Below are 113308 nucleotides of genomic sequence, written 5' to 3'. Positions count from 1 at the left end.
TTGCGGATCGTCTTCATTGCCGATTCGGCCTTCATGATGCTCGATGCGATCGTCCGTTCGGTCTATCGCCTGTTCGTCTCCCACAAGCTGATGCTCGAATGGCGCACGGCGGCGAGTATCCAGTCCTCGGCGCAGGGCATGCCGCAGGATTACTATCGCTCCATGTGGCATGCGCCCGTGGCTGCCGTTCTCGGCCTGATGCTTGCCTCGCTGCCGGATGACAATGCTTTCCTTGTGGGGCTGCCTTTCGTGCTCCTCTGGGTTCTGTCCCCGGTGGTGGCCTGGTATGTCAGCCAGTCGGCCGAAACCGAGGATCGGCTCTTCGTGCCGGAATCGGTGTCGGTGGAACTGCGCAAGATTTCCAGGCGTACCTGGCGCTATTACGAGGCCTTCGTCACCGAGGACCAGCACTTCCTGCCACCGGACAATTTCCAGGAACGGCCGGAGCCGATCGTCGCCAAGCGCACATCGCCCACCAATATCGGCGTCTATCTGCTCTCCACCGTGTCGGCACGGCATTTCGGCTGGATCAGTTTCCAGGAGACGCTCGATCGGCTGGAAAGCACGATCGCGACCGTCGAGCGCATGGAGAAGTTCCGCGGCCATCTCTACAACTGGTACCATACCGACACGCTCCTGACGCTTGGCCCCCGCTATGTCTCGACGGTGGATAGCGGAAACCTGGCCGGTCATCTGATTGCCGTATCCTCGGCCTGCCGCGAGTGGGCAGAGGCGCCGTCCGCGCATCTGCAGGCCAATCTCGACGGGATCGGCGATGTGGCGGGCGTGCTCTCCGAGGCGCTGGCGGAGTTGCCAGACGACCGCAAGACCGTGCGGCCGCTGCGCCGCCGGCTGGAAGAGCGGATCATCGGCTTCGGCAATGCTCTGGCCGCGGTCAAGCGCGAGCATGAATTCGCCTCGATCCGGATCATCAACCTTGCCGTTCTGGCCCGCGACATCCAGAAGCTTGCCGCCAATCTGGATCATGAGGTCAGCAGCCCGACGAGCACCGAGGTCACGCGCTGGTCCGAATCCCTGGTCGTTGCCTGCGAAGCCCATATCGCCGACAGCACATTCGATATGACCAATATCGAACCGCTGCGCCAGCGCCTGATCCAGTTGCGCGATCGCGCGCGCCTGCTTGCATTCTCGATGGATTTCACCTTCCTCTACCGCAAGGACCGCCGTCTCCTGTCGATCGGCTATCGAGTCGAGAGCAATGATCTCGATGAGGCCTGCTACGATCTTCTCGCCTCCGAATGCCGTCTGACCAGCCTGTTTGCCATTGCCAAGGGCGATCTGCCGACGGAACATTGGTACAGGCTCGGCCGCCAGGTGGTGCCGATCGGAGCGCGTGGCGCTTTGATTTCCTGGTCGGGATCGATGTTCGAATATCTCATGCCGCCGCTCGTCATGCAGGAGCGGCAGGGCGGCATCCTCAATCAGACGAACAATCTGATCGTCGAGGAGCAGATGAACCATGGCCGCCGGCTGAACATTCCCTGGGGCATTTCGGAAGCCGCCTTCAACGCGCGCGACCATAACCTCAACTACCAGTACACGAATTTCGGCGTGCCGACGCTGGGGCTGAAGCGCGGCCTGGGACAGAATGCGGTCATCGCACCCTATGCCTCGATCCTGGCCAGCCAGTACAAGCCACTGGAAGCGCTGGAGAATCTCCAGAAGCTTCGCGCTGTTGGCGCGCTTGGGAAATACGGCTTCCACGATGCGGTGGATTATACGCCGACCCGCGTGCCGGAAGGCAAGCGCTGCGCCGTGGTCTTCAACTATTATGCCCACCATCACGGCATGTCGATCGCGGCCATTGCCAATGTGGTCAATAACGGCAAGCTGCGCGAGCTTTTCCATTCCGATCCGGTGGTCGAAGCTGCCGAACTCCTGCTTCAGGAGAAGGCGCCGCGCGAAGTTCCGGTCATGGGCTCGAAATACGAGCCGGAGACGCCCGGCAAGGGGCAGGCGGATCTGCTGCGTCCAGAGGTTCGCACCATCCAGGATCCGGCCGGCCGCGACCGCGAAATGGTCTTCCTCTCCAACGGTCACTATTCGACCATGATGACGGCCACCGGTACCGGCTATTCCAAGTGGAACGGCCTGTCGGTGACCCGCTGGAAGCCTGATCCGGTCGAAGACCGCTGGGGCAATTTCATCTTCCTGCGCGATACCGTATCCGGCGAATGGTGGTCGACCACGGCCGAGCCGCGGCGGATCGAGGGCGAAAAGGTCAAGACCGTCTTCAGCGATGAAAAGGCGGAGTTCCACAAGACCGTCGGCACGCTGGTCTCCAGCGTCGAATGCATCGTCGCCACCGAACATGATGCCGAAGGCCGCCGCCTGACGCTGCTCAACACTGGAACCGAGGATCGCTTCATCGAGGTCACCTCCTATCTGGAACCGGTGATTGCCAATGAAGATGACGACAATGCCCATCCGGTCTTTTCGCGCATGTTCATCCGCACCGAGATCGGCCGCCGCGGCGATGTGATCCGCGCGTGGCGCAACAAGCGCAATCCGAATGAACCGGCCATGCAGATCGCTCATCTGGCGGCCGACAATGCCGGCTCGTCCCGCCCGACTGAATTCGAGACGGACCGGCGCCGCTTCCTGGGCCGGGGACGCACGCTTTCCGAAGCTGCCGCCTTCGATCCGGATGCGAGCCTGTCCGGCACCGACGGCTTCACGCTCGACCCGATCCTGTCGCTGCGCCGCGTGGTGCGCGTTCCCGCCGGGAAAAAGGTCAGCGTCATCTTCTGGACGATCGCTGCGCCAAGCCGCGAGGAGCTCGACATCGCAATCGAGCGCTATCGCCACCCGGATTCCTTTGGCACCGAGCTCACCCAGGCCTGGACGCGGGTTCAGGTGCAGATGCGCCATATCGGCATCAGCTCGCAGCAGGCTGCCGCCTTCCAGCATCTCGGCCGCTACCTCGTCTACCCGGATATGCATCTGCGCGCCGATGCGGCGACTGTCGAGGCCGGCCTCGACAGCCAGCGCCGGCTCTGGGGTCTGTCGATCTCCGGCGACCTGCCGATCTTCACCCTGCGCATCAATGACGAAATGGACATGGATGTGGTCAAGGAGGCCCTGTCGGCGCAGGAATATCTGCGCTCGCGCGGGGTCATGGCCGATCTTGCCGTGGTCAACGAGAAGGCTGCCTCCTACGCGCAGGATATGCAGCACGCGATCGACCAGATCAGCGAGAATATCCGCCGCCTGGGACAGAGCGAGGGACGCCAGCAGGTCTTTGCCCTGCGCCGCGACCTGATGGATGACGCTACCTGGGCGGCCCTTATCGCGGCCTCCCGCGTCGTGCTGCATGCCCGCAACGGCAAGATCGAGGACCAGGTGGCCCGCGCCGTTTCGCTCTTTGCCGCGCCGCGCGGGGCCGAAGGGGAAATGGATCGGCGCGTGCTCCTCTCGGCGGCCGATTTTGCCGGTCCGGTCGAGACGGAGGCCGCTGATCTGCAGTTCTTCAACGGCTATGGTGGCTTCTCGCAGGACGGCAAGGAATATGTCGTTCGGCTTGCGGGCGGCGGTGCCACGCCGCAGCCCTGGATCAACGTGATCGCCAATGAGAGCTTCGGCTTCCACATCTCCGCCGAAGGGGCGGGCTTTACCTGGAGCCAGAATTCGCGCGATTACCAGCTGACGCCATGGGCCAATGATCCCGTCGTCAACCGGCCGGGCGAAGGCTTCTATGTGGCCGATCTCGGCAGCGGCCTTGTATCGACGCCCTTTGCCGCACTGTCACGCCGGCCTTCGGCCCGTTTCGAAGCGCGCCATGGCCTCGGTTATTCCGTCTTCACCTCGCAGGAGGAGGCCCTGTCTCTATCCCTAACGCAGACGGTCGACCGCAACCATCCGCTGAAGCTGTCCAAGCTCGTCATCCGGAACACCGGAACGGAACCGCGTCGCTACCGGGTCTATGGCTATGTCGAATGGGTGCTCGGCAATAATGGCCAGCGCACTCAGCCCTTTATCCTGAGCGCGCGCGACGAGGCCACGGGATCGCTGCTCGCCACCAATCCGTTCAGTATCGATTATCGCCGCACGGCCTTCTTCGGCTGTGACGGCGAGGCTTCGGGCTTCACTGCCAGCCGGCGGGATTTTCTCGGGCGCTTCGGCACGATCCAGGCACCGGCTGCCGTCGCCAACCGCTCGACGCTCAACGGCTCGCTCGAGCCGGACGGGGCGCCTTGCGCTGCCCTGGCTTGCGATATCGAACTATCGGCCGGCGAGGAGAGGACCCTGACCTTCTTCATGGGCGATTGCGCGACGCGGGAAGAGGCTGCTGCCCTGGCAGGCGAGGCAAAGCGCGCGTCCTTCCATGGGACCATCAAGCAGAGCCGCGATTTCTGGCAGGATTTCACCGGCCGCCTGCAGGTCGCCACGCCCGACAGGTCCCTGGATCTTCTGGTCAATGCCTGGCTGCCCTACCAGGCGCTGGGCTGCCGGATCATGTCCCGCACGGCCTTCTATCAGTCGTCCGGCGCCTTTGGATTCCGCGATCAGCTGCAGGATACGCTGGCCTTCCTTCTGCACGAGCCGGAGCTTGCGCGCCGGCAGATCGTCAATGCCGCCGGCCGTCAGTTCAAGGAAGGGGATGTCCAGCACTGGTGGCTGCCCGGCACCGGCGCAGGCGTGCGAACGCTGATCTCCGACGATGTCGTCTGGCTGGCCTATGCCGCGAGCGAATATATCCGCGCGACGGGGGATGCCGCCATTCTCGACGAGACGGCGCCCTTCCTGCAAGGAGCCATGCTGACCGCGGGACAGCATGACGCCTTCTACAAGCCGGACGTGACCGATGAGCAGGTTTCGCTCTACGAGCATGCGGCGCTGGCGCTCGATCTTGCCATCAAGCGTACCGGATCGAACGGCCTGCCGCTGATCCTCGGCGGCGACTGGAACGATGGCATGAACCGGGTCGGCATCGGCGGTCGCGGCACCAGCGTCTGGCTGGGCTGGTTCCTCGCCGCGGCGCTGCGGCGGTTCCTGCCGCATGCGACAGAACGGAACGACGATATCCGCGTCGAGCGCTGGACCGCCCATCTGGCATCGTTGAAGCAGGCGCTGGAAAGTGCCGGCTGGGATGGCAGCTATTATCGCCGCGGCTACTTCGACGATGGCGGTCCGCTCGGCGCCAACGGCAATCTGGAGTGCTCGATCGACTCGCTCGGCCAATCCTGGAGCGTTCTATCCGGCGAAGGCGATCCGGCCCGGCAGCAGCAGGCCATGAATGCGGTGATGGACAAGCTGGTGGACGAAAAGGATGGCTTGATCCGCCTCTTCACCCCGGCTTTCGCCACGACGCCCAAGGATCCGGGCTATATCAAGGCCTATCCGCCCGGCGTGCGCGAGAATGGCGGCCAGTATACCCATGCCGCCATCTGGGTCGTGCTTGCGCTTGCCGCGCTGAAACGCGGCGACGATGCCTGGAAGGCCTTCCAGCTGCTCAATCCCATCAACCACGCGCTCGACCGTGCCGCGGCGGATCGTTACCGCGTCGAACCTTACGTGGTGGCGGCCGATGTCTATGGCGTCGGCGAGTTGACCGGCCGAGGCGGCTGGACCTGGTATACCGGCTCTGCGGGCTGGCTGTACCGGGCGGCCGTCGAGGGTATTCTCGGAATTCGGCGCGAGGGCCAGCGGCTCTTCATCCGTCCGGTCCTGCCGTCGGACTGGGATGGCTTCTCCGCCGATCTCACTTTGGACGATAAGGTCTACAAGATCGTCGTGCGGGTGGAGAATGGCGAGCCAAACGTGTCCGTCAACGGGTCCGCGATTGCTGCCGATGAAGGGTTTCCGCTGGGCTGACGTCCCGCAGGACCGCAAACCACTGGATCGGCCCGGCTGAAGGTGTACTTTAGCCGGGCCTTTTTTGTCCCGCAGGTTCACGCAACCCCATTCTCCGCATCGCGCCGAGGATCTGCCGGCCCGGACAAGGTCAGCGCTTCCCGATATTGAGGCCGAGCCCGATGTGCCGAGGCGTTGGACAGGCGCCTTGGCGGCAGCCCTGGCGGTGCTGCAGACTGTGCAGCCGGCTCTCTGGTGTGCGCCTGATCGGGCTTCGGGATCGATCCTCGCCGCAGCCTCTATCGGCAGCGGATGTCCATCCGACCGGCCAGTCTCTCCGTCAGGGAAACGGGCCGCAAAAGATCGGGATATCATGGCGCAGGACGGAGGAAAGGGAGCGGAGGCCGCGTCTCAAGGCGGTGAGGATGCGCAGACTTGGGCGTTGCGCATCCTCACCGCGTTGATTAGGTCGCCCGGAGGGCTCTCATAGTCTCGTGCCGTCTGAGGCCGCAGCCTCAGGCAGATTGCGTCAACGAGGCGGTCTTGGCCTTGCTGTCATCGGCCAGAATGCCGCTCGTCTTGAGAAGCGAAGCGAAACGGCCGCCGAGCGCGCTCAACTCGTCATAGGTGCCTTTCTCGATGATGCGGCCATGATCGAGGAAGAGCACCATATCCGCATCGCGGATCGTGGAGAGCCGGTGCGCGATGATGAAGGTGGTACGGTCCCGGCGCAGCCGGTCGATGGCTTCCTTCACCCGCTGTTCCGTTTCCACGTCGAGCGCGCTGGTCGCCTCGTCAAGGACGAGAATGGGCGCATTCTTCAGAATGGCGCGGGCGATGGCGATGCGCTGGCGTTCGCCCCCGGACAGCCGGTTGCCGCGTTCGCCGACATGCGTATCGAAGCCGGCAAGGCGGCTCTCGATGAACTCGGTCGCCGCCGCAGCCTCTGCCGCGGCAACCACGTCGGCCTCCGTCGCATCCTCGCGGCCAAGCCGGATGTTTTCGGTGATCGAGCGGTTGAGCAGGCCGGCATCCTGAAACACGGTGGCGATGGTCTGGCGCAGCGACTTGCGCGTGACGCCCGCAATATCGGTTCCATCGATGAGGATCTGGCCCTTTTGCGGCTCGTAGACGCGCTGCAAAAGGTTGACCAGCGTGGTCTTGCCGGCCCCTGTCGGCCCAACAATGGCGACCGTCTGGCCGGCCCTGGCGGTGAAGGAAATGTCGCGCACGCCCTGAGTTGTATTGGCAAAATCGAAGGAGACGTCGCGGAATTCGACCTCGCCCTTCACCTGGGTCAATTCCTTCGCGCCAGCCGGTTCTTCGCGATCCTTGACGGAATCCTCAAGGCGGAAGAAATCCTCCAGCTTCGAGCGCGCCTCGAAAATCTGCGTGGCGAACTGGCGCAGGAGATCCAGCCGGCCGATCAGCAGATTGGCGAAGCCGATGAAGGCGATGACATCACCGACCCTGATCTCGCCCCGGCGAACCAGCACCACGCCGATTACAAGGATGATCAGCATGGAAATGGTCGAGGCCATGCGGTTCAAGGCGCTGGCCAGCGCCCACCAGTCGAGGACCGGGAACTGGGCGGCGATCAGGCGTTCGGTGAAACCCTTCAGGGCCCGCGTCTCGGCCTCGATCCGGTTGTAGCTGTGCAGCACCGTGACATTGCTGATGGAATCGCTGACATGCGAAAAGACGGTGTGGTAGTGGCCTTCGACCGAGGCCTGGCCTTCCTTCGTGCGGTTCATGACCGTGCGGCCGATGATCCAGTAGATGACGCCGAGCACGATCAGGACCGAGCTCAGCCGCCAATCCATGGAAAGGGCCGTCGGCAGCAGCATGCTCAGGGCAACGATCGTGGCAAGATGCGTGCGCATGAATTCGAGCCAGAGACCAAACAGCGTTTCGCTGGCGCGCAGCAGGGTGTGCAAGGCATTGGACGTTCCCCGCTGGTGGTGCCAGGCGAGCGGCATGGAGATAATCCTGCCAAAGGCTTCCGTCAGAAGCGTCGCCCGCCGTCCATGGGCAAGGCGGTCCGCCTCGCGTGCCACAAGCACATAGGCGATCGTGTTGAAAACGCCGAACCCACCCCACAGGATCAGAATGGGTGTCACATCGCTGCCATCGGACAGGGCATCGATGATCCGCCCGAACAGGATGGGTTCCGCGATCGTGATCACGGCGAGAACGATGTTGGCCAGAACCACCAGCGTCACCCGGACGGGGCTGGAGCTTAGGTATCTTAGCGCGCGCGAATAGACCTGAAACAGAGTCAAGAGAGGTCACCTCGTGATTTTCAACAGGGCTCTATAGCAATTGAGACCTGTATGCAGGGTGAACATTCTCAATGACCTAACAGTCTCGATGCAAGCGGCGCGCGCAGCCGGTCCGGGGCTCTCGCATTTGCTGACATGAAACTGACGAAAATCGACCGCTGCCTGGCTGCGGGAAATTGAACTTCAGCGAAAAGACGGTAATGTTTCTCTTCGCGGGTGCAGCATTCCGCGCCGGATAATGGGAGATTGTCTTGAAGATTTCGAAAATTCTTGTTGCCAACCGATCAGAAATTGCCATTCGCGTCTTTCGCGCCGCCAACGAGCTGGGCATCAAAACTGTGGCGATCTGGGCGGAGGAGGACAAACTTTCGCTGCATCGGTTCAAGGCGGACGAGAGTTACCAGGTCGGCCGGGGACCGCACCTGGCACGGGATCTCGGACCGATCGAAAGCTATCTGTCGATCGATGAAGTCATTCGCGTCGCCAAGGCATCCGGAGCCGATGCCATTCATCCGGGCTACGGCCTTCTGTCGGAAAGCCCGGAATTCGTCGAAGCCTGCAATCAGGCCGGGATCATCTTCATCGGCCCGACGGCGCAGACGATGCGTCAGCTCGGCAACAAGGTTGCGGCACGCAACCTGGCGATCTCCGTCGGCGTCCCGGTCGTTCCCGCCACCGAGCCCTTGCCGGATGATATGGAGAGCGTCAGCCGGATGGCGAATGAGATCGGCTATCCGGTGATGCTGAAGGCCTCCTGGGGCGGCGGCGGTCGCGGCATGCGCGTCATCCGCGCCGAATCCGAACTTGCCAAGGAAGTGACCGAGGCCAAGCGCGAGGCCATGGCCGCCTTCGGCAAGGACGAAGTCTATCTGGAAAAGCTGGTCGAGCGCGCCCGCCATGTGGAAAGCCAGATCCTCGGCGATACGCACGGCCAAGTGGTGCATCTCTTCGAGCGTGACTGCTCCATCCAGCGACGCAACCAGAAGGTCGTCGAACGGGCGCCGGCGCCTTATCTGTCGGAGGCGCAGCGGCAGGAACTGGCCGCCTATTCGCTGAAGATCGCCGCCGCGACCCATTATATCGGTGCCGGTACCGTCGAATATCTGATGGATGCCGATACCGGGAAGTTCTACTTCATCGAAGTCAACCCGCGCATCCAGGTGGAGCATACGGTCACCGAAGTCGTCACGGGCATCGATATCGTCAAGGCGCAGATCCATATTCTCGAAGGCGAGGCGATCGGAACGCCGGAATCGGGCGTGCCTGCGCAGGAGAATATCCGCTTGAACGGCCATGCCTTGCAGTGCCGCATCACGACCGAGGATCCGGAGCAGAACTTCATTCCCGATTATGGCCGGATCACCGCCTATCGATCGGCGGCCGGCTTTGGCATTCGCCTGGATGGCGGTACGGCCTATACCGGCGCGATCATTACCCGCTATTACGATCCGCTGCTGGTCAAGGTCACGGCCTCGGGCGGGACGCCGCAGGAGGCGATCAGCCGGATGGACCGGGCGCTTCGCGAATTCCGCATCCGTGGCGTGGCAACCAATCTCACCTTCCTGGAAGCGATCATCGGCCATCCGAGCTTTCGCGACAATTCCTATACGACGCGCTTCATCGACACGACGCCGGAGCTATTCCAGCAGGTCAAGCGGCAGGACCGTGCCACCAAGCTCCTCACCTATCTCGCCGATGTCACCGTCAACGGCCATCCTGAGGTGAAGGGACGGCCGAGGCCTTCGGAAAAAGCGCCGAAGCCGGTTGTCCCCTATATCAACGGCGCGGTGCCGGAGGGGACCAGGCAGAGGCTCGACGCGCTGGGGCCGAAAGGCTTTGCAGCCTGGATGCGGGAACAGCCGCAGGTTCTGATCACCGACACGACCATGCGCGACGGCCACCAATCGCTTCTGGCGACACGCATGCGGACTTTCGATATTGCCCGCATCGCGCCCGTCTATGCACGGGCGCTGCCGAACCTGTTTTCGCTGGAATGCTGGGGCGGCGCGACCTTCGACGTGTCCATGCGCTTTCTGACGGAAGATCCCTGGGAGCGGCTCGCTTTGATCCGGGACGCGGCACCCAATATCCTGCTGCAGATGCTGCTGCGCGGCGCCAATGGTGTCGGCTACACCAATTATCCCGATAATGTCGTCAAATACTTCGTCCGGCAGGCAGCCAAAGGCGGCATCGACCTGTTCCGCGTCTTCGACTGCCTGAACTGGGTGGAAAACATGCGCGTCTCGATGGACGCCATCCAGGAGGAGAACAAGCTCTGCGAGGCCACAATCTGCTATACCGGAGATCTGCTGAACAGCGCGCGACCGAAATATGACCTGAAATACTACACGGCGCTGGCCGAAGAGCTGGAAAGGGCAGGCGCCCATATCATCGCGCTGAAGGACATGGCGGGGCTTTTGAAACCAGCCGCCGCCCGCGTCCTGTTCAAGGCCCTGCGCGAGGCCACCAGCCTGCCGATCCACTTCCACACGCATGACACGTCAGGCATATCGGCCGCCACGGTGCTTGCGGCGATCGATTCCGGCGTCGATGCGGTGGATGCCGCCATGGATGCCTTTTCCGGCAATACGTCGCAGCCCTGCCTCGGTTCGATTGTCGAGGCGCTGTCGGGCACGGAGCGCGATTCCGGTCTCGATCCGGAATGGATCCGCCGCATCTCCTTCTATTGGGAGGCGGTCCGGCATCAATATGCGGCTTTCGAAAGCGATCTCAAAGGTCCCGCCTCGGAAGTGTACCTGCACGAAATGCCGGGCGGCCAGTTCACCAATCTCAAGGAACAGGCCCGCTCGCTGGGGCTTGAAACCCGCTGGCACGAGGTGGCGCAGACCTATGCCGACGTCAACCGGATGTTCGGTGACATTGTGAAAGTGACGCCCTCCTCCAAGGTCGTGGGCGACATGGCCTTGATGATGGTGAGCCAGGATCTGACGGTGGCCGATGTCGAGAACCCGGACAAGGATATCGCTTTCCCGGAATCCGTCGTCTCCATGTTTAAGGGGGATCTCGGTCAGCCGCCGGGCGGCTGGCCGGAGGCGCTGCAGAAAAAGGTGCTGAAGGCGGAAAAGCCTTATGCGGTGCGCCCGGGTTCACTGTTGAAGCAGGCGGACCTCGATGCCGAGCGACAGGCGATCGAGGAGAAGCTCGGCCGGACGGTCGACGACTTCGAATTCGCCTCCTATCTGATGTATCCGAAGGTCTTCACCGAATTCGCGCTCGCCTCCGAGACCTATGGGCCGGTCTCAGTCCTGCCCACGCCCTCCTATTTCTACGGCATGGCGGATGGCGAGGAATTGTTTGCCGACATCGAGAAGGGCAAAACTCTCGTCGTCGTCAATCAGGCGGCCAGCGCGCCGGATGCCCAGGGGCTTGTGACCGTGTTCTTCGAACTGAACGGCCAGCCACGCCGCATCAAGGTGCCGGACCGCAGCCGGGCCGCAACCAGCGTGGCGCGCCGCAAGGCGGAAGCCGGCAATGGCGCGCAGCTTGGCGCGCCGATGCCGGGCGTCATTTCCCGCGTCTTCGTTTCCGCCGGGCAGACGGTGAAAGCGGGCGATGTGCTGCTGTCCATCGAGGCGATGAAGATGGAGACGGCGCTGCATGCGGAAAAGGATGGCGAGGTGGCCGAGGTCCTGGTCAAGCCGGGCGACCAGATCGACGCGAAGGATCTGCTGATCGCCTATACCGCCTGATGGCGTGACGGATCCGATCTGCCGAGAGAGCTCGCTGAGCTCAATGGCATGCAGGGCCGCAGGATTGTCGGGCCTGCCTGGCGTGTGGTGTCGGCATAAGAAGGTGAGGGCGCACAAGGATGCGTGCGCCCTCCCGTCATCCAACCCGGCGCCCGACGGGTGCGTCTTCGATCCCCGGTCCGGCCGCCTTCCGCTATCCTGCCCTCACCCTTCCCGTCTTTGTCCTGTCCCGCCTCTTTTCTTTCCGGCGCCACCTCTGCCGAGTCACGCAACGTGACGGCGTGTCGTCGTTCGTGGCTTGATTGCACGTTCTTGCCCGTTTATGCACTGTTTTGCAGGGTTTGATGAGGGCGTGATGACCGAATTGATGGTGCAGGAGCGGCAGGCGGAGATCCTGCGGCGCCTCAAGCAGGAGGGCCGCGTTGTGGCGGCCACGCTCGCCGGTGATTTCGGCGTCTCGGAGGACACGATCCGTCGCGACCTGCGGGACATGGCCCAGGCCGGCCTGTGCGAGCGGGTCTATGGCGGGGCCCTGCCGCTGGCGCGCGCCGGCTCCACGCTGACGCAGCGCATGGCTGTCGCAGCGGAGCGGAAAAAGGCACTGGCAGAGCAGGCCTGCCGTCTGATCACCGCGCATGCCACCCTGTTTTTCGATGCCGGCAGCACCAATCTCGCAATTGCCGAAGCGCTTCCCGAAACACTGGCGGTGACGGCAGTGACGAATTCCCCCGCCATTGCGCTCTCGTTGGCCGAAAAGCCTCTGGTGGACGTCGTCTTGATCGGCGGCAGCCTGGATCGCGTCGTGGGCGGGGTCGTGGGCGCCCGCGCCTGCGCGTTCATGTCTGCCATTCGCCCTGACATCGCCTTCATCGGCGCCTGCGGGATCGATCGCGACGGGGGCTTATGCGCGCTGCGTTTCGAAGATGCGGCTTTCAAGCACGCCGTGGCCAGTTGCAGCCGCAAGGTGGTGGTGGCTGCTACGCGCGAGAAATTCGACGTGGCGGGACCCTATCCGGTCGCCTCGGCTGCTCAATATCATACTCTGATTACCGAACCGGGCGTTGATCCCCTTCGGCTGGCCGTCCTGCGGGAGGCGGGCTGCAGCGTGATCGTGGCCCAAACATGATGTTTTCTAGGACCTGGGAGAAACCGGTCAATGACTGACAATACCGTTGTGACGGGTGTTCTGGAACGAGCGCCCATCATCACCCGCCCGCGCGTCGGCGTCGCGCTGATGTTCCTGATGAACGGCTTTCTGATTGGCGCCTGGGCGCCGAAAATTCCGGAATTCGCCAGCCGCCTGGCCTTGAGCGAAAGCGGGCTCGGTCTGATGATCCTCGTCTTCGGCATCGGCTCCATCGTCATGATGCCGATCGGCGGCCTGCAGATCGCCCGCTTCGGATCGACCACGGTCACGCGCGTCGCGGCGCTGATGGCCCTGCCGACGCTTCTTCTGCTCAGCCTGGTCGGCAATGTCTGGACCGGCGCCATCGCGATCTTCCTGTTCGGCGGCTTGATCGGCGCGATGGACGTGGCGATGAACGCCAATGCGGTGACGACAGAAAAACAGATGCGGCGCTCCATCATGTCGTCCTGCCATGCCTTCTGGAGCCTTGGCGGGCTGATCGGTTCGGCCAGTGGCGGACTGCTGATTGCCTGGCTCGGTGTGGTGGGCCATAGCCTTCTGGTCAGCCTGCTGGCCGCCGTCATGGTGGGGATTGCCTGGCCCATGCTGCTGGCCGACAAGCCGCATCCGGAGGAAGCCAAGGCGAAAGTGCGCCTGCCGCGAACGCCTCTGCCCTGGCTGATCGGAGTTGTCGCCCTGTTCAGCATGATCCCCGAAGGGGCGGTTCTGGATTGGGGTGCGCTGTATTTCCGCAACGAACTGGGCGCTTCCGTGCAGCTCTCTGGCCTGGCATTCGGCGCCTTTTCGCTGACCATGGCGGCCATGCGCTTCGCCGGCGATCTTGTGCGCGACCGGTTCGGCGCCGTCAGAACCCTGCGCTTCTGCACGATCACGTCGATGATCGGTCTCCTCACCGCCGGTCTGGCGAACGGTCCCGTCATGGCCATGATCGGCTTTGCAATCGCCGGTATCGGCATCTCCAACATGGTACCGATCGCCTTTTCGGCGGCGGGAAACCTTCCCGGAATGGCGCAGGGCATCGGCCTGTCGGTCGTCACGACCATGGGATATTCCGGCATTCTCGTGGCCCCCTCGGCCATTGGTTTCATTGCCGAACACACCGGGCTTGCGGCCATCTTCATCGGCCTGCCGGCGCTGCATCTCGTCGTCCTTCTCCTGTCGGGACTGGCCAGGCATGCCGACCGGGCGGCCGATCCGCAGTAACGTGATCGCGCGCGGGTGTTGACAAGACCCCGCGCTTGATCCACCTGAGAGGCACTTTCTCCCAGTTGCGAGATGCTTCATGCCTGCCGAATTTGATCCCAAGCCCCGCCGTGCTTCGGTCGCCGTCGATGTGGGCGGTGTGATCGTGGGTGGGGGCGCGCCTGTCGTCGTCCAGTCCATGACGAATACCGATACCGCGGATATCGATGCCACGGTCGCGCAGGTCGCCGCCCTTTTCCGGTCCGGTTCGGAAATCGTGCGCATCACCGTCGATCGCGATGAGAGCGCTGCAGCGGTGCCGAAAATCCGCGACCGGCTGCTCAGGCTCGGAATGGATGTGCCGCTGGTCGGTGACTTTCACTATATCGGCCATAAATTGCTGGCCGACCACCCGGGTTGCGCCGAGGCCCTGGCGAAATACCGCATCAATCCCGGCAATGTCGGCTTCAAGGACAAGAAGGACAAGCAGTTCGCCGAGATCGTCGAGATGGCGATTCGCTACGACAAGCCGGTGCGGATCGGCGTCAATTGGGGCTCGCTCGACCAGGACCTTTTGACGCGGCTGATGGATGAGAACCAGCGGATGGGATCGCCGCTTTCGGCCCGGCAGGTCATGCACGAGGCCATCTGTCAGTCGGCCCTTCTTTCGGCGGAGCTGGCCGAGGAAATCGGTCTGCCGCGCAACCGTATCATCCTGTCCGCCAAGGTCAGCCAGGTCCAGGACCTGATCGCCGTCTATTCCAAGCTGGCGGAACGCTCCGATCACGCGCTGCATCTCGGTCTCACCGAGGCCGGCATGGGGACCAAGGGGATCGTCGCATCCTCCGCTGCCATGGGCTATGTGCTTCAGCACGGTATCGGCGACACGATCCGCGTCTCCCTGACGCCGGAGCCGAACGGCGACCGGACCCGCGAAGTGCAGGTGGCCCAGGAACTCCTGCAGGTCATGGGCTTCCGGCAATTCCTTCCGGTGGTGGCGGCCTGCCCAGGCTGCGGGCGAACGACCTCGACGGTCTTCCAGGAGCTTGCCCAACGGATCCAGGATGACATCCGCAAGAACATGCCGATCTGGCGTGAAAAATATCCCGGCGTCGAAGCGTTGAACGTCGCGGTGATGGGCTGTATCGTCAACGGCCCCGGTGAAAGCAAGCATGCCGATATCGGCATCTCGCTGCCCGGCACGGGGGAGACGCCGGCAGCGCCCGTCTTCATCGACGGAAAGAAGGCGCTCACCCTGCGCGGGCCGCAGATTGCCGCGGATTTCGAGGCTTTGGTGATCGATTACATCGAGAAGCGCTTCGGCCAGAAGACCGCCGCAGAGTAGCCCCGTCCTCCTCGTTCCTGCCGCAATTCATGGTAAATGAACACAGAGCTAATGACGGGGATGATGATTCTATGCTGAAGAAAATTGCGATTGTCGCCATGTGCGCGACCTATCTTTCTGCCTGCACGACAACCGATCCGTATACCGGACAGCAGAAAATGTCGAATACGACGGGCGGTGCCGCGCTCGGCGCCGGCATTGGAGCGCTTGCCGGGCTTGCCATCGGCAATTCGCCGGTCGGTCGGCGCAATGCGGCACTGATCGGCGCCGGCGTCGGTGCTCTGGCAGGCGGCGCCATCGGCAATTACATGGACCAGCAGGAGTCCGAATTACGGGCGCAATTGCAAGGGACCGGTGTTTCTGTGACGCGTGTGGGGGATCGCATCATCCTGAACATGCCGTCCAACATCACCTTCCCGACCGATCAGGACCAGGTTCTGCCGGGCTTCTACTCCACGCTGAATTCCGTGGCTCTCGTGCTCAGCAAGTTCAACCGGACTTTGGTCGATGTGAACGGTCATACCGATTCGACTGGCAGCGCGGCTCATAATCAGGCGCTTTCTGAACGACGCGCCGCCTCGGTCGCCAACTACCTCGCGTCGCGCGGCGTCGATCAGCGCCGCATGTCGACGCTCGGCTTCGGTGCCACCCAGCCGGTCGCATCGAATGCCACGCCCGATGGCCGTGCACAGAACCGCCGCGTGGAAGTTGCGATCGCGCCGATCACGACCGATTGATCAGGTCTGCCGTGAGATCCAAACGGAAGGCGTCGCATCCGCGGCGCCTTTTGCTTTGTGGGCGCCGTCAAAGGGCGCTGCTGATCATCTTGACTCCGGCAGCGCCGAACATCACCGCCATCAGGGCATCCAGTGGGCGGCGCGCGCTCTGGTAGATCCTCGCCGCGCGCCGCGTCGAGAAAAGCAGCGCGTAGCCCATGAACACGGTAAAGCCGGTCAGGAGGCAGCCCCCGACAATGAGCGCCACGGCGCCGCCGGACGCTCCGGCCGGCAGGCCGAGCGAAATGATGGCGACCCAGGCAAAAACGGCTTTCGGATTGGTCAGGTGGATGGCATAGCCGGTGAGGAATGTGCGGCCGAGGCTGACATGGCGTTTGGCGACCGGAAGCTCCGGTTGATCGTCACCGGCGCGCAGGGCGCCACGGCAGGCCTTATAGGCGAGATAGAGCAGATAGAGGCCGCCGGCGATCTTCAAGATCTCCAGTATCCCGGCATAACGGGTCAAGAGCGCGGCCATGCCCAGGGCGGCGGCCATGGCCCAGGTGAAGGAGCCGGCAAAGATGCCGAGCGCGATGACGAGACCGCGTCGGCGACCTTCGCCCAAGGCGGTCGAGATGATGGCGATGATCGCCGGTCCGGGACTGATGACGGCCACCAGATAAAGGACATAGGCCGCTGCGACTTGCGGCAGGTTCTGCATCAGTTCGGACATGCATGTCTTTCCAGCTGGAGATGGTGGCGATCATAGGTCAGCCTTGCCCGCCCGACACGCGCAGAGTTTTGATGGTTTCCAGCAGTTTGCGTGATGATGATCCGTTCTGCGCCGCTGCTCCCTGTGGCGCAGAGGTTCCGCGGCGCGATCCTCCTCGGCCTGCCGGCGCATCGCTGCGGACGCACCGGCATCCGGACACTCAATGCTTGCGGTTGGCCACGTAGCGGGCAGTGGCAATCAGCATTCCCGCCCGCTCCGCATAGGGCGCCAGGGAGGCAATGGCCTCGGCAACCAGCGCATCCAGCCGCTTCTCCGCCCAGTCCAGTCCGTGCAGGGCCACGAGGGTCGCCTTCCCGCGACCGGCATCCTTTCCGGTCGCCTTGCCCATGGTCTTTGCGTCGGAAGTGACGTCGAGCACGTCATCAGCGAGCTGGAAGGCAAGGCCGATGATCTCGCCAAAACGGCGCAGCCGCAGCCGGTCCTCGCTGGACGCGCCGGCGATGATCGGACCCGCTTCGCAGGCAAAGCGCAGCAATGCGCCGGTCTTCATGGCCTGCAGGGTCGAGATATCCGCTTCGCCGGGGGTTTCGCTTTCGGCAGCCAGATCCAGCGCCTGCCCCCCGGCCATTCCGCCAAGCCCGGCGGCCCGCGCCAGAGCCAGGACCAGTTGCACTTTCCGATCATCGGGAAGATCGGTCTCCGGCGCGCTGATGATGTCGAAGGCATAGGTCAGCAGGCTGTCGCCGGCGAGGATTGCCGTTGCCTCAGGAAAGACTTTATGGACCGTCGGCTTGCCGCGTCGCAAATCGTCATCGTCCATCGCCGGCAGATCGTCATGGATGAGAGAATAGCTGTGCAGGCATTCCAGTGCGGCACCGACCCGCGCGGCGGCAGCGGCCGGACCTTCGAACAAGGCGGCCGCTTCCTGCACCAGGAATGGCCGCAACCGCTTGCCGCCATTCAATGTTCCGTAGCGCATGGCGGCCACCAGCGGCTCCGGCCGCGCAATTTCATCCGGCAAGGCTGACGGACCGAGCAGGGCCGACATCAGCGCTTCCGTTCTCGCCGCGCTTTCGCGCAAATGGTCCTCGAAGGTATGGTGATCATCGTGCAGCATGAGGGTTCATTGGCACGCCGCCTGGCATCTGGCAACGCCGTTTTGCCGAAATGCCGGAGGGCGGGCCGGGTCGGGCTGGTTTTGCCGGCTGCAGCCGGTTATACCGCAGAGAACCAGCAAGGACGAGTGGAAGAGTTGAGCGATACACCGGAGCATGAAGCCGAAGAGGAGAACGCCTTGCCGACACGGCAGCGCCGGACGACCGCCCTCGGCATTGCAAAGCGCCTCGCCATGGTCCTGGGCGTGCTCCTGCTGCTGCCCTATGCGCTGGTTCTTCTCTATGCCCTGCCTTTCGTCCGGCCGGTCTCGACGCTGATGGTGGCCGATCTGGCGGGCTTCCAGGGCTATGAGCGGCGCTGGGTGGCCCTTGACGACATCGCGCCTGTCTTGGTCCAGTCGGTGATGATGTCGGAGGATGGGCAGTTCTGCGTCCATGGCGGGGTGGACTGGGTGCAGATGCGCGGCGTTGTCCAGGATGCATTGGAGGGTGAGGCGACACGCGGCGCGAGCACGATCCCGATGCAGACCGTCAAGAATCTCTTCCTCTGGAACGGCCGCTCCTTCCTGCGCAAGGCCCTGGAACTTCCGCTTGCCCTGTGGGCAGATCTCGTCTGGTCGAAACGCCGGACCATGGAGATCTATCTCAATATCGCCGAATGGGGGCCGCAGATCTACGGTATCGAGGCCGCCGCCCAGCACCACTTCAAGACCTCGGCGAAAAAGCTAAACCGGCGCCAGGCAGCCCTTTTGGCGGTCTCGCTTCCCAACCCGATCGATCGTGTCGCCAGCCGGCCCAGCAGAGGCATGCAGCGATTGGCAAGCGTCGTGGAGCGGCGTGCCCGCGGCTCGGGTGAATATATCAGATGCGTTTATGGGTGACGTCAGAATTTGTCGTTGGCGCGATGCCCGGCATATCCGTAGTCTCGAGGCGAAATGATCGGGGACAAATGCAATGGACGGGCTCGTTCTCTATATCGCCAACAAGAATTATTCCTCGTGGTCGATGCGGCCCTGGCTTGCCATGACGGCGGCAGGCATCGATTTCGAGGAGGTGCTGACGCCGTTTGACGATACCGGCGGCAATGTGCGCTTTCGCGAATTCTCACCCACGGGCAAGGTACCAGTCTTGCACCACGGGTCCCTGCAGATCTGGGAATCTCTCGCGATCATTGAATATGTGGCGGAACTTTATCCCGAGGCGGGTATCTGGCCCTATGATCCGGCCGACAGGGCGCTGGCGCGCTCCATAAGCATGGAGATGCTCGCCGGTTTTCGCGCCCTGAGAGGCGCCTGCCCGATGAATATCCGGCGCCAGAAGAAGAAGATCGACGTTGGCGCCGACGTCACGGCCGATATCGGCCGGATCACGCAGATCTGGCGCACCATGCGGCAAAGGTCGGGCGGACCCTTCCTGTTCGGCACCTTCTCGGCCGCGGATGCCATGTATGCCCCTGTCGTCAACCGGCTCGACGTCTATGATTTCGAGCTCGATGCGGATGCCCTGGACTATATGCAGGCCGTCCAGTCCCATCCGGCCTGGATTAAATGGCGCGAGGCGGCCCTTGCGGAAAGCTGGGTCGTGCCGGCAGATGAGGCGTGAGGGCTTGCGGCTTTAAAAAATCCCGCCGGGGACTGGTCAAAGCCCTTCTTGCCATGTATAAGCCGGCCCAATTTCCGAGATCGAGGCTAGGTCCTGTACGGTCGAAGCCGACCGCGGATTGCGCTTTGCACGCTTATTTGGAGTAACGAAAATGGCAGTACCGAAGAGAAAAGTGAGCCCGTCGAAGCGCGGTATGCGCCGCTCCGCTGACGCGCTGAAGACCCCGACCTATGTCGAAGACAAGAATTCCGGCGAACTGCGCCGTCCGCACCACATCGACCTGAAGACGGGCATGTATCGCGGCCGCCAGGTTCTGACGCCGAAGGAAAGCGCATAATCCTTGTTTCAAGGTCTGACGCATGAAAAAGGCCGGCATTATGACCGGCCTTTTTTCTTGCCCATTGAATGGCAGGTCTGAAGACAGAGCCGTCAAAAAGCCTGGAGCCTGAAGCTTGGAGCCGCTGCCGGAGGATGAGATCCCGGGCCATAGGCGGCCCGGGCCTGGCAAGGCGGGCGCCTTTCAGGAGCCGAGACTGTCGAGCCGGGTCTGCAATGCGCGCAATTGCTCCTTCAACTCATCGAGATCGCGGGAATCCGGTGCCTTCTTGGGCTCGCTGGCCTGCGGCGCGCCCGCGGCAAACGGCGAGAACATCTGCATGGCCTGCCGGAAGAGGTCGGTATTGCGCCGAACCTGCTCCTCCATGAGTTGCATCGGCATCTGCAAATTCTTCGTCAGCGGCGTTTCGCCCAGCGCCCGGGTCATGTGCTCGCGCATCTGCGACTGCTGATCCGTGAATGTCTTCATCGAATGCTCGAGGAAGGTCGGAACCACCATCTGCATCTGGTCACCGTAATAGGTGATCAACTGCCTGAGGAACGAGATCGGCAAAAGCGTGTTGCCGGTCTTCGATTCCTGCTCGAATATGATCTGTGTCAGAACGGAATGGGTGATGTCGTCGCCGCTCTTGGCGTCCTGCACCACGAATTCCTCGCCTCGTTTGACCATCTGCGCCAGGTCTTCCAGCGTCACATAGGTGCTGGTGCCCGTGTTGTAGAGGCGTCGGTTGGCATATTTTTTTATGACAATCTCGCCGTCCGTCTTCGCCATCATTGCCTCCTGATCCCGTCAATTCGGTATTGTTGACTGTCTCTCCCGCGCAGACCTTACGCTTAATCAATCGAGGCTGACAATCGATTTGTGCGTTGCGACACGGCCTCAACATGCCGTGAATGCGGCGGTAAACATGACAATCTGCAGCAAATTCATCCTTTCGCCCTGTTTGACTTGTCGGCCAAGCTTTGCCAGTCTCCCGTCCAACAAATAGCAACTATGAGGAGACTTCCATGAGCCAGCCTTCGATCGTCATTGCGTCCGCGGCCCGCACGGCCGTGGGTTCCTTCAACGGTGCCTTCGCCAATGTTGCGGCCCATGAACTGGGTGCGGCAGCAGTCAAGGGTGCCCTGGAGCGTGCAGGCGTGGATGCCAGTGAAGTGGACGAGGTCATTCTGGGCCAGGTGCTGCCGGCCGGCGAGGGCCAGAATCCGGCGCGCCAGGCGGCAATGAAGGCCGGTACGCCGCAGGAAACGACGGCCTGGGGCGTCAACCAGCTCTGCGGCTCCGGCCTGCGCGCAGTCGCCCTCGGAATGCAGCAGATCGCGCTCGGCGATGCCAAGATCATCGTGGCCGGCGGACAGGAATCCATGTCGATGGCGCCGCATTGCGCGCATCTTCGCAATGGCACCAAGATGGGTGACATGAAGATGATCGACACCATGATCAAGGACGGCCTGACCGACGCCTTCTACGGCTATCACATGGGCACCACGGCGGAAAATATCGCCCGCCAGTGGCAGCTTTCCCGCGATGAGCAGGATCAGTTCGCCGTTGCCTCGCAAAACAAGGCGGAGGCCGCCCAGGCGGCCGGCCGCTTCAAGGACGAGATCATCCCTTACGTCGTCAAGGGCCGCAAGGGTGACATCATCGTCGACCAGGACGAATATATCCGTGCCGGCGCGACCATGGACGCCATGGCCAAGCTGCGCCCGGCCTTCGACAAGGAAGGCACCGTCACCGCCGGCAATGCTTCCGGCATCAATGATGGTGCCGCGGCCGCGGTGCTGATGAGCGAAGCCGAGGCAAGCCGCCGCGGAATTGCGCCGCTGGCGCGCATCGTCTCCTGGGCAACGGCGGGCGTCGATCCGCAGATCATGGGTACCGGTCCCATCCCTGCCTCGCGTCGCGCCTTGGAAAAGGCCGGCTGGTCGGTGGGCGATCTCGATCTCGTGGAAGCCAACGAGGCCTTCGCGGCCCAGGCCTGCGCCGTCAACAAGGACATGGGCTGGGATCAATCGATCGTCAACGTCAATGGCGGTGCGATCGCCATCGGTCACCCGATCGGCGCCTCCGGTGCGCGGGTCCTCAACACGCTGCTGTTCGAAATGAAGCGGCGCGGAGCGAAAAAGGGCCTGGCCACCCTGTGCATCGGCGGCGGCATGGGCGTCGCCATGTGCTTCGAGGCGCTGTAATCGACGCGATCGTTCATCCGGTCACACGCAGAAGGACCGATCCTAGAGGGGGAGTGCAGCATGACCAGAGTGGCATTGGTTTCCGGGGGAACGCGCGGTATCGGCGCGGCAATCTCGGAAGCATTGAAGGCGGCCGGCTATTCGGTGGCTGCAAACTACGCGGGAAATGACGAAAGGGCGCTCGCCTTCAAGGAGGAGACGGGCATTCCCGTCTTCAAATGGGATGTCTCCTCCTATGATGCCTGCGTTGCGGGAATAGCCAAGGTGGAGGCCGAACTCGGCCCCATCGACGTACTCGTCAACAACGCCGGCATCACCCGCGATTCGATGTTTCACAAAATGTCGCCCGGCCAGTGGAACGAGGTGATCAACACCAATCTGACCGGCCTCTTCAATATGACGCATCCGGTCTGGAGCGGAATGCGGGACCGGTCCTTCGGGCGCATCATCAATATTTCATCGATCAACGGACAAAAAGGGCAGATGGGCCAGGCCAATTACTCGGCGGCCAAGGCCGGCGATATCGGCTTCACCAAGGCGCTCGCGCAGGAGGGGGCGGCGAAGAACATTACCGTCAACGCCATCTGCCCGGGCTATATCGGCACTGAAATGGTGCTGGCCGTGCCGGAAAAAGTCCTCAACGAGAGGATTTTGCCGCTTATTCCCGTCGGGCGGCTGGGACAGCCGGAGGAGATTGCCCGGTGCGTGGTCTTCCTGGCCTCCGATGATGCGGGCTTCATCACCGGCTCGACGCTGTCGGCCAATGGCGGCCAGTATTTCGCCTGACATCCCGTCAGGCCGCTGCCGGCCGCGCGGCTTAGCCCGGTAAGGCTCACCCGCCGTGTCGCCGGCGGTCCGGGCGTTCCCGGGCGGCAACGCGGCGCGGGCCGCTAAGGGTCCGTTCCTCAGCCCGCCCGATAGACAGCAAAATGCCGGCGCCTTTCAGCGCCGGCATCGTCATGACCCAGCTCCCGAGAGGGAGCCTTCAAATCTTTAGCGGCAACGCGCTTCGTAGGTGCGGCCGTAGCGATCGCGATAGACGCAATAGCCCGGGTTCTTCTGCGATTCACCGATGGCAGCGCCAACGAGACCGCCTGCTACGGCGCCAACGGCTGCGCCACCCCAGCTATTGGTGACTGCGCCACCGATCACGGCGCCCGTTCCTGCACCGATCGCCGTGCCGCGTTCGGTTGTTGTGCACGATGCCAGCATTGCGACCATTGCTGCTGCGGCGAAAATCTTCTTCATGTCCCACTTCCTTCCCTTGATATTGCGACTGTTCGCACCTTAAATCCTGCCCATCAGCAGCAGAATGATCAATATCAACACGACAAGCCCCAATCCTCCTGAGGGCCCATATCCCCAGCTGCGGCTGTGATTCCAGTTTGGAAGTGCGCCGATCAGCAGCAGGATCAGGATGACGAGAAGGATTGTACCCAACATTGAGATGGCTCCGAGGTGATATTCTGTGCCGCGAAAACGTTGATCTCCCGATTTGGTTCCGACTCCTGATGCGATGATCTGCAACGGCCTGTTTGGAGCCTTCGCCGATGAAGATCACATGCGTCTCCCGGAGCCGGTCCGGTATCACCGGCACGGCCTCCTGACCGATGGACATGGCAGCATCATCTTCCGACCTGCCAGCTGAACGCCGGCTGAACCGCAAGGCCCACCGATTGCTGCGCCGTGCCGGAGGCGGGTGGCCATCGCGCTGCGCCGGCGCCTTTGCCGGCCAAGAGGACAGGTTTTTGCCGGGCGGCCGGCCTTTTGCCGCCTCAACGGCTTGTCATTCGCGCGCGATGACGCCATGTGTGGGGAAATGACCCCTGCAGCAGGCGGGGGCCGGACAGGAAGTGCGGATACAGGCGTTGAATTCCCAGCCCATGATCTTGAGCGGTCGCGGCGTTACCGCGGTCCTCGGCCCCACCAATACGGGTAAGACCCATTATGCCATCGAGCGAATGGTCGCCTACGGTTCGGGGGTCATCGGCCTTCCGCTGCGGCTTCTGGCCCGCGAGGTCTATACGCGGCTGGTGGAACGCGTCGGCGCCGCCCATGTGGCTCTCGTCACCGGCGAAGAGAAGATTTCCCCGCCCCAGGCCCGCTTCTCCGTCTGCACCGTGGAAGCCATGCCGCGCGAAACGAAGGCGGCCTTCGTCGCGATCGACGAGGTGCAACTGGCTGGGGATCTCGAACGCGGCCATATCTTCACCGATCGCATTCTTCATCTGCGGGGGCGCGAGGAGACGCTGCTTTTGGGCGCATCCACCATGCGGCCGATCCTGGAGCGCCTGCTGCCAGGGATAACCGTGGTCGAGCGGCCGCGCCTGTCCACGCTCTTTTACGCCGGACAGAAGAAGATCACGCGTCTGCCGCAGCGCTCCGCCATCGTCGCCTTCTCGGCCGACGAGGTCTATGCCATCGCGGAACTCATTCGGCGGCAGCGGGGTGGTGCCGCGGTGGTGCTGGGGGCGCTCAGCCCTCGCACCCGCAATGCGCAGGTCGGTCTCTACCAGGCCGGCGACGTGGAATATCTGGTGGCGACCGATGCCATAGGCATGGGCCTCAATCTGGATGTGGACCATGTCGCCTTCGCCCAGGACAGAAAATTCGACGGTTATCAGTTCCGCAACCTCAATCCCGGCGAGCTCGGACAGATTGCCGGCCGCGCCGGCCGACACCTGAAGGACGGCACGTTCGGCGTCACCGGCCAGGTACAGCCTTTCGACGACGAACTCGTTGAACGGATCGAAGGTCACCATTTTGATCAGGTGAAGGTCCTGCAGTGGCGGTCCAAGGCGCTGGACTATTCCTCGCTACGCGATCTGCGGGCAAGCCTCGATGCCGCGCCGCTTGTCCAGGGCCTCACGCGGGCCTTGCCGGCAACCGACAGCCAGGCGCTGGATTATCTCTGTCGCTATCCGGAAGTCGTCGATCTTGCCAATACGCCCGAGCGGGTCGAGACATTGTGGGAGGCCTGTGCGCTGCCGGATTACCGGCGGATCACGCCCGCGCAGCACGCCGACCTGATTTCGACGCTATTCTTTGATCTTGTGCGATTCGGTTCGGTGAACGAGAATTTCATGGCCGAGCAGGTGCAAAGGGCGGATCGGACGGATGGCGAAATCGATACATTGTCTGCCCGTATTGCCCAGATCAGAACTTGGACCTATGTGTCGAACCGCCCGGGTTGGTTGGCGCATCCGACACACTGGCAAGAAAAGACACGGGAAATCGAAGACAGGTTGTCCGACGCGCTACATGAACGGTTGACGAAACGCTTTGTTGATCGCAGGACATCTGTGCTCATGAAGCGCCTGAGAGAGAATGCAATGCTGGAAGCTGAAATAAGTGTAAATGGAGATGTCTTCGTCGAAGGACATCACGTCGGTCAACTTGCCGGTTTCCGGTTCACGCCCGTTACCAATGCGGAAGGGCCAGACGCGAAAGCTGTCCAGGCTGCGGCGCAGAAGGCACTGGCGCTGGAATTCGAGGCGCGGGCGGCGCGGCTCTATGCCTGCGGCAACGGCGATCTGGCTTTGGGGTCGGACGGCGCGCTGCGCTGGCTTGGCGATCCGGTTGCCAAGCTGACCTCCGCCGAGCATATCATGCATCCCCGCGTGATCCTGCTTGCAGACGAGCAGCTCACCGGCAATGCCCGGGATCACGTGGCGGCCCGGCTTGAACGCTTCGTCAACCACCATATCGCCACGGTCCTGAAGCCGCTGGACGATCTGTCGCGCGCCGAAGACCTGCAGGGCATGGCCAAGGGCCTCGCCTTCCAGATCGTGGAAAATCTCGGCGTCCTCTTCCGCCGCGATGTGGCCGACGAGGTCAAGACGCTGGATCAGGATGCGCGCGCATCCTTGCGGCGCTATGGCGTTCGCTTCGGCGCCTACCATATCTTCATGCCCGCCCTGTTGAAGCCGGCGCCCGCCGAACTCATCACGCTGCTCTGGGCGCTGAAGAATGACGGCCTCGACAAGCCCGGTTACGGCGAGCTCATTCCCGCTCTGGCGGCAGGGCGGACCTCGGTGGTCACTGATCCCTCCTTCGAACGCAATTTCTACAAGCTGGCCGGCTTCCGCTTCCTTGGCAAGCGGGCCGTGCGCGTCGACATTCTCGAGCGCCTGGCCGATCTCATCCGGCCGCTCCTGCAGTGGAAGCCGGGCTCCGGCCAGCGTCCGGACGGCGCCTATGACGGGCGACGCTTCACCACGACGACGGCCATGTTGTCGATCCTCGGCGCAACGCCGGACGATATCGAGGAGATCCTGAAGGGTCTCGGTTATCGCGCCGATGCGGTGAAGCCCGAAGAGGCGCAGGCCTTCCTGGCGTCGCATGATGAAAAGTCAGCGCCGGCCGCGGCCCCTGTTTCCGGCGGAGCATCGAATGAGACGGCGAGCGATACGCCGGACGAGTTACAGGGTGAGGCTTCGGCCGAACTGACAGGCGAGGCCTCGACCGAGGACAAGGCCCCGGCCGAAGACGGCGCGGTGAGCGGTGATGCATCGGCCGAACCGCAGGCGGCGATGCCGGAAACGGCAATGGCAGCGGATACGGGCGATGCCGATGCCTCTTCGGACGATGATGCGGATCCGGTGAGCCCGGAGGCGAGCGATGCCTCGTCTGCCGCCGAAACTGCGACACCGGACGATGCCGATGCGTCGGTCTCGCCGGGTGCCGATAGAATTGCCGATGCGCAGCCGGAGGCGGCCGTGTCTGCCGCACAGGACAATCAGGCCGAGGAAGAGCCGAAGCCGGTCCTTCTGTGGCGTCCCGGCGGCGGCCGCAGCGATAACCAGCGCGGAGGCCGTCCGCAGGGCGAGCGCCGCTTCCAGGGCAATCGCAATGCCGGCGACGGCCGGCGTGACGAGCGCCGTAGCGATGATCGCGGAGACCAGGCTGCACGCGGCAGGGATGGCGCCAATCGCGATGGCCGGAACCGGGATGGCCAGAGAGACGGCCAGCGCGACGGTCAAAGGGAGGGCGGACGCCCGAACCGCGGTGATCGGCGGCCGGATAATCGCGGAGACCGTCGTCCCGACAACCGGGGCGATCGTCAGTCGCGGCCGGATCGCGACAAAACGGCGCAGCCGAACCGCTTCGAGGCAAAGCCGCCGCGCAAGGAAAAGCCGATCGATCCTGATTCACCTTTCGCAAAACTGGCTGCTCTCAAGGAGCAGATGAAAAAGTGACATGACGGAAAAGCCACTTGAAGATCAGCGTCAGCGTCTCGACAAGTGGCTTTTCTTCACGCGCCTCGCGAAATCACGATCGCTGGCGCAGGATCTGATCGAGGCGGGCCATGTCAGCCTCAATGATCAGGTGGTAACGCAGGCGAGCCGCATGGTGAAGCCGGGGGATCGCCTGGACCTTCGTCTCGAACATCGCGACATGACCGTCCTAGTGAAATCGCCTGGGCATCGCCGCGGTCCGTCCGAAGAGGCCCGCTTGCTCTACGAGGACCTTTCGAGCGGAGAGACCCTGCATCTGACGCCATTCGAGCGTGCGCAGCGCCGGCTGCGCGAGCGTCATCGCCCCTGACCGCGCGCATTGTTTTGCCTTTGGTAGAATGATCTCCCGGGACTGGTTTTGCTGGATTGTTTATCCTTGCTAAGCCGGTTCAAAGCGATTAGGGACCAAGAAAAGCCGGAACCGGACATGCCGCGGGGTGATTGATCTCGGGCTTTCGCGTCCGCGACCGGCGCCCTTACCTGAAGGGTCAGCCTTCTCTGCCGCTGACGCCTCGTGACGCTATTGGAGTGCCTCATGACGTATGTCGTGACCGACAATTGTATTCGCTGCAAGTATACGGATTGCGTGGAAGTGTGCCCGGTCGATTGTTTCTACGAGGGTGAGAACTTCCTCGTCATTCATCCGGACGAGTGCATTGATTGCGGCGTCTGCGAGCCGGAATGTCCCGCTGAGGCGATCAAGCCGGACACCGAGCCAGGCCTGGACAAGTGGCTGAAGGTCAATGCCGATTACGCGCAGATCTGGCCGAACATCACCGTGAAGCGCGATCCTATGGACGAAGCCAAGGAAATGGACGGCGTGGCGAACAAGTTCGAGCAGTATTTTTCGCCCGAGCCCGGCAAGGGCGACTGAGTTTTGAAAGGCGGGAGCGGTGAAACCGCGGCCCGTCCTTTTCATCCGTGCTTAAGGTTTAAGCAAGGCTGCGGCGTTGCGCCTTTGCATCTGCGAAAGCAAATCATTGATTTCCTCCCATATTTGTGGTAGACAATAAGAACTGTTCCACAAAGCGGCATTCGCGTGCCCAAAAACATCACGAAAGCACCAGTTCACCTAGCGCGGTTTCCGTGACAAAGCCAGTCTTTGGATCTTGTCCTCGCAAATCGCGACAGGGGTAGTTTTCGCGCGCGTTTGGTCGGACCAGTATGGAGTCACCCGACGGTTCCCCCGTCTCATCCGGGCCTGACTGACCCGGCCCTGGCCTATGGGTGGTCAGGTGCGTAACAGGGAGTTTGTTAAACGAATGACGACCCAGCAGAAAAAATCTTCGGCACGCCACGGCTTCAAGACCGGCGAATCGATCGTGTATCCCGCCCATGGCGTAGGCACTATCACGGCAATCGAGGAACAGGAAGTGGCTGGTATGAAGCTCGAACTGTTTGTTATCGATTTTGAAAAGGACAAGATGCGCCTCAAGGTGCCGGTTGCAAAAGCCGTGAGCATCGGCATGCGCAAGCTGTCGGAAACGGATTTTGTCGAGCGCGCTCTGAAGGTTGTCCAGGGCAAGGCCCGCGTGAAGCGTACCATGTGGTCGCGCCGCGCGCAGGAATATGATGCCAAGATCAATTCCGGCGACCTGATCTCCATCGCAGAAGTCGTTCGTGACCTCTACCGTGCTGAGAACCAGCCCGAGCAGTCCTATTCCGAGCGTCAGCTCTACGAAGCGGCTCTCGACCGCATGGCGCGCGAGATTGCCGCCGTCAACAAGATGTCGGAAACCGAGGCGGTGCGCCTTGTCGAGACCAATCTCGCCAAGGGCCCCAAGCGCACCAAATTGACCGAAGAAGACGAGTCTCACGAAGAAGCTGCATAAGCTCTTTTTGCTTCTTCGCAAAAAAACCCGGCCTTGGCCGGGTTTTTTTATGGAACTTTTGCCCTGCCCGGGCGTTTACCCGCCGGTACGGCGAACAGTATCGCTGCCTGATAGGCGATGCTGCGACCCGAAACGATGAAGCGGAGCGGGGCTCTTCTTCATCTTCTCAACGAGGGGAACAGAACCAATGCCGCCAGTTGCCCTGCCTGTGACGCATCTCACGGGCAGAACCGCGTCTGATGGCAAGCCTCTGGTTCTGTGGGGACATTCAGTTTCACGGAGAGCGCGATGAATGCCATGTCAGCAGACCGCACAATGATCAAGATCGCCATGTCGGCGCCCTACCTTGCGCGGGAGGAAGAGCGTGACCTGGCTGTCCGCTGGAAGGACGATCAGGATCAGGATGCCCGCAACCAGATTGCACTTGCCCATATGCGGCTTGTCATCGCCATGGCCTCCAAGTTCCGCGGTTTCGGTCTGCCGATGAGCGACCTCGTACAAGAGGGCTATGTAGGGCTGCTGGAAGCGGCGGCAAGGTTTGAACCGGCGCGGGATGTTCGATTTTCCACTTATGCCAGCTGGTGGATCCGGGCGTCGATGCAGGATTATATCCTGCGCAACTGGTCGATCGTCCGCGGCGGCACAAGTTCGGCCCAGAAGGCTCTCTTCTTCAATCTGCGTCGGCTGCGCGCGAAACTCTCGCGTGGGGATGCGTCGGTCAGCCCGACGGCAATCCACGAAGAGATCGCAACGGCGCTGGGCGTCAGCCTCGCCGATGTCCAGACCATGGATGCCCGCCTCTCCAGCAACGACGCCTCGCTGCAGGCACCATCGATTGCCGGCGATTCCGACAGTGTTGAGCGCCTCGACATGCTGGAAAGCGACGAACCCCTGCCGGATGAGCAGGTCTCGGGAATGATCGATGGCGAACGGCGGCTGAAATGGCTTCAGGGCGCCCTCACCAAGCTGAATGATCGCGAGAAGAAGATCATCCATGCCCGTCGCCTGACGGATGATGGTGCGACGCTCGAAGCGCTCGGGGCCGAACTCGGCATTTCCAAGGAGCGCGTGCGGCAGATCGAGAGCCGCGCCATCGAGAAGCTGAAATCCGCCCTTGTCACCACCAATCCCCAGATGGCGGCTGCCTGTTGAGGCTAAGCAGACTTGCATGGGCCTGCCAACGCTTCGTCCATTCAGTGTTGTGTTGTCTTGACGCTGGTTCCGGTCGCAAAGCCGTGAAACACTTTTCCGGAACCCGCTTAGGCTGAGCCTGACCTGATCGGCCGGCCTGACCGCCGGCTCATGCTTTTTTCGATTGCTTGCGTTGCAGCCGATCTCCCTGTCCGGTGATCTGCCGTGACGCGCGGTCTCGACCGCGGAATCTTCTGGAAAAGCGGCTTTATTCAGAAATAATTTTCACCCGCTGTCCGGGCAAGACCGAAGCGCCGGCGGGCAGGGCGTTGATGAGCTTGAAGAGGTCGAGCTTGCGATCGGTCCCCATCATCCGCGCGGCCAGTGTGCCGATCGTGTCACTGGCACCGACCGTGATCACCCGGACCCGCAATGGCTTGATCTGCGCCACTTCGGCCGGAGTCATGCGCCGGAAACTCGTCCGCAGGATATTGGCTGTCGGTTCCAAGACCGCGCTTCCCTTCGGCACTGCCGTCAGGAAGCGGAAGATCTGGTCATCGACCCGCACGACGGTCACGTCGAATTCCCAGCGCTCGGCCGAGGCACGGGCCGTGGCGGCCGGCAATCCGTTGACGGTGGTTTCCCGAACCGTGCCCGGCAAGAGGCCGGCCACCCAGCCGCTCGTCAGGTAATTGGTCAGGCTCTGATTGTCCGGTGCCTTGACGCCGTCGAAACGGATCGCCGTCTCATCCGGTCCGGTGGCCAGGACCGCCTCGACCTTGTTGTCGATCCGGAACCCTTCAGGAACGTCGAACCGGATGCCGAGCCCGGCATGCATGAAGGTTTCGTTGCGCACATAGCCTTCTTCCGGACTGTCGCCATAGAGAAGTCCGTCGATCCCGGTCAGGTAGTAGTCGCGGCCACGATCGCCGACAGTGCCCTCCTGGCCGAAGGCACGGGCGTGCTGGCGCGCCAGTTCCACCCGCTGCGGCGCATTGGGATGGCTGGACAGAAAGTCGAGGCTCTGATCGGTCGCCGGATCCACCGCCGAGAAGCGGGCATAGGCGGCCATGGAATCGAGGAAGCGGGCAGCGGCATAGGGGTCGTAACCGGCTTCTCCCAGCATGCGCACGCCGATGACGTCCGCCTGCAGTTCCTGCTGGCGCGAGAAGGCCGCCAGGCGCAGCTTGCCGCGGGCAAGGGCCTGCTTGCCGGCGAGATCGCTGGACAGGACCTCCGCCACCACGCGGCTGGCAATGACTTCGGCTTCTTCCCGCTTCTGCCGTTCGATACCGTGATTGGCGGTCACATGCGCCATTTCATGGCTGAGAACCGCGGCAACTTCGGAAGCATCATTGGCGAGTGCCAGAAGGCCGCGGGTAACGTACAGATACCCGCCGGGCAGCGCGAAGGCGTTGATGGCCGGCGAGTTGAGAATGGTGATGCGGTAGGACTGGTTTGGGTTTTCCGAAACGGCCGTCAGCGCGCCGGTGATCCGGGCGACCAGGCGCTCTGTCTTGGCGTCATGATATTCGCCGCCATAGCTCGCAACGATCCGAGGATGCTCCCTTGCGCCCATCTGGGCCCGCGGATCATCCTTTTGCACCTGATCGACGATCTGGGGTGTCGAGGACGGCTTGATATCGGCCTGATAAGTCTGGTCGAGGATGGTCTGGCAACCGGAAAGCAGGGTGGAAGCCGCCAGAAGGGCAATCATCGGACGGCGGCTCCACCGCGGAAGGCCAAGGCGAACGTCTGGCTGGTGCCCGGGGCGCGCTCCGGCCTGGGTGGAACAGGAACCGATCGGTTTATGCATCTCGCACACAAGCACAGAGCGCCGATCTGCTTCAGTCAGATCGCCTTGCGCTCTGGTGCCGGACGCTGTCAAGTTCGCCTGTCTGATCGGCAAGTTCATTCTTCCAAATTTGCCATCCGGCGCATCGCGTGGCACATCGAAAATCCGCCGATGCCTCTCGTCCTGTGCCCTGCCTATGCCGATACCGGGTGCTTCTGCCCTCTTTGTACTTAAGTAGAACATTTGCCTTGGCAAACAATCACCGCCTGCGCTTTTGCAATGCGGGATGCCATCGACACGCGTCCAAAATGTGGCGCTTGCGTTTACGCTTTATGAAGAGCTGAGAAATTTGCTGATCGCAGCAGGAGCGTCCTGCCCCAGGAAGCGGCTCGTGGCGCCGGCAAAGACGATCCGGCCCTGATCTATGAAGAGGACACTGTCGGCCAGGCGGCGCACATCCTCGATGTCATGCGTAACGAAGAGCACGGTGCTTGCCGCCTCGCGATGGAGATCCAGCAGAAGATCGGCCATGGACCGTTTGAGGGCCGGATCCAGCGCGGCAAAGGGCTCGTCCAGCAGGAGAATAGGGCGCCGGCGCACCAGAGCGCGGGCCAGCGCGACCCGCTGCCGCTCGCCGCCCGATAGCGTTCCCGGCTTCCGCGTCTCATAACCGGCAAGGCCGACGCGGTCGAGCGCCTGGACGACGGCCTTCTTTTGCTCTGCGGTCAGGCGCAGGCGCGGATCGATGCCGAGCCCGATATTGGTGGCGAGGTCGAGATGGGCAAACAGATTATTATCCTGAAAAACCAGCGAGATCGGCCGCTGCCCGGGCGGCATGTGATCTGCGGCTTCACCATGGATCAGGATCGTGCCGCTGTCGGGTCTCTCGAAACCGGCAATCAGGTTCAGCAGCGTCGATTTGCCGGAGCCTGAAGGGCCGGCAATGGCGGTGATCCCGCCTGCCGGAATGCGGCACTCATAGGCAAAATCGGTGGTGCCGAGCCTCAGGCGAACCGTCTGGAGCTGGATTGCCGGCGCGGGGGTCATGGGCGGTCGTCCTTGTTGCCCGCCGTGCCAAGCAGGGTCAGGATCAGGCACACAATGCCAAGGATCAGCGCCAGCCCGTCGGCATCATGGGTTCGATAGCTTCCAAGCCTGCTGTAGATCAGCCAGGGCAGGGTCACAAGGTCATGCGAGCCGAACAGGGCGACGGCACCGAGATCGCCGAGCGACAGGGCCATGGCAAAGGAGAGCGCCATGAAGATGGGTCGCTTCAGGATCGGCCAGTCGACGCGGCGAAACCTGCTCCAGCCATGGATGGCAAGGCTTGCGCTGAGCCGCCGCGTGCGCGCGAGATGCGCTTCGACCGCCGGCTCCAGCACGCGCATGACGAAGGGCAGTGCCATCAGCGCATTGATTGCGGCGATAAGAAAGGGTGCGGCGGCCGTAAGGTTCACGACGGGGCGGAGGAGGAGGAACCAGCCGGTCCCAAGGACGACGGGCGGGACCAGCAGGACCAGCGATGACAGGACGGCCAGCAGCGCTGAAAAGGCGCCGAGCGCCCGGCTGGGCCGCCGGCGTGTTTGCACGACCGAGCGTGAGAGAATGATACCGCTCGCCAGACCCAGCGACAGAAAGGCGGCCGTGACTGCGATCGACAGGCTGGTTTTGCCTGCCTGCCAGACCTCCGGAAGGGTCAGAAGCCGCGCGAGATCGGCACGCAGGCCGGCGACCAGGATCGACAGGAGCGGCAGCACGAGGAAGAGCGTCGCAAGGGCAATCACCGTTGCATCGACGATTACGGCCGCCCGGCCTTGCGCATCGAAGCGGCGAATGGCACGCCCCTCGCTGGCACCGGTGGAGGCCTTCGGGGCAAGCCAGAAGAGCAGGCAGAGGATGAGGCCCGTCAGAAGGATCTGCAGCAGGGCCAGCGATACGGCGCGCGGCGGATCGAAGTCGAAACGCAGCGCCTGGTAGATCGCCACCTCGAGCGTCGTGGCGGCAGGTCCGCCGCCAAGCACCAGGACGAGGGTGAAGCTGGTGGCGCAGAGCATGAAGACAAGGCTCGCGACACCCGGAATGACGCGCAGTAAAGCGGGCGCTTCGATAAAGCGCAGCACAGACCAGGGGCTCATGCCAAGGCTGGCGGATAGCCGCCAATATTCCGCCGGCAGGCGCTCGATGGCGGTCAGCAGGAGCCGCGCGGCAAGCGGCAGGTTGAAGAAGACATGCGCAAGCAGGATGCCCCCAAGCCCGTAGAGGCTGATCGGCTGCTGAAGCCCTAACGCCGCCAGAGCATCGTTGACCAGCCCCTGCCTACCAAAAATGCCGATCAGTCCCAAGGCGCCGATCAGGGCCGGCAGCCCCATAGGCACAGCCATCAAACGGAGGATGACGGTGCGGCTCACGAAACGCGGTCGTCTGGCGAGAGAGATGGCGACCGGAACCGCAAGACCCACCGAAAGAAGCGTCGACAGGATAGCCTGCAGCAGGGTGAAGCGCAGGATCTCCAGCGTATAGGCGTCGAAGATCGCGCCGGCCCCGGTGCCGGTGCCGGGAACGGCCAGGAGCAGCGATGCCGTCGGCAAGGTGACGAAGATGCCGATCAGCGCAAGGCTTGCCGCGCCGGCGGTGAGGCCGCGCTTGAATTGCGCCTCTGTCAGCATCAGGCGGTCACCCCATGCGCCTTGCCATGCCGGTTCCGTGCAAACGGCAACCGCATCTGGCCTATTGCCTGCTCATGGCCGTCAGCCATTCACGGATCCAGGCCTGTCGGTTCCCAGCCACGTCTGCCGGCGGCATCAGAAATGTCTTCGCCGGCTTGATCAGCGCGGAAAAAGCCTCAGGCAACGGATCGGCGGTCGCCGCAACCGGCATCATCCAATTGGTGGTCGGAATGATGGACTGGAATTCGGGAGACAGCGTGAAGGCCAGGAAATCCTTTGCCAGTTGCGGATGTCTTGCCGATTTCAGCATTCCCGACACTTCGATCTGAATATAGTGTCCTTCGGCAAAGGGCGCGGCCTGATAGCGGTCCGACTTCTCCTCCACCATGTGATAGGCGGGAGAGGTGCTGTAGGAGAGGACCATCGGCGCCTCGCCCTTGGTGAAGAGGCCATAGGCTTCCGACCAGCCGGGCGTCACGGTCAGAATGCGATCCGTGAGCTTGGCCCAGGCCTGGTCCGCCTGATCGCCATAGATCGACTTTATCCATAGCAGCAGGCCCAGGCCAGGCGTCGAGGTGCGGGGATCCTCGATAACCAGTTTTTGTGCCGGATCGCCCTCCACCAGTTCCTTCATGCTTTTGGGCGGCGTCTTGATGGCCTGCGTGTCGTAGACCACGGCGAAATAGCCGTAATCATACGGGACGAAGCTGTCGTCCTCAAAGCCGCCCGGGATGGTGACAGCCGCCATCTCGATGCCGTGCGGCTGAAACAGTCCGCTATCCTTCGCCTCCTGGATCAGGTTGGTATCGAGGCCGAGCGCGATATCCGCCTCGCCGCCGGCCCCTTCGAGTTTCAGCCGCGTCAGAAGCGCGACGCCATCTGCCACGCCGACGAAATTGACCGTGCATTGGCAGGTGCGTTCGAAGGCGGCCTTGACCTTCGGGCCAGGCCCCCAATCCGCCAGGAAGCTTTCATAGGTATAGACGGTCAGAACCGGTGGCTCCTCCGCCCGCGCGGGCAGGACGCCAAGAAGGGTGGTCAATGCTGTGAAGGAATAGGCAAGCCATCTGCGCATCAGCGCCTCCATATCTCGTCAAAACGGGGAATAGGCGCTGATCGTGAGCCGTCTAATCCCTCCGCCGGTGCTAACCGGATCAGGTTCTTCGGGTTGGCATGGCCTCTCAGCCGCGCAAGGCGGCACCCCGTTAGAGCAGCAAAGATGTAGCTTCAGCCCGCGGCTTTGACAAGTGGCGGATGTGATGATGCGGATGACGCATAGGGATCAACCCTTTGCCTGCGCAGCAAGGGTCAATGGAAAAGACCGGGCCAACGGAAACGTCTGTCCCGGCGGCACCGGCGCAGGGCGCCTTCAGTGATGGGTGTGGGAAAACACCTTCAGGCCGTTGGGAACAACCGCGGCCCAACCATTGCGGTTCGCCAGCGCGTAATCGATGCATTCCTCGATCACCTGCGGCATGACGGGCTTGGTCAAGACGCCCAGCGAGCAATCGGCGCGACCGCGAAGCTGCTCCGGATTGGCCGTCATGAAGATCACGGTGATGCCGTAACGCTCGGCAAGTTCGCGTGCGATCGCCGGTCCCGTCGCGCCGTCGGCGAGATTGACATCCACCAGCGCGACATCGGCTTCTGCCGCCAGAGCAAGTGCCTTGTCCCGGCCCGTGGCAAGTCCGGCGACGGTCAGGCCCATGCCTTCGATAATATCGGCGACATCCAGCGCGATCAGGAACTCGTCCTCAACGATGAGGACCCGCTGATCCCTAGCTGTCTCTTCCAGCCGACGACTCATAACATTTGCCGACATGGTCTGCCCTCTGCTCGTTAATCCCAGCGTATCTGCCAGCGTCTCCGAATGAGCGCGCTATTGTCAGTCGAACGGCGATGTCAGAATTTTGTTCCGGCTCCGGACGATTAATGAAAACAATAACTAGTTGTTAATACTGAGAATCTGGCTTTTAGCCCTCAAGTTCCTCGCGCAGCATCTCCAATTCCAGCCATTCTTCCTCCATCTTTGCCAGGCGGGTGCGCAGGCCTTCCAGCTCGCCGGCAATGCGATGGAAGGCCGCCGGGTCCTTGGTAAAGAGGGTCGGATCAGCCATTTTCGCCTCGCGCGCGGCAATCTCGGCTTCGACCTTCTCCATCTCCTTCGGCAGGGTTTCCAGCGCGAATTTCTGCTTGTAGGACAGCTTGGCCTTTGCCTTCGGCGCTTGCACGGCGGCAGTGGCGGAGCCGTCTGCCTTGGCCTTCTCCGCCTTGCGCCTCTCGTCCAGCGCTCCTTTGCGCTGCGCCATCATGTCCGTGTAGCCGCCGGCATATTCGATCCAGCGGCCGTCGGGCATGTCCGGATCGGCCGGCGCAATGGTGGAGGTCACGGTACGGTCAAGGAAATCGCGGTCATGGCTGACGAGGATGACGGTGCCATTATAGCCCGATACGATTTCCTGCAGCAGATCCAGCGTCTCGATGTCCAGGTCGTTGGTCGGCTCGTCAAGGATCAAGAGGTTGGAAGGCTTGGCCATGATCCGCGCCAGGATCAGCCGGGCGCGCTCGCCGCCGGACAGGTTCTTGATCGGCGTGCGCATCTGTTCCGGCTGGAACAGGAAATCTTTCATATAGCCCGCCACATGTCGCTGTTCGCCGTTGACCAGGAGGGTCTCGCCGCGCCCGTCGGTCAGATAATGGCTGAGGCTGTCGTCCAGATTCAGGTCCTCGCGCTTCTGGTCCAAAGTGGCGATGTCCAGATTGGTGCCGAGCTTGATCACGCCCGAATCGGGTGCGAGCTGGCCCGTCAGCATTTTCAAGAGCGTCGTCTTGCCGGCGCCGTTCGGTCCCACGAGGCCGATGCAATCGCCCCGGTGCACCCGGATCGAGAAGGGGGAAACGATCTGGCGATCGCCATAGCGCTTGGTGATCTGATCCGCCTCGATCACCAGCTTGCCGCTTTCCTTGCCTTCGGTCATGGCAGCCTGAATTGTGCCCTGCGGGCCGCGATGGCCGCGATATTGCGAGCGCAGCGATTGCAACTCGCCGAGGCGACGCATATTGCGCTTGCGCCTGGCGGTCACGCCGTAGCGCAGCCAATGCTCCTCCCGCTCGATCTGGCGCCCCAGCTTGTGCTGCTCCAGCTCCTCGGCCTCCAGCACCTCGTCGCGCCAGGCCTCGAAATGGGCAAAGCTGCGGTCCATGCGCCGCGATGTGCCGCGGTCCAACCAGACGACGGCCGTCGATACCCGTTCGAGAAATCGCCGGTCGTGCGAGATCAGAACGAGCGCGCTGCGCGTCTTTTGCAGCTCGCCTTCAAGCCATTCGATGGTCGGAAGGTCGAGATGGTTCGTCGGCTCGTCCAGCATCAGGATATCCGGCTCGGGCGCCATGACGCGGGCAAGCGCGGCGCGCCGTGCCTCGCCGCCGGAGAGCTGGTGGGGATCCTCTTCGCCCGTCAGTCCCAGGTGCTCCAGCAGGTATGTGACCCGGTAGGGATCGTCGCCTGGACCGAGACCCGCTTCGGCATAGGTCTGGACGGTGGTGAAGCCGGCAAAATCCGGCGCCTGTTCCAGGTAACGGATGGTGGCGGACGGATGACGGAAAACCTCTCCGGATTGCGCCTCCACCATGCCGGCGGCGATCTTCATCAGCGTCGATTTGCCGGAGCCGTTGCGGCCGACAAGGCAGATCCGGTCACCGGGCTCCACCTGCAGGTTGGCGCCGTCGAGCAGCGGAGTACCGCCGAAACTCAGGCGGATATCGTCAAGTTTCAGGATAGGAGGTGCCATGGGCGGTCAGGCTCCGGAATGATCATAGGGGCGTGCGAGCAGGATCGCGCGGCCGCGCTTCAGCGAGACGGAGATCGGCCCTTCCGCAATATTGGACAGAGTGCGGGACGAGCCGAATGTCAGTGAGAAATCGTTGAGCGGATAACGGGCATTGCGGATGGTCAGCCCCTCCAGGGCCGTGAAGCCCAGGACCGAAAACAGGGCGCCTTTCGGCAGCTCCAGTTCCAGCTGGCTATCCGCCACGAAAGGATAGGCCTCTTCCTCGCCGGAGGTGAGGACCGCTTCGAACCCGTCCTCCACCAGGCCGAGCGCGTTCAGATAGTGCTGCAGCGCATGGTCCGACCGCTCGCCGCCAAGCGCTCCGGCCAGAACCAGACGCGAGGCATCCTTGGCAATGGCCTCAGCCACGGCGATTTCGCCATCCGTCGCCGCCTTGGTGGCGGGATAGGTCCGCCGCTCCACGTTCGGATAGCGGGCCGAGAGTGCCGCATCGCTGCTGTCGAAATCGCCCACCCACAATTCCGGCAAGAGGTGAAGGGCGGCGGCATGGCGCATGCCGCTATCGGCGGCAATCGAGCGTGTTCCCTTCGTCAGCGCCCGCAGGCGATCGGTCAGGACAAGATTGCCGCCAAGAAGAATGGTGAAGGAAGAGCTGGTCATGACCTGCCCTTAGCGCATCTTCCGGCAAAAGGAAAAGGCCGATGCGCCGGCAGGACGGATCAGACCCTGCGGGGCCGCTTCAGGAGGCCGATCAGCGCTTTTTCGGCGCGGATGCCTCGGCGCTCTTGATCTGGGTGGTGAAGCTGCTGACAGGCGCCGTGGACGGCTTTTCCTTGTCCTTCTTAGGCTTCCTTGCTTCGCGATTGGAACGGACTTGACCTTTGGCCATGGGATTTAATCCTTGCTTGTCCGGTGGGCAGCCGGTGCGGCGGCCTTTGCCGGTAGTGATGAGGCATGAAAGTGGAAACGAAGGCCGTCGATTGCCGAGACGCGCAGCGGCAATCGAGAGCGCAGAAGCTTGTGGGGTCAGCCGAGAAGCGCCGGACCGCATTTGCTCCTGCCTTGATCGTTCGAATTCCGTCGGAACGTGGCCAACGCCGGTCGTCAGTCCAGGTGTCGGAGCGCGCTTCGAAGCATCCGGGGATGCCGCATTCAGCCTGACACACGGACAGGCGAACGCAAAGCGCAAAACGCCGTCCCGCCAGGATTTGCACGTGCGTGCCGGGAGAAGGTGTCTCGTCTTGCGCAACAGGGGAGGCGGCTCTACCTTCTGGCGCATCAGAGGCGCCCGACAATCAGGATCAGACATGCAGTTTACAGGCACCGCCGATTACATTGCCGACAAGGACCTGATGGTGGCGGTCAATGCCGCGATCCGGCTGGAGCGCCCGCTGCTGGTCAAAGGCGAGCCTGGAACCGGCAAGACGGAACTGGCACGGCAGGTGGCGGCGGCGCTCGGCATCGAGATGATCGAATGGACCATCAAATCCACTACCAAGGCGCAGCAGGGGCTTTATGAATATGATGCTGTTTCCCGCCTGCGCGACAGCCAGCTCGGCGATCCGCGCGTCAACGAGGTTTCCAATTATATCCGCCGCGGCAAGCTGTGGCAGGCCTTTTCCTCCGACGCCAAGGTCGTGCTGCTGATCGACGAGATCGACAAGGCGGATATCGAATTCCCGAACGACCTGCTTCAGGAACTCGACCGCATGGAATTTCACGTCTACGAAACGGGGGAGACGGTGCGGGCGAAGGTTCGCCCTATCGTCATCATCACCTCCAACAATGAAAAGGAGCTGCCGGATGCCTTTTTGCGCCGCTGCTTCTTTCATTATATCCGCTTCCCGGATGCCGACACGCTGTCGCGCATCGTCGAGGTCCACTATCCGGGCATCAAGCAGCGTCTGGTCAGCGCCGCACTGACACAGTTCTACGAGATCCGCGAGATGCCGGGGCTGAAGAAGAAACCGTCCACCTCCGAGGCGCTGGACTGGATCCGGCTCCTGGTCTCCGATGACGTCGATCCGGAGGATCTGCGTGCCGATGTGAAGACGGCGCTGCCGAAGCTGCATGGCGCGCTTCTGAAGAACGAGCAGGACGTACACCTTTTTGAACGCATGGCCTTCATGGCCAGACGGGAGCGGTGATGGTGGACGCCGTCAAGGTGCTGATATTTGCCACCTGGCAAGACCGGCTTCTGGTGTTCGACGAGCCGGATTTTCCGGATGTGCCGCTGCAGGTTCCCGGCGGCACGGTGGAGAGTGGCGAAGATCTGGCGTTCGCGGCCGCACGGGAATTCTTCGAGGAGACCGGGCTTACGCCGGAATCCGAGCTCAAGCCGCTGTTCAGCCACGACTACGGTTTCGTGCTGGATGGGCAGAGGCTGGTCCATCGCCGCCACTTCTTCCATCTGCGCCTGTCCGGCCTGTATGAAGAGAGCTGGTTGCACGTCGAGGAAACCCCATTTGGCGGCGGCGATCCTGTCCAGTTCCGGTTGCGCTGGATCCATCTTGCCTAGGTGGACCGGCATTTCGGCGAGACGATGGCCGAAGCGCTGGCGGCGCTCGCAAGGCATGCTGTTTCCCAGGAATTGACCTGCGAGGAAGAAGAGCCTATTTAGAACAATCATCGTGGTGATTTGGCCGGCCGGCTTGCAGCCACGTTAAACAAGTCGCTAAAGGGCCGCGAGAAGAGAAAGAAACCTTCCACGGACCGGTCGCGATCTATCGCCACCGGTTTTTTTGTTTTTGTCGAGTTTGCGCCATGCCGATCAAGATTCCAGATGCACTTCCCGCCTTCCAGACTCTGGTGAACGAGGGCGTCCGGGTGATGACAGAAACAGTGGCGGTCCGGCAGGATATCCGGCCGCTGCAGATCGGCCTGCTCAATCTCATGCCGAACAAGATCAAGACCGAGGTGCAGATGGCGCGTCTGGTCGGGGCCTCGCCCCTGCAGGTGGAACTGTCGCTCGTGCGCATTGGCGGCCACAAGGCCAAGAACACGTCCGAGGAGCATCTTCTGTCCTTCTACGAGACCTGGGACGAGGTGAAGGACCGCAAGTTCGACGGCTTCATCATTACCGGAGCGCCGGTCGAAACCCTGCATTACGACGATGTGACCTATTGGGACGAGATGCGGCAGATTTTCGACTGGACGCAGACCCATGTGCATTCGACACTCAATGTCTGCTGGGGCGCGATGGCCGCCATCTATCACTTCCACAAGGTTCCCAAGCATGAGCTGAAGGAAAAGGCCTTCGGCGTCTATCGCCACCGCAATCTTTGCCCGTCATCCATCTATCTCAACGGTTTCTCGGATGATTTCCAGGTGCCGGTATCGCGCTGGACGGAGGTGCGCCGTGCCGATATCGAAAAGGTGCCGGGGCTGGAAATCCTGATGGAATCAGAAGAGATGGGCGTTTGCCTGGTGCATGAGAAGAAGTGCAACCGCCTCTATATGTTCAACCATGTCGAATACGACTCCACCTCGCTGGCGGAGGAATATTTCCGCGACGTCAATGCCGGCATTCCCATCAAGATGCCGCACAACTATTTTCCCCATAATGATGCGACGCTTCCGCCGCAGAATCGCTGGCGCAGCCATGCGCATCTTCTGTTCGGAAACTGGATCAACGAGATCTACCAGACGACGCCGTACGAGCTGGGGCAGATCGGAACGCTCTGAAGGACGCCGCCCGTGTTCATCCCGTTTTTCCTGCGATTGAAGGAGGCCAAGGTTCCCGTCACGCTGCGGGAATATCTGGACCTCCTGGCGGGAATGGAAGCGGGCCTGGCCGATTTCGACATCGAAGCCTTCTATTTCCTGGCGCGTGCCGCCCTGGTGAAGGATGAGCGGCATATCGACCGGTTCGATCAGGTCTTTGCGGCACAGTTTCGCGGGCTTTCGGCGCTTGCCGATTCAGCCGGCATGGATGTCGGGCACGTGCCGGAGGCATGGCTGCGAAAATTGGCCGAAAAACACCTGACGCCGGAAGAGAAGGCGCTGGTGGAAAGCCTCGGCGGCTTCGAGAAGCTGATGGAGACCCTGAAGAAGAGGCTGGAGGAGCAGCAGGGCCGGCATCAGGGCGGGTCGAAATGGATCGGCACGGCCGGAACCTCTCCGTTCGGCGGCTATGGCTATAATCCCGAAGGCGTGCGGATCGGCCAGGACAGCTCCCGTCACCGGAAGGCCGTGAAGGTCTGGGACAGCCGCGACTTCCGCGATTTCGACGACAGCCGGGAGATCGGCACGCGCAATATCAAGGTGGCGCTGAAGCGCCTGCGCCGCTGGGTGCGGCAGGGCGCGGCCGACGAGCTGGATCTGGACGGCACCATCCGCTCGACTGCCGAGCACGGTTATCTGAGCGTGCAGACGCGGCCGGAACGGCGCAATTCGGTGAAGCTTCTGATGTTCTTCGATGTCGGCGGCTCAATGGACGACCATGTCATGATCGTGGAGGAGCTGTTTTCGGCGGCGCGCGCCGAGTTTCGGCATCTGGAGCATTTCTACTTCCACAACTGCCTTTACGAGAGCGTGTGGCGCGACAATCGGCGACGGGCCGAACGGCTTCTGGTTGCCGATCTCCTGCGCAGCTATGGCCCCGATTACCGGGTGATCTTCGTCGGCGATGCAACCATGAGCCCCTATGAGATCACCCATTCCGGGGGCTCTGTGGAACATTGGAACAAGGAACCGGGCGCCTTGTGGATGCAGCGCGTGACCGGCCATTTTCGTCGCGTGGCCTGGATCAATCCGGTGGCGCCGTCGCAATGGGATTTCACCCAGTCCGTTATTCTGCTGCGCCATTTGCTGGAGCAGCGCATGTTCCCGCTGACGCTGCAGGGTCTGGACCAGGCCATGCAGACGCTTGCGCGCTGAGCCCGAGATGGCGATTGATTAAGCCATCGAAATCGGCCAGTTTGCGCCGCGATGACATCAAGCGACAGGACATGGATCATGACGACGCAGGGCGAGATCTTCGGCACCACGCCGCAGGGCGAGACAGTTTACCGGGTGAAGATTTCGGGCGGCGGGCTGACGGCGCATGTGATGAGCTGGGGCGCCGTCATTCAGGATCTGCGACTGGATGGCCATGACGCGCCGCTGGTGCTCGGCTTCGACCGTTTCGAGGATTATCCGGCTTACTCGTCCTATTTCGGCGCGACGCCCGGCCGCGTTGCCAACCGCATCGGCAAAGGGCAGTTCACCCTCGACGGACAAGCCTATCAGCTCGACCTCAACCAGAACGGCAATACTCATCTGCACGGCGGCCGTGATGGTCTCGGCAGGACCAACTGGGCCATCATCGCCCATTCGCAGAACAAGGTCATGCTGCAGGTGACTGATCCTGATGGTCGCGCCGGCTATCCGGGCAATTGCACCGTCACAGCGACCTATGAGCTGAAGGATGACGGCACGCTCAATGTCGTCTACGAGAGCGTGACCGACCAGCCGACGCTCGCCAATATCTGCCAGCACACCTATTTCAACCTGGATGGGCGCGACGATATTCTTGGCCACGACATCATGATTGCCGCCGATCACTATCTGGAGCTTGACGAGAACCAGGTGCCGACCGGAAGACAGCTCCCAGTGGCCGGCACGCCGATGGATCTTCGACAGCTCGGGCCTGTGCGCCGCAGCGAGGCCAATGGCGCGCAGGTCGATTTCGACCATAATTACTGCCTGTCCGACACGCGGGTGGAGAAGCGCTCTGTGGCTCTCGTCCGCAGCGTCAATTCCGGTGTCGCCATGGAGGTCCGCACGACGGAACCCGGCGTGCAGCTTTATTGCGGATTCAAGCTGAAGCCGACAGTGCCCGGCCTGTTCGGGAAGCTGTACGGACCCTATGCCGGCCTCTGCCTGGAAACGCAGATCTGGCCCGATGCCATCAATCACGAGGGTTTCCCAAGCGCCGTTCTTCGCCCTGGCGAGGTTCTGCGTCAGGAGACGGATTACGTCTTCTCCAAGAGCTGATCTTGTATTTCACTCCCTTGCCGGACCGGATGCCTCATCCAGGTCCGGCAGACCGGAGCCAGCATGTTCGACTTCAATCCGCTCATCCAAAGCATCTCCCCGCCGCCGGTGCCCGCGGTCCAGGCCTGGGCGCGCAGCTATGATGGAAGCCGGGGGCCGCTCGTCGACCTGTCCCAGGCCGTGCCGGGCTATCCGGCTCATCCGCATATGCTGGAGCTCCTCAGCGAAAAGGCAGGATCGGCGGCTTATGCCGGTTACGGTCCGATCGAGGGGGAGGCCGTGCTGCGGCAGGCCTATGCCGATCATGTCGGCAAGCTCTATGATGCGTCGCTTGGCCCCGCCAACATTCATATGACAGCTGGATGCAACCAGGCCTTTGTCTGTGCGGCCATGGCCGTGGCCGGAGCCGGCGATGCGGTGCTGATGACCGAGCCCTATTATTTCAACCACGAGACCACGCTGGGCATGCTCGGCATTCGCAGCCGCTTCGTCGCCTGCGAGGCGAGCGACGGCTTCCTGCCACGGGTGGAGGCGATCGATGAGGCCTTGCTGCCGGATGTGAAGGCGCTGGCACTTGTCTCACCGAACAATCCGACGGGCGCCGTCTATCCGCCGGACCATCTGGCGGCGATCGCCGATCTGTGCCGCAGCCGCGGCATCTGGCTTATCCTGGACGAGACCTATCGCGATTTTCTGCCCGTGGCGGATCGTGCTCCGCATGGCCTCTTCTGCCGCAACGGGTGGCAGGACTTCGTCATCTCGCTCTACAGTTTCTCCAAGAGTTTCTGCATACCGGGTCACCGGCTGGGGGCGATCACGGCAGGGCCGGCGGTCATCGCGCAGGTCACCAAGATCATGGACAATCTGCAGATCTGCGCACCGCGCGCCGCCCAGGCGGCCGTGGCGGATGCCTTGCCCCGGCTCGCGCCGTGGCGGGAGGAGAACCGCCTCGAAATCCTGCGACGGGCAGACTGTCTTCAAGCCACGCTTGCCGATCTGCCCGACTGGCAGCTTGCATCGGTGGGAGCGTATTTCGCCTTCGTGCGGCACCCGTATCACGATCGAACCTCTGCCGAGATTGCGCGAGAGCTGGCCAGCCAGGCAGGGATTTCATGCATTCCGGGCGGCTATTTCGGCCCGCGGCAGGAGCTCTATCTGCGCTTTGCCTTCGCCAATGCTGATGTGGAGGGCATTGCTCGATTGAGGGAGCGCCTGCAGGGTTTTTCGCTCTGATCAGGACAGAAACAGGGTTCCCAGCAGGAATACGGCGCTCTTGACGATGGCGTAGACGACGCCGGCGACCAAAGCCAGCGCGGTGAGGCCCGTCGCAAGGCCGAGGCCGATCCATATGCCGTCCTTTTCCAGTATGCCGAAGGCCAGCACACATAGCGCAACCGCCGGCAGCATGTTGCCGAGCGGGATGGGCATCACCAGCACCAGCGCCAGGATGAGGCAGAAGCCGCCGATCAGCCGCTCCGCCAGACGGCCGGACAGGGCCGGGAAACGCGGCCGCAGCAGCCGCTCGGCACGCAAGATCCACGGAGTGACTGTGTCGACGATTGCAGCGAAGCGATTGCGCGGCATGGCGCGGACGGCGATCATCCTCGGCAGCCATGGTGCCTGGCCCAGCGCCATCTGCGCGGCCTGGAAGAGCAGCGGGATCGCCAGAACGGAGGAGGTGCCGGGCGGCGTCGGCAAGGCGTTCGGCACGGCAAAGACGAAGATTAGGGCGCCGAATGCACGATCCCGCATGGCATCCAGAAGATCGGCGACCTGGATGACGTCGCGCGACGGATCGTCCGCCAATTCCCGCAGGACTGCCGAAAACCGCAGCATCTGCGCGTGTGGGTAAGAAGCCGGTGCGGGCACAAGCGGGTGCGGAGAAAAAACCATGGGCGATCCGGCCTTGAGGGAAAAGGGTCTTGCCGATGAAGCTGGTCGTGCTGGGCGGATTGCAAGTGCCACATGAACATGGCCGTTTCGTAACAGGCGGCAGCAAAAAGGCTCCCGGCTTTGCATGGCCGGGAGCCTTCTTTAAGATCTGCCCGTCGGACGGCAGGCGGTTGCTGACGCTAGAGAGTCTTTCTTTGGCGCTCCGGGCTTACGAAAGACCGAATTCCACTCTTGATCCTAGAACTGCATGTCGTCTTCGAAGCCGACATCCTCTACGGGTGCCTCTTCCTCAGGCCCGGCATCGGCGGCGGGGTTCTCGGCCGCCTGGGCTTCGTCACCGGAGAGCATGCCGGCAATGGCATTGCCCAGCAGGACGCCGCCAGCGACACCCATGGCCGTCTGCGCGGCGCCGGCCAGGAAACCGCCGCCCCGGGCGGGCTGGCCATAGCCCTGGCCAAACCCCTGGCCCATTGGCTGGCCTGCTTGCGGGCCTGGTTGTGGACCCCAGGGATTGCGCGGCGCTGCCTGCGGCTGTCCCGGCAGTCCTCCCATGGGTGGCATGGGTGACATGCCCGGGCGCGGTGCCTGGCGCGCCGGCGGCGCACTGTTGCCGAACAGGCTCGAGAAGAAGCCGCCGCCGGAGGCCGGCCGTGCGGCCAGCTGGCTCTCCAATTCCTCGATCCGCCGCTGTGCCTGATCGAGTGCCTGTTCCTGCACAACGATCGTCTGCGCCATGAAATAGGGTGCGCCCGGCTGGCGTGCGACGCGATCGCGGATAAAGGCATCCGCTTCCGCATCGCGCGGCCCCGATTGGCTCTCGACGTGAGAGAGCTTGCCGAACAGACCCTCGATCGCCTGGCGGTCGTTGTCGTCCATGTGTGGGTTCCTCCTTGAAAAGGGCGGGAGCGGTTACTCGTCGCGCTCGCCGGTGAGGCTCAACAGAAGCTGGAAGATGTTGACGAAGTTCAGGTACAGTGAGAGCGCGCCGAAGACGGCAAGCTTCTGCTGGCTCTCCTGATCGACATTTTCAGCATATTGTTCCTTGATGTTCTGCGTGTCCCAAGCCGTCAGGCCGATGAAGACGATGATGCCGATGATGGAGATGGCAAACTGCAGGGCGCTGGAACCGAGGAAGATGTTGACCACGGAGGCGATGACGACGCCGATCAGGCCCATGATCAGGAAGGAGCCGAACTTGGCGAGGTCACGCTTGGTGACATAGCCGTAAAGGCTCGTGGCGCCGAACATGGTGGCGGCGATGAAGAAGGTCCGAGCAATGCTGGCGCCGGTGAAGACAAGGAAAACCGAAGCGAGCGACAGGCCCATGACGGCGCAGAAGGCCCAGAAGGTCAGCTGCGCGGTGGAGGAAGACATCGTCTGGATCTTGAACGAGAAGAAGAAGACGAAGGCCAGCGGCGCCAGCATCACAACCCATTTCAGCGGGCTGGAGAAAATCGGCACGTAAAGGGCAGGGGTCGTGCCGACGATGAAGGCGACGATGCCGGTGATGAGCAGGCCAAGCCCCATATAATTGTAGACGCGCAGCATGTGCTGGCGCAGTCCCTCGTCGAAGGCGGCCTGGGACTGGACGGCTGAATTATAGCCGAAGCGCGGGTTCATGATGTTCTCCTGTGGTTGGTCGTCAGTAGAGGGAACGGGCAAGCTGCTCCGCCTCCGTCTTGAGGCGGGAGGCGTCCTGTCGTTCCGAAACAAGGGCATAGGCGACTTCGCCGATCTGCCAGTAGGACGCATCGACGGCTCCATCGCGCGCCAGCGTCACCGGCTGGACGGCAAAGAAGCCGGGGCGGACGGCAAACAGCGAAAGCTTCACCTGGCTTTCGTCGGTCACCGACATCTCGACGCTCGGACCGAAGGCCGAGGGGAAGATCTGCACATCGGATACCGCCCAGCCCTTCGGGATCTGCGGCATCACGATAGCGGTCGCGGAGCGGATCTCGCCGGCATCATAATGCGCCGAGCCGGCCTGCGAGGGCATGGTCTCCCGCAGCAGCGAGGTGCCATGCGCCCGGATCGCCTCCTCCACGAAAGAGGGGGCCGGGGTGGAGGCTTCAACCGGCGAGACGGTCAAGGGACCGAACTGGGTGCTGAGCGCCCAGCCGCCGGCAATCAGAGCCACGGTGGCCGCCAGGCGCTGCAGGCGGCCGAAATGGTGGTTGCGCGACAGGGCCGATTGCAGCCGCCGGGCCGCCTCGCGCGTTTCGGCGCGGCCCGGATGCCGGTTGCCGGCCAACGCCAGGCGAAGCTCCCCCTTGATGGCGAGATCGGCCATTACCCGCGCGGCGATCTCCGGATGTTCCGACAGATGGGCCTCGACCTCGATTCGGCGCGCGGCGTCCAGCTGGTCGTCGATATAGGCTTCGAGATCGGAAGTCTGGATCGGATCAACGGGTGTCATCGCGTCCTCCTTCGATAAGTTTCAGGTGATTGCCGGCGGCGGTCGCAGCCGCATCGCCGTTTTCGAACTCACGCAGCCGCTGGCGCGCACGTGAAATCCGCGACATCAGCGTACCGACGGGAATAGCGAGCGCATCGGCCGCCTGCTGATAGGTCAGGCCTTCAATGGCCACGAGATGGAGCGCATCCCGCTGCTCGTCGGGCAGGGCGAAGAAAGCCTGGCGCAACTGCTTGAGGCGGATGGACTGATCCGGATCGGCGACATGCGTGGTCTCGCCGAGCTCGGCCGCCGCCTGGTGTCTGGCTGTCGATGCCTTTGATCGGCGCAGCCGGTCGATATGGGTATTGTGCAGGATGGAGAAGAGCCAGGTGCGCAGATTGCCGCCCGAGCGAAAACTCGTCTTGCGCTCAAAGGCCTTTACCAGGGCATCATGGACCAGATCTTCCGCATCATCGGCATTGCGCACAAGCGAACGGGCATAGCGGCGGAGTGCGGCCAGCTGGTTCAGGACATCGAAAGGATGCTTCTTTTCGCTCATACCCCCATATACGCAGCCTGCGTGGCGATTATTCCCGCCGAACCTCAAAAAAATCCAATCCCGGTCGGCCGGACGCTTACTGCGGCTTTGCTCCGGTATAATCCGCGCGCGGGCGGATCAGCCGCTCATCCTGGTTCTGCTCGAGCGCATGGGCAATCCAGCCCACGCTTCGGGCTGCAGCGAACAGAGCAAGGGCCGAACCGCGGGGCAGATGCAGGCTGCGGCGCAGCGCCACCAGCGCGACATCGCAGGTCGGCAACTGGCCGGCGCCCTCTTCCATTGCAAGCAGCAGGTTCTGGCGATGCGGGCACTCCGGCAGGTGGGGCAGGATTGCCGCAGCACGCGGATCGCCCTGCGGATACAGCGGATGCTCGAAGCCGGGAATGCTCTCGCCCCGCCGCAGCCGATCTTCCACCACCTCCGCGGCGTTGCCGCCCTGCTCAACCTCGTCGAAAAGCCGCTCCACAAGACTGGTCATCCCCCCGTGCCGCGGACCGCTCAAAGCGGATAGTCCGGCATTCAGGCATGCGCCGAGAGACGCTCCGGTGGAGGCGGCCACGCGGACCGCAAAGGCCGAGGAATTCAGTTCATGGTCTGCCTGCACGACAAGCGCCCGCCGGACGAGGTCGGCGCCCGCTTCGTCAAGACGCCAATGATCCGCCAGATACTGATGGACCGGCCTTTGATCGGGCTGTCGACCGATCGAGGCGGCGGCCATGGTGCGGACAAGAGCCGCTGCGCCGGGCCAGAGGCGCCGGGCCTCGCGCTTCCAGGCCGTGGCGCGAGCCTTTGCCATGAAGGGCAGCAAGGCCTGGCACCGCTCGGTCAATGGCAAAGTGGCGGAAATCTCCAACAGATCGGCAGGCCAGCCTTCCGGGATCGCCTTCTCATCCAGAAAGGGATCGCTTTCGCCGCAATCCCAGAGCAGGCGGGCAATCTCCTCAAGGCTGGCTGAGCGTGCAAGCGTCTGGACGTCCTGCCCACGGTAGAACAGCCGGCCATCCTCGATCAGCGTGATGGCCGAGGACAGGACAGGCAGTCCCCAGTCGAGCGTGCCGGCGGCAATCCGCCCGGGACGCCTGCCGGTGCTCTTGCGCTTCTTCATCTGCTCTATGTCGCGAAGACTATAGAGCCGCCGCCTGGGATCGTCCTCTGCGCCAGTGGTGCGGAGAAGATGCCGGCTGACATAGGCGTAGAGGGTCGCCCGGCTGACTCCGAGCATTTCTGCGGCACTCTCGGCGGTGATGAATCTATCGTTCCGGCTCATGGCAAACACATTGATTGGTTGAATCAAGATTGACCATATGATTGCAGCGCAACATCCTCAAGCCTTACCGATGACTGAGGAGACAGAACATGACCACGACTGCACCCCGCGCGCCCGTGCTTGCAGCACAATCGGCCGGCCCCGGCCTCGATGACGTGATCGCCGCCGAAACCCGGCTCAGCCATGTGGATGGACAGGCGGGACAGCTGGTGATCGCGGGCTACCCGCTGAGCGCCATCGCGGACTGGCGCTTCGAGGATGTCCTCGCCCTGTTGTGGACGGATTTCCTGGCTGAGCCGATGACCGCCGGGGACATTGGCGAGGCGCTCGGCAGAGCCCGTGTCACGGCGTTTGAACTGCTGGAGCCAATGCTTCCCTTGCTTCGCGATCTCACATCCGTAGAGGCTCTGCGCCTGCTGCTTTCGTCGCTGCCGGACCAGGCACGCACGCCGCATTGCATCCTCGCCGCCGCTGCAGTGCCGGTGTTCTCCGCCGGCATCATTCGCCAGTCCCAGGGACTTGCCTGCGTGCCACCCGACCCGCAGCGGGGCCAGGCGGAAGACTTCCTGTACATGCTGCGCAATGAGATGCCGACGCGCGACAAGGTACGGGCGCTCGACACCTATCTCGTCACCGTCTCCGATCACGGCCTCAACGCCTCAACCTTTACCGCCCGCGTGATCGCCTCCACCAAAGCCGGGCTCTTGTCATCGGTGGTCGGTGCACTTTGCGCGCTGAAGGGGCCTCTGCACGGCGGTGCGCCCGGCCCCGTGCTGGACATGCTCGACGCGATCGGGACGGCGGACCGGATCGATGGCTGGCTCCAGGATTGCCTTGCCCGCGGCGAAAGGCTGATGGGCTTCGGCCATCGAATTTACAGGGTTCGCGACCCGAGGGCCGATGTCTTGAAGGCGGCGCTCGCCGGTCTGCAGGACGGTTCCGGTCGCATCGCCTTTGCAGGCCAGGTCGAGCAGGCGGCGCTGGCGCTGCTGAAGGAAAAGAAGCCGCTGCGACCGCTGCAAACCAATGTGGAATTCTATACGGCACTGGTGCTGGAAGCCGTCGGGTTTCCGCGCGAGAGCTTTACCAATGTCTTCGCCGCCGGACGCATGGCCGGCTGGACCGCTCACGTGCTGGAGCAGGAACAGACCGGACGGCTGATCCGGCCGCAATCGCGCTATGTTGGCCCGATGCCGGACCATTCGCGATAAGCGGCGGCGGCATGGCCCGCGTCGAGCCCATGGCCCGCGAATCGCGGCAACGCCTTGCCACGCAATTTCGGCAGCGCGTTGCCAGCGAATCGGCGGGAAGGGCGTTCGTGCTGAAAGGGCATGGCCGCGCCAAAAACGCAGCATAAGGCCTACAACAGCTCAGATCATCCAAGGATATGACAGGAAGGGAAAGGTGGTGCTGGGACAGCTGCGACAATTGCGCCGACCCTTCCATGAAAGGGTCCAATCGGCATCGTCACGCTTGAAGAAAGAATGGAGCGGGTGAAGCGATTCGAACGCTCGACCCCAACCTTGGCAAGGTTGTGCTCTACCCCTGAGCTACACCCGCTCATCTGTCCACCGGTCCGGGGTAGTTCGCTGAACCGTGGGTCGCCATCGTTGCGGCGACGGGGGCTATATGGCCCAACTCATTTTTGAATGCAACAGGGAAATGACATGATTTTTCAATTTCCGGATTTTTTCCAGTAAGCCTTTGTTTGTACGATGTAAAATATCGAGGCCTCTCCGGCGGCTCTGGCTGAGGCGGTCAATGGCCCGGCTGTCCTGCGCGTTTTGTTCGCTGTGCCGGGGAGACGGCTTGCAGCCGCGGGCGGCTCTTTCCTATACTTGCCGCCTGCTTCTGCCTCCGCATCCGCCGGAGGCACCCCTTTCGAAAGAACAAGCCTTTCCCATGACCGAACCTCTCGCTTCGCCAGCCAAAACCGCAGATGATCTCTTCCGTTTTCTCGACGGGCTCAGCATTGCGCACAAGACATCGCATCACGCGCCGGTCTTCACCGTCTCCGAATCGGAGAGCCTTCGCGACGAAATTCCCGGAGGCCACACCAAGAACCTGTTCGTGAAGGACAAGAAGAATCGCTATTTCGTCCTGACGGTCGAGGAGCGGGCGGTGGTGGATCTGAAGAAGGTCCACGGCCTGATCGGCGCCTCCGGCCGGGTGTCATTCGGCAGCCCGGAGAAGCTGCTGGACTATCTGGGCGTGGTTCCGGGTTGCGTCACCGTGTTCGGCGCCATCAACGATACGGAAGGTCAGGTCACCTTCATTCTCGACGAAGACCTGATGCGCCACGAGATCATCAACGGTCATCCTCTCACCAATGATCAGACGACATCGATCGGCCGTGATGATCTCTTGCACTTTCTCAAGGCGACCGGCCATGAGCCGCTTGTCTTGAAAGTCACGGACTGACATACGATCTTTCCAAGCAATGACAGAGTGAAGAGACGGAGTGTCTCGGGAGACGTCAATGAGCGGTACGAACAATCCTTATGGCGGCGGCTACGGCAGCCAGATGAGCGGAACCATGAACTTCGGTTCTGCGGCGCCAGCGGCGACCGGACCGGCCGGAACCTACGTCAAGGATACGACGACGGCCGCTTTCGCAAAGGATGTGCTGGAGGAGTCGCAGCACCAGCCTGTTCTCGTGGATTTCTGGGCACCCTGGTGCGGCCCCTGCAAGCAGCTGGCGCCGGCACTGGAAAAGGTGGTCAATGAAGGCAATGGCCGGGTCAAGCTGGTCAAGCTGAATATTGACGATCATCCGGCCATTCCAGGTCAGCTCGGCATCCAGTCCATCCCTGCGGTCATCGCTTTCGTCAACGGTCGTCCGGTGGATGGTTTCATGGGCGCGGTTCCGGAAAGCCAGATCCGCCAGTTCATCGATAAATTGGCCGGTCCCGCCGGTGCCGATCAGGCAGCCGAGATCGAAGCGGCGCTGGAAGAGGCCCAGACGCTCTTGGATGGAGGCGACACGCAAAGCGCCGCTCAGCTGTTCGGCGCCGTGCTGCAGGCCGATCCGGAAAATCCGAAGGCTGCGGCGGGAATGATGGACTGCCTTCTGGCGCTCGGCGAAATGGCGCGTGCCAAGCAGATGCTGGAGTCTTTGCCCGAGGAATTGGCGGCGCAGCCCGCCGTGCAGGCCGTCGCGCTGAAGATCCAGCAGATCGAAGAGGCGCGCAAGCTCGGCGATCCGGTGGCGCTGGAGCACGAGCTCGCCCTTCATCCGGATCACCATGATGCGCGCATGAAGCTCGCCAAGATCCTGAATGTCGAAGGGCGTCGCGACGAGGCTGCCGAGCATCTGCTGCTGATCATGAAAGAAGATCGCAGCTTCGACGATGATGGCGCCCGGCGCCAGCTCTTGCAGTTCTTCGAGGCATGGGGGCCGAAGGATCCGGCCACGATTTCCGCGCGGCGCCGTCTGTCTTCGATCCTCTTCTCGTAAATTAGCCGGCGGCCCGCTGGCTCGTCTTGTGAAATAGAGGCGCGACCCCACATAAGAATCGAGCCGCCTTCTGCAGAGATGACCGATCGGATCATTGTTGCGGAAGGGGTTGCTTGATGGTGTGGCGAGGGGAGAGACCCATGCATGTCGGCAATGCGCGTTATCTGAAGCGGGAAGACCTGCCGGAGGATATTCCGGTGTTTCCCCTGACGGGAGCCCTGCTCCTGCCGAACGGGCAGCTGCCGCTCAACATCTTCGAGCCGCGCTATCTTGCCATGTTCGACGCGGCCCTTTCCAGCGACCGGCTGATCGGCATGATCCAGCCGGCCCTGACGGAGACCGGCGAAAGCAGCCGCCCGGCGCTCAGTGCCGTCGGTTGCATCGGGCGCATCACCTCCTTCGCGGAAACCGGCGATGGACGTTACATCTCCTCCCTCACCGGCGTCTGCCGCTTCCGAATCATGGAGGAACTGGAGGAAAGCCGACCCTATCGTCGCGTCCGGTTCATGCCTTTCCTGTCGGATCTGTCGCAGGAGGAGGATGAGACGGTGGTGGATCGGCAGGAACTGCTGCGCGTCTTCCGCGCCTATCTGGAGGCCAACAAGCTGGAAGCTGATTGGGAGGCGGTGGAGCGCGCCGGCAATCGGACGCTGGTCAATTCGCTATCGATGATGTCACCCTTTGGACCGGCGGAGAAGCAGGCGCTTCTCGAGGCGCCGGATTTGAAGACGCGCGCCGAGACCCTTATCGCCATCACCGAATTCGTCCTGGCGCGCGGCTTCGGCGATTCCGACACAATCCTTCAATAGGGCGTGTATCTCTCACATCGGACGCATATCCTGCAACGGGAGGCGTAGCCTGCAATAGGAGGTTTGATGGACGCCAAACTCTCGAAAGTCGATCCGAAGCTGCTGGACCTCCTGGTCTGCCCGATCGGCAAGGGCCGCCTGGTCCTCAACCGGGAAACCAATGAGCTGATCTCCGAAAGCGCCCGGCTGGCCTATCCCATCCGCGACGGCATTCCGATCATGCTGGAATCGGAAGCCCGCCGCATCGAGGACTGATCCACCAGGTGATGGAGCAGGCGTTAGATCGCCTGTCCCTGCAGCAGGCGCGGTGCGTCCTTGACCTTGGTGCCCGCCGCCTCGCCGATGAAGAAGGATTTCAGCTTTGGCAGACGTTCCACCACGCCGAGACCAATGTCGCGAGCAATGCGGATCGGCGTGATGTCGTTGGAGAACAGCCGATTGAGCACATCCGTGGTCACGCCCATGCGGAAAGTGTCGAACCGGCGCCAGGACTGATAGCGCTCCAGAATGTTGAGCGCGCCGATGTCCAGCCCAAGCCGGTCGGCCTCGACGATGGTTTCCGCAAGCGCGGCCACATCCTTGAAGCCGAGATTCAGTCCCTGGCCGGAAATCGGATGGATCCCGTGAGCCGCATCGCCCGCCAAAGCAAGCCGCGGCGCCACGAAAGCACGTGAAAGCGTGAGGCCCAGGGGGAAGGCCTTGCGCGAGCCGGTGACCGTCAGGGCGCCGAGCTTGTGGCCGAAGCGGCGCTGCAATTCTTCCTCGAAGATCAGATCGTCGGAGGCCACCAGCCGGTCGGCATCGTCGGTGCGCTCGGTCCAGACGAGCGAGGACCGATTGCCTTTCAGCGGCAGAATGGCAAAGGGGCCGGAGGGGAGGAAATGTTCTTCCGCACATCCCTCATGCGGACGCTCGTGTTCAACGGTCGTGACAATGCCGGATTGGTCATAATCCCACCGCACCGTCTTGATACCGGCCATGTCGCGCAGTTTCGAGCGAACGCCATCGCAGGCCACCACCAGCCGGCTTTCCACCGTTTCGCCATTCGAGAGCGTCAGGCTTGCTGCCGAGGGTCCGGCGGAAAACCCGGTTGCCGATGCGCCGTGGCGGATGGCAATGCCCAGCCTTTCGCAGGCGCCGCGCAGTGCGCGCACCATGGCAAGATTGGGAACCATGTGGGCGAAGGGCGTGCCCTCCTCGACATCGCCTTCGAATGTCAGAAAGACCGGCCGCACGGGGTCGGAGGTGCGGGAATCGGTGACGATCATGCGGGTGATGGGCTGAGCCTCCTCGGCAATCTCGCGCCACACGCCCATCACGTCCAGCATGCGGGTTGCGGCGGCAATGATGGCCGAGGCGCGCTCGTCCTTCTGCCAGACATGCTCGGGCGCGGCTTCGATGACCTCGATCCGCAGGTGAGGCGCTGCCTGTTTGACTGCGACGGCAACCGAAAGGCCGACATAGCCGCCGCCGACGATCAACATATCCAGCATTGCTTCTCTCCCGCCATACTTGAGAATGGTTTCGTGCACATATAGAGCATCGTATAGGCGCTTCCTACCATTGGAGTTTGTTTAAAATGCCGCAGTCGGATCAGGCTTCCCCCATGGTGCAGTTGATCCAGACGCTCGATCTGGAGCGGTTGGAGGAAAACCTGTTTCGCGGCACCAGCCCGCAGATCGGCTGGCAGCGCGTGTTCGGCGGGCAGGTGATTGCCCAGGCGCTGATGGCCGCCCAGCGCACCGCTGCCGAGGACCGCAACGTTCATTCCCTGCACGGCTATTTCCTGCTGCCGGGCGATCCGTCCGTGCCGATCATCTATCAGGTGGAGCGGCTGCGCGATGGCACGAGCTTTACCACGCGCCGGGTCACCGCCGTCCAGCACGGGCGGGCGATCTTTGCCATGTCTGCCTCCTTCCAGGTCGAGGAAGAGGGATATGATCATCAAAGCGCCCTTCCGGAGGTGAAGCAGCCGGAGGAGTTGATGTCGGAGGGGCAGTTCCAGGAGATGTTCCTGGCGCATGCGCCGGACATGGTGAAACGCTATTGGGGCCAGAAGCGGCCGGTCGAAATGCGGCCGATCAGTCTTGTCCATTATCTCTCCGACGAGAAGCTGAAGCCGGAGCAGCATATCTGGGTGCGGACCACCGGGGAGGTGCCGGCCGACCGGCATTATCAGGCCGCCGTGCTGGCCTATCTTTCCGACATGACGCTTCTCGATACCTCGCTCTATCCGCATGGGCGTACCATTTTCGATCCGCGCGTCCAGGCGGCCAGCATTGATCACGCCATGTGGTTCCATCGACCCTGCGCGCTGGATGACTGGCTTCTCTACAAGCAGGACAGCCCCAGCGCATCCGGCGCCCGCGGCATGACTCGCGGCTCGCTCTACACCCGCTCCGGCGCGCTTGTTGCCTCGGTCGCCCAGGAGGGATTGATTCGCAAACGGGCAAAAGGCGAATAATTCATCAATCGCCAAAAAATGCACAATAAATGGGCGCCTATTTGGCGCCCATTTGCGTTGTTCTGCATTAAGATGCGGAAAGCGTTTACAATTCAATCACTTAATTTGTGGCGAGAATCTGGCACGGCCCTTGAATGTAGAGGTTCAGTCGCTGCTCACCGATCAGTCAGCGGCCAGGAGAACCGGCTCCGCGCCGAGGCAACAAAGGATGGGAAACCAGATGAAAATCGTAATGGCCATAATCAAGCCATTCAAGCTCGACGAGGTGCGCGAAGCCCTCACGACTGTCGGCATCCAGGGGCTGACCGTCACGGAAGTCAAGGGATACGGGCGTCAGAAGGGGCATACCGAAATCTATCGCGGCACCGAATATGCCGTCAGCTTCCTGCCTAAACTGAAGATCGAGATCGCTGTTGCGTCCGACATGGTCGAGAAGGCCGTGGATGCCATCGCGTCGGCGGCCAAGACGGGCCAGATCGGCGACGGCAAGATCTTTGTCTATTCGATCGAGCAGGCCGTGCGCATCCGTACCGGCGAAATCAATACCGAAGCGCTCTAAGCACGGCTCATCAGGGGAGTTCTCGCATGTCATTTTCCAAACTCACGTCCATGGCTGGACGTCTGGCCGCCGGATCGGCAGCCCTTCTGGCGCCTGCCATCGCATTTGCCCAGGAAGCAGCGCCGGCCGCTGCCGCTGCTGCTGCTGCGGCACCTGTTCCCGATAAAGCAGATACGGCCTTCATGTTCCTCGCCACCCTGCTGGTGCTGTTCATGGCCGTTCCCGGCCTCGGCCTGTTCTATGGCGGCCTTGTTCGCGCCAAGAACATGCTGTCCGTCCTGATGCAGTGCACGGTCATTGCCTGCGCCGTCATGATCATCTGGGTTCTCTATGGCTATTCCTTTGCCTTCGGTGGCTCGACCAACCCCTTCTTCGGCGGCACCGCCAAGATGTTCCTCTCCGGCGTGACCATCGAATCGACCGCCGCCACCTTCTCGGAAGGCGTCGTCATTCCGGAATACATCTTCATGCTGTTCCAGATGACATTTGCAGCGCTGACACCTGCCCTGATCCTCGGCGCCTTTGCCGAGCGCATCAAGTTCTCGGCAGCAGTCCTGTTCTGCATCCTGTGGGTCACCATCGTCTATTTCCCGGTCGCCCACATGGTCTGGGATGCCAATGGCTATCTCTTCGGCCTCGGCGCACTTGATTTCGCGGGCGGAACCGTCGTTCACATCAATGCCGGCGTGGCGGGCCTGATCGGTGCCCTGATGGTCGGCAAGCGGACCGGCTTCGGCAAGGACATGATGGCGCCGCACTCGATGACGCTCACTTATGTCGGCGCCGCCATGCTGTGGTTCGGCTGGTTCGGCTTCAATGCCGGCTCCAACCTGGAAGCCTCCGGCGGTGCCATGCTGGCAACCGTCAACACCTTCGTCGCCACGGCCGCGGCAACCCTGTCGTGGTGCGTTGTCGAAGCCTTCACGCGCGGCAAGTCCTCCATGCTGGGCGCGGCTTCGGGCATGATTGCCGGCCTCGTCGCCGTGACCCCGGCAGCCGGCATTGCCGGTCCGATGGGCGCCATCGTGCTCGGCCTGCTGGTCTCGCCGCTGTGCTACTTCTTCGTCTCCGTCGTAAAGAACAAGTTCGGCTATGACGATACGGCCGACGTCTTCGGCGTGCACGGCATTGGCGGCATGTTCGGCGCCATTGGCACCGGCATCTTCGCCTCCTCGTCGCTCGGCGGCATCGGCTATGCCGATGGCGTCACGATGGGCAGCCAGATCATGGTGCAGATCCAGGCCGTCGTCGTCACCATCCTGTGGACGGGCATCGGTTCGGCCGTGCTCTACAAGGTGGTGGACCTGATCGTCGGCCTGCGCGTTCCGGTCGAAGCCGAGCGCGAAGGTCTCGATCTGGCCTCGCATGGCGAAGCCGCCTACCACTCTTAAGACGATCGCGATCCGAGCGGCTGCCGCTGCCCGGATCCGTCCGTAACGGTAAACCCCTCGATGACATGCGAAATGGCCCGGCTCCTGCCGGGCCATTTCGCGTTGAAGGTCAAGCGCTTTCCGCTCTTCAGCGAAGGAATGCGGCGTGGTTAATGGCGCGTTAACTTCGTTTCGTTAGGTTTCGAGCCTATTGGTGCCGGCATTCCGCCTTTTGCCTGCATCCTCAGGATCAACGAACAGGGTCGGGCTGAAACAGAATGGGTAGAAGCACTTCGGCAGCGATGGCGCAGCACTCCACCCGCCATGCATTGATGGCGTTCGCCATCCGGCAGATGATGGCGATCTCGGGCTTTGCCTTGTTTCTCGCTCTCGCTCTGGCTGTCGCAGCGCTGGCGACCTGGAATGTCCAGGATCCGAGCTTCTCCTACGCGACGAACAACGAACCGACCAATCTCCTCGGCGCGCCCGGCGCGGCCTTTGCCGATCTGATGATGCAGTTCTTCGGCCTTGCCAGCATTCCGACCCTTCTCCCGGTTCTCGCCTGGTCGCTGGCATTGATCGTCGGCCGGCGCGTGAGCCGTCTTCCGGCGCGCCTGTCCACCTGGCTGCTCGGATCCGTTCTGGCCTCTGCAACGCTCGGCTGCATTCCCGCCCCCCTGACCTGGCCGATCCCCAATGGAATCGGCGGCGTGATCGGCGATATGATCCTGCGCTTTCCCGGCCTCTTCATCGGCAGCTATCCGACCGGCTTCGCCGCCGTGCTGATCGGCACGGTCTTTGCCGTGCCCGCTTTGGGCTTCCTTCTCTTTGCCGCCGGGCTGCTCAGCAATGAGGAGCTGGACGAGGAGGTCGACGATGAGGACGAGACGCCCGTTCCGAACCAGAACAAGGCCAAGCGCGCGCAGCCGGTGGAGGAAGAAGAGGACGACGAGGAGGGTGGCTTTGCCGGACTCCTGGCGCTCGGGGCCATGGCCCATTACTGGTACATAACCCAGGCCCGCATGCGCCGCCTGCTGCGCCTGAAGCCGAAAAGCACGGGCCGCGACGATCACGACGAACCCTATGATTTCAACGAGGACGAATTCGGCACGCTGAACGAGCCGACCCGCGCCAAGCAGCGGCCCGGATCGCGGCTGGAGCCCTCGCTCGAAAGCCCCATGTCGGACCTGATGGCCGCGCGTCGCAGGCTGTCGCCGCCGCCGCTCAGCCTCGACGACCAGGAGGACGACGCCTTGGAGGTTGCGCCCGCCCGCGCGCCTTTGCCGAGCGGCCTTCTCTCGGATGACGAGCCGCCCTTCGATGCCTCGCCCCGCGGCCCGCGCAGCGCCCGCATTGCCGCCCCGGCGCCTTCGCCCAAGCCGGGTGCCCGTGTGGCGCGCGAGGCGCAGAGCTCCTTCATCGAAAGCGAGGGCTTCGAACTTCCTTCGGTGCATCTTCTTGCCGAGCCACGGCATGTGGCCCGCGATGCCACACTGTCGGCCGATGCGCTGGAACAGAATGCCCGGATGCTGGAAGGTGTGCTGGAAGATTTCGGCGTGCGCGGCGAAATTATCCATGTCCGGCCCGGTCCGGTCGTCACGCTCTATGAGCTGGAGCCGGCACCCGGCATCAAGTCGTCCCGCGTGATCGGGCTTGCCGATGATATTGCCCGCTCCATGAGCGCGATTGCGGCGCGCGTCGCCGTCGTTCCCGGCCGCAATGCCATCGGTATCGAACTGCCGAACCAGACGCGCGAGACGGTCTTCCTGCGCGAACTGATCGCCAGCCGCGATTTCGAGGGCACCAAGACCAAGCTGGCAATGGCGCTTGGCAAGACCATCGGCGGCGAGGCAGTCATTGCCGACCTGGCCAAGATGCCGCATCTTCTCGTTGCCGGCACCACCGGATCCGGTAAATCGGTGGCCATCAACACGATGATCCTGTCGCTGCTCTACCGCCTCTCGCCGGAGCAATGCCGCTTGATCATGATCGATCCGAAGATGCTGGAACTTTCGGTCTATGACGGCATTCCCCATCTCCTGTCACCGGTCGTCACCGATCCGAAAAAAGCGGTCGTGGCGCTGAAATGGACCGTGCGCGAGATGGAGGAACGCTACAAGAAGATGTCGAAGATCGGCGTTCGCAATATTGACGGGTTCAATAGCCGGGTCGAGCAGGCGCTTGCCAAGGGCGAGGTGCTGACGCGGACCGTGCAGACGGGCTTCGACCGGCAGACCGGCGAGGCGGTCTACGAGACCGAGGAATTCGATCTGCAGCCGATGCCCTACATCGTTGTGATCATCGACGAGATGGCCGATCTGATGATGGTGGCCGGCAAGGATATCGAAGGCGCGGTTCAGCGCCTGGCGCAGATGGCGCGTGCCGCCGGCATCCACGTCATCATGGCGACGCAGCGCCCCTCGGTGGATGTCATAACCGGTACGATCAAGGCGAATTTTCCGACCCGGATTTCCTTCCAGGTCACCTCGAAGATCGATAGCCGCACGATTTTGGGCGAACAGGGCGCCGAGCAGCTGCTCGGCATGGGCGACATGCTGTATATGGCCGGCGGCGGCCGCATCCAGCGCGTCCACGGTCCCTTCGTGTCCGACCGGGAGGTGGAGGATATCGTCTCCTACCTCAAGTCGCAGGGCGCGCCGCAATATCTCGACGCCATCACCGCCGATGACGAGGATGACGAGGATGGCGCGGGTCCCCAGGGTACGGCCAATCTCTCCGATTCCGACGACCCCTATGATCAAGCCGTTGCCATCGTGCTGCGCGATGGCAAGGCATCCACTTCCTATATCCAGCGCAGGCTGGGCATAGGCTATAACCGAGCCGCCTCCCTGATCGAGCGGATGGAGCAGGAAGGCCTGATCAGTCCGGCCAACCATGCCGGAAAACGCGAGATCCTGGTGCCAACCGAAACGGACATTCTGGAGCGATGATCTTGCCGATGTCCGGCCACGAAGACGCCGCCTTTGAAGGGCATAGGACGCCCAAAGGAGATAGTTACATGAACGACCAAATGCTATCACGCTCCCTTACGGTCGGTCGTCGCCGGGTATTGATCGGCCTTGGCGCGCTTGCCGCCGGCGCGGTGGGAATGCCGGCCATGGCGCAGGGCGTGGCGGGCGCCGCGGCGCAGAAGATCGCCGACCATTTTTCCTCGGTGAAGACGATGATGGGCGAATTCGTCCAGTTCGGTCCGCGCGGCGAACAGACCGGCGGCAAGTTCTTCATCGAACGTCCCGGCCGGCTGCGCTTCAATTTCGAGGATCCTTCGCCGATCCGCGTCATCGCCGATGGCGACAATGTGGTGATCGGCAATCTCAAGCTGAAGACATGGGATCTGTATCCCCTCTCCAAGACGCCGCTCAGCCTGCTTCTGTCCGACCGGATCGACCTGTCGAACAATATGGTGCGCGGCGTGCGCGAGGAGTCCGACCTCACCACCATCGTCCTCGGCAACAAGACGGTATTTGGCGACAGCACGATTACCATGATGTTCGATCCGAAGACCTACCAGTTGCGCCAATGGACGATCACCGACCTCCAGAACAAGGAAACCTCGGTGATGATCTACAATGTGCAGACCGGCGTGCGCTTCGACGACAAGGTCTTCAAGATCCCCTATGACGAGGTTCACAAGTTCTGACCTTGCTCTTTTTGCTGCAAAGCCTTTAAACCTCGGCGCACCCACGTCGAGGTTTTTTCATGCGCTTTTCCATCACCACCTGGAACATCAACTCCGTCCGTTTGCGCCTGTCGATCGTCGAGCAGTTCATCGTGCGCGAAAAGCCGGACATTCTCTGCCTGCAGGAGATCAAGTGCCGTGAGGAGGAGTTTCCGCTCGAACCTTTGAAGGCCATGGGCTACCCGCACATCATTCTGCATGGCCAGAAGGGCTATCACGGGGTGGCCGTGATCTCGAAGGTTCCGCTGCTGGAAGACCATCGGCAGAATTATTGCGGCGTCGGCGATGCGCGCCACATTTCGGCAATCTTCGAGCGCGCCGGCCGGCGCATCCGCCTGCACAATTTCTATGTTCCGGCAGGCGGCGACGAGCCGGACCGCAGCATCAATCCCAAATTCGGCCATAAGCTCGATTTCATCGACGAGATGAAGGCGCTGAAGGCCGATAGCCCGGGCATTTCCTCTATCCTTGTCGGAGATCTGAACATCGCGCCGCTGGAACAGGATGTCTGGTCGCACAAGCAGATGTTGAAGATCGTCAGCCATACACCGGTCGAGACCGAAGGGCTGACAGAGGTCATGCAGAAGGGCGGCTGGCTGGACCTGATGCGACAGCACGTTCCCGCTTCGGAAAAGCTCTATACCTGGTGGAGCTACCGCGCCAAGGATTGGGAGGCGGCCGATCGCGGTCGTCGCCTCGACCATATCTGGTCCTCGCCGGATCTCGGGCCGCTGCTGGAGAGGATCGACGTGCTGAAGGAAGCGCGCGGCTGGAACCGTCCCTCGGATCACGTGCCGGTCACGGCGATCTTCCGGATGTAACGGAACCCGCGCCCCCGGCGCGCCTAAAGCGCCCAAGTTGCGATCGCGCGCGTCTTTCACGCCTTGCCATATCGTTGCGCGGGAATCGGGTGTCGGCGCCGCCGACGCCTGTCTATGTCTCGGCCTCACCCAAGCATAGGAGGCCATTCATGGGACGTTTGAAGAACAAGACCGCGATCATCACCGGTGCATCGTCGGGCATTGGCGCAGCTGCGGCGCGGCTGTTTGCTGCCGAAGGTGCCAGCCTCGTGCTCAATGCACGGGGCCGCTTCGGACTGGAGGCGATCGGCCGGGAGATCGAGGCGCTGGGCGGCCACGCCGTGCTGGTGGCGGGCGATGTGGGCCTGCCGGAGACGCATGACGCACTCGTCGCTGCAGCCGTCGATCACTTTGGCGGCGTCGATATCGCCTTCAACAATGCCGGTGCCGTCGGCGTCATGAAGCCGCTGGCGGACATCGAGCCTGCGGAATGGTGCCATACGCTGACCGCCAATCTGACGGCAGCCTTCCTGGCGAGCCGCGCTCAGATCCCGGCCATGCTCGACCGCGGGGGCGGATCGATCATCTTCACCTCGAGTTTCGTCGGGACCAGCGTCGGTCTGCCCGGCATGGCCGCCTATGCAGCGTCGAAGGCGGGTCTGATGGGCCTTGTCAAATCGATCGCCGCCGATTACGGCGCCAGACATATCAGGGCCAATGCGCTTCTGCCGGGCGGCACGGATACCGGCATGGCCGGGAACCAGCAGCAGAAGGATTGGGCGGCTGGCCTGCATGCCATGAAGCGCATTGCCCGTCCCGAGGAGATCGCGCAGGCGGCCCTGTTTCTGGCCGAGCCCGCCTCGAGTTTCGTCACCGGTTCTGCCCTGTTTGCCGATGGCGGCAATTCGGCCGTGAAGGTCTGACAGGAACTACGATGGCGCCGTAACCGCCCCCGGTCGGGTGCGGCGCCCTCGATTCGGAGAGGCTTTAGGGCGAGGTTTCGAGGGCGAGGTCGTAGAGAGGTCGGCTTCAGGCGATAAGCGGAAGGCCAAGTCCGTCAGGCGAACCGCCCCCGCATGGCGCCGGCCGCCTTTGCCAGCTGGAGGAGGTTTTCCTTGATCCGTATTTCCAGAAGCCTCGCCACCGAGGGATATTCCTCCAGCAGGCGGTGAAAGAGGGTTCGCGGAATGCGCAGAACCTCTCCATCTTCGGCGGCGACGGCCGTGAATTTGCGCTCCACCATGGTGACGAGGGCAAGTTCGGACAAAAGCGTGCCCGGTCCGACCGAACGTTCCAGTTCGGCAATCCCGTCGCGCCCCTCGGTATAGAGGTCGAACCGGCCGCGCGCCACGACGAAGGCGCATTCCGCCGGCGAATGCTCGCGAAACAAGGCCTGGCCCTTGCCGATATTGCGCCGCTCGGCCCCGAACGCCACGAGGCGCAACTGGTCGTCGTCCAGTCCCTGGAACAACGGTACGGCTGACAAGAGCCGGATATCGTCGCTGAGCGCCATCTGTGCCTATCGCTTAAGGGATGATCTTGTAGCCGCCGTTTTCGGTGACCAGGATTTCGGCATTGGACGGATCGCGCTCGATCTTCTGGCGCAGACGATACACGTGGGTTTCGAGCGTATGCGTGGTAACACCCGAATTATAGCCCCAGACTTCCTCCAGCAGCACATCGCGCGTCACCACCTTCTGGGCGGCGCGATAGAGATAGCGGATGATGGCGGCTTCCTTCTCCGTCAGGCGGATTTTCTTGCCATCCTCGGTCGTCAGCAGCTTCTGGCTGGGCTTGAAGATGTAGGGGCCGACCGTGAAGGTGGCATCCTCGCTCTGCTCATACTGGCGAAGCTGGGCGCGAATGCGCGCCAGGAGGACCGCGAAGCGGAAGGGCTTCGTCACGTAATCATTCGCCCCGGCTTCGAGGCCGAGAATGGTATCGGAATCGGTGTCATGGCCGGTGAGCATGATGATCGGCGCTTTGAAACCGCCCTTGCGCAGAAGCTTGACGGCTTCCCGGCCATCCATATCCGGCAGGCCGACATCCATGATCAGGAGATCGATCTGGCGCGATTTGGCAGTCGCCATCGCCTTGGTGGCGTTCGGCTCCTGCAGGAGGCTGAACTCCTCGTAAAGAGAAAGCTGTTCCATCAGCGTCTCGCGGAGATCGTTATCGTCATCCACCAGCAGTACGGTGCGCGCTGCCATGCCGTTCTTTGCCTTTCTCCTGGCGCCGCTTTCGCAAGCGCTCATGCATCGATCTAAGTCCGATTGTGCTATGAATTCAATTTAATTCGAAGCATAGGCACAATCCTGTGAGAGAAATGGGTGGAACAAAGGCGATGCGCAAGGGAAAGACGATCACCGTGCGTGCTCAGCCATCACATTCGACTCGCGCCTTCGTGATCCTGGGGCATCTCGTTTTGCCGGCGGCGATCGGGCGGTCCGGCCGCAGGTCGGTGAAACGGGAGGGGGACGGCGCGACGCCCATTGCGCCCATGAAGATCCTCTCCGGTTTCATCCGCGGCGATCGCGTCGGGCAGGTGCGAAGCGGCCTTGCCCTGCAGCGCACGAGAAGGGACATGCTGTGGTGCGACGAGCCTTTGCATGGCGCCTATAACCGGCTGGTGCGAGCGCCCCTCAAGGCGAGCCATGAGGAGATGTACCGGCAGGACGGGCTCTACGATATCTGCCTCGTCTTGGACTGGAACATCAGCGAGCGTCGGCGCAATCGCGGTTCCGCCATCTTCTTCCACCTGATAAAACCGGGATACCAGCCGACGGCAGGATGTGTCGCCCTGGCGCGGCGGGACATGCTGCGGCTGCTCCCGCATCTGCGCAAGGGAATGGTGGTGCGGGTGATCTGACAGTTGCCGAAAGAAAGGCCGCCGGCTCTTGCGAACCGGCGGCTCTATTGCAGGCAATGCCTGTGCCTTCCGGGCTTATGCCCAGCTGCGGATATCGACGAAATGGCCGGCAATGGCCGCCGCGGCCGCCATGGTCGGCGAGACCAGATGCGTGCGGCCCTTATATCCCTGGCGTCCTTCGAAATTGCGGTTGGAGGTGGAGGCGCAGCGCTCGCCGGGCTTCAGGCGATCGTCATTCATGGCCAGGCACATGGAGCAACCCGGCTCACGCCATTCGAAACCGGCCGCCTTGAAGATCTTGTCCAGACCCTCGGCTTCGGCCTGTTCCTTCACGATGCCGGAGCCCGGAACGACCATGGCCGAGACGGTTCCGGCCACCTGGCGTCCCTCGACGACCTTGGCTGCCGCGCGCAAATCCTCGATGCGCCCATTGGTGCAGGAGCCGATGAAGACGCGGTCGATCGCGATGTCGGTGATCTTCGTACCCGGCTTCAGGCCCATATAATCCAGCGCCCGCCATTTCGATACGCGCTTGGTCTCATCCTGGATATCGTCCGGATTGGGCACCACGCCTTCGACCGAGATCACATCCTCCGGCGAGGAGCCCCAGGAGACGATCGGCGGAAGATTGGCGGCATCCAGCACAACGACGCGGTCGTAATGAGCGCCTTCGTCCGAATGCAGGGTCTTCCAGTATTCCAGTGCCATGTCCCAGGCCGTGCCCTTGGGCGCCCGCGGCTTGTCCTTGATGTATTCGAAAGTCGTTTCATCCGGCGCGATGAGGCCGGCACGTGCGCCGCCTTCAATGGTCATGTTGCAGACCGTCATGCGGCCTTCCATCGACAGCGATCGAATGGCTTCGCCGGCAAACTCGATCACGTGGCCGGTGCCGCCAGCCGTGCCGATCTCGCCGATGATGGCGAGAATGATGTCCTTGGCAGTGACACCCTCCGGCAGGCGTCCGTCGACGCGCACCAGCATGTTCTTGGCCTTCTTCTGCACCAGGGTCTGGGTGGCGAGGACATGTTCGACTTCCGATGTGCCGATGCCATGCGCCAGAGCGCCGAAGGCACCGTGCGTCGAGGTATGGCTGTCGCCGCAGACAATCGTCATGCCGGGAAGGGTGAAACCCTGCTCGGGACCGACAATATGGACGATGCCCTGCCGTTTGTCCTTTTCCGAGTAATATTCGACGCCGAAATCCTTGGCATTCTGCGCGAGCGCCTCGACCTGGATCCGGCTTTCCTCGTTCTTGATGCCGATATGCCGGTCCGGCGTCGTCGGCACATTGTGATCGACCACGGCAAGCGTCTTCTGCGGCGCGCGCACGCTGCGGCCGGCCAGGCGCAGCCCTTCGAAGGCCTGCGGGCTCGTCACCTCATGCACCAGGTGACGATCGATGTAGAGAAGACAGGTGCCGGTATCGTCTGTCGAGACGACGTGATCATCCCAGATCTTATCATAAAGTGTGCGTGGTGCGCTCATGGCTGCCATCCATTTGATGTCGGAGATTGCGGGATATGAATTCGGCAGCATTGGCTGCCGCACGACGAGAACAGGTCAGTCGTTCCGAATTCGGCTGCTCAGAGCGCCGGACATGCGCGCGAAAAACCGTGCCGGCAGACGCTTGTGGTCCTGCAGCACGATAAACTGGTTCGCGAGGCATCCGAATTTCGATCCCATGGACAAGGTCCATACCAGTTTTCGCGGCGTCGGGCAATGGTCGCCTCATCCGGATGCGGTGACCAAGACAGATGTGATTTTCACATTGGCTTTATTTGCCATGCCGGTGAAATGCCACGTCATTGTCATACGGCTTTCGCCATTCCATGTTTGATCTCGAAATGACAAGGGAGATCGCGCATGACCACGCCTATCCAGGATGAAGTGCACCGGCTGAAACAGGAAATCATCGACAATTTCGATGAGGAGCTTGAACTTCAGCTGGAGGAGGAGCGCCTGGAGGACATGGTCAGCGAAGGGCTCGCCGAGCCGAGCTTCGAGCGGAAGCTGTATTTTCGCGAGCTGTTCCGTCTCCAGCACGAGCTGGTGCGATTGCAGGATTGGGTTCAGTACAAGCAACTGAAGGTGGTCGTGCTGTTCGAGGGACGCGACAGTGCCGGCAAGGGTGGTGCCATCAAGCGGGTGACGCAGCGTCTCAATCCGCGGGTGTGCCGGGTGGTGGCCCTGCCTGCGCCGACGGAACGTGAGCGCAGCCAATGGTATTTCCAGCGCTATGTGACGCATCTGCCGAGCGCCGGTGAAATGGTCCTCTTCGATCGCTCTTGGTATAACCGCGCCGGCGTGGAACGGGTGATGGGCTTCTGCACGCCGGACCAGGTCGAGGAATTCTTCCGCGACGTGCCGGAATTCGAACGCATGCTGGTGCGGTCTGGAATCATTCTTCTCAAATACTGGTTCTCGATTACCGACGAGGAGCAGGAATTCCGCTTCCACATGCGCATCAACGACCCGCTGAAGCAGTGGAAGCTCTCGCCGATGGACCTGGAAAGCCGGGTGCATTGGGAGGATTATACCCGCGCCAAGGAGGAGATGCTGGAGCGCACGCATATTCCCGAAGCGCCCTGGTGGGTCGTGCAGGCGGTGGACAAGAAGAAGGCGCGGCTTAACATGATCGATCATCTCCTGACGCAAATCCCTTACGAGCATGTGCCGAAGGAGCCGATCGAGCTTCCCGCAAGGGTGCGCAATGACGACTATATCCGCCAGCCGGTGCCGGCGCAGATGTATGTGCCGGAGAAATATTGAGGTCCGGCAGGCGCCGGATAAAGCCCTCTCGTCCCACGCAGTCCGTTTCTATTCAAGCGTTTTTCTATCGTCTACCTTTGGTCTAAGGCGCAGCTCTTGATCAGCGCGCAGCGCTGGGGGCATTGCGGGCAGCGGCGGCCATGCGGGCGCTGGACGGCAGGTCGTGCCGCCGCGGCAAAAAAGACCTGACACTTTCTTGTTTTTGTTGAATCGTGTCCCGATTTTCGACAAGCGTCTCGCTAGAACTGCTCTTGCGAAGACGAGGGAGACTGATTGATCATGCGCAGAAGGATGATGGCTGTATTGGCCGTGGCAGGCCTTTTTTCGCTGCCCGCCCGGGCGGAAACCATCTGCACGGTCGTGGCCGATGCAAAGTCGAAGGCGATCGTTCAGGAGGGGGACTGCAAGAGACGAGTCACACCGGCATCGACGTTCAAGATCGCGCTGGCCGTCATGGGATTTGATTCCGGCTTTCTGAAGTCGGAGCATGATCCCGTCCTCACCTTCGAGGAGGGCGATCCGGCCTGGGGTGGCGCGGAATGGAAGGCGCCGACGGATGCGGAGCGCTGGATGCACTATTCCGTTGTCTGGTTCTCCCAGCGCATCACCCATTTTATCGGTGCCGGCAAGCTTGCCGCCTATGCCCGAAGCTTTGATTACGGCAATGCCGATATCTCGGGAGACAAGGGCGCGCGCAATGGCCTTGACCGCGCCTGGATTTCATCCTCCCTGAAGATCTCGCCGCTCGAGCAGATCGCCTTCCTGAAGAAGCTCGTAAATGGCACGCTTCCTGTCCATCCGGATTCCATCGAGAAGACAAAGGCCGTGCTGGAAGAGATCCGCCGCGACGATGGGTGGGTGGTGAAGGGCAAGACGGGCATGGCCTATCCGCGCCTCGCCGATGGTCGTTTCGATCGTGCCCATCCCTTCGGCTGGTATGTCGGCTATGCGGAAAACGGCGACCGGCGGGTGGTGCTGGCAAGGCTCGTCCAGGAGGATGGGCCGCAGCCGGGATCGGCCAGTCACCGGGCGCGCGACGCGCTGCTCAACGATCTTCAGGGGCTTGTTGACCGGCTCGGTCAGTAAGGGCTTTGCCCGGTCGTCGGGCGGTGGCTGGGCATTGCAAACCCGGCCCCTTCCTACGTGGCCCAGGCCAAAGCCGCGGGCATGAAAAAAGGCGGCCCGGGAGCCGCCTTTCGTCGAAGAAGATGATGGATCCGGCACTTGCACCGGATAGGGGCTTATTCAGCCTTTGCTTCCGCTGCGTTTGCAGCTTCAGCGGCTTCGGCTGCCGCCTTTTCGGCGGCAAGCGCCTGTGCTGCTGCAACCTTTTCGGCCTCGATCCGTGCACGCTCTTCAGCAGCGGCAGCGCGTTCGGCTTCGTTGAGCTTGCGTGCGCGGGTGCCGGTGTTCTCGACGATACGGGCCGACTTGCCGCGACGGTCGCGCAGGTAGTAGAGCTTCGCGCGGCGAACCTTACCGCGGCGAATGACGTCGACGCCTTCGACGAGCGGCGAATAGACCGGGAATACGCGCTCGACGCCTTCGCCGTAGGAGATCTTGCGAACGGTGAAGCTCTCGTTGATGCCGCCGCCGGAGCGGGCGATGCAGACGCCTTCATAGGCCTGGACGCGGGTACGGTTACCTTCGCGAACGCGAACATTCACGCGAACCGTGTCACCCGGAGAAAATTCAGGCAGCGTGCGCTGAGCTTCGATCTTGGCAGCCTGTTCGGCTTCCAACTGAGCGATGATGTTGGTCATGTTAACCTCTTTGGTTTTTCTGAAACAGCCAGAGCGCTCGACATCGTCTCTTCAGGTCCTGCCTTCGAAGACGTGCCCTTTCCTGCAAAGCGGATCGGACAGGAGCGAATTCACCATTCTTTGTTCCGGTCAACGGGATCTTGTCCCACTTTCCGCGTGCGCCATTACACGAAAGACAGGGGCTTGTCACCCATGATCGACCAGAATCTAACGCAAAAGGGCCGGAATGCAGCCTTGCAGGCGGAAGAAGGGGTCGCTATCAGCATCACAGGCGTTTGGGAGGACACCGCGTGACAATTTCGCTGATTCTTTTGCTGTTCGTTTCCGGCTTCCTGTCCGGTGCCGTGAATGCCATTGCCGGCGGCGGCACATTTTTGACCTTCGGCGCGCTGACCCTTGCCGGCATTCCGCCGATCTCGGCCAATGCCACCTCCTCCATCGTGCAATTTCCCGGCTATGTCACGTCCACGCTGGCCTATCGGAGCGAGATCGCCAAACGCTGGCGAAGCGCCATCGCGCTCACCCTCATTTCGGCGCTGGGCGGGCTCGGCGGCGCGCTGATCCTGCTCGCGCTCGACAATCCCTCGTTCAGGGCCATGGTGCCCTGGCTGCTGGCCGGCGCAACGGCAATCTTCGCCGCCGGTCCGCTGTTGAAGCCCAAATCTTCGGAGGAACGCTCGGCAAGCTCCGTGCTGAGCCTTTTCGGCCAGTTCCTGACCTCGGTCTATGGCGGTTTCTTCGGCGCCGGCATGGGCATCATGATGCTGGCGGTGCTGGGGCTGACGACCGGCGGCAGCTACCATCACCTCAATGCCCTGAAGAACCTTCTGGCAACCGTCATCGCCGCCGTCGCAATCATCGTCTTCGTCAGTGGCGGCGTTGTCGCCTGGCCCGAAGCGGTGATCATGATTCCGGCCGTCGCGGCCGGTGGCTATGCCGGCGTCTGGCTGGCTCGGCGTGTGCCCCAGGGCATCATGCGGATGATCGTCGTGGCCGTCGGCGTCGGCCTGACGATCTATTACTTCGTGACGGGCTGAGCACCCTTTCCGCCCGGCAGCGGATCCAACAGATCCGGTCGGCGGGCTTTCGTCAGAGCCAGCGCCTGCTCATGCCGCCATGTCTCGATGGCGGCATGATTGCCCGAGGTCAGAACGGCAGGGATGGTTCGGCCCTCGAACTCCTGCGGGCGGGTATAATGCGGGTGCTCCAGGAGCCCGGTCTCGAAACTCTCATGGATCCCGGAATGGCTATTGCCCATGACGCCCGGCAGTACCCGCACGACGGCGTCCAGCAGAGTGAGCGCGGCGGGCTCACCGCCGGACAGGATGTAATCGCCGATGGAGACCTCTTCGAGCGCGCGCGCATCGATGACCCGCTGGTCGACCCCTTCGAACCGGCCGCAGACGATGACCACGCCGTCGCCCTCCGCCAGCTGCCTCACGCGCGTCTGGGTGAGGGGGCGCCCGCGAGGGCTCATCAGCAGGCGCGGACGCCCGTCCGCCTCCAGGGAATCAATCGCCTTGGCGAGGATGTCCGGCCGCAGGACCATGCCCGCGCCGCCGCCGGCGGGCGTATCGTCCACGGTACGGTGGCGGTCCTCGGCATAATCGCGGATCTGGATCGCCTCCAGAGACCAATCGCCGCGCTCCATGGCCTTGCCGGCCAGGGAATGGCCGAGATGGCCCGGAAACATGTCCGGATAAAGGGTCAAAACGGTGGCACGGAAGGGCGCCGGAGAGGACTGGGCGGACGATACAGAGGAGGACATTGAAGAGGGCATGGGCGACGTCACTCGGTCTCGCCTCTGGTGTCGCCCTTATCCTTATCCTTATCCTTATCTTTGCCTCCTCCCTTGCCCCCGCCCTTGGGCTTGTCTTCGGGCTTGGGCTTGTCTTCGGGCTTGGGCTTGTCTTTCGGCTTGGCGCCGGAGGCGGGGTCTTCGTCATCCGGCATGTCGACAAGACCGGCCGCCAGGGGGTCGATCAGGATGCGGGCATTTTCCAGGTCGATCTCCAGAACCGCCGCTTCCGAAAAGGGAATGAGGGTGGGGCGGCGGCCGGGTCCTTTGAGTTCAAGCAGGTCGCCGGCGCCGAAATCATAGACGCCGCTGACCTGGCCGTAGCTCTTGCCCTCGCTGTCGACAGCTTCGAGGCCTTCCAGATCCGCATAGAAGAACTCGTCGTCATCCAGTTCCTCATCCGGGAGGTTCTCCCGCTCGATGAAGAGCTCGATGCCGTTCAGCGCCTCCGCGGCGTCGCGATCATTGATGCCGCGGAAGCGCACGATGATGGTGTTCTTCGCCTCCCGCAGTTCCAGAATTTCGAAGACGCGTCCATCGGCGGCATGCAGATGGCCATAATCGCCCAGCGCCAGGGGATCGGCCGTGAAAGCCCGCACCCGCACTTCGCCACGCAAGCCCTGCGCAGCGCCAATGGTCGCCATCAGGATCGGGTTCTCCAGCTTAGCCATGATCGCTCCGTCATCGTCTCTTTCGTTGCTCTACAGCCTATCGCATGCCTTGCAAACAGAGGACTGCAAAAACGCCAAGCGGGCGGCATGTCGCCATGCCGCCCGCCCTGGAGCACTGGCCGATCGAATGTGATCCGATCGGCGCTGTGAGCCCTTTCATTTGAAGCACGATCCTATCGACCCTGATTTGTCATCCGGCCGGATCATGCTGGTAAACAGGCGCAGGAGGCTTATTCCGCGGCAGCCGCATCAGCGGCATCGGCAGCCTTCTGGGCGCGCTCGGCTGCACGCTCCTGGGCGCGCTTGCCGGGCTTTGCCTTGTTCGGGTTGCTGCGCGTCGCGCGCTCTGCGAGGCCGGCTTCCGCCATGAAGCGGAGAACGCGGTCGGTCGGCTGGGCGCCCTTGGCAATCCAATCCTTGACGGCTTCAGCGTCGAGAACCACGCGCTGCTCGCTGTCCTTGGCCAGCATCGGGTTCCACGAGCCGAGCGTTGCGATGAAACGGCCATCGCGCGGGGCGCGGGCATCGGCAACGACGATGTGGTAATACGGGCGCTTCTTGGAACCACCACGGGCGAGACGGATCTTCAGGGACATTTCAAACTCCTTCGTTTCTATTTTCAGGCCGTCGTCTGCGACGGTCCGGCTGTTGTGAGGCCGCTGTCAGGCGGTCTTTTCGGTGACGCCGCCATGTTCGGCGGCAATGGCTTCATGATGGCGGATGACTTCCTTGATGATGAAATTCAGGAATTTTTCCGCAAAATCCGGATCGAGCTGGGCATCCTGCGCAAGGCGACGGAGCCGTTCGATCTGGTATTCCTCGCGCGCCGGGTCAGCCGGCGGCAAATCGTATTTGGCTTTCAGGATGCCCACTTCCTTGGTGCAGCGAAACCGCTCCGCCAGCATATGAACCAGCGCCGCATCGATATTGTCGATGGACTGGCGATAGCTGCCGAGCTGCTGCTTGACGTTCGGATCGATCATCCTTGCCCCTCCCACTTCACTTCTTCTTCGGCATGCCGGGAAGTCCCGGAAGGCCACCGAGGCCTGGCAGCCTGCCAGCGCCCATCCCGCCCGGCAGACCCGGCATGGAGCCCGGCTTGAAGCCGGCGGCCTCGGCCTGCTTGGCGAGCGCCTCCAGTTGCTTGGGGTCCATGCGCGACAGATCCGGCATTCCGCCCATGCCCGGCATTCCGCCGCCCATTCCGCCACCCATTCCGGCACCCATGCCACCAAGGCCCATCTTGCCGGCCAGGCCGCCCATCATCTGCTTCATCATGCCGCCCTTACCCTTGCCGCCCATGGCCTTCATCATGTCGGCCATCTGGCGATGCATTTTCAGGAGCTTGTTGATTTCGGCAGCATCCGTGCCGGACCCGCTTGCGATACGCTTCTTGCGGGAATGCTTGAGAATATCCGGATTGGCGCGCTCGGCCCTCGTCATCGACTGGATGATGGCGATCTGGCGGGCGAACATCTTGTCGTTCAGGCCGGCCGCGGCCAGCTTGTCCTTCATGCCGCCCATGCCGGGCATCAGGCCCATAATGCCGCCCATGCCGCCCATCGACTGCATCTGGCGCAGCTGGTCGGCCAGGTCGTCCAGGTCGAACTTGCCCTTGGCCATTTTCTCGGCCATGGCGCGCGCCTTGTCGGCATCGATATTTTCCGCAGCCTTTTCGACCAGGGACACGATATCGCCCATACCGAGAATACGGTCTGCGATACGGCGCGGATGGAACTCTTCGAGCTCCGACATTTTTTCGCCGACGCCGATCAGCTTGATCGGCTTGCCGGTCACGGCGCGCATGGAGAGCGCGGCACCGCCGCGGCCGTCGCCATCCATACGGGTCAGGACGAGGCCGGTAATGCCGACCCGCTCATCGAAATTGCGGGCGAGGTTGACGGCGTCCTGGCCGGTCAGGCTGTCGGCGACCAGAAGGATCTCATGCGGCTTCGAGCGGGCCTTGATCTCGGCCATCTCGGCCATCAGCGGCTCGTCGATATGGGTGCGGCCGGCCGTATCAAGGATGACGACGTCATGGCCGCCGAGCCGTGCCGCCTGGACGGCGCGCGAGGCGATATCTGTCGGAGACTGGCCGGCAATGACCGGAAGGGTGTCGACGCCGGTCTGCTGGCCGAGCTGGCGCAGCTGTTCCTGGGCTGCCGGACGCCGCGTATCGAGCGAGGCCATCAGGACCTTTTTCTTGTCGCGGTCGGTCAGGCGCTTGGCAATCTTGCCGGTCGTGGTCGTCTTGCCGGAGCCCTGCAGGCCCACCATCATGATGACGACCGGCGCTGCGGCATGCAGGTCGATCGCGACGCCTTCGGCGCCGAGCATCTCCACCAGCTCGTCATGGACGATCTTGACGACCATCTGGCCGGGCTTGATCGACTTCAGGACCTCAGCGCCAACGGCCTTTTCACGGACGCGGTCGGTGAAATTGCGAACGACTTCGAGCGCCACGTCCGCTTCGAGAAGAGCACGGCGAACCTCGCGCAGGGCTGCCGAGACATCCGCCTCGGAAAGCGCGCCACGGCCGGTCAGTCCACTCAAGATGGAACCAAGGCGGTCCTGGAGGTTTTCGAACATGACTTCTTCCTTCTAGACGTTGACGGTCGTGGACCGGAACGTCGGGTCTTTTCCGTCGGAAAACAAGACGCAAAGCCAAAAAGCACCCGAGGGCGCAACGCGCTGTCGGATGTTGACCTCCGGGATCTGTTCGTAAACCTGTACGGTCCCGGTCGGTGGCTAAAGTCTCGTCAACTTTCAGCAGATCGCGGCGCTTAAACAGCAACTGGCCCGAAAAGTCAAGACGATCAGGGCTTTTTGCGGTCTTCCCGCTCAGGCTGGAAATATCCGCGTCTTCGAGGCGAGCGGCTGATCCGGTGCGCGCCGGCGGCGTAAGATCGCTTGAACCCTTCTCCATCGCTGCCTATAGATTTCTCATGAAACGTCGCCACTTCTTGAAATGGTCAGCAATCGGCAGTCTCGCCCTTCTCGGCGGCGGACTTGCGGCAGGGAGAGCCATGGCAGCCAATCGCTATTACAAGGGGCCCGCTTCAAGCCATTTCGACGGCACGCGCTTCTTCAATCCGGGCGGCGAGGAGCCGAAAGGCTTCATGAATCTCCTGCGCTGGCGCTTCAACGGCAAGAGCATTGCCTGGCCGGAGGCCTATCCCAGCCCCTTTCCGCCGGCGGTTCCGGAGCGCCGCGTTGCCGGTAACCGGCTGGTGGTGACCATGGTCGGCCATGCCTCCATGCTCATCCAGGTGGCGGGCCTGAACATCCTGACCGATCCGGTCTGGGCGGAACGCACGAGCCCCGTATCCTTCGCCGGTCCCAAGCGGGTGAATGAGCCCGGCATCCGGCTGGAGGATCTGCCGGCGATCGACATCGTCATCGTCACCCACAATCATTATGACCATCTCGACATCGCGACGCTTAAGACCCTGCATGAGATGCATCGCCCGCATTTCATCACGCCTCTCGGCAATGATGCGATCTTCGGCCCTGAGCTCGACGACCCGCGCATCACCGTCATGGACTGGGGCTCCAGCAGCTATGTCGGCAAGAATGTCAGCCTTCACTGCGAACCGTGCCACCACTGGTCGGCGCGCGGCCTGAACGACCGGCGCATGGCGCTCTGGGCCGCCTTCGTCATCGAAACCCACGCCGGCAAGATCTATCACATCGGCGATACGGGGTTCCATGAAGGGATCAACTATCGCGCCGCCGCGGAAAAGCATGGCGGCTTCCGTCTGGCAATCCTGCCGATTGGTGCCTATGAGCCCCGCTGGTTCATGAAGGCGCAGCACCAGAACCCGGAAGAGGCGGTGGCGGGCATGCAACTGGCCAAGGCCTCCTATGCCGCCGGCCATCACTGGGGCACCGTCAAGCTGACCGATGAGGGGATAGAGGAACCATTGGCCGCGCTCAACAATGCGCTGACGGCCGCCTCCCTGAAGGCGGAGCGCTTCCGCCCTCTGCGCCCAGGCGAAGTCTTCGAGGTTCCGGATGCCTGAAGCCCGCGCCTGACGCACGGACCTTGAAAGCAAGCATGGCATCGAAGCTGGCATGCGCCTGAGCTGCAGGGCAGATGGCTGGCGGTCCGGTATTTGGCAGCTGGCCGGGCGCCGGGGAGCCGTGGCGATCGGCGAGCGAGCCCCCTGTCTTCGACACGCGCTCAGATGCCTCGGGGTCGACAGACTGGAAATGGCCCCGGTTTTCCGCCATATAGGCGGGAAATGGCGGGCTATTCCGTAAATGAGGACGTGCACCATGGCGCAGATGGTCGAATTTGCAAAGATGAACGGGCTTGGCAACAAGATCCTCGTCGTTGACATGCGCGGCCGCACCGAGCGTGTGGCATCGCAGGCGGCCATCGCGCTTGCCGGAGATCCGGCCACGGCCTTTGACCAGATCATGGCGATCCACGATCCGAAGCTGGACGGAACCGATGCCTATATCGACATCGTCAATTGCGACGGCACGCGTGCTCAGGCCTGCGGCAATGGTACGCGCTGTGTCGTGCAGGCGCTGTCGGCCGAAACCGGACGCAAGGTCTTCACCTTCCAGACGCTTGCCGGCATTCTGAATGCCGAGGAGCACCAGGACGGAACGATCTCCGTCGATATGGGCCCGCCGGTCTTCGAGTGGGACAGGATCCCGCTTTCGGAGGAGTTCTACGATACAAGCCGGATCGAGCTGCAGATCGGGCCGATCGATAATCCGGTGCTGCACTCGCCCTCGGCCATGTCCATGGGCAATCCGCACGCCGTCTTCTGGGTCGATCGCGACCCCATGAGCTTCGAGCTGGAGCGGTTCGGGCCGCTTATCGAGAATCACCCGATGTTTCCGGAAAGGGCCAATATCACGCTGGCGCAGGTCGTGACGCCGACCGAGCTTGTGACGCGGACCTGGGAGCGGGGGGCCGGGCTGACGCTTGCCTGCGGTTCGGCCGCCTGCGCGGCGGGCGTTTCCGCGGCAAGGACCGGGCGCACCGGCCGCAACGTCGACATCATCGTGGCGTCCAGCCCGGGCCGCGGCAGACTCGCCATCGAGTGGCGGGCCGACGATCACGTCATCATGACGGGCCCCGCCGAATGGGAATGGTCGGGCAGGCTTGACCCCGCAACCGGCGAATTCGTGCGCGACGGCCAGGCCGAGGCGCTGGCGCAGTGAGTGGCGTCGACATCATCACCTTCGGCTGTCGCCTCAATACCTATGAATCCGAGGTGATGCGCATGGAGGCGGAAAAGGCCGGGCTCAACAATGCCGTCCTCGTCAATACCTGCGCGGTCACCGGCGAGGCGGTCCGCCAGGCGCGCCAGGCCATTCGCCGCGCGCGGCGCGACAATCCCCATGCGCGCATCATCGTGACCGGCTGCGCGGCCCAGACGGAGGCGGCCACCTTCAGCGCCATGCCGGAGGTCGATGCCGTTCTCGGCAATGAGGAGAAGCTGAAGGGCGCATCCTACCGCGCCTTGCCGGATTTCGGCGTTTCTGCGGAAGAAAAGCTGCGCGTCAACGACATTATGAGCGTCAAGGCGACGGCGCCGCAGATGGTCGACCATATTGACGGGCATGTGCGTGCCTTCATCCAGGTGCAGAACGGATGCGACCATCGCTGCACCTTCTGCATCATCCCTTATGGCCGTGGCAATTCCCGTTCGGTTCCCATGGGCGCCGTGGTCGAGCAGGCGCGGAAACTGGTGGAGGCCGGCTATTGCGAGATCGTGCTCACCGGCGTCGATGCCACCAGCTACGGCGCCGACCTGCCGGGGCAGCCGACGCTTGGCCTGCTGGCCAGGACCTTGCTGAAGCAGGTGCCGGACATTCGCCGGCTGCGTCTCTCCTCCATCGACAGTATCGAGGCCGACCGTCATCTCCTCGATCTCTTGGCCGACGAGCCGCGATTCATGCCGCATCTGCATCTCTCCCTGCAGCATGGCGACGACATGATCCTGAAGCGGATGAAACGGCGCCATTCCAGTGCCGATGCGCTGGCCTTTTCTGAAACAGTGCGCCGGCTGCGGCCCGACGTGACCTTCGGTGCCGATATGATCGCCGGCTTCCCGACGGAGACCGAGGACATGTTCGGCAATGCCCTGCGCCATGTCGAAGACTGCGGCATCGCCTTTCTCCATGTCTTTCCCTATAGCCCGCGACCGGGAACGCCGGCCGCGCGCATGCCGCAACTCGACCGGTCTTTGATCAAGGAACGGGCGGCGCGGCTTCGCGTTCAGGGAGAGGCCCTGCTTGCGGCCCATCTTGGCCGCATGGTCGGGACGCGGCAGACCATCCTTGTGGAACGCAATGGTTTTGCCCATACCGACAATTTCTCGCTGGTCGCGGCTCCGCATCTGTCGCCGCGGGATCTGGTGCCGGTGACCATCACGGGCCACAATGGCAAATATCTGACAATGCAGGTCGACGCTGCCGCCGCAGCGTGACGGAACGGATCATTCATGGCGCTGGGGTTCATCAAGAAGGTTTTCTCGTTCGGCAAGGATAAGCCGCAGGACGAGGATCACGCGGAGAAGGGGCTTTCGCCGGAGGACCGCGCGGCGCTCGCCGCCGAAACCGAACCGCATGCGCGGGACGAGGACCTGCCGGTGGCCGCTATCGATCCGGTGGCCGAGATCGAGATGGAAACGGCCGGGGGTCCGTCAGATGATGGCGCGGCGGATGACGAGCCTGCGCTTCTTGCGCCTGCCGACATGCCGGGTGAGCTGGGCATGGTTCCCTTGTCGCTCCTGCAGGCCGAGGCGGAAGAAGATGTCGCCGTCGAGGTGCTATCCCCCTCTGAGGGGGGTGACGCGTCCGCTGCGGTTTCCTCTTCCGCGACCGAAGCGGAAACACCACCGCTGACTGCCGAACCCGCCCTTCCCAAAGGCTTTGCCACCCGTCGCCAGGAAGAGCCGGTGGTGGAGGCCGTGGCCGCGCCGAAGCTCACCTGGTTCCAACGTCTGCGCCAGGGCCTGTCGCGAACCTCCTCGCAATTGACCGGCCAGATTTCGGCGCTCTTCACCAAGCGCAAGCTGGACGAGGCGACGCTTGAGGAATTGGAAGACCTGCTGATCCAGGCGGATCTGGGGGTCGAGACGGCCATGCGCATCACCGATAGCCTCTCGTCCGAACGCTATGGCAAGGATGTCACGGGCGAGGATGTCTCGCGCATCATGGCCTCGGAGATCACCAAGGTGCTTACTCCTGTAGCAAGGCCGCTGGAGCTCGATCTCTCGCACAAGCCGCATGTCATCCTGGTGGTCGGCGTCAACGGCACCGGCAAGACGACGACGATCGGCAAGCTGGCCGCCAAGCTGTCAGGCTCGGGGCTGAAGGTCATGCTGGCAGCCGGCGATACCTTCCGTGCTGCTGCCATCGAGCAATTGAAGATCTGGGCCGACCGCACCCAGTCCGAGTTCATCGGCACGAAGCTCGGTGCGGACGCGGCGGGACTTGCCTATGATGCGTTCGAGCAGGCGAGGGCAAAGCGCTGCGACGTGCTGATCATCGACACGGCGGGACGTCTGCAGAACAAGGCCGAACTGATGGCGGAGCTGGAAAAGATCGTCCGCGTGCTTGGCAAGCTCGATCCGGAGGCGCCGCACACGGTTCTCCAGACGCTCGATGCGACGACCGGCCAGAATGCCATGAACCAGGTGGAGATCTTCCGCAATGTCGCCGGTGTCGGCGGCCTGATCATGACCAAGCTGGACGGCACGGCGCGCGGCGGCATTCTCGTTGCCATCGCTGCCAAGCACAAGCTGCCGGTCTATTTCATCGGCGTCGGCGAAGGAATAGAGGATCTCGAGCCCTTCGAAGCCCGGGAATTCGCGCAGGCGATTGCCGGCGTGACGCATTGATGCCACAGAATGCGCGTTTGCATCGCCCCATCATCAGCCAAAGGTAAGTACCAAGACCATGCAGAGCCTTGAAAGCGATACGACGCCGACGCCGCAGGAGAAAGCCCATCCCGGCTTGAAATTTGCGCTGGAAATCGGCCCTTTGCTGGTGTTCTTCTTCGCCAATCTGCGCGGCGAATGGCTTTTGGAGCGGTTCCCGTCCCTGTCCGTTCTCGGCGGGCCGCTTTTGGTGGCGACCGGGCTCTTCATGTCGGCAACGGTTCTTTCGCTGATCGTGTCGAAACTGGTCTTCAAGCATCTGCCGATCATGCCCTTCGTGTCCGGCATCGTCGTGCTGGTCTTCGGCGGGTTGTCGATCTGGCTGCAGGACGAGATCTTCATCAAGATGAAGCCGACCATCGTCAACAGCCTCTTCGGCGTGGCGCTGCTCGGCGGTTTGTTCTTCGGCAAATCGCTGCTCGGTTACGTGTTCAATGCCGCCTTCCAGCTGACGGATGAAGGCTGGCGCAAGCTCACCCTCCGCTGGGGGATCTTCTTCCTGTTCCTGGCCGTTCTGAACGAGGTGGTCTGGCGCAATTTTTCCGATGATGTTTGGGTGAACTTCAAGGTCTGGGGCACGATGCCGATCACCATCATCTTCACGCTCGCGCAGATGCCGCTGATCATGAAACATTCGCTTGATCCGAAGACCGAGGATCGCAAGTGAGCGTTGCGGAGTCCCTGCGGTATCAAAGGCACGTCTCGTTCTGGTTTTGGGTCGCTCTCGCCATTCTGGTGGCGCAGATCCTGGTCGAATATGCGATGGGCCGGCTGTGGATCTGCGCCTGCGGCGAGATCAAACTCTTCGAACCGGGCGTGAACACGCCGGGGAATTCCCAGCATCTGGCGGATTGGTATACGCCCTCGCACATCATCCACGGCTTTCTCTTTTACGGACTGGCCTTCCTGGTGCTGCGCCGCGCCTCGTTTGCCAAGCGCCTGGCGCTCGCCACCTTCATCGAGGCTGTCTGGGAGGTTCTTGAAAACTCGCCGATCATCATCAACCGCTACCGTTCCGCCACCATGGCAATCGGTTACGAGGGCGACAGCATCCTGAACTCCGCCATGGACACCGTTTTCATGGCCGTCGGCTTCCTGTTTGCGGCGCGCGCGCCGGTCTGGCTGACGGTGCTGGTGGCAATCGTCTTCGAGGTCTTTACCGGCTGGCTGATCCGCGACAACCTCGCGCTCAACGTCCTGATGCTGGTCTGGCCGGTGGATGCGATCAAGGCCTGGCAGGCCGGTGTCTGACGGATCTCAGGATCCGGCCGCGCCAAGGGCCTTTTCGATGGCCGGCAGCAGATCCTCCGTCACGCTTCGCTCGTCGAAGGGGCCGACACGCTTGTAGAGGATCGTGCCGTCGGGGGCGACCAGATAGGTCTCCGGGATTCCGTAGACCCCCCAGTCGATCGCCGCCTTACCGTTGGGATCGACTCCGATGGCGGCATAGGGATTGCCCAATTCGCCGAGAAAGCGCAGGGCATTGTCATTGCGGTCCTTGTAGTTGATCCCGACGACGGTCAGCCTTTTGTCCCTGGCCAGTTCGGAGAGAAGCGGATGCTCCTGCCGGCAGGGGACGCACCAGGAGGCAAAGACATTCACAAGCGCAAGCTTGCCGCGAATGGCCTCATCCGTGAGCGGCGGCGTCTGCGAGCCGTGGAGCGCCGGCAGCGAGAGCGAGGGGGCCTGCTTGCCGATCAGCGCCGAGGGGATGGAGGAGATATCCAGCCCGTTCACATCCTGATCATACAGCATCTTGCCCGCAATCGCCGCAAAGAGAGCGAAGATCACCAGAGGTATGAGGGCAAGCGCCCTGAGGGAACGCCGCGGTGCCGGGCTGTCTGCATCAAGTTTCATGGCGCCGCTGTTTCACTTGGATCGGTTGCCGGAGAAGAGGGACGGCCAGGAGACGGCTGAGAGGCCGTGGCGGGTGCGGCCGAACGGCGGCGGAGACCGGCTGCTTCGAGTGCGGCCAGTTCACGGCGCCGCGCCCGACCGTCGGACCATGTCCACAGGACGAGGGACAGGATGGTGACCGCCGTGATGGCATAGGAGGCCAGGATGTAGAAGGCGTGACTCATGCCGATCCGCCTCCCTGGCCTGCCATGCGGGCCGCCATGCGCCGCTGCGTGGCGACGCGCCGCCGCCAGATCTCGTTGCGCATCGCCATGATGTGCAAGGTGAAGAAGAGACAGGTAAAGGCCGTCGCCATGATCAGCAGGGGCCAGAGGAATTCCGCGTCGATCGTCGGTCCGTCGATCCGGATGACGCTGGCCGGCTGATGAAGCGTATTCCACCAGTCGACGGAAAACTTGATGATCGGGATGTTGACGAAGCCGACAAGGATCAGCACCGCCGATACGCGGGCTGCCCGGGACGGGTCGTCCATGGCCCGGTTGAGCGCGATCAGGCCGAGATACATCAGGAAGAGGATGAAGACCGAGGTCAGCCGGGCATCCCAGACCCACCAGGTTCCCCACATGGGCTTGCCCCAGAGCGAGCCGGTGACGAGCGCGATCAAGGTGAAGGCGGCCCCAAGCGGCGCTGCGGCCTTGTGGCTGACATCGGCCAGCGGATGGCGCCAGACCAGGGTGCCGATGGCCGAAAGCGCCATGACCGTGTAGCACATCATCGAGAGCCAGGCGGCCGGCACGTGGATATACATGATGCGGACCGTGTCGCCCTGCTGGTAATCGCCCTGCGTTGCAAAGGACAGTGTCAGACCGAGCACCAGCAGGATGATCGTCAACCCGGCAAGCCAGGGCAGCACGCGTTCGGCAAGGGCCAGGAAGCGTGTCGGATTGGCAAGATCGCTGAACTTGCGGATGGCTAGGCTCTGATTCATAGGGTTCCTCTAAAACAGGGCCGGGAGCCCGCCTTGATTCTAGTCAATCGCCGGCATTGCGCAACGCCAGTGCGGCGCCCGCCGGGCCAAGGACGGCAAAAAACATCGTGATGGCGGTCAGAATAAGGAAAGGCGGCAGGAAGGGCGCAGGATCCTCCACGGCGGCATAGGTGGCGCTCACGCCGAAGATGAGCACCGGAATGCACAGCGGCAGAACCAGGATCGATACCAGCAATCCGCCGCGCGGCAGGGTCACGGCCACGGCGGCGCCCACCGCTCCGATGAGGGTAAGCGCCGGCGAGCCGACGAGGAGGGTGAGCATGCAGGCGCCAATGGCCAATTCGTCCATGTTCATGAACAGGCCGAGCAGCGGCGAGGCAATGACCAGGGGAAGCACATTTGCCAGCCAGTGGGCGAGGCATTTGACAAGGATGGTGAGAACCAGCGGGTTCTCCTGCATCAGGAGGAGATCCAGCGAGCCATCGTCGCGATCGGTCTGGAACAGGCGGTCGAGGCCGAGCAGGGCTGCCAGCAGGGCCCCGATCCAGACGATGGCCGGGCCGATGCGCGCCAAAAGATTGAGATCGGGCCCAACGCCGAAGGGAATGACCGCAACCACGGTCAGAAAGAACAGAATGCCGATCAAGGCGCCGCCGCCGGCGCGGATGGAGAGTTTCAGGTCGCGCAGGAGAAGGGCGGTCATCGATCATCTCCTCCGGCGAAAATACCCCCCTCTGCCCCGCCGGGCATCTCCCCCTCCATTCCGGCAAAGGCGAAGCCCTTCATCTCCAGCCGGTGGCGCGCTTTGAAATCGAGAGGCTGGTGCGTGGCCGCCAGAACCAGTCCGCCCGTGGCCAGATGCGTCCGGATGAGCTGGCTGAACAGCGCCTCGGCGCCGACATCGAGCGCTGCTGTGGGTTCGTCGAGAAGCCAGACCGGGCGGTGGGCCACCAGAAGCTTGGCAAAGGCCATGCGGCGCTGCTGGCCGGCCGACAGATAGCCGAAGGGGAGGTGCAGGATGCTGCGCAGTTCCACCCTATCGGCGGCCTCGTCAACGCCAATGCCCTGGCGGCCCGGCCGGTCGCCCAGGCAGTCCTGCCAGAAAGCGAGATTTTCCTTGACCGTCAATTCCGGCTTCATCGCATTGCGGTGGCCGAGATAATGGCAGGCTTCGCAGGCCGGCACGGCCTCGGACACGCTGTCATCCTGCCAGTGGACGCGGCCGGCGGCGGGGCGAATCAATCCGGCAATCACGCGCAGAAGCGTTGACTTGCCGCTGCCGTTGCGGCCGGTCAGCAAAAGCGCCTCGCCAGCGCCGATGTCGAAGGAAACCTGTGAGAAAATCAGATCTTCGCCACGCCGTGCTGCGAGGTTTTCCGAAAGGAGCCGCATCAGGGTTACCTTTGATTTGCCATTCCCGCAGAGGTGGGAAAAAAATCTGCCGAACGATGCCGTCACCGTCTGGAACAGTTCTTAGAAATTATCTATAAGCTTCGCAACCACGCCAGCGGCCGGCGTGATTTTCACTTTGCGCCGGACCTGAAGAATCTTCTTCTCGTGCGGACAGCGGAAATGGTCGTACCCGCATCCTGATGTGCAAGAAGTGCATAGGCGTCCGCACGCGCGTGTTGGCTCTGATATCAGCGGGGTTGTTTCCGTGACAAAATCTCTCGACAGCTTTAATTGCCGGTCGGTCCTGACCGTCGATGGCAAAGACTATGTGTATTTCAGCCTGCCAAAGGCGGAAGCCAATGGTTTGGCCGGCGTATCCAAGCTTCCCTTCTCGATGAAGGTGCTTCTGGAAAATCTGCTGCGTCACGAAGACGGCCAGTCTGTCACCAGGGAGAATATCCTGGCCGTGGCCGAATGGCTGACCAACAAGGGCAAGGTTGAAAACGAGATCGCCTACCGCCCGGCCCGCGTCCTGATGCAGGATTTCACCGGTGTTCCGGCCGTGGTCGATCTTGCGGCCATGCGCGACGCAATGGTGGCGCTCGGTGGCGATCCGGAAAAGATCAATCCGCTGGTTCCCGTCGATCTCGTCATCGACCATTCCGTCATCGTGGATGAATTCGGAACGCCGACCGCCTTTGCCAAGAATGTCGAGCTGGAATACGAGCGCAATGGCGAGCGTTACCGCTTCCTGAAATGGGGCCAGCAGGCCTTCAAGAATTTCCGCGTCGTGCCGCCCGGCACCGGCATCTGTCACCAGGTCAATCTGGAATACCTCGGCCAGACGGTCTGGACCAAGGATGAAGACGGGGAAACCATTGCCTATCCGGATACCTGCGTTGGTACCGACAGCCACACGACCATGATCAATGGTCTGGGCGTGCTCGGCTGGGGCGTGGGCGGCATCGAGGCGGAAGCGGCCATGCTCGGCCAGCCGGTCTCCATGCTTCTGCCGGAAGTCGTCGGCTTCAAGCTGACCGGCAAGGTCAAGGAAGGCGTCACCGCCACCGACCTGGTGCTCACCGTCGTGCAGATGCTGCGCAAGAAGGGCGTGGTATCGAAATTCGTCGAATTCTTCGGCCCGGGCCTCGATTCCATGTCGCTTGCCGACCGCGCGACGATCGGCAATATGGGACCGGAATACGGCGCGACCTGCGGCTTCTTCCCGGTCGATGGCGAAACCATCAACTATCTCACCATGTCGGGCCGCACGAAGGACCGCATTGCGCTGGTCGAAGCCTATTCGAAGGCACAGGGCATGTGGCGCGAAGGCGATGGCTCCGACCTCGTCTTCACGGATACGCTGGAACTGGATCTCGGCGATGTCGTGCCGTCCATGGCAGGCCCGAAGCGTCCGGAAGGCCGCCTGGCCCTCGAAACCATCGCGCCGAACTTCGCGACCGCTCTCGAGACCGATTACAAGAAGCCCGGCCAGCTCGACAGCCGTTATGCCGTCGAAGGCACGGATTTCGACCTCGGCCATGGCGATGTGGCGATTGCCGCCATCACCTCCTGCACCAATACGTCGAACCCGAGCGTACTGATCGCGGCCGGTCTCCTGGCCCGCAATGCTGTCGCGAAGGGTCTGAAGTCGGCGCCCTGGGTCAAGACCTCGCTGGCACCGGGAAGCCAGGTGGTTGGCGAATATCTCGCCAAGTCCGGCCTGCAGGACTCGCTCGATGCGCTTGGCTTCAACCTGGTCGGCTTCGGCTGCACCACCTGCATCGGCAATTCCGGCCCGCTGCCGGCACCGATCTCCAAGACCATCAACGACAAGGGCCTGATCACCGCCGGCGTCCTGTCGGGCAATCGTAACTTCGAAGGCCGTATCTCGCCGGACGTGCAGGCCAACTACCTGGCCTCTCCGCCGCTGGTCGTTGCCTATGCGCTGGCCGGTACGGTGCAGAAGGACCTGACGACCGAGCCGCTCGGGCTGGACCAGAATGGTCAGCCGGTCTTCCTCAAGGATATCTGGCCGACCTCGCACGAGATCCAGGAATTCATCCTGAAATACGTGACCCGCGAGCTCTACGAGACCAAATATGCGGATGTCTTCAAGGGCGACGTCAACTGGCAGGCAGTTCAGGTGCCGGCCGGCCAGACCTATGCCTGGGACGACGGCTCGACCTATGTGCAGAACCCGCCCTATTTTGTCGGCATGGGCAAGACCGGTGCCGGCCTCTCCAATATCCGGGGCGCGCGGGTTCTCGGCCTCTTCGGCGACAAGATCACCACCGACCATATTTCGCCTGCCGGTTCGATCAAGGCGGCATCGCCCGCCGGCGCCTATCTGATGGATCACGGCGTCGGCGTGGCCGACTTCAACCAGTATGGTACCCGCCGCGGCAACCATGAAGTGATGATGCGCGGCACCTTCGCCAATATCCGCATCCGCAATTTCATGCTTGGTCCGAACGGCAAGGAAGGCGGCTACACGGTCCACTATCCGTCGAAGGAAGAGATGTCGATCTACGATGCGGCCATGAAGTACAAGGCGGAAGGCGTTCCGCTGGTGATCTTCGCCGGCGTCGAATACGGCAATGGTTCCTCGCGTGACTGGGCGGCCAAGGGCACCAACCTTCTTGGCGTGCGCGCTGTGATTGCCCAGTCCTTCGAGCGTATCCATCGCTCCAACCTGGTCGGCATGGGAGTTGTGCCCTTCGTGTTCGAAGAAGGCATGAACTGGCAGTCGCTGGATCTGAAGGGTGACGAGACCGTGACCATCGAAGGTCTCGACGGCGAGATCAAGCCGCGCGAGTGGAAGACGGCAAAGATCACCTATGCCGACGGTACGGTGAAGGAGATCAAGATCCTCTGCCGCATCGATACGCTCGATGAAGTCACCTATGTCAACAATGGCGGCATTCTGCAGACGGTTCTGCGCGATCTGGCCGCCTGAGCCGGCGCCTGATCGGCTTCAAGATCTCGGAAGGGATCGTGACGCCTGCTCTGATGATTTGTCAGAAATACAGCCGCCGGGACTTGCGCCCGGCGGCTTTTTCGTGCCCGCTGCTGCGGCAGGACGCATCCTCACGTCTCACCCGCTTGTGACTTCCGATTGATGGCCGATATGCTCTAAGTTCGCGCAACCCGAACCCGCTCCCGCAACGAAGACCTGTGATGCCTGCCAGAAACGGAAAACTCATGTGTGTATTGCGCGGCCTTGGGCTGCCGCTTTTGCTGTGTGCCGGCGCAGGCATGGTTCAGGCTGGTGATGTCCGCACGCCCAAGGGCGTGGTCGAATTGTTCACGTCCCAGGGCTGTTCGTCCTGTCCGCCGGCCGATGAAGCGCTGAAGAAGCTCGTCCAGCAGGGCAATGTGGTCGCCTTGGCCTACCATGTCGACTACTGGAACTATATCGGCTGGAAGGACACGCTGAGCTCGAAGGAAAATACCGAGCGCCAGTATGGCTACGCCCATTCCATGGGGCGAAGCGGGGTCTATACGCCGCAGGCCATCATCAATGGGCGCCAACACGTCTCCGGGGCCGATCTTTCCGCCATCAATGGTGCAGTGGAGGACATGACGGCCAAGGGCGCCGGCATGAGCATCCCTGTCAGCATCAGCATGAAGGGAGACGAGATGTCGATCGAGGTCGGCGCCGGCCAGGGCCGCGCCGATGTGGTCGTCGCCTATTTCACCAAGAAGGAAGAAGTCGCTGTTGAGCGCGGCGAAAACAGCGGCCGCACCGTCGAATACTGGCACAGCGTCTACGATGTGCAGACGGTCGGCATGTGGGATGGCAAGCCGTTGAAGATCACTCTGCCCGCCAAGGCGCTGGGCCGATCGAAGAAGGACGGCTGCGCGGTCCTGTTGCAGACCTCCAGCCCGACCGGCGAGCCCGCTGCGATCATCGGTGCAACCCTGGTCATGGCCGGGCGCAAGCGAGACGACTGAGATCCTCGGCGATCTCGTCTACACGCAAGGTATCGGGCGTCACCCGCTTTGCCAGCGCAAAGCCTGCGCCGAGCGCCAGAGGCAGGTTCTATATCGGGAGGGAGGGAATGGTCCGGCCCCAGGCGATGGGGGCTGGGGGTAAGGTCAACGCTCGAGACCGGACCGAGTCTGGCGCACCGCGCCAAACCATGTCTGACGCATCAGCGCCAAACGAGATCTGCAGAATGCAAAAGAAATCCGGCGCTGTTTTGACCGAATTCAGGCCAAAAGCAGACAGTGTGTCGGAACGTGCGAAGAGGGCCGAGGCGGCGGGCATTGCGCGCCGCGGCGTCTTCCTCCCCTTGCATTTTGAGCCCAGTCGGGCACACTGTCATGAAATTGTTGCGAGGCTTCGGAATCTGAATGACTGACCAGCCGGATTTAACCGGGCGCGGCACTTCTTCGGGAAATGTCGTCGTCGAACTCCACCAGTACCGGCAAAGCCTGGATCCTCTGCCTGTCACCTTCCACCGTCGAGAACTGGATGCCATTCTCAGGATCTACGGTCGCATGGTCGGCGAGGGCGAGTGGAAGGACTATGCCATCGATCACATGAAGGAGAAGGCGGTCTTCTCCGTCTTCAAGCGATCGGGCGAAATGCCGCTCTTTCGGATCGAGAAAAACCCCAAGCTTTCGGCGAAGCAGGGCGCCTATAGCGTGATCAACACGCATGGCATGATCCTGAAACGCGGCCACGACCTTCAGCAGGTGTTGAAGGTGTTCGACAAGGTCCTGAAACTCGTCGAGTGATCGAAATTCCGTCTTTGAAATGCTGATGTCATCGCGCCCCCGCCAAGACCGCAAGCTGCCTATTCTGATCATCCTGCATCAGGAACGCTCCTCCCCCGGGCGCGTCGGCCAGATGCTGGTGGAAAAGGGCTACCCGCTCGACATTCGTCGCCCCGTTCTGGGCGATCCCCTGCCGGAAACGCTCCGGTCCCATGCCGGCGCCGTTATCTTCGGCGGCCCGATGAGCGCCAATGATCCCGAGCCTTTCGTGAAGCAGGAGATCGACTGGATCTCCGTGCCCCTGCGGGAGAACAAGCCGTATCTGGGCATCTGTCTCGGCGCGCAGATGCTGGTGAAGAATCTCGGCGGCAGCGTCGCGCCGGAGAAGGGCGACCTGACGGAAATCGGCTGGTATGCGCTGCACCCGACCGAGCACGGCCGGCTTCTGATGCCTTGGCCACGCATGGTCTACCACTTCCACCGCGAGGGGTTCAGCCTGCCGCGTGGCGTTCAATTGCTGGCAAAGGGCGATGCCTATCCGCATCAAGCCATCCGCTACGGGGAGAATGCCTGGGGCGTGCAGTTCCATGCGGAGCTGACGCGCGCCATGATGCATAGCTGGGTTGTCCGCGGTGCCGAGCGCTTTACCCTGCCCAATGCCCAGCAGGGTCGAGAGCATCTGGAGGGGCGGATGATCTTCGATCAGGCGCTGCGCAACTGGCTGTGGGCTTATCTGGACATGGTGTTTGACCGGCAGAGCCTGCGGGACAGTGCCGAGGTGCCGAAGCCGGCCTATTCCCCAGCCTGACCTGCCAGGGGTTTCAGAACTGCGCCATCAGGGCGTCGACGGCGCGTCGAGACTGTCGATCTTGCGCAGCTTCGGAAAACGCGCCGCCCAGATCACCGCCACCGCCAGCGTGCCGAAACCGCCAATCACGACGGCAGGCACGGCTCCGATCAGATGCGCCATGGTTCCGGCGCGGAACTCGCCCAGCTCGTTGGATGCGCCGACAAAGACCATGTTGACGGCATTGACGCGGCCGCGCACTTCATCCGGCGTCCACAGCATGATGAGGCTTTCGCGGACATAAACGGAAATCATGTCGGATGCGCCCATCAGCATCAGGGCAGCGATGGACAGCCAGACGGTCTGCGACAGGCCGAAGATGACGGTGGCCGCGCCGAACAGCGCGACCCCGACAAACATGAAGACGCCGGCGCGATGTTTGATCGGATAAGCGGCCAGCAGAACGGCAACGACGATCGCTCCAATGCCTGGCGCGGCGCGCAACAGGCCGAGCCCCCAGGGACCGAGTTCGAGAATGTCGCGGGCAAAGACAGGCATCAGCGCCACGGCCCCGCCGAGAAGAACCGCGAAGAGATCCAGCGAGATGGCTCCCAGAACGACCTTTTCGCTCCAGATGAACCGGAAGCCGGCCAGGATCGTCTGTAGGTTGACCGCTTTGGAACCCTGGCGCTGCATTGGCTTAGGGATGCTGACGATCAGGATCGCGGCTGCCAGCATGAAGGCCAGCGCTACCGTATAGGCAATGGTGGCGCTGGCGCCGTACAGCAGGCCGCCGGCCACCGGGCCGAGGATCGACGCCGTCTGCCAGGAGGATGAATTCCACGCCACGGCATTGGGAAGGGCATGCTCCGGCACGAGATTGGGCGCCAGCGATTGCACCGCCGGCCCCATGAAAGCCCGTTCTATGCCGAACACGATGAGAATGCCGAAGACCGGCCAGGGGGAAAACGTCCCCGTGACCGTCAAAGCGAGCAGAGCCGCCGTGCAGAGGCCGCCGAGAAACAGGCAGACCGCCACGATGGCGCGGCGATTATACCGGTCGGCGACGGTTCCGGTCACGAGGATCAGCAGCAGCGAGGGCAGAAACTGAAACAGGCCGATCAGGCCGAGATAGAGCGTATTGCCGGTGACGTCATACATCTGCCAGCCCACTGCGACGCTGACGATCTGGATGGCGAAGGCTGCCAGGAACCGACAGAAGAAGAAGCGGGCATAGGAGGAGTAGCGGAAGGCGGCGAAGCGGTCATCGGATGCAGGAATGGACATCAGCATTGCTTTCCGCGGGGCGCCGAAAAAGGCCATGGCGCCCGTCTTCGCGTGAAACGGACCGGTTGGGGCCGACAGAACTGATCCAACAGGCCGAACTCCGCTTTAATTATGATTCGCCAGAGGAAAGCCTCAGCACTTGCCGCTTAAGTCGCCAATGTCTACATGTCTGTCAACTGAGAAATGGAGACTTGGATGCTCGCGCTGTTTCAGACCATCGACCTGGCCTTGAACCTGTATACATGGGTGCTCATCATCAGCGCCATCTTCTCGTGGCTCTACGCCTTCAACGTGATCAATTCGAGCAACCAGTTCGTCAACACGATCGGGACCCTGCTTTACAACCTGACCGAACCCGCATTGCGGCCGATCCGCCGTGTCATGCCCGATCTGGGCGGCATCGACATTTCGCCGATCATCCTCCTGCTCATCATCTTCTTCATTCGTTCGCTGATGTGGACGACCATCGTCCCGGCGCTGATGTGAGAGCGGCGGCCTGTGCGCTTGCCGGGCATATCCGCCTCAGCATACGCCTGATGCCCGGCGCGTCCCGCAATGGCTTTGACGGGCTGGATGCTTCAGAGGATGGCGGGGCCTATCTCAAGGCGCGCGTGACGGCCATTCCGGAAGATGGAAAGGCCAACAGGGCTTTGATCGAGCTCCTGGCCAAGCAGCTGCGCGTGCCGAAATCGTCGATCTCCTTCATCTCCGGCGAAACGGCGCGCAAAAAAATCCTCCGGATCGATGGCGACCCGGAGGAGCTGATGAACAAACTGGACGCGCTGATCAGGGCCTGACCGGCGGCGCATCACTTCTGGGCGTTATAGCGCTCGATCGCTTCGACGATCAGCTTCTTGGCGACGTCGACATCCTGCCAGCCGCCGATCTTCACCCACTTGCCGGGCTCCAGATCCTTGTAATGCTCGAAGAAATGCTCGATCTGCTTGAGGGTGATCTCCGGCAGGTCGGTATAGTTCTGGATCTTGTCGTAGCGCTGGGTCAGCTTGGGAACCGGAACCGCGAGGATCTTCTCATCCTTGCCGCCATCGTCTTCCATGATCATCACGCCGATCGGACGGACGCTGATGACGCAGCCGGGAACCAGCGGACGGGTATTGCAGATGAGGACATCCACCGGATCGCCATCCTCGGAAAGCGTATGCGGCACGAAGCCGTAATTGCCCGGATACGTCATCGGCGTGTAGAGGAAGCGATCGACGATCAATGCGCCGGCTTCCTTGTCCATCTCGTACTTGATCGGGTGGCCACCGACCGGGACTTCAACGATGACATTCACATCGTCCGGCGGGTTCTTGCCGATCTTGATTGCATCGATACGCATGTTTCTCCCCGAGAGCGTTGCATCGTGACGCCTCGATACCCACAAAACCGGTGCAATGCAACACGGCCTTTCGCAGGGCAGGTGGTGATGGCAGGATGGCGGATCCCTGGCCAGGCGCTGCTTGGGCGCAAGACGCAGAGGACGGGACTCAGGGTCAAGGCCAGACGAAACCGAGCTTGCGCAGGCGGACATCGGCAAAATCTTCCATGCCTTCCGCCACATCAAGGCCGCCGTGGCGGCGGAAGAACCGGATGGCGTGCTCGCTATCCTCCAGGCACCAGACCACCAGACCGTGACAGCCCAGAGATTTCAGCAGGCGTCTGGCCTCGCCGAACAGGCGTCGGCCAAGGCCGATGCCCTGGAACTCCGGCCGCAGGTAGATTTCATAGATTTCGCCGTCCTGCGGCAGCGCCCGCGCCCGGTTCAGGCCGATCGTCGCATAGCCGGCAATCGTGCCGGCGACGTCCAGCACCAGCAGCGTTGCTGGGCCACTGCTGGCGCGCCGCCACCAGATTTCGCCTCTGCGCTCCAGCATTTCCGTCAGCGGTCGGTGGGGGATCAGGCCCGCATAGGCCTGCCGCCAGGCTTCGCGATGCACGTCGGCAATGTCTGCGGCATCTTCCGGGCCGGCCTGCCGAACATCGATGGTGAGCGTCTTCATGACAGTCCTTCTGGCCCTGGCCTGCGGCCCATCCCGTGCCTTCTCCGGAAACGAACCTTCCATGCGGACCCATTCCGCCTGCAGATCTTCAGAAGTTAACGCTTTTTTAAGCCCCGGAACAAGCTCCCCCAGCCTCCCGCGATGAAAAAAGCCCCGGAGGTTTTCACCGCCGGGGCTTTGCCGAATGCCGTGTCCGATCGCAATCAGGCGACGCGCGACTTTTCGAAGCGCTTGCGATCATTCGGGTCGAGATACATCTTGCGCAGGCGGATGGACTTCGGCGTCACTTCCATCAATTCGTCGTCCTGAATCCAGGACAGCGCGCGGTCGAGCGTCATGCGGATCGGCGGCGTCAGCTTGACGGCCTCATCCTTGCCGGCGGCGCGAATATTCGTCAGCTGCTTGCCCTTCAACACGTTCACTTCAAGGTCGTTGTCGCGGGAGTGAATGCCGATGATCATGCCCTGATAGACCTTTTCGCCGGGCTCGATGATCATCGGGCCACGATCTTCCAGGTTGAACATGGCGTAGGCAACGGCTTCGCCGGAGCCGTTGGACAGGAGTACGCCATTGGTGCGGCCGCCGATCGGACCCTTATAGGGCTGATAATCGTGGAACAGCCTGTTCATGATGGCCGTACCGCGCGTATCGGTCAGAAGCTCGGACTGATAGCCGATCAGGCCGCGTGTCGGCGCCAGGAACTTCAGGCGAACGCGATTGCCGCCGGAGGGACGCAGTTCCGTCATCTCGGCCTTGCGCTCGGACATCTTCTGCACCACGACGCCGGAATGCTCCTCGTCAACGTCAACGACGACTTCCTCGATCGGCTCCATCAGCTGATCGTTTTCATCCTTGTGCATGACGACGCGCGGGCGCGATACGGCCAGCTCGAAGCCCTCACGGCGCATGGTCTCGATCAGGACAGCCAGCTGAAGTTCGCCACGACCGGAGACGAAGAAGGAATCCTTGCCTTCCGCTTCTTCGATCTTCAGCGCGACATTGCCTTCCGCTTCCTTGAAGAGACGGTCGCGGATGACACGGCTCGTGACCTTGTCGCCTTCGGTCCCGGCCAGCGGGCTGTCATTGACGATGAAGGACATGGTGACCGTCGGAGGATCGATCGGCTGTGCGGTCATCGCCTCGGTAACGGTGGGATCGCAGAACGTGTCGGCGACAGTACCCTTGGAGAGGCCGGCGATCGCCACGATATCGCCGGCATGGGCTTCATCGATGGCTGTGCGCTCGATGCCGCGGAAAGCGAGAATCTTCGAGATGCGGCCGTTTTCGATGATCTTGCCATCCTGGCCGAGAACCTTGACCGCCTGGTTCGGCTTGATCGAGCCGGAGGCGATGCGGCCGGTGATGATACGGCCGAGGAAGGGGTTGGCTTCGAGGATCGTGCCGATCATGCGGAACGGGCCTTCTTCGACGGTCGGCTCCGGAACGTGCTTCAGCACGAGATCGAGCAGAGGCGCCAGCCCATCTTCCTTCGGACCTTCGGGATTGTAGTTCATCCAGCCATCGCGGCCGGAGCCGTAGAGGATCGGGAAGTCGAGCTGTTCATCAGTAGCGTCGAGATTGGCGAAGAGGTCGAAGACTTCGTTGATGACTTCCTCGTGGCGGCCGTCCGGGCGGTCGATCTTGTTGATCGCGACGATCGGGCGAAGGCCGACCTTCAGCGCCTTGGAGACGACGAACTTGGTCTGCGGCATCGGGCCTTCGGAGCTGTCGACCAGGACGATCGCGCCGTCCACCATCGACAGGATGCGCTCGACTTCGCCGCCGAAATCGGCGTGGCCCGGCGTGTCGACGATGTTGATGCGGGTCCCCTTCCATTCCACCGAGGTCGCCTTGGCGAGAATGGTGATGCCGCGTTCCTTTTCCAGGTCGTTGCTGTCCATCACGCGTTCGGCGACGCGCTGGTTGTCGCGGAAGGAGCCGGACTGCTTCAGAAGTTCGTCGACAAGGGTCGTTTTCCCATGGTCAACGTGCGCGATGATCGCGATGTTGCGAAGTGCCATATTGGTTTCTCTGGGGCTGTGGCGCACGCAGGGAGCTCTAAGCGCCAATTTTCATTTGGCGCGCTCATAGCCTGTTTTTCGCATTTGCGAAAGGGGGCGGCTGAACGCAGGGTTAAAGCAGGACGGAATCTATGCCTCATCCGCCACCGCCTTGGTATCGGTCGAGGCAAAAACGCCAGAAGATCGCGGCCGCGACGACCGAGAGCGGGCCGGCTGCAAGGGCTGCGGCCGCCGCGCCGCCTCCCAGATAGGGAATGCTGCGGTCGAGCAGCACCGAGACGGGCACATAGGCCATGTAGCCGAGCGGAATGATCGAGAGCAGCGCCAGCTGGAAGGGCGCCGCAAATATGCTGGCGGGATAGCGCGACAATTCCCAGAAGTCGAAATAGATGCCGAACAGATAGCGCGCCCGGCCCAGCAGCATGGCGCAGGCGCCGAGCATGGTGATGAGCGAGGCGGTGATCAGGGCAGCGCTGACGAGGCCGAGGATCAGGAAGAGACCGTGGGCGGGGCCCCAGTCGATCGCAAGCTGCGGCAGCGCCCAGGCGATCAATCCCGCACCCAGAAGGATATGGCCGCCATATTCGATGTTGAAGCCGGAAAAGACGAGATAGGCCCAGGGGTTCAGCGGCCTGACCAAGAGCGTATCGAATTCGCCGCCGAGGACAATTTCCTCCATGCGCCTGAGCTGAACCAGCGTGAAGCAGGCGCCGAGCGCATAGCCCAGCGTGTGGAAGCCGAGCAGCAGCGCCATTTGCGGCCAGGTCCAGCCGCCGATAGTCTCGAAACGGGTGAGGATCAGCCAGATCTGCGTGAAGACGCCGGCATAGCCGAAGGCCTGCGCCACCCAGGCGATCATCAGGCTGGCGCGGAATTGAAGCCGCGTGCGCACCCGCAGCCGAACCAGGTAGAGAAGCAGGGACAGGGTTTCCCGCATGCTCAGCCTCCCTGCACCACGACCTGGCCGCAGGCGCGCGACCAGACTAAGGAAACGGCCAGGGCCAGAACCGCGGCCCAGGCACCACCGGCCAGCAAATAGAGCGCTGACGAGGCGAGATCGCGCTCGCCGAGATAGACCGTCATCGGATGATAGGTGATCCAGGCGAAAGGCAGCACATGCGCCACCTCCGCCAGTCCCTTGGGAAAGAACCAGATCGGCACCAGCCCGCCGGAGAAGACACCGAGCAGGCCGCGCATGAACCATTCCAGCGAGTGAGCGTCGAAGACCCAGAAGGAGAAAAGGCCGATGAGGATGCCGAACAGCATCATGACAGCGAGGGAGACGAGGACGAAGCCGAGAAACAGCAGCGCATGTCCGGCGCTTGCCGGGGGCTCGATGCCGTAGATCAGGCCCATGATCACGATCACCGGCAAGGAGGTCATCAGCCAGTCGAAGAGGCGCGTGCCCAGCTGTTCGGCCAGCAGCATGACCGGATAGGCCATGGGGCGCAGCAGGCTCGAGCCGATTGCCCCGGTGCGGATGGTTCCTCCGACATCCCGGACGATCATCGTGGCATCCCAGCTGGACAGGATGGTGCCGCCGATCAGCGCATAGGTGATCATCTGGCCAAGGCTGATGCCGCTCATGCTGCCATTCATACTGCCATTCATGCTGGCATGTCCGGCAAAGACGGCCTGCCAGATGGAGATGCGGGCGAGGATATCGACAAGCGTGCCGAAGACGCGGGCAATGGCGCGCGACCTGTGCTCCAGCTCCCGGCGAAAGGCGGCCCGGATCAGGGCGTAAAAGGCGCTCACGCGGCTCTCCCCGCCAGTCCCCTGGCCTGGTAATGGGTGCGGATGATCTCCTCTATGCCCGGCTCGTGCAGGCGCACGTCGCGCAGGCCGACATCGGTCTGGAGCGCCGCCAGCAGTTCCACCAGCGACCTGTCGTCATCGGCAAGCAGAAACATGCGCAGATTTCCCTCTCCGCCGGCCGGTTCCGCTCCGGGAAGATGAACCATCCCCGGCTCGCCTACAAATTCCACGGTCAGCTTGCGGCGCGCGCCGAAGCGGGTGCGCAGTGCCGACACGGGGCCGTCGAAGAGCAGCCTGCCTTCATCCACCATGATCAGGCGCGGGCAGATCTCCTCGATATCCTGCAGGTCATGGGTGGTGAGAATGATCGTCGTGCCGCGCTCGCGGTTGATGCGCGCGAGGAACTTACGCACCACATCCTTCGCCACCACGTCGAGGCCGATGGTCGGCTCGTCCAGGAAGAGGATTTTCGGATCATGCATCAGCGCCATGGCGATTTCGGCGCGCATCCGCTGGCCGAGGCTCAGGTGCCGCACCGGCCGCTCCAGGAAGGAGGCAAGCCCCATCATCTCGGTCAAATCCGCGCAATTTTTTGAAAAGGCCAAATCCGGCACGCGATACATGCGCCGATGCAGCTCGAAGCTTTCAAACAGCGGCAGTTCCCACCAAAGCTGCGTGCGCTGGCCGAAGACGACGCCGATATTACGCGCATTCGCCACCCGGTCCGCCTGCGGATGGCGTCCCAGCACGGTAACCCTGCCGGAGGTGGGCGCCAGGATGCCTGTCAGCATCTTGATCATGGTGGATTTGCCGGCGCCATTCGGGCCGAGATAGCCGACCGCCTCACCTGCGGCGATATCGAAGGAAATGTCCTCGACCGCCCGGACAGGCCGCGTGACGGGGGAGACGAAGCTCCGGATGGCGCCGGCAAGACCCGGCTGCGCGACGCGCTGCCGGAATGTCTTCGACACGGAAGCTGCGGATATGATGGAAGTCATGGCGGGCGATCCTGACGTGGTCACCGCTTAAAGCGGAGTCGCATGAAATTTATGCGACAGTCACCCGATTCGCCCGCCACAAATGCTGATGGCTTTCATTCGCAACCCAAATGGTCGCCATGGCTGATAAAGCGACCGCTGATCAGGCGTCGCCGCCGGAGAGCTCCGCCACCATCGAAAGCCCCTTCTTCTTCAGCATGGCATCCGGATCGGGCAGCTTGCCGCGAAAGGCCTTGTAGGTCTCTTCCGGATCGATCGATCCGCCGACCGCATAGATGTTGTTCTTCAACTTGCGGGCCATGACCGGATCGAAAGGATTGCCGGTCTCCTCAAAGGCGGAGAAGGCATCGGCATCCAGCACTTCCGACCACATGTAGGAATAGTATCCGGCCGAATAGCCATCGCCGGAGAAGATGTGCTGGAAATGCGGCGTGGCATGGCGCATCACGATCGAGGAGGGCATGCCGATCTCATCGAGCACCTGCGCCTGCACGGCCATGGGATCCTCCACGCCCGCCCGTGTGTGGAACGCCATGTCGACCAGAGCGGAGGAGGTGAACTCCACCGTGTTGAACCCTGCATTGAAGGTGCGGGCCGCGAGAACCTTGTCGAGCAACGCCTTCGGCATCGGCTCACCGGTCTCGTAATGAACGGCATAACGGGTCAGGATCTCCGGTACCGTCAACCAGTGCTCGTAAAGCTGTGACGGCAATTCGACGAAATCGCGCGAGACGCCGGTGCCGGACACGGAGGGATAGGTGACATCGGACAGAATGCCGTGAAGGCCATGGCCGAATTCGTGGAACAGCGTGCGGGCATCATCCAGCGAGAGCAAAGCCGGCTTGCCTTCTGCGGGCTTGGCGAAATTGCAGACATTGTAGATGATCGGCAATTCGCCTTCGGCGCCGTTTTTCAGGGGCAGCTTGTGCTGGCTCTGGAAGGAGCTCATCCATGCGCCCGAGCGCTTGGAGGATCGTGCGAAATAATCGCCGAGGAACATGGCCTTCAACCGACCATCGGCCTCCCGGACCTCGAAGACCCGAACATCGGGATGATAGGCCTTTATACCCTTCACCTCGGTGATGGTGACGTCGAAGAGCCGGTTTGCAACATCGAAACAGGCCTGCAGGATGTTTTCGAGCTGCAGATAGGGCTTCAGTTCCGATTCGGAAAAATCGAACATGCGCTCGCGCTGCTTTTCGGCATAATAGCGCCAGTCCCAGGGCTGAACCGGTCCGTTCAGCCCGTCTTCCGCCATCAGCCCGCTGAGATCGGCCTCTTCCTCCTTGGCCTTCGCCCGCGCCTTGGCCCAGACTTTCATCAGCAGCGAATTCACATTGGCCGGTGTCTTGGCCATCGTATCATCCAGCTTGTAGCTGGCGAAATCGGCATAGCCGAGAAGCGAGGCCTTTTCGGCGCGCAGCGCGAGGATCTCGCGGACGATCGCGATATTGTCGCGCTCTTTGCCGTTCTCACCCCGCTTGACCCAGGCGGCAAAGGCCTTCTCCCGCAGATCGCGGCGACTGGAGAAAGTGAGGAAGGGCTCGATGATGGAGCGGGACAGGGTAACGGCGAAAGAGTCTTCCGGTGCCCCGCGTTCGCGCGCAGCGCCTGCCATAGCATCGCGCAGGAAAGCCGGCAGGCCTTCCAGATCCTCGGCAGATTGCAGGATCAGCGACCAGGCCTTTTCATCGCCCAGAACATTCTGGCCGAATTGCGCGCCAAGCCCCGCCAGTCTTTCGTTGATGGCGGCCAGTCGCTCCTGTTGGGTGCGCGACAGTTTGGCACCGGCGCGCACGAAGCCCTTCCAGTGCCGCTCCAGAACACGGGTCTCCTCCAGCGTCAGATCGAGTTTTTCCCGTCCCTCCCAAAGCGCGTCGAGACGCCGGAACAGCTTTTCGTTCATGGCGATCCGGGAATAGTGACGCGACATTTTTGGCGCCACCTCCCGCTCCAGCGCCTGGATGACATCATTGGTATGCGCGCCTGCGCGGTTCCAGAACAGCGCCGAGACCCGAGATAGCTCATCCCCGGCAATCTCCAGGGCCGTCACCGTATTGGCAAAGCTTTCCGGCTCCGCATTGTCGGCAATCCCGTCGATTTCCATGTCGTGGCGGGACAGGGCGGCATCGAAGGCGGCGGCGAAATCTTCGTCCGTCACCTGGTCGAATTGCGGCAGTCCATGCAGTCCCTTCCATTCGACCAGGGCTGGTTTGATTTCGGATTGGACAGTCATCTGATGAACCTCTGATAGAATTGCCGGGCAGTTGAATATAGGGCAGGTCGGCAAAGCATGCGCAAAACTATGGACTGATTATGAACGATTGACGAGCCTTGCCACCCGCAAACTTGTCATCGCGGCAATCGATCCGCCGCGAGCCTCCTCGCTCAGCCTGGACTGGCTCGCTCAGCCGAGATTGTCCTCGCACGGCGCAGGAAGCCCGGCGGCCGGCCGCCCGACCGGCAAGCCCTGCATGCTTTTCCGGTCTGATCCGGTCCCTGGACGCGCTTTATCATTTGCCCGGCCTCCCAAAAATAGTAAGCCTGCCTTATTTGGTACGACAGCCCGGCTGGCACTGCACCGCATCACGCCGGCTGATCCATCAACGACCTGCTGCAGATTTCGGGCATCGAACCATGTCCGGATGATGGGGCGACGCAGCGGCAGAGGCGAAGATTTCATGGCCACCCCCACGGAACTGCATAATCTGGGCTTTTTGCTCACAGACAGCGCCAGGTTGCTGCGCTCGGCCTTCGAGCGGCGCATTGGCGAGATGGGGCTCGAAATCACGCCCGGCGAAGCACGCACGCTGCTCAACATCCACACGCTGACGGATGCAAAGCAGCTGGAAATCGCCGCCCGCATGGGGGTAGAGCCGATGACCGTCTGCTCCTTTCTCGACCGGCTCCAGACCCAGGGTCTCATCGCACGCCATCCGGATCCCGTGGATCGCCGCGCCAAGCGCGTGACGCTGACCGCGCAGGCGGAGCCGCTGATCGCCAGGCTCAAGGCCGAGATCGCCGATGTCCTGCGGGAGGCCTGCGCCGGGCTGGCGGACGAGGATGTGCTTCGGCTCCATCACATCCTCGAAACCGTCTCCGCCAATCTCCAGTCTGCAGGCAATGCCGGCCAGGCGGATCCCGCGTGAGCGCGAAACCGGCTGAAGGCGGGCAACCCTTGATGAGCGAGGCGAGAACGACCTTTCTGGGCGCTCTCCTGACCATGCTCGGGCCGATCTCGATGGCGATCTATACGCCGGCCATGCCGGAACTCGTGCGTGCCTTCGCCACCACGGAAGCGGCGATCAAGATGAGCCTGTCGATGTTCTTCTGCGGCTTCGCGCTGGCGCAGCTCGTCGCCGGGCCGCTTGCCGATGCGCTGGGGCGAAAGAGCGCCACGCTGATCTTCATCTCCATCTATCTGGCCGGCTCGGTCCTTGCCGCCATGGCGCCGTCGGTGGAGTTCATCCTCGCCGCCCGGCTCATCCAGGGCATCGGCGCATCGGTCGGCATTGTGGTGTCCCGCGCTATCGTGCGCGACCTGTATGTCGGTGCCGATGGCGCGCGCATCCTCAATACAATCGGCATTTTCATCGCCGTCGGACCGGCCACCGGTCCCGTGCTGGGTGGATTGACGCTTGCCGCTTTCGACTGGCATGCGCTCTTCCTGCTGATGATCGTCTTCGGTCTTGCCGCGGCTGCGTGCGTCATCTTCGTCTTGCGCGAAACGGTCACGCCGGACCTGTCGCGGCTGCGACCTGCAAGGCTGATCGGCAATTATTGCCGGGTTGCCACCAATCGCCAGTTCATCGCAACGGCGCTCGTGCTCAGCGGAAGCGTGGGAGCGCTATATGCCCAGTCGACAATGCTGCCTTTCGTCCTGATCGACCGCGTCGGCCTGTCGCCAACCCAGTTCGGGATCGGGATGCTGATGCAGTCCGGTTTCTACCTGCTCGGCTCGGTGAGCCTGAGACTGGTGTCGAACCGCCTCAGCGGCGCCCGGGCGGCGTTGTTCGGCATCACTTTGTGCGGCCTCGGCGCCGTGCTGATGGCCCTGTCCGTGGCTTTCGTGCCGCCGGCCTTCCTGACGGTCATGGTGCCCGTGGCGATCTGCACCTATGGTTTGGCCTTCCTCAGCCCTTACGTCGTGACGCTGTGTCTTGCGCCCTTTCCCGGCATGGCGGGCTCCGCTTCGGCGCTGAGCGGGTTCCTGCAGATGACCGCCGGCTTTATCGGCGGTGTGGCCGCGGCATCCATGGCCGATCCGCTGAAGGCTTTCGGCGTGATCATTCCGGCCATGGAATTTTCCGCGGTGGCCGGCTTCATCTGGATGCGGCGTCTGTCGCGCCAGGCCTGACGCAGGTTAAAAAAAGGCCGCTTCCCGCGCAGGGGCGGGGAGGCGGCCTTTCCCGGTTTCGATGATCAGCGATTGCGCTTGGCGAGGGTGCGCAGGCGAAGAGCGTTCAGCTTGATGAAGCCGGCGGCATCCTTCTGGTCATAGGCTCCCTGGTCGTCTTCGAAAGTGACGAGCTTGTCGGAGTAGAGCGACTTCTCGCTTTCGCGTCCGGTCACCATGACATTGCCCTTGTAGAGCTTCAGCGTCACTTCGCCTTCCACATGCTCCTGGCTCTTGTCGATCAGCGCCTGCAGCATTTCGCGCTCCGGCGAGAACCAGAAACCGTAATAGATGAGTTCCGCATAGCGCGGCATCAGCTCATCCTTCAGATGTGCGGCTCCGCGATCCAGCGTGATGCTCTCGATCGCCCGGTGGGCGGCCAGGAGAATGGTGCCGCCAGGCGTTTCATACACGCCGCGGCTCTTCATGCCGACGAAACGGTTTTCCACGAGATCAAGACGGCCAATGCCGTTGTCGCGGCCGTAATTGTTGAGTTCGGCGAGCAGCGTCGCCGGGCTCATCTCGACGCCATTGATCGAGCAGGCATCGCCCTTGCGGAAGCCGATCTTGATGACTGTCGCCTTGTCGGGCGCAGCCTCCGGCGAAATCGTGCGCATGTGAACATATTCCGGCGCTTCCTGTGCCGGATCCTCCAGGACCTTGCCTTCCGAGGAGGAGTGCAGGAGGTTGGCGTCGACCGAGAAGGGAGCCTCGCCCTTCTTGTCCTTGGCAACCGGGATCTGGTGCTGCTCGGCAAAGTTCAGGAGGTCGGTCCGGCTCTTGAACGACCAGTCGCGCCAGGGAGCGATGATCTTGATGTCCGGGTTCAGCGCATAGGCGGACAGTTCGAAGCGGACCTGGTCATTACCCTTGCCGGTGGCGCCATGGGCGATCGCATCGGCGCCGGTCTTCTTGGCGATCTCGATCAGGTGCTTGGAGATCAGCGGCCGGGCAATCGAGGTGCCGAGCAGGTAGACGCCTTCATAGACGGCATTGGCGCGAAACATCGGGAATACGAAATCGCGGACGAATTCCTCGCGGACATCTTCGATGAAGATCTCCTTGATGCCGAGCATCTCCGCCTTCTTGCGCGCCGGCTCGAGCTCTTCGCCCTGGCCGAGATCGGCGGTGAAGGTCACGACTTCCGCGCCGAGTTCGGTCTGGAGCCATTTCAGGATGATGGAAGTGTCGAGCCCGCCGGAATAGGCGAGAACAACTTTCTTGACGTCTTTGGGAAGGGCCATAGCGATTGCGTTCCGTCTGGAGGGCAGGCCGTTCCAACCTGCCGCTTGAAGTCTTTGGATGGCGGCACTTTTAGCGAGTTTATGGCCACGTGCAAGGGCATGCGGCCGCCCAAAGCGTCATAGATCGTGGCGGCGCGCCTCCTGCTTTTGCCGCGGCCGGTCATGTTGACGAGATCCGGCGGGGGTACCATATCCGCGGCGATCATCGTTTGCGTGAAACAGCCTTGGAGGTTCGCCCATGACAGTTCAGCATCCTGCCCTGAAACAGGGTCACGTGGCCGTCGTCACCGGCGCCGCCTCGGGTATAGGTCTGGCCGCGGCCAAGGCCTTTGCCAGGCTCGGCCTCTGCGTTGTGCTCGTCGACCTGGAAGGAGACCGGCTGGCAGAGGCAGAAAGCGAGGTTGCCGCCCTTGCCGCCGGAGGCGCGGCGGATGTTGTTGCGATCGGCACGGATGTCTCCCGGCTAGAAGAGGTCGAAGCGCTGGAGCGGGCCGTAATCCAGCGCTTCGGGCGCGTGCATGTCCTGATGAACAATGCCGGCATCCAGCCGGGAAGCGCGCTCTTCGGCGCTCAGGCGAACTGGGATAATGTGCTGGCTGTCAATCTGATGGGCGTGATCCACGGCACGCGGACCTTCGGCCCGGGCATGATGGCGCACAAGGAACCGGCGCTGATCATCAATACCGGTTCCAAGCAGGGCATAACCACGCCGCCCGGCGATCCGGCCTATAATGTCGCCAAGGCCGGGGTGAAGGTCTTCACCGAAGCATTGCAGCATGAACTGCGCAATGCCGAGAGCTGCACGGTCACGGCGCATCTGCTGATCCCCGGCTTCGTCTATACCGGCCTGACCGCCAATGGCCGGCCGGAGAAGCCGGATGCGGCCTGGACACCGGAACAGACCGTGGATTTCATGCTGGAGAGCCTGGTGCGCGGGGATTTCTACATCCTATGCCCGGATAATGACGTCGATCGCAGGACAGACGAGCGGCGCATGGCCTGGGCGATTGGCGACATCATTGAAAATCGGCCGCCTTTGTCCCGCTGGCACAAGGATCACGCTGAACCTGCCAAGGCCTTCATTGGTCAAAGAGATTGATTGGCAAGCGCACAGCGCCACGATAAGTCTTGGCAAGACCCCTTGCCGAGACCGATCCCATGGATTTCCTGCCGAGCCTGCCCACCCTCATCACATTTACCGGCATGTGCCTGCTTCTTGCCATCACGCCGGGGCCGGACATGACCCTGTCCATCAGCCGCGCGCTCTCGCAGGGCACCAAGCGGGCGCTCTTCGTCGTGCTGGGCACGACGATCGGCATCATGATCCACACGCTGCTGGTCGCTTTCGGCATTTCGGCCCTGATTACCGCCTCGCCCACCGCCTTCTTCCTCTTGAAGACCGGCGGCGCCGCCTATCTGCTCTGGCTTGCCGTTCAGGCCGTGCGGCATGGCTCGAACCTCAAGGTGGAGGCCGTCGATGGTCCGAAAGCTTCTGCATGGAGCAATGTGTCGACAGGGCTGTGGGTCAATCTGCTCAATCCCAAGGTCATCATCTTCTTCATGACCTTCCTGCCGCAATTCGTGACGGCGAACGATCCGGCGGTGACGCAGAAGCTCATCTTCCTGGGCTTCTTCTTCATCTTCGTCGGCAGTCCGATCAATGTCATCGTGATCCTGGCGGCAGACCGCCTGGCCAAATGGCTGCAGGCCAATCCGAAGGTGCTGCGCGGAATCGACTATACCTTTGCCGGCGTCTTCTCGGTCTTTGCCGTCAAGATCTTCATGACGCAGGCGCGGTGAGCGCAAGCGCTCAACGAAGATCAAGCCCCATCTGCCAGAAATCGGCCTCGAGCCTGGTGGCATCCCGGAAGACCCGCGACAACTGCGAGAAGCGGGTGGCATCGACTTGCGCCAGGCGCGCATTCATCCAGTTCAGTTCCGCTTGAACGAGATCCTGGTAGTCCCGGCCGGCATACATGTCGATCCAGGCGGCATAGGGATTGCCCTCATGCCGGGCCGACGACTGTCTCCCGTTCGAAGTGGTGATCCCGTTTGCGATCTCGCCATAGCCGATGATGCAAGGGGCAAGCGCCACATGCAGATCGAGAAGGTCTCCGCTCATGCCGGCGTCCAGCACATAGCGCGTATAGGCGAGCGTCGCTCTGGATTCGGCAAGTCCTGCCAGATCGGCTTCGGATATTCCCCAGGACGCGCAGTAATCGATATGCAGTCCCAGTTCGATATCGACGATCGCCTTCAGGCTATCGAGGCTCTGCCGCAGATCGGAGAGGTCGCGGCTCTTGTAGACCGCCAGTCCCCAGGCGCGGGCGAACTGGATGAGGAAGAGGTAATCCTGCTTCAGATAATGCTGGAATGCCGCCTGCGGCAATTCGCCGGTGGCGAGCTCCCGCACGAACCGATGCTCGACATAGGCCTGCCAATCCTGCGCATGGTCTTCCTTCAGGCGCTCGAAAGGGCTCACCATGTCGATCAATCATCCTCACCGTGACCGGCGATCATCATGGCCTCGAAAGCCAGCCTGTCGGTTTTGCGCATGCGCTCCGACTCCGATTTCAGCTGTCCGCAGGCGGCCAGGATATCGCGTCCGCGAGGCGTGCGGATCGGCGACGCATAGCCTGCCTGGTTGATGAAATCCGCAAACCGCTCGATCGTCGCCCAGTCCGAACACTGGTAATTGGTGCCGGGCCAGGGATTGAACGGGATCAGATTGATCTTGGCCGGAACGCCCTTCAGAAGCTGCACCAGCCGCTTGGCGTCTTCCAGACTGTCGTTGACGTCCTTCAGCATCACATATTCGAAGGTGATGCGGCGCGCATTGGACAGGCCGGGATAGTTGCGGCAGGCCTCAATCAGCTCTTCCAGCGGGTATTTCTTGTTGATCGGCACCAGCATGTCGCGCAGCTCGTCGCGCACGGCATGCAGCGAAATGGCAAGCATGACGCCGATCTCATCGCCGGTCCGGTAGATTTCCGGCACGACGCCAGAGGTCGACAGGGTGATGCGGCGCTTGGACAGCGACAAGCCTTCATTGTCGGAGGCGATCAGCAGGGCGTCCTTCACATTGTCGAAGTTGTAGAGCGGTTCGCCCATGCCCATCATGACGATATTCGTCACCTTGCGCTCGCCCGTCGGCACGAAGGCGCCGGGTGGGGAGTCCAGGCCCGGGAAATCGCCCAGCCGGTCGCGCGCCAGGAGAAGCTGGCCGAGAATTTCCTCGGCCGTCAGGTTCCTGACGAGGCGCTGCGTGCCCGTGTGACAGAAGGAACAGGTCAGCGAACAGCCGACCTGGCTGGAAATGCACAAGGTGCCGCGGCCTTCTTCGGGAATGTAGACGGTTTCCACCTCCACCGGCCGGCCGGCGCCGCGCGGCGGATAGCGCAGCAGCCATTTGCGCGTACCGTCATTGGAGACCTGCTCCTCCACCACTTCCGGGCGGGAGATGGTGAAATGCGCCTTCAGCATTTCGCGCATATCCTTGGCCACATTGGTCATGGCATCGAAATCGGAGACGCCGCGAATATAGAGCCAGTGCCACAGCTGGCTCACCCGCATGCGAACCTGCTTTTGCGGCACGCCCTTTTCGGCAAGGGCAGCACCCATCTGCTCGCGGGTCAGGCCGATCAGCGAAGGTTTGCCGGACATCAGGTCCGGGCGCGGCACGAGCGGTTGCTTGACGGCGAGACGCGGTGCGGTTGCTTCGGAAAGAGACATGATACGATTCCGTTCAACGGCTGCGCGACGCAAACTGAGGCGTCCTGGCAGTCCGGATTGTAGCGTGTGAAATGCGCGAGGCGGGCGCGGGCGCCAGGATTATGACGCGCTTCGACCGCAGTTGCAGGGCCTTTATCATCAAAAGCCACGCACGTCACCATCAAACCGGCCCGGCCGCGCCTGGGCCAGGTCCAGCTCAACTGCAATCAGGTCCGGCCATGTGCGGCCAGCCCTTGCCAATCCGACGGAATCCGGCAATCCGGAATTACTTGCAGGTCTCGATCTGCTTCAAGGCCGCGGAAATGCCGGAGAGCGAATAGCTGTAGCTCGTATTGGTGCCGCGGGCCGAAACAGCCTTAACGGTCATGGACTTGCCGCTCCTCATCGCCGCAACCAGCGCCGGTTCTTCGGCGGCATTTTCCACCCAGGCCGCCTTGTCCTTGACGAACATCACGAAGTTCCGGTTATCGATCGTCACGTTGACCTTCGAATCCGCCTTCAGCGTATAGCCCACCATGACCTGCGGCTCATAGGAAATGTTCTGGCCGGGACGCTGCGAGACCATGAAGAAAATATCCCCGTGATCGACAGAGGCCGGTTCCTTGGCCGTCGGGATCGAGAGGACGTAGCACACCGTGCTTTTGCCGGATTTGTAGGAATAGGCGCCCCAGTTCTGGAATGTGCCGATCCGGTTCGGCGCCTGAGCCGAAGCAACTGCAACGGATGCGAGCAGAAGGGTCGACGCGAGGGCGATCTGTCTTACAAACATTGTGTCCTGCCAGTTTATGTTCAACGGCCGACCGTCTTTCCGGTCGGGCGGGGGGTCGCAATCCGCTACACTTTGACGTAATTTCGGTTACCAAACCGTCAACAGCCGGTTCGACGCTTGTCTGAACAGGAGCCAAATCTCCCCGATCCGGGACATCTGTTTCCTCGATCACCGAATGACCCGACGAATCCGGCAAGATTGGGGCCATGTCCTGATTGGGGCCATGACCTGCGCCCCACGAAAGCGTGTGGGCGGAGCGCCCCGCCGGCCGGCGGCTTCGGGCGTGGGCGGGCAAGACCGGCGCGGGAAATCAGCGCGTCGCTTCCGGGGCGGGAGCCCTGGAATCCGGATCGGCCAAAGCCTCATCCGCCGCCTGATAATGACTGTCCTTGATGTGAGACTGGATCATGCGGAAGGCCGCCATCAGCACGGCAATATCGTCCGTGAAGCCGACCACGGCAAAGATATCGGGCAGGAAATCGAGCGGCAGGACGAAATAGCCAAGCGCCGCAAGCAGGATCCCGCGAACCCGCACGGGCGTCTGCGGATCCATGGCGCAGAAATAGGCGGCAGCAAGATCGCGGCTGAACGGGATATAGCGCATGGCCCGCTTCATGGTCGGCCAGAACTTCGAGCGGATCTGCCGCTGCTGCTTTTCCTGCGTCTTGTCGTCTCCGGGCAGAAGGATTTCTCCAATCTTGACCTCGTCCATCCAAGCCTCCTTCGCTCATGGGCCAGGGATGGATATGGTCCTGCACAGGGTGAAGTTCAATCGCGTATCGATGCCGCACGGTCCATCAGCAGGGCCAGGGCGAGATCCCGCTCGCTCACGCCGCCGCTGTCATGGGTGGTCAGACGGACATCGACCCTCGCATAGACATTCGTCCATTCCGGATGGTGATCCAGACGTTCCGCGGCAAAGGCGATCTCGGTCATGAAGGAGAAGGCCTCGGCGAAGCTTCGAAAGCGAAAGCTGCGCTCCAGAGCGTCGCCCTGCGCAGAGAGCGACCAGGCGGGTAGCTCCGCGAGCCGCTGTTTGACCTCGTCTTCCGTCAGCCTGCGCGGTCGCATGACTTCACCGTCAGTAAAAGTACTTCTCACTCATCGCGTCTCGCTCGGAGTCTCTGTCGGCATAGCCGGCGAGACTGTCCTGAAGCGGGAAGACCTCTTCCGTGAGATAGGGCCCGCCGCCCACCGATTCCTTGGAGGACATCAGGACGAAGCGGCCGACCTTGAAGGGGGCCGTGTAAAAATTGCCGCGCCCGGCCAGATAGTGCACAACATCGTCCACCCGCGCCGAGCGCAGCCTGGCCAGGGTCACATGCGGAGTGAATTTGCGGGGATCGGGAGCAAGCCCCAGCCGCTGGCAGATCCGCTCGATCTCCGCCTGCAGGGTAAAGATTTCGGCGGAAGGGGAAACGCCGGCCCAGATGGAATGCGGCTTTTTCGACCCGAAGGAGCCAATTCCGGTGAGGCTGATCTCGAAGGCCTCGCGATCGATGCGGTCGAGCCGGGTGACGATCTCGTCTGCCGTTCGGCCATCCACATCGCCAATGAAGCGCAAGGTGATGTGGTAATTCTCGACATCGATCCAGCGTGCGCCAGGCAAACCGCCTCGCAAAAGCGAGAGACTGAGGGCGGCACTGCGCGGGATTTCGAGGGCGGTGAAAAGTCTCGGCATAGCGAACCTCCTCGAATCTCTTGCGATATCAATAGCGGAACACGCAATCAGGTTCCGCGCAAGACATGTTTTATATCAAGCGGCGCTCAACCACCCGGAGAGAGGGTTTTGATGAAGCTTTCCACAGATTCCAGGGAGCGCTGCACCATGACGGCAACACCCTTGGCATTCGGATGCATGCCGTCCTGCAGCTGAAGGTCGGAATGGGTGGTGACGCCGTCCAGGAAGAAGGGGTAGAGCGGCACCTGATATTGCTGCGCCAGATCGGTATAGATCGCATTGAAGCGCTGCCCGTAATCGCCGCCCATGTTCGGCGGGGCCAGGATGCCGATGAGCAGGACCGGGATCTTGCGCTCTCGCAGTCTCTGAATGATGGCCTCGAGATTCTTGCGCGTCTGTTCCGGCGCCACGCCGCGCAGGGCATCATTGGCGCCGAGTTCGAGAATGACCCCATCTGTCCCGTCGGGGACAGACCAGTCGACACGCGAAAGCCCCGCCGATGTTGTGTCGCCCGAAACGCCGGCATTGGCGATTGCGACATCATGGCCTTTGGCCTTCAATGCCGCCTCCAGTTGAGCCGTATAGGATTCCGTCGGCGCCAGCTGATAACCCGCCATCAGGCTGTCGCCCAGTCCGACCAATTGCAGCGTCTTTGCCTGTGCCGCCGGCGCCATGGCCAGAATTGCCATCAGGATGACAATCACGTGATGCCGTACTGCTTTCATTTTCATGGACCTGTTCCTAAATTGGCCGGATCGACAGAACATCCGGGACAAAAGCCCGATCTCACCTGCCGATCCAAAAACGGTTCCCGGCCAATATAGGAAGGCTTGCGCGTGACGAACACCATCATCGAGCTGAAGAAGGCTGATCTGACGCTCGGACATGCGGCCGCCTCCGTTCACGTTCTGAAAAGCATCGACCTTGCCATCGGCGCCGGCGAGGCCGTCGGCATTGTCGGCCCGTCCGGCTCGGGCAAATCGACGCTGTTGATGGTTCTGGCCGGGCTGGAACGTCTGGACAGCGGTGAAATCCATATTCTCGACACGCCGCTGCACGCGCTCGGAGAGGATGCTTTGGCCGATTTCCGCGGACGCAAGATCGGTATCGTCTTTCAGTCCTTCCACCTGATCGCCAATATGACGGCGCTGGAAAATGTCGCCGTTCCCCTGGAGCTCGCGAATGTGAAGGAGGCCTTCGACATTGCCAGGCGCGAGCTGACCGCCGTCGGCCTGGGTGAGCGGCTCCACCACTATCCCGGCCAATTGTCCGGCGGCGAACAGCAGCGCGTGGCCATTGCCCGGGCGCTCGCCCCATCGCCGGCCGTGCTGGTCGCCGATGAACCGACCGGCAATCTCGATACGGAAACCGGCCGGCAGATTGCCGACCTCCTGTTTGCCAAGCAGAAGGAGCGTCAGATGACCCTGCTGCTGGTCACTCATGACACGGGCCTTGCGCAGCGTTGCTCGCGGCAGATCCGTGTGCGGTCCGGCGAAATCGTCGATGACAGCGCCAAGGCTCAGGCAAAGGTCGTGCTCGTATGACGGCCGCCGCACGGCCGAACATGACGGCCGCTGCCCGGCCCCGCATCACCGTCGCCTTCCGGCTGGCGCTCCGGGAGCTGCGCGGCGGACTGGCCGGCTTTTACATTTTCCTCGCCTGCATAGCGCTCGGCACCGGCGCCATCGCTGCCGTCAATTCCGTCTCGCTGGCCATTACCGGCGCGATCGCGTCGCAGGGGCAGACGCTCCTTGCCGGCGATATCCGCTTCGAGCTCGACAATCGGGAGGCCACCAAACCCGAACTGGATTATCTGAACAGCCTTGGGCCGATATCCGTCAGCAGCGGGCTTCGCTCCATGCTGCGCCTGCCGGATGGTGCGGAACAGGCGCTGGTAGAGGTCAAGGCGGTCGATGATGCCTATCCCCTGTACGGCGCCGTCAAGAGCGAGCCGGATCGTCCGCTTGCCGAGCTGCTGGGCGGGCAGAACGAGGTCTACGGTGCGCTTGCGGCCCCGCTT

At 62.3% G+C, this 113308-nt stretch carries 107 protein-coding genes, 1 tRNA gene, 1 pseudogene and 2 riboswitches (2 of these 111 cut by a window edge); of the genes and pseudogenes, 57 read left to right on the top strand and 52 right to left on the bottom strand.

Annotation, left to right across the window (positions count from 1 at the left end; genetic code table 11):
* Nucleotides 1-5835, top strand: partial view of a GH36-type glycosyl hydrolase domain-containing protein gene (locus QTJ18_RS20770; protein WP_252755255.1) — the 3' portion only. 2640 nt of this gene lie to the left of the window's left edge; 5835 of the gene's 8475 nt are visible here — the last part of the coding sequence; its start codon lies off the left edge, out of view; it ends in the stop codon at nt 5833-5835.
* Between the two features lie 494 nt (nt 5836-6329).
* Here QTJ18_RS20770 and QTJ18_RS20765 read toward each other — a convergent pair whose 3' ends face one another.
* Entirely contained in the window at nt 6330-8096 is a 1767-nt protein-coding gene (locus QTJ18_RS20765) for a glucan ABC transporter ATP-binding protein/ permease (RefSeq protein ID WP_252755256.1), read from the bottom strand.
* Nucleotides 8097-8347: 251 nt separating this feature from the next.
* Between QTJ18_RS20765 and pyc the strand changes: the two genes are divergently transcribed.
* The 5 genes from pyc to QTJ18_RS20740 all read left to right on the top strand — a co-directional run bounded on the left by pyc (nt 8348) and on the right by QTJ18_RS20740 (nt 16217).
* Nucleotides 8348-11806 carry a pyruvate carboxylase gene (gene pyc / locus QTJ18_RS20760; protein ID WP_301557788.1) on the top strand — a complete coding sequence of 1153 codons (3459 nt, stop codon included), beginning with the start codon at nt 8348-8350 and terminating at the stop codon, nt 11804-11806.
* 355 nt (nt 11807-12161) lie between these two features.
* Nucleotides 12162-12932: a DeoR/GlpR family DNA-binding transcription regulator gene (locus QTJ18_RS20755; protein WP_252754231.1), complete on the top strand. Its 771-nt coding sequence runs from the start codon at nt 12162-12164 to the stop codon at nt 12930-12932.
* A 30-nt stretch (nt 12933-12962) separates the two neighbouring features.
* Complete coding sequence (locus QTJ18_RS20750) at nt 12963-14156, top strand: MFS transporter (RefSeq protein ID WP_252754232.1); 1194 nt, start codon at nt 12963-12965, stop codon at nt 14154-14156.
* A 79-nt stretch (nt 14157-14235) separates the two neighbouring features.
* The gene (ispG, locus tag QTJ18_RS20745) at nt 14236-15480 is read left to right on the top strand and encodes a flavodoxin-dependent (E)-4-hydroxy-3-methylbut-2-enyl-diphosphate synthase (protein WP_252754233.1); all 1245 of its coding nucleotides are present in this window, start codon (nt 14236-14238) and stop codon (nt 15478-15480) included.
* Between the two features lie 71 nt (nt 15481-15551).
* The gene (locus tag QTJ18_RS20740; RefSeq protein ID WP_252754234.1) at nt 15552-16217 is read left to right on the top strand and encodes a YiaD family glycine zipper/OmpA-like lipoprotein; all 666 of its coding nucleotides are present in this window, start codon (nt 15552-15554) and stop codon (nt 16215-16217) included.
* Nucleotides 16218-16284: 67 nt separating this feature from the next.
* Here QTJ18_RS20740 and QTJ18_RS20735 read toward each other — a convergent pair whose 3' ends face one another.
* Together QTJ18_RS20735 and QTJ18_RS20730 are read right to left on the bottom strand one after the other, a co-directional pair.
* The gene (locus tag QTJ18_RS20735; protein ID WP_252754235.1) at nt 16285-16929 is read right to left on the bottom strand and encodes a LysE family translocator; all 645 of its coding nucleotides are present in this window, start codon (nt 16927-16929) and stop codon (nt 16285-16287) included.
* A gap of 199 nt (nt 16930-17128) precedes the next feature.
* Nucleotides 17129-18046 carry a polyprenyl synthetase family protein gene (locus QTJ18_RS20730; RefSeq protein ID WP_252754236.1) on the bottom strand — a complete coding sequence of 306 codons (918 nt, stop codon included), beginning with the start codon at nt 18044-18046 and terminating at the stop codon, nt 17129-17131.
* Nucleotides 18047-18277: 231 nt separating this feature from the next.
* On the opposite strand from QTJ18_RS20730, the gene QTJ18_RS20725 reads away from it, so the two are divergent.
* From QTJ18_RS20725 to rpmF, 3 genes are all read left to right on the top strand, one after another.
* Nucleotides 18278-18925: a biosynthetic peptidoglycan transglycosylase gene (locus QTJ18_RS20725; RefSeq protein WP_252754462.1), complete on the top strand. Its 648-nt coding sequence runs from the start codon at nt 18278-18280 to the stop codon at nt 18923-18925.
* A gap of 73 nt (nt 18926-18998) precedes the next feature.
* Nucleotides 18999-19646, top strand: coding sequence for a glutathione S-transferase family protein (locus QTJ18_RS20720; RefSeq protein WP_252754237.1), 648 nt, complete (start codon nt 18999-19001; stop codon nt 19644-19646).
* Between the two features lie 151 nt (nt 19647-19797).
* Entirely contained in the window at nt 19798-19983 is a 186-nt protein-coding gene (gene rpmF, locus QTJ18_RS20715) for a 50S ribosomal protein L32 (RefSeq protein WP_092999643.1), read from the top strand.
* Between the two features lie 183 nt (nt 19984-20166).
* On the opposite strand, the gene phaR is transcribed toward rpmF, so the two are convergent.
* Entirely contained in the window at nt 20167-20754 is a 588-nt protein-coding gene (gene phaR / locus QTJ18_RS20710; protein WP_252754463.1) for a polyhydroxyalkanoate synthesis repressor PhaR, read from the bottom strand.
* 236 nt (nt 20755-20990) lie between these two features.
* Between phaR and QTJ18_RS20705 the strand changes: the two genes are divergently transcribed.
* Nucleotides 20991-22172 carry an acetyl-CoA C-acetyltransferase gene (locus QTJ18_RS20705; protein WP_252754238.1) on the top strand — a complete coding sequence of 394 codons (1182 nt, stop codon included), beginning with the start codon at nt 20991-20993 and terminating at the stop codon, nt 22170-22172.
* Between the two features lie 60 nt (nt 22173-22232).
* Nucleotides 22233-22958 (top strand): beta-ketoacyl-ACP reductase, encoded by a 726-nt coding sequence (locus QTJ18_RS20700; RefSeq protein WP_252754239.1) that lies wholly within the window; start codon nt 22233-22235, stop codon nt 22956-22958.
* Between the two features lie 207 nt (nt 22959-23165).
* Here the strand turns inward: QTJ18_RS20700 and QTJ18_RS20695 are convergent, their stop codons facing one another.
* Both QTJ18_RS20695 and QTJ18_RS20690 read right to left on the bottom strand, forming a co-directional pair.
* Nucleotides 23166-23420, bottom strand: a complete 255-nt coding sequence (locus QTJ18_RS20695; RefSeq protein WP_165216865.1) for a YMGG-like glycine zipper-containing protein — start codon at nt 23418-23420, stop codon at nt 23166-23168.
* 39 nt (nt 23421-23459) lie between these two features.
* Nucleotides 23460-23615, bottom strand: a complete 156-nt coding sequence (locus QTJ18_RS20690) for a DUF3309 family protein (protein ID WP_252754240.1) — start codon at nt 23613-23615, stop codon at nt 23460-23462.
* Between the two features lie 440 nt (nt 23616-24055).
* Here QTJ18_RS20690 and QTJ18_RS20685 point away from each other — a divergent pair, with 440 nt between their 5' ends.
* From QTJ18_RS20685 to QTJ18_RS20665, 5 genes are all read left to right on the top strand, one after another.
* Entirely contained in the window at nt 24056-27370 is a 3315-nt protein-coding gene (locus tag QTJ18_RS20685) for a helicase-related protein (protein ID WP_252754464.1), read from the top strand.
* Nucleotide 27371: 1 nt separating this feature from the next.
* Nucleotides 27372-27719 (top strand): RNA-binding S4 domain-containing protein, encoded by a 348-nt coding sequence (locus QTJ18_RS20680; RefSeq protein WP_252754241.1) that lies wholly within the window; start codon nt 27372-27374, stop codon nt 27717-27719.
* 225 nt (nt 27720-27944) lie between these two features.
* Nucleotides 27945-28283, top strand: a complete 339-nt coding sequence (gene fdxA / locus QTJ18_RS20675) for a ferredoxin FdxA (protein WP_252754242.1) — start codon at nt 27945-27947, stop codon at nt 28281-28283.
* Between the two features lie 388 nt (nt 28284-28671).
* The gene (locus QTJ18_RS20670) at nt 28672-29241 is read left to right on the top strand and encodes a CarD family transcriptional regulator (protein WP_252754243.1); all 570 of its coding nucleotides are present in this window, start codon (nt 28672-28674) and stop codon (nt 29239-29241) included.
* 288 nt (nt 29242-29529) lie between these two features.
* Nucleotides 29530-30393: an RNA polymerase factor sigma-32 gene (locus tag QTJ18_RS20665; protein WP_252754244.1), complete on the top strand. Its 864-nt coding sequence runs from the start codon at nt 29530-29532 to the stop codon at nt 30391-30393.
* Nucleotides 30394-30640: 247 nt separating this feature from the next.
* On the opposite strand, the gene QTJ18_RS20660 is transcribed toward QTJ18_RS20665, so the two are convergent.
* The 8 genes from QTJ18_RS20660 to QTJ18_RS20625 form a co-directional block, all read right to left on the bottom strand.
* Nucleotides 30641-32089, bottom strand: coding sequence for a M48 family metalloprotease (locus QTJ18_RS20660; protein ID WP_252754245.1), 1449 nt, complete (start codon nt 32087-32089; stop codon nt 30641-30643).
* A 408-nt stretch (nt 32090-32497) separates the two neighbouring features.
* Nucleotides 32498-33214: a thiamine ABC transporter ATP-binding protein gene (locus QTJ18_RS20655; RefSeq protein ID WP_252754246.1), complete on the bottom strand. Its 717-nt coding sequence runs from the start codon at nt 33212-33214 to the stop codon at nt 32498-32500.
* Nucleotides 33211-34833, bottom strand: coding sequence for a thiamine/thiamine pyrophosphate ABC transporter permease (gene thiP / locus QTJ18_RS20650; RefSeq protein ID WP_252754247.1), 1623 nt, complete (start codon nt 34831-34833; stop codon nt 33211-33213). Before thiP ends, QTJ18_RS20655 begins: the two co-directional genes overlap by 4 nt.
* A gap of 61 nt (nt 34834-34894) precedes the next feature.
* On the bottom strand, nt 34895-35908 hold the full coding sequence (gene thiB / locus QTJ18_RS20645; RefSeq protein WP_252754248.1) for a thiamine ABC transporter substrate binding subunit: 1014 nt from the start codon (nt 35906-35908) through the stop codon (nt 34895-34897).
* Between the two features lie 39 nt (nt 35909-35947).
* A riboswitch (TPP riboswitch) is annotated at nt 35948-36048 on the bottom strand.
* Between the two features lie 154 nt (nt 36049-36202).
* Nucleotides 36203-36655, bottom strand: coding sequence for a response regulator (locus tag QTJ18_RS20640; RefSeq protein ID WP_252754249.1), 453 nt, complete (start codon nt 36653-36655; stop codon nt 36203-36205).
* A 151-nt stretch (nt 36656-36806) separates the two neighbouring features.
* A complete protein-coding gene (locus QTJ18_RS20635) occupies nt 36807-38624 on the bottom strand; it encodes an ABC-F family ATP-binding cassette domain-containing protein (protein ID WP_252754250.1) in 1818 nt (605 codons plus the stop codon).
* 6 nt (nt 38625-38630) lie between these two features.
* Nucleotides 38631-39284, bottom strand: a complete 654-nt coding sequence (locus QTJ18_RS20630) for a thiamine diphosphokinase (protein WP_252754251.1) — start codon at nt 39282-39284, stop codon at nt 38631-38633.
* A 91-nt stretch (nt 39285-39375) separates the two neighbouring features.
* Nucleotides 39376-39513 carry a hypothetical protein gene (locus QTJ18_RS20625; protein ID WP_252754252.1) on the bottom strand — a complete coding sequence of 46 codons (138 nt, stop codon included), beginning with the start codon at nt 39511-39513 and terminating at the stop codon, nt 39376-39378.
* Nucleotides 39514-39931: 418 nt separating this feature from the next.
* Here QTJ18_RS20625 and QTJ18_RS20620 point away from each other — a divergent pair, with 418 nt between their 5' ends.
* From QTJ18_RS20620 to QTJ18_RS20595, 6 genes are all read left to right on the top strand, one after another.
* Nucleotides 39932-40771: an AAA family ATPase gene (locus QTJ18_RS20620; protein WP_252754253.1), complete on the top strand. Its 840-nt coding sequence runs from the start codon at nt 39932-39934 to the stop codon at nt 40769-40771.
* Complete coding sequence (locus tag QTJ18_RS20615) at nt 40771-41142, top strand: NUDIX hydrolase (protein ID WP_289852153.1); 372 nt, start codon at nt 40771-40773, stop codon at nt 41140-41142. The genes QTJ18_RS20620 and QTJ18_RS20615 overlap by 1 nt, the downstream gene beginning before the upstream one ends.
* A gap of 102 nt (nt 41143-41244) precedes the next feature.
* A riboswitch (SAM riboswitch) is annotated at nt 41245-41322 on the top strand.
* A gap of 65 nt (nt 41323-41387) precedes the next feature.
* Nucleotides 41388-42308, top strand: a complete 921-nt coding sequence (gene metA, locus QTJ18_RS20610) for a homoserine O-acetyltransferase MetA (RefSeq protein ID WP_252754255.1) — start codon at nt 41388-41390, stop codon at nt 42306-42308.
* A 12-nt stretch (nt 42309-42320) separates the two neighbouring features.
* Entirely contained in the window at nt 42321-43502 is a 1182-nt protein-coding gene (locus QTJ18_RS20605) for a vWA domain-containing protein (protein ID WP_252754256.1), read from the top strand.
* A 78-nt stretch (nt 43503-43580) separates the two neighbouring features.
* The gene (locus QTJ18_RS20600; RefSeq protein ID WP_252754257.1) at nt 43581-44600 is read left to right on the top strand and encodes an aldose epimerase family protein; all 1020 of its coding nucleotides are present in this window, start codon (nt 43581-43583) and stop codon (nt 44598-44600) included.
* A gap of 63 nt (nt 44601-44663) precedes the next feature.
* A complete protein-coding gene (locus QTJ18_RS20595; RefSeq protein WP_252754258.1) occupies nt 44664-45833 on the top strand; it encodes an aminotransferase in 1170 nt (389 codons plus the stop codon).
* Here QTJ18_RS20595 and QTJ18_RS20590 read toward each other — a convergent pair whose 3' ends face one another.
* The 6 genes from QTJ18_RS20590 to QTJ18_RS20565 form a co-directional block, all read right to left on the bottom strand.
* Nucleotides 45834-46493, bottom strand: coding sequence for an exopolysaccharide biosynthesis protein (locus QTJ18_RS20590; protein ID WP_252754259.1), 660 nt, complete (start codon nt 46491-46493; stop codon nt 45834-45836).
* A gap of 237 nt (nt 46494-46730) precedes the next feature.
* Nucleotides 46731-47369 (bottom strand): DUF2076 domain-containing protein, encoded by a 639-nt coding sequence (locus QTJ18_RS20585; RefSeq protein ID WP_252754260.1) that lies wholly within the window; start codon nt 47367-47369, stop codon nt 46731-46733.
* A gap of 33 nt (nt 47370-47402) precedes the next feature.
* A complete protein-coding gene (locus QTJ18_RS20580; RefSeq protein ID WP_252754261.1) occupies nt 47403-48113 on the bottom strand; it encodes a Bax inhibitor-1/YccA family protein in 711 nt (236 codons plus the stop codon).
* A 22-nt stretch (nt 48114-48135) separates the two neighbouring features.
* Complete coding sequence (locus tag QTJ18_RS20575) at nt 48136-48909, bottom strand: anti-sigma factor family protein (RefSeq protein ID WP_252754262.1); 774 nt, start codon at nt 48907-48909, stop codon at nt 48136-48138.
* Nucleotides 48896-49447: a sigma-70 family RNA polymerase sigma factor gene (locus tag QTJ18_RS20570; RefSeq protein ID WP_252754263.1), complete on the bottom strand. Its 552-nt coding sequence runs from the start codon at nt 49445-49447 to the stop codon at nt 48896-48898. Before QTJ18_RS20570 ends, QTJ18_RS20575 begins: the two co-directional genes overlap by 14 nt.
* Before the next feature lie 76 nt (nt 49448-49523).
* Complete coding sequence (locus tag QTJ18_RS20565) at nt 49524-50714, bottom strand: citrate synthase family protein (protein ID WP_252754264.1); 1191 nt, start codon at nt 50712-50714, stop codon at nt 49524-49526.
* Between the two features lie 89 nt (nt 50715-50803).
* Between QTJ18_RS20565 and QTJ18_RS20560 the strand changes: the two genes are divergently transcribed.
* Nucleotides 50804-51925, top strand: a complete 1122-nt coding sequence (locus QTJ18_RS20560) for a citrate synthase/methylcitrate synthase (RefSeq protein ID WP_252754265.1) — start codon at nt 50804-50806, stop codon at nt 51923-51925.
* Nucleotides 51926-52199: 274 nt separating this feature from the next.
* Here QTJ18_RS20560 and QTJ18_RS20555 read toward each other — a convergent pair.
* Nucleotides 52200-52274: transfer RNA gene (locus tag QTJ18_RS20555), tRNA-Gly, on the bottom strand.
* A 342-nt stretch (nt 52275-52616) separates the two neighbouring features.
* On the opposite strand from QTJ18_RS20555, the gene QTJ18_RS20550 reads away from it, so the two are divergent.
* From QTJ18_RS20550 to QTJ18_RS20535, 4 genes are all read left to right on the top strand, one after another.
* Nucleotides 52617-53135, top strand: coding sequence for a prolyl-tRNA synthetase associated domain-containing protein (locus QTJ18_RS20550; protein WP_252754266.1), 519 nt, complete (start codon nt 52617-52619; stop codon nt 53133-53135).
* A gap of 58 nt (nt 53136-53193) precedes the next feature.
* On the top strand, nt 53194-54171 hold the full coding sequence (gene trxA, locus QTJ18_RS20545; RefSeq protein ID WP_252754267.1) for a thioredoxin: 978 nt from the start codon (nt 53194-53196) through the stop codon (nt 54169-54171).
* Nucleotides 54172-54311: 140 nt separating this feature from the next.
* Nucleotides 54312-54980 (top strand): LON peptidase substrate-binding domain-containing protein, encoded by a 669-nt coding sequence (locus QTJ18_RS20540; protein WP_252754268.1) that lies wholly within the window; start codon nt 54312-54314, stop codon nt 54978-54980.
* Nucleotides 54981-55046: 66 nt separating this feature from the next.
* Nucleotides 55047-55235 (top strand): Trm112 family protein, encoded by a 189-nt coding sequence (locus QTJ18_RS20535; protein ID WP_252754269.1) that lies wholly within the window; start codon nt 55047-55049, stop codon nt 55233-55235.
* A 23-nt stretch (nt 55236-55258) separates the two neighbouring features.
* Here the strand turns inward: QTJ18_RS20535 and QTJ18_RS20530 are convergent, their stop codons facing one another.
* The gene (locus QTJ18_RS20530; RefSeq protein ID WP_252754270.1) at nt 55259-56473 is read right to left on the bottom strand and encodes a ubiquinone biosynthesis hydroxylase; all 1215 of its coding nucleotides are present in this window, start codon (nt 56471-56473) and stop codon (nt 55259-55261) included.
* Between the two features lie 86 nt (nt 56474-56559).
* On the opposite strand from QTJ18_RS20530, the gene tesB reads away from it, so the two are divergent.
* From tesB to QTJ18_RS20495, 7 genes are all read left to right on the top strand, one after another.
* On the top strand, nt 56560-57444 hold the full coding sequence (tesB, locus tag QTJ18_RS20525) for an acyl-CoA thioesterase II (RefSeq protein WP_252754271.1): 885 nt from the start codon (nt 56560-56562) through the stop codon (nt 57442-57444).
* Between the two features lie 208 nt (nt 57445-57652).
* Complete coding sequence (locus tag QTJ18_RS20520; protein ID WP_289852154.1) at nt 57653-58003, top strand: P-II family nitrogen regulator; 351 nt, start codon at nt 57653-57655, stop codon at nt 58001-58003.
* 26 nt (nt 58004-58029) lie between these two features.
* Nucleotides 58030-59394: an ammonium transporter gene (locus tag QTJ18_RS20515; protein WP_252754273.1), complete on the top strand. Its 1365-nt coding sequence runs from the start codon at nt 58030-58032 to the stop codon at nt 59392-59394.
* 257 nt (nt 59395-59651) lie between these two features.
* Nucleotides 59652-62324 (top strand): FtsK/SpoIIIE family DNA translocase, encoded by a 2673-nt coding sequence (locus QTJ18_RS20510; protein WP_252754274.1) that lies wholly within the window; start codon nt 59652-59654, stop codon nt 62322-62324.
* A 68-nt stretch (nt 62325-62392) separates the two neighbouring features.
* Nucleotides 62393-63034 (top strand): outer membrane lipoprotein carrier protein LolA, encoded by a 642-nt coding sequence (locus tag QTJ18_RS20505; RefSeq protein ID WP_252754275.1) that lies wholly within the window; start codon nt 62393-62395, stop codon nt 63032-63034.
* Between the two features lie 59 nt (nt 63035-63093).
* Nucleotides 63094-63894: an exodeoxyribonuclease III gene (locus QTJ18_RS20500; protein WP_252754276.1), complete on the top strand. Its 801-nt coding sequence runs from the start codon at nt 63094-63096 to the stop codon at nt 63892-63894.
* Between the two features lie 149 nt (nt 63895-64043).
* Nucleotides 64044-64796, top strand: a complete 753-nt coding sequence (locus QTJ18_RS20495; RefSeq protein ID WP_252754277.1) for an SDR family oxidoreductase — start codon at nt 64044-64046, stop codon at nt 64794-64796.
* Nucleotides 64797-64930: 134 nt separating this feature from the next.
* On the opposite strand, the gene QTJ18_RS20490 is transcribed toward QTJ18_RS20495, so the two are convergent.
* The gene (locus QTJ18_RS20490) at nt 64931-65386 is read right to left on the bottom strand and encodes a cyclic nucleotide-binding domain-containing protein (protein ID WP_252754278.1); all 456 of its coding nucleotides are present in this window, start codon (nt 65384-65386) and stop codon (nt 64931-64933) included.
* A gap of 13 nt (nt 65387-65399) precedes the next feature.
* Nucleotides 65400-66083, bottom strand: coding sequence for a response regulator transcription factor (locus QTJ18_RS20485; RefSeq protein ID WP_252754279.1), 684 nt, complete (start codon nt 66081-66083; stop codon nt 65400-65402).
* A 134-nt stretch (nt 66084-66217) separates the two neighbouring features.
* On the opposite strand from QTJ18_RS20485, the gene QTJ18_RS20480 reads away from it, so the two are divergent.
* Nucleotides 66218-66742, top strand: coding sequence for a L,D-transpeptidase family protein (locus QTJ18_RS20480; RefSeq protein WP_252754280.1), 525 nt, complete (start codon nt 66218-66220; stop codon nt 66740-66742).
* 75 nt (nt 66743-66817) lie between these two features.
* On the opposite strand, the gene leuC is transcribed toward QTJ18_RS20480, so the two are convergent.
* Nucleotides 66818-68227, bottom strand: coding sequence for a 3-isopropylmalate dehydratase large subunit (gene leuC, locus QTJ18_RS20475; RefSeq protein WP_252754281.1), 1410 nt, complete (start codon nt 68225-68227; stop codon nt 66818-66820).
* On the opposite strand from leuC, the gene QTJ18_RS20470 reads away from it, so the two are divergent.
* From QTJ18_RS20470 to blaOXA, 3 genes are all read left to right on the top strand, one after another.
* Entirely contained in the window at nt 68226-68579 is a 354-nt protein-coding gene (locus tag QTJ18_RS20470) for a hypothetical protein (RefSeq protein ID WP_252754483.1), read from the top strand. The two genes, leuC and QTJ18_RS20470, sit on opposite strands and share 2 nt — an antisense overlap.
* A 26-nt stretch (nt 68580-68605) precedes the next feature.
* Nucleotides 68606-69511: a polyphosphate kinase 2 gene (gene ppk2 / locus QTJ18_RS20465; RefSeq protein ID WP_252754282.1), complete on the top strand. Its 906-nt coding sequence runs from the start codon at nt 68606-68608 to the stop codon at nt 69509-69511.
* Nucleotides 69512-69790: 279 nt separating this feature from the next.
* A complete protein-coding gene (gene blaOXA, locus QTJ18_RS20460) occupies nt 69791-70597 on the top strand; it encodes a class D beta-lactamase (protein WP_252754283.1) in 807 nt (268 codons plus the stop codon).
* A 155-nt stretch (nt 70598-70752) separates the two neighbouring features.
* Here blaOXA and rplS read toward each other — a convergent pair whose 3' ends face one another.
* Entirely contained in the window at nt 70753-71274 is a 522-nt protein-coding gene (gene rplS, locus QTJ18_RS20455; protein WP_252754284.1) for a 50S ribosomal protein L19, read from the bottom strand.
* 290 nt (nt 71275-71564) lie between these two features.
* On the opposite strand from rplS, the gene QTJ18_RS20450 reads away from it, so the two are divergent.
* Complete coding sequence (locus QTJ18_RS20450; RefSeq protein WP_252754285.1) at nt 71565-72311, top strand: sulfite exporter TauE/SafE family protein; 747 nt, start codon at nt 71565-71567, stop codon at nt 72309-72311.
* On the opposite strand, the gene trmD is transcribed toward QTJ18_RS20450, so the two are convergent.
* From trmD to ffh, 5 genes are all read right to left on the bottom strand, one after another.
* Nucleotides 72293-73042: a tRNA (guanosine(37)-N1)-methyltransferase TrmD gene (gene trmD, locus QTJ18_RS20445; protein ID WP_252754465.1), complete on the bottom strand. Its 750-nt coding sequence runs from the start codon at nt 73040-73042 to the stop codon at nt 72293-72295. The two genes, QTJ18_RS20450 and trmD, sit on opposite strands and share 19 nt — an antisense overlap.
* Nucleotides 73043-73062: 20 nt before the next feature.
* A complete protein-coding gene (gene rimM / locus QTJ18_RS20440) occupies nt 73063-73743 on the bottom strand; it encodes a ribosome maturation factor RimM (protein WP_489667246.1) in 681 nt (226 codons plus the stop codon).
* Between the two features lie 230 nt (nt 73744-73973).
* Nucleotides 73974-74339 carry a 30S ribosomal protein S16 gene (rpsP, locus tag QTJ18_RS20435; protein ID WP_252754286.1) on the bottom strand — a complete coding sequence of 122 codons (366 nt, stop codon included), beginning with the start codon at nt 74337-74339 and terminating at the stop codon, nt 73974-73976.
* A 66-nt stretch (nt 74340-74405) separates the two neighbouring features.
* Entirely contained in the window at nt 74406-74726 is a 321-nt protein-coding gene (locus QTJ18_RS20430) for a chorismate mutase (RefSeq protein WP_252754287.1), read from the bottom strand.
* 16 nt (nt 74727-74742) lie between these two features.
* Entirely contained in the window at nt 74743-76332 is a 1590-nt protein-coding gene (gene ffh / locus QTJ18_RS20425; protein ID WP_252754288.1) for a signal recognition particle protein, read from the bottom strand.
* Between the two features lie 356 nt (nt 76333-76688).
* Here ffh and QTJ18_RS20420 point away from each other — a divergent pair, with 356 nt between their 5' ends.
* From QTJ18_RS20420 to QTJ18_RS20395, 6 genes are all read left to right on the top strand, one after another.
* Complete coding sequence (locus QTJ18_RS20420) at nt 76689-77765, top strand: MBL fold metallo-hydrolase (protein WP_252754289.1); 1077 nt, start codon at nt 76689-76691, stop codon at nt 77763-77765.
* 256 nt (nt 77766-78021) lie between these two features.
* A complete protein-coding gene (gene dapF / locus QTJ18_RS20415) occupies nt 78022-78924 on the top strand; it encodes a diaminopimelate epimerase (protein WP_252754290.1) in 903 nt (300 codons plus the stop codon).
* Nucleotides 78921-80195, top strand: coding sequence for a tRNA (N(6)-L-threonylcarbamoyladenosine(37)-C(2))-methylthiotransferase MtaB (gene mtaB, locus QTJ18_RS20410; protein WP_252754291.1), 1275 nt, complete (start codon nt 78921-78923; stop codon nt 80193-80195). Before dapF ends, mtaB begins: the two co-directional genes overlap by 4 nt.
* A 15-nt stretch (nt 80196-80210) precedes the next feature.
* On the top strand, nt 80211-81611 hold the full coding sequence (ftsY, locus tag QTJ18_RS20405) for a signal recognition particle-docking protein FtsY (protein WP_252754292.1): 1401 nt from the start codon (nt 80211-80213) through the stop codon (nt 81609-81611).
* Between the two features lie 58 nt (nt 81612-81669).
* The gene (locus QTJ18_RS20400; RefSeq protein ID WP_252754293.1) at nt 81670-82317 is read left to right on the top strand and encodes a septation protein A; all 648 of its coding nucleotides are present in this window, start codon (nt 81670-81672) and stop codon (nt 82315-82317) included.
* The gene (locus QTJ18_RS20395; protein ID WP_252754294.1) at nt 82314-82901 is read left to right on the top strand and encodes a DUF2585 domain-containing protein; all 588 of its coding nucleotides are present in this window, start codon (nt 82314-82316) and stop codon (nt 82899-82901) included. The genes QTJ18_RS20400 and QTJ18_RS20395 overlap by 4 nt, the downstream gene beginning before the upstream one ends.
* A 6-nt stretch (nt 82902-82907) precedes the next feature.
* On the opposite strand, the gene QTJ18_RS20390 is transcribed toward QTJ18_RS20395, so the two are convergent.
* The 5 genes and pseudogenes from QTJ18_RS20390 to ccmA form a co-directional block, all read right to left on the bottom strand.
* Complete coding sequence (locus QTJ18_RS20390) at nt 82908-83507, bottom strand: DsbE family thiol:disulfide interchange protein (protein WP_252754295.1); 600 nt, start codon at nt 83505-83507, stop codon at nt 82908-82910.
* Between the two features lie 77 nt (nt 83508-83584).
* Nucleotides 83585-83731, bottom strand: a pseudogene (gene ccmD / locus QTJ18_RS20385) (heme exporter protein CcmD); the annotation flags it as partial.
* Entirely contained in the window at nt 83728-84495 is a 768-nt protein-coding gene (locus QTJ18_RS20380) for a heme ABC transporter permease (RefSeq protein ID WP_252754296.1), read from the bottom strand. The gene QTJ18_RS20380 and the pseudogene ccmD, both read right to left, overlap by 4 nt.
* A gap of 43 nt (nt 84496-84538) precedes the next feature.
* Nucleotides 84539-85198, bottom strand: a complete 660-nt coding sequence (gene ccmB, locus QTJ18_RS20375; RefSeq protein WP_252754297.1) for a heme exporter protein CcmB — start codon at nt 85196-85198, stop codon at nt 84539-84541.
* Complete coding sequence (gene ccmA, locus QTJ18_RS20370) at nt 85195-85887, bottom strand: heme ABC exporter ATP-binding protein CcmA (RefSeq protein ID WP_252754298.1); 693 nt, start codon at nt 85885-85887, stop codon at nt 85195-85197. The genes ccmB and ccmA overlap by 4 nt, the downstream gene beginning before the upstream one ends.
* A gap of 265 nt (nt 85888-86152) precedes the next feature.
* Here ccmA and acnA point away from each other — a divergent pair, with 265 nt between their 5' ends.
* The 4 genes from acnA to QTJ18_RS20350 all read left to right on the top strand — a co-directional run bounded on the left by acnA (nt 86153) and on the right by QTJ18_RS20350 (nt 91420).
* On the top strand, nt 86153-88846 hold the full coding sequence (gene acnA, locus QTJ18_RS20365) for an aconitate hydratase AcnA (protein ID WP_252754299.1): 2694 nt from the start codon (nt 86153-86155) through the stop codon (nt 88844-88846).
* 245 nt (nt 88847-89091) lie between these two features.
* Nucleotides 89092-89844 (top strand): DUF1223 domain-containing protein, encoded by a 753-nt coding sequence (locus QTJ18_RS20360; RefSeq protein ID WP_489667247.1) that lies wholly within the window; start codon nt 89092-89094, stop codon nt 89842-89844.
* Between the two features lie 402 nt (nt 89845-90246).
* Entirely contained in the window at nt 90247-90633 is a 387-nt protein-coding gene (locus QTJ18_RS20355) for a DUF2794 domain-containing protein (protein ID WP_252754300.1), read from the top strand.
* Between the two features lie 19 nt (nt 90634-90652).
* A complete protein-coding gene (locus QTJ18_RS20350) occupies nt 90653-91420 on the top strand; it encodes a glutamine amidotransferase (protein ID WP_489667248.1) in 768 nt (255 codons plus the stop codon).
* A gap of 27 nt (nt 91421-91447) precedes the next feature.
* On the opposite strand, the gene QTJ18_RS20345 is transcribed toward QTJ18_RS20350, so the two are convergent.
* Nucleotides 91448-92686, bottom strand: a complete 1239-nt coding sequence (locus tag QTJ18_RS20345; RefSeq protein WP_252754302.1) for an MFS transporter — start codon at nt 92684-92686, stop codon at nt 91448-91450.
* Between the two features lie 183 nt (nt 92687-92869).
* Here QTJ18_RS20345 and QTJ18_RS20340 point away from each other — a divergent pair, with 183 nt between their 5' ends.
* Together QTJ18_RS20340 and QTJ18_RS20335 are read left to right on the top strand one after the other, a co-directional pair.
* Nucleotides 92870-93172 carry a YggT family protein gene (locus QTJ18_RS20340; protein WP_489667249.1) on the top strand — a complete coding sequence of 101 codons (303 nt, stop codon included), beginning with the start codon at nt 92870-92872 and terminating at the stop codon, nt 93170-93172.
* 50 nt (nt 93173-93222) lie between these two features.
* Nucleotides 93223-93483, top strand: a complete 261-nt coding sequence (locus tag QTJ18_RS20335) for a DUF167 family protein (protein WP_252754304.1) — start codon at nt 93223-93225, stop codon at nt 93481-93483.
* An 11-nt stretch (nt 93484-93494) separates the two neighbouring features.
* On the opposite strand, the gene ppa is transcribed toward QTJ18_RS20335, so the two are convergent.
* The 7 genes from ppa to QTJ18_RS20300 form a co-directional block, all read right to left on the bottom strand.
* Nucleotides 93495-94028: an inorganic diphosphatase gene (gene ppa, locus QTJ18_RS20330; protein ID WP_252754305.1), complete on the bottom strand. Its 534-nt coding sequence runs from the start codon at nt 94026-94028 to the stop codon at nt 93495-93497.
* Nucleotides 94029-94182: 154 nt separating this feature from the next.
* A complete protein-coding gene (locus QTJ18_RS20325; RefSeq protein WP_252754306.1) occupies nt 94183-94689 on the bottom strand; it encodes a GNAT family N-acetyltransferase in 507 nt (168 codons plus the stop codon).
* Nucleotides 94690-94892: 203 nt separating this feature from the next.
* Nucleotides 94893-96710, bottom strand: coding sequence for a translational GTPase TypA (gene typA, locus QTJ18_RS20320; protein WP_252754307.1), 1818 nt, complete (start codon nt 96708-96710; stop codon nt 94893-94895).
* A gap of 136 nt (nt 96711-96846) precedes the next feature.
* A complete protein-coding gene (locus QTJ18_RS20315) occupies nt 96847-97647 on the bottom strand; it encodes an ABC transporter permease (RefSeq protein ID WP_252754308.1) in 801 nt (266 codons plus the stop codon).
* A 2-nt stretch (nt 97648-97649) separates the two neighbouring features.
* Nucleotides 97650-98468 carry an ABC transporter permease gene (locus QTJ18_RS20310; RefSeq protein WP_252754309.1) on the bottom strand — a complete coding sequence of 273 codons (819 nt, stop codon included), beginning with the start codon at nt 98466-98468 and terminating at the stop codon, nt 97650-97652.
* Nucleotides 98465-99466 carry an ABC transporter ATP-binding protein gene (locus QTJ18_RS20305; RefSeq protein WP_252754310.1) on the bottom strand — a complete coding sequence of 334 codons (1002 nt, stop codon included), beginning with the start codon at nt 99464-99466 and terminating at the stop codon, nt 98465-98467. Before QTJ18_RS20305 ends, QTJ18_RS20310 begins: the two co-directional genes overlap by 4 nt.
* 142 nt (nt 99467-99608) lie before the next feature.
* The gene (locus tag QTJ18_RS20300; RefSeq protein WP_252754311.1) at nt 99609-101702 is read right to left on the bottom strand and encodes a M3 family metallopeptidase; all 2094 of its coding nucleotides are present in this window, start codon (nt 101700-101702) and stop codon (nt 99609-99611) included.
* A gap of 445 nt (nt 101703-102147) precedes the next feature.
* Here QTJ18_RS20300 and QTJ18_RS20295 point away from each other — a divergent pair, with 445 nt between their 5' ends.
* On the top strand, nt 102148-102615 hold the full coding sequence (locus tag QTJ18_RS20295; RefSeq protein ID WP_252754312.1) for a MarR family winged helix-turn-helix transcriptional regulator: 468 nt from the start codon (nt 102148-102150) through the stop codon (nt 102613-102615).
* Between the two features lie 32 nt (nt 102616-102647).
* Nucleotides 102648-103823 (top strand): multidrug effflux MFS transporter, encoded by a 1176-nt coding sequence (locus QTJ18_RS20290; RefSeq protein ID WP_252754313.1) that lies wholly within the window; start codon nt 102648-102650, stop codon nt 103821-103823.
* Nucleotides 103824-103888: 65 nt separating this feature from the next.
* On the opposite strand, the gene QTJ18_RS20285 is transcribed toward QTJ18_RS20290, so the two are convergent.
* Nucleotides 103889-105106 (bottom strand): argininosuccinate synthase, encoded by a 1218-nt coding sequence (locus QTJ18_RS20285; RefSeq protein ID WP_252754314.1) that lies wholly within the window; start codon nt 105104-105106, stop codon nt 103889-103891.
* Between the two features lie 238 nt (nt 105107-105344).
* Here QTJ18_RS20285 and QTJ18_RS20280 point away from each other — a divergent pair, with 238 nt between their 5' ends.
* The gene (locus QTJ18_RS20280; RefSeq protein WP_252754315.1) at nt 105345-106205 is read left to right on the top strand and encodes an SDR family NAD(P)-dependent oxidoreductase; all 861 of its coding nucleotides are present in this window, start codon (nt 105345-105347) and stop codon (nt 106203-106205) included.
* A 59-nt stretch (nt 106206-106264) separates the two neighbouring features.
* Nucleotides 106265-106906 (top strand): LysE family translocator, encoded by a 642-nt coding sequence (locus tag QTJ18_RS20275; protein WP_252754467.1) that lies wholly within the window; start codon nt 106265-106267, stop codon nt 106904-106906.
* 10 nt (nt 106907-106916) lie between these two features.
* Here QTJ18_RS20275 and tenA read toward each other — a convergent pair whose 3' ends face one another.
* The 7 genes from tenA to QTJ18_RS20240 all read right to left on the bottom strand — a co-directional run bounded on the left by tenA (nt 106917) and on the right by QTJ18_RS20240 (nt 112019).
* A complete protein-coding gene (gene tenA, locus QTJ18_RS20270; protein WP_289852156.1) occupies nt 106917-107591 on the bottom strand; it encodes a thiaminase II in 675 nt (224 codons plus the stop codon).
* Between the two features lie 5 nt (nt 107592-107596).
* Nucleotides 107597-108769 (bottom strand): dual-specificity RNA methyltransferase RlmN, encoded by a 1173-nt coding sequence (rlmN, locus tag QTJ18_RS20265; protein WP_252754469.1) that lies wholly within the window; start codon nt 108767-108769, stop codon nt 107597-107599.
* Between the two features lie 334 nt (nt 108770-109103).
* The gene (locus QTJ18_RS20260) at nt 109104-109607 is read right to left on the bottom strand and encodes an invasion associated locus B family protein (RefSeq protein WP_252754316.1); all 504 of its coding nucleotides are present in this window, start codon (nt 109605-109607) and stop codon (nt 109104-109106) included.
* A gap of 310 nt (nt 109608-109917) precedes the next feature.
* Nucleotides 109918-110319, bottom strand: a complete 402-nt coding sequence (locus tag QTJ18_RS20255; protein WP_252754317.1) for a YkvA family protein — start codon at nt 110317-110319, stop codon at nt 109918-109920.
* A 56-nt stretch (nt 110320-110375) separates the two neighbouring features.
* Nucleotides 110376-110678, bottom strand: coding sequence for a 4a-hydroxytetrahydrobiopterin dehydratase (locus QTJ18_RS20250; protein WP_252754318.1), 303 nt, complete (start codon nt 110676-110678; stop codon nt 110376-110378).
* A 10-nt stretch (nt 110679-110688) separates the two neighbouring features.
* Entirely contained in the window at nt 110689-111288 is a 600-nt protein-coding gene (thpR, locus tag QTJ18_RS20245; RefSeq protein ID WP_252754319.1) for an RNA 2',3'-cyclic phosphodiesterase, read from the bottom strand.
* An 86-nt stretch (nt 111289-111374) separates the two neighbouring features.
* A complete protein-coding gene (locus QTJ18_RS20240) occupies nt 111375-112019 on the bottom strand; it encodes an arylesterase (protein ID WP_252754320.1) in 645 nt (214 codons plus the stop codon).
* 105 nt (nt 112020-112124) lie between these two features.
* Between QTJ18_RS20240 and QTJ18_RS20235 the strand changes: the two genes are divergently transcribed.
* Nucleotides 112125-112832 (top strand): ABC transporter ATP-binding protein, encoded by a 708-nt coding sequence (locus QTJ18_RS20235; RefSeq protein ID WP_252754321.1) that lies wholly within the window; start codon nt 112125-112127, stop codon nt 112830-112832.
* A protein-coding gene (locus QTJ18_RS20230) for an ABC transporter permease (protein ID WP_252754322.1) crosses the window boundary here: on the top strand, nt 112829-113308 show its 5' end (the start). The gene runs 2091 nt beyond the window's last position; only the first 480 of its 2571 coding nucleotides appear in the window; its start codon is at nt 112829-112831; the stop codon falls past the right edge of the window. Before QTJ18_RS20235 ends, QTJ18_RS20230 begins: the two co-directional genes overlap by 4 nt.

Source organism: Rhizobium sp. SSA_523, assembly GCF_030435705.1.
Lineage (GTDB): Bacteria > Pseudomonadota > Alphaproteobacteria > Rhizobiales > Rhizobiaceae > Neorhizobium.
This window is presented reverse-complemented; position numbering and strand designations above follow the sequence as displayed.

Bases quoted from the DNA above. Each gene is read 5' to 3' on its own strand.
- ccmA (WP_252754298.1), bottom strand. From the start codon at position 85,887: ATGCGGCTCCTTTCGGAAAACCTCGCAGCACGGCGTGGCGAAGATCTG.
- ppa (WP_252754305.1), bottom strand. From the start codon at position 94,028: ATGCGTATCGATGCAATCAAGATCGGCAAGAACCCGCCGGACGATGTG.
- rpmF (WP_092999643.1), top strand. From the start codon at position 19,798: ATGGCAGTACCGAAGAGAAAAGTGAGCCCGTCGAAGCGCGGTATGCGC.
- QTJ18_RS20570 (WP_252754263.1), bottom strand. From the start codon at position 49,447: ATGAGCGAAAAGAAGCATCCTTTCGATGTCCTGAACCAGCTGGCCGCA.
- QTJ18_RS20305 (WP_252754310.1), bottom strand. From the start codon at position 99,466: ATGACTTCCATCATATCCGCAGCTTCCGTGTCGAAGACATTCCGGCAG.
- QTJ18_RS20260 (WP_252754316.1), bottom strand. From the start codon at position 109,607: ATGTTTGTAAGACAGATCGCCCTCGCGTCGACCCTTCTGCTCGCATCC.
- rpsP (WP_252754286.1), bottom strand. From the start codon at position 74,339: ATGTCCCTGAAGATCCGTCTCGCCCGTGGTGGTTCCAAGAAGCGCCCG.
- QTJ18_RS20255 (WP_252754317.1), bottom strand. From the start codon at position 110,319: ATGGACGAGGTCAAGATTGGAGAAATCCTTCTGCCCGGAGACGACAAG.
- QTJ18_RS20350 (WP_489667248.1), top strand. From the start codon at position 90,653: ATGCTGATGTCATCGCGCCCCCGCCAAGACCGCAAGCTGCCTATTCTG.
- blaOXA (WP_252754283.1), top strand. From the start codon at position 69,791: ATGCGCAGAAGGATGATGGCTGTATTGGCCGTGGCAGGCCTTTTTTCG.
- QTJ18_RS20240 (WP_252754320.1), bottom strand. From the start codon at position 112,019: ATGAAAATGAAAGCAGTACGGCATCACGTGATTGTCATCCTGATGGCA.
- QTJ18_RS20560 (WP_252754265.1), top strand. From the start codon at position 50,804: ATGACCACGACTGCACCCCGCGCGCCCGTGCTTGCAGCACAATCGGCC.
- metA (WP_252754255.1), top strand. From the start codon at position 41,388: ATGCCGATCAAGATTCCAGATGCACTTCCCGCCTTCCAGACTCTGGTG.
- QTJ18_RS20315 (WP_252754308.1), bottom strand. From the start codon at position 97,647: ATGCGGGAAACCCTGTCCCTGCTTCTCTACCTGGTTCGGCTGCGGGTG.
- QTJ18_RS20290 (WP_252754313.1), top strand. From the start codon at position 102,648: ATGAGCGAGGCGAGAACGACCTTTCTGGGCGCTCTCCTGACCATGCTC.
- QTJ18_RS20360 (WP_489667247.1), top strand. From the start codon at position 89,092: ATGTGTGTATTGCGCGGCCTTGGGCTGCCGCTTTTGCTGTGTGCCGGC.
- QTJ18_RS20630 (WP_252754251.1), bottom strand. From the start codon at position 39,284: ATGACCAGCTCTTCCTTCACCATTCTTCTTGGCGGCAATCTTGTCCTG.
- QTJ18_RS20540 (WP_252754268.1), top strand. From the start codon at position 54,312: ATGCATGTCGGCAATGCGCGTTATCTGAAGCGGGAAGACCTGCCGGAG.
- QTJ18_RS20575 (WP_252754262.1), bottom strand. From the start codon at position 48,909: ATGACACCCGTTGATCCGATCCAGACTTCCGATCTCGAAGCCTATATC.
- QTJ18_RS20355 (WP_252754300.1), top strand. From the start codon at position 90,247: ATGACTGACCAGCCGGATTTAACCGGGCGCGGCACTTCTTCGGGAAAT.
- QTJ18_RS20685 (WP_252754464.1), top strand. From the start codon at position 24,056: ATGATCTTGAGCGGTCGCGGCGTTACCGCGGTCCTCGGCCCCACCAAT.
- QTJ18_RS20665 (WP_252754244.1), top strand. From the start codon at position 29,530: ATGAATGCCATGTCAGCAGACCGCACAATGATCAAGATCGCCATGTCG.
- tenA (WP_289852156.1), bottom strand. From the start codon at position 107,591: ATGGTGAGCCCTTTCGAGCGCCTGAAGGAAGACCATGCGCAGGATTGG.
- QTJ18_RS20250 (WP_252754318.1), bottom strand. From the start codon at position 110,678: ATGCGACCGCGCAGGCTGACGGAAGACGAGGTCAAACAGCGGCTCGCG.
- QTJ18_RS20695 (WP_165216865.1), bottom strand. From the start codon at position 23,420: ATGAAGAAGATTTTCGCCGCAGCAGCAATGGTCGCAATGCTGGCATCG.
- QTJ18_RS20735 (WP_252754235.1), bottom strand. From the start codon at position 16,929: ATGTCCGAACTGATGCAGAACCTGCCGCAAGTCGCAGCGGCCTATGTC.
- QTJ18_RS20725 (WP_252754462.1), top strand. From the start codon at position 18,278: ATGGTCCTGGGCGTGCTCCTGCTGCTGCCCTATGCGCTGGTTCTTCTC.
- QTJ18_RS20325 (WP_252754306.1), bottom strand. From the start codon at position 94,689: ATGAAGACGCTCACCATCGATGTTCGGCAGGCCGGCCCGGAAGATGCC.
- QTJ18_RS20400 (WP_252754293.1), top strand. From the start codon at position 81,670: ATGCAGAGCCTTGAAAGCGATACGACGCCGACGCCGCAGGAGAAAGCC.
- QTJ18_RS20590 (WP_252754259.1), bottom strand. From the start codon at position 46,493: ATGGTTTTTTCTCCGCACCCGCTTGTGCCCGCACCGGCTTCTTACCCA.
- phaR (WP_252754463.1), bottom strand. From the start codon at position 20,754: ATGGCGAAGACGGACGGCGAGATTGTCATAAAAAAATATGCCAACCGA.
- rplS (WP_252754284.1), bottom strand. From the start codon at position 71,274: ATGACCAACATCATCGCTCAGTTGGAAGCCGAACAGGCTGCCAAGATC.
- QTJ18_RS20530 (WP_252754270.1), bottom strand. From the start codon at position 56,473: ATGCTGGATATGTTGATCGTCGGCGGCGGCTATGTCGGCCTTTCGGTT.
- QTJ18_RS20480 (WP_252754280.1), top strand. From the start codon at position 66,218: ATGCGCAAGGGAAAGACGATCACCGTGCGTGCTCAGCCATCACATTCG.
- QTJ18_RS20660 (WP_252754245.1), bottom strand. From the start codon at position 32,089: ATGATTGCCCTTCTGGCGGCTTCCACCCTGCTTTCCGGTTGCCAGACC.
- QTJ18_RS20430 (WP_252754287.1), bottom strand. From the start codon at position 74,726: ATGATCGATCCGAACGTCAAGCAGCAGCTCGGCAGCTATCGCCAGTCC.
- QTJ18_RS20615 (WP_289852153.1), top strand. From the start codon at position 40,771: ATGGTGGACGCCGTCAAGGTGCTGATATTTGCCACCTGGCAAGACCGG.
- QTJ18_RS20535 (WP_252754269.1), top strand. From the start codon at position 55,047: ATGGACGCCAAACTCTCGAAAGTCGATCCGAAGCTGCTGGACCTCCTG.
- QTJ18_RS20580 (WP_252754261.1), bottom strand. From the start codon at position 48,113: ATGAACCCGCGCTTCGGCTATAATTCAGCCGTCCAGTCCCAGGCCGCC.
- QTJ18_RS20690 (WP_252754240.1), bottom strand. From the start codon at position 23,615: ATGTTGGGTACAATCCTTCTCGTCATCCTGATCCTGCTGCTGATCGGC.
- fdxA (WP_252754242.1), top strand. From the start codon at position 27,945: ATGACGTATGTCGTGACCGACAATTGTATTCGCTGCAAGTATACGGAT.
- QTJ18_RS20755 (WP_252754231.1), top strand. From the start codon at position 12,162: ATGACCGAATTGATGGTGCAGGAGCGGCAGGCGGAGATCCTGCGGCGC.
- QTJ18_RS20390 (WP_252754295.1), bottom strand. From the start codon at position 83,507: ATGAAACTTGATGCAGACAGCCCGGCACCGCGGCGTTCCCTCAGGGCG.
- thpR (WP_252754319.1), bottom strand. From the start codon at position 111,288: ATGCCGAGACTTTTCACCGCCCTCGAAATCCCGCGCAGTGCCGCCCTC.
- QTJ18_RS20640 (WP_252754249.1), bottom strand. From the start codon at position 36,655: ATGTCGGCAAATGTTATGAGTCGTCGGCTGGAAGAGACAGCTAGGGAT.
- trxA (WP_252754267.1), top strand. From the start codon at position 53,194: ATGAGCGGTACGAACAATCCTTATGGCGGCGGCTACGGCAGCCAGATG.
- QTJ18_RS20515 (WP_252754273.1), top strand. From the start codon at position 58,030: ATGTCATTTTCCAAACTCACGTCCATGGCTGGACGTCTGGCCGCCGGA.
- QTJ18_RS20595 (WP_252754258.1), top strand. From the start codon at position 44,664: ATGTTCGACTTCAATCCGCTCATCCAAAGCATCTCCCCGCCGCCGGTG.
- ispG (WP_252754233.1), top strand. From the start codon at position 14,236: ATGCCTGCCGAATTTGATCCCAAGCCCCGCCGTGCTTCGGTCGCCGTC.
- QTJ18_RS20600 (WP_252754257.1), top strand. From the start codon at position 43,581: ATGACGACGCAGGGCGAGATCTTCGGCACCACGCCGCAGGGCGAGACA.
- rimM (WP_489667246.1), bottom strand. From the start codon at position 73,743: ATGGCTAAGCTGGAGAACCCGATCCTGATGGCGACCATTGGCGCTGCG.
- leuC (WP_252754281.1), bottom strand. From the start codon at position 68,227: ATGAGCGCACCACGCACACTTTATGATAAGATCTGGGATGATCACGTC.
- QTJ18_RS20295 (WP_252754312.1), top strand. From the start codon at position 102,148: ATGGCCACCCCCACGGAACTGCATAATCTGGGCTTTTTGCTCACAGAC.
- QTJ18_RS20720 (WP_252754237.1), top strand. From the start codon at position 18,999: ATGGACGGGCTCGTTCTCTATATCGCCAACAAGAATTATTCCTCGTGG.
- QTJ18_RS20490 (WP_252754278.1), bottom strand. From the start codon at position 65,386: ATGGCGCTCAGCGACGATATCCGGCTCTTGTCAGCCGTACCGTTGTTC.
- QTJ18_RS20680 (WP_252754241.1), top strand. From the start codon at position 27,372: ATGACGGAAAAGCCACTTGAAGATCAGCGTCAGCGTCTCGACAAGTGG.
- QTJ18_RS20625 (WP_252754252.1), bottom strand. From the start codon at position 39,513: ATGGCCAAAGGTCAAGTCCGTTCCAATCGCGAAGCAAGGAAGCCTAAG.
- QTJ18_RS20335 (WP_252754304.1), top strand. From the start codon at position 93,223: ATGCCCGGCGCGTCCCGCAATGGCTTTGACGGGCTGGATGCTTCAGAG.
- QTJ18_RS20300 (WP_252754311.1), bottom strand. From the start codon at position 101,702: ATGACTGTCCAATCCGAAATCAAACCAGCCCTGGTCGAATGGAAGGGA.
- QTJ18_RS20705 (WP_252754238.1), top strand. From the start codon at position 20,991: ATGAGCCAGCCTTCGATCGTCATTGCGTCCGCGGCCCGCACGGCCGTG.
- QTJ18_RS20275 (WP_252754467.1), top strand. From the start codon at position 106,265: ATGGATTTCCTGCCGAGCCTGCCCACCCTCATCACATTTACCGGCATG.
- trmD (WP_252754465.1), bottom strand. From the start codon at position 73,042: ATGTCCTCCTCTGTATCGTCCGCCCAGTCCTCTCCGGCGCCCTTCCGT.
- ccmB (WP_252754297.1), bottom strand. From the start codon at position 85,198: ATGACCGCCCTTCTCCTGCGCGACCTGAAACTCTCCATCCGCGCCGGC.
- QTJ18_RS20510 (WP_252754274.1), top strand. From the start codon at position 59,652: ATGGGTAGAAGCACTTCGGCAGCGATGGCGCAGCACTCCACCCGCCAT.
- QTJ18_RS20550 (WP_252754266.1), top strand. From the start codon at position 52,617: ATGACCGAACCTCTCGCTTCGCCAGCCAAAACCGCAGATGATCTCTTC.
- thiB (WP_252754248.1), bottom strand. From the start codon at position 35,908: ATGCGCAGATGGCTTGCCTATTCCTTCACAGCATTGACCACCCTTCTT.
- QTJ18_RS20420 (WP_252754289.1), top strand. From the start codon at position 76,689: ATGAAACGTCGCCACTTCTTGAAATGGTCAGCAATCGGCAGTCTCGCC.
- QTJ18_RS20485 (WP_252754279.1), bottom strand. From the start codon at position 66,083: ATGGCAGCGCGCACCGTACTGCTGGTGGATGACGATAACGATCTCCGC.
- QTJ18_RS20750 (WP_252754232.1), top strand. From the start codon at position 12,963: ATGACTGACAATACCGTTGTGACGGGTGTTCTGGAACGAGCGCCCATC.
- QTJ18_RS20285 (WP_252754314.1), bottom strand. From the start codon at position 105,106: ATGGCCCTTCCCAAAGACGTCAAGAAAGTTGTTCTCGCCTATTCCGGC.
- typA (WP_252754307.1), bottom strand. From the start codon at position 96,710: ATGGCACTTCGCAACATCGCGATCATCGCGCACGTTGACCATGGGAAA.
- QTJ18_RS20340 (WP_489667249.1), top strand. From the start codon at position 92,870: ATGGAGACTTGGATGCTCGCGCTGTTTCAGACCATCGACCTGGCCTTG.
- ftsY (WP_252754292.1), top strand. From the start codon at position 80,211: ATGGCGCTGGGGTTCATCAAGAAGGTTTTCTCGTTCGGCAAGGATAAG.
- QTJ18_RS20470 (WP_252754483.1), top strand. From the start codon at position 68,226: ATGGCTGCCATCCATTTGATGTCGGAGATTGCGGGATATGAATTCGGC.
- QTJ18_RS20280 (WP_252754315.1), top strand. From the start codon at position 105,345: ATGACAGTTCAGCATCCTGCCCTGAAACAGGGTCACGTGGCCGTCGTC.
- QTJ18_RS20670 (WP_252754243.1), top strand. From the start codon at position 28,672: ATGACGACCCAGCAGAAAAAATCTTCGGCACGCCACGGCTTCAAGACC.
- ffh (WP_252754288.1), bottom strand. From the start codon at position 76,332: ATGTTCGAAAACCTCCAGGACCGCCTTGGTTCCATCTTGAGTGGACTG.
- thiP (WP_252754247.1), bottom strand. From the start codon at position 34,833: ATGCTGACAGAGGCGCAATTCAAGCGCGGCCTCACCGCCGGCGCGGCA.
- QTJ18_RS20380 (WP_252754296.1), bottom strand. From the start codon at position 84,495: ATGAATCAGAGCCTAGCCATCCGCAAGTTCAGCGATCTTGCCAATCCG.
- tesB (WP_252754271.1), top strand. From the start codon at position 56,560: ATGCCGCAGTCGGATCAGGCTTCCCCCATGGTGCAGTTGATCCAGACG.
- ppk2 (WP_252754282.1), top strand. From the start codon at position 68,606: ATGACCACGCCTATCCAGGATGAAGTGCACCGGCTGAAACAGGAAATC.
- QTJ18_RS20345 (WP_252754302.1), bottom strand. From the start codon at position 92,686: ATGTCCATTCCTGCATCCGATGACCGCTTCGCCGCCTTCCGCTACTCC.
- QTJ18_RS20565 (WP_252754264.1), bottom strand. From the start codon at position 50,714: ATGAGCCGGAACGATAGATTCATCACCGCCGAGAGTGCCGCAGAAATG.
- QTJ18_RS20620 (WP_252754253.1), top strand. From the start codon at position 39,932: ATGCAGTTTACAGGCACCGCCGATTACATTGCCGACAAGGACCTGATG.
- QTJ18_RS20495 (WP_252754277.1), top strand. From the start codon at position 64,044: ATGGGACGTTTGAAGAACAAGACCGCGATCATCACCGGTGCATCGTCG.
- QTJ18_RS20585 (WP_252754260.1), bottom strand. From the start codon at position 47,369: ATGGACGACAACGACCGCCAGGCGATCGAGGGTCTGTTCGGCAAGCTC.
- rlmN (WP_252754469.1), bottom strand. From the start codon at position 108,769: ATGTCCGGCAAACCTTCGCTGATCGGCCTGACCCGCGAGCAGATGGGT.
- QTJ18_RS20500 (WP_252754276.1), top strand. From the start codon at position 63,094: ATGCGCTTTTCCATCACCACCTGGAACATCAACTCCGTCCGTTTGCGC.
- QTJ18_RS20635 (WP_252754250.1), bottom strand. From the start codon at position 38,624: ATGGCACCTCCTATCCTGAAACTTGACGATATCCGCCTGAGTTTCGGC.
- QTJ18_RS20740 (WP_252754234.1), top strand. From the start codon at position 15,552: ATGCTGAAGAAAATTGCGATTGTCGCCATGTGCGCGACCTATCTTTCT.
- QTJ18_RS20655 (WP_252754246.1), bottom strand. From the start codon at position 33,214: ATGACCCCCGCGCCGGCAATCCAGCTCCAGACGGTTCGCCTGAGGCTC.
- dapF (WP_252754290.1), top strand. From the start codon at position 78,022: ATGGCGCAGATGGTCGAATTTGCAAAGATGAACGGGCTTGGCAACAAG.
- QTJ18_RS20520 (WP_289852154.1), top strand. From the start codon at position 57,653: ATGGGAAACCAGATGAAAATCGTAATGGCCATAATCAAGCCATTCAAG.
- QTJ18_RS20700 (WP_252754239.1), top strand. From the start codon at position 22,233: ATGACCAGAGTGGCATTGGTTTCCGGGGGAACGCGCGGTATCGGCGCG.
- QTJ18_RS20505 (WP_252754275.1), top strand. From the start codon at position 62,393: ATGAACGACCAAATGCTATCACGCTCCCTTACGGTCGGTCGTCGCCGG.
- QTJ18_RS20730 (WP_252754236.1), bottom strand. From the start codon at position 18,046: ATGCTGCACGATGATCACCATACCTTCGAGGACCATTTGCGCGAAAGC.